This window comes from Mycoplana sp. MJR14 (assembly GCF_029210525.1).
In the GTDB taxonomy this organism is placed as follows: Bacteria; Pseudomonadota; Alphaproteobacteria; order Rhizobiales; family Rhizobiaceae; genus Mycoplana.
Genome location: NZ_JARGEO010000001.1, coordinates 565,670 through 678,424, shown reverse-complemented (window position 1 = coordinate 678,424; position 112,755 = coordinate 565,670). Strand labels below are relative to the sequence as shown.

The window sequence follows — 112,755 nt, the reverse complement described above, 5'->3', positions numbered from 1 at the left end:
ACGACGGCCATATCGAGGCGACGTGCGAGTTCTGCTCGACGACCTATCGTTTCGAGGTGTCCGAGGTCGCCCCCGCCTGACGGTCCGCCAGGGGTAGGCCACCATGCATGGCCCCTGGCGCGCTCCGGCCCCAGCAGGTGCCAGACTCAGTTCAGGGTGCGGGATTGCCCGGGCGTGTCGAGCGAGAAGGCGGGAATGGCGACGTCGAACGCCTCGCCGGCGGGCGTCTGCATCTGGTAGTAGCCGAACATCATGCCGGATGGCGTATCGAGCGGACAGCCGGAGGAATACTCGTAGGTGTCGCCCGGCTCCAGCGTCGGCTGCTCGCCGACGACGCCGGGGCCGGTGACCTCGTCCACCAGGCCGTTCTGGTCGGTGATGTGCCAGTAGCGGGCGATCAGCGTGACGGTGACATCGGAATGATTGGCGATCACGATCCGGTAGCCCCAGACATAGCGGCTGTCATCCGGATCGGATTGCTCCTCCAGGTAATAGGGCTCGACCGTCACCTCGATATCGCGGGTTAGCGCTCTGTACATTCTGATGCCCTGGCTCGAACCTGTTGCTGCCGTTTCGCCCTGTGTTTTTGAATATTCGTGTGTGCTTATTTCGTTGCCACGTCTGCCGCGGCGGGATCAAGTTAATTGTGCCGGTCGATCAGATTGTCAGAGACGTGGCGGCCGCGCCTCGCGATCGCGAAGCGCGGCGCAGGCCGGGCTGCTCAGTTCTTCACCTTGTCCAGCGCCTGGGCGAAGTCGGCCAGCAGGTCTTCACCGTCCTCGATGCCGGCCGACAGGCGGACGGTGCCGGGGTTGATGCCGAGTTCGGCGCGGGCCTCGTCGGTGAGGTTCTTGTGCGTCGTGGTGCCCGGATGGGTGATCAGGCTCTTGGCGTCGCCGAGGTTGTTGGAGATCTCGACGATCTCGAGCGCGTTCTGCAACGCGAAGGCAGCCTCCTTGCCGCCCTTCAGATGGATGCACACCAGCGTCGAGCCGCCCGACATCTGCTTGGCGACGATATCGGCCTGCGGATGGTCCTTGCGGCCGGGATAGATCACCCGCTCGACCTTCGGATGGCTGGCGAGGAAGTCGGCGATCTTCGCGGCGTTCTCGGTCTGCTGCCGGACGCGCAGCGGCAGCGTCTCGATGCCCTTCAGAAGGGTCCAGGCGTTGAAGGGCGACATGGCGGGCCCGGTGTGGCGGAAGTAGTCCTGCAGGCTTTCCTCGATCCACTGCCGGTCGGACAGCACGATGCCGCCGAGGCAGCGGCCCTGGCCGTCGATGTGCTTGGTCGCCGAATAGACGACGATATGGGCGCCGAGTTCCAGCGGCTTCTGGTAGAGCGGGGTGGCGAACACGTTGTCGACCACGACCTTGGCGCCGATCTGGTTTGCGAGCTTCGCCACGCCGGCGATATCGACCACCTCCAGCGTCGGGTTGGTCGGGCTTTCGAGGAAGAAGACCTTCGTGTTCTTGCGGATCGCCTTTTCCCAGTTGCCGAGGTCGCGCCCGTCGACGAGCGTGCATTCGACGCCGTAGCGCGGCGCCAGCGTCTCGACCACCCAGCGGCAGGAGCCGAACAGGGCGCGCGCGGCGACGATGTGGTCTCCGGCCTTGACCTGGCAGAGGATCGCGGCGGCGACCGCGGCCATCCCCGAGGCCATGGCGCGGCCTTCCTCGGCCCCTTCGAGCAGGCACATGCGGCGCTCGAACATGTCGTTGGTCGGGCTGCCGTAGCGGGCATAGATGAAGCCGTCGGTCTCGCCCTTGAAGCGGGCTTCGGCGGCCTCCGAGCTTTCATAGACGAACCCCTGCGTCAGGAAGATCGCCTCGGAGGTCTCGGCATGCTGCGAACGGGTGGTGCCGCCGTGGACGAGTTGGGTAGCCGGGCGCCAGGATTTGCTCATCGGATCATTGCCTTCCAAACAAAAAAACCGGCCGCAATGCAGGCCGGTTTACACCCGGCCTTTTTAGCTACTTGTTTAACGTGGCTGCAAGCCGACCGGCCAAATCACCACGGGATATCCGGTCCATACTGCGTGGCGGCGCTTGCGTCAATTGCCCGCATTTGGTTTTGTCGGCCAGTTTGAAGGATAGGCTCATGACAACTGCTACAGGGATACTGGCCGACCGCGCCATCGGCGCGCTGTTCGAGGCCGGCAGGTTGAAGAGCGAGGCGGCGCTGGATGCCGACCAGGTGCAGCCGGCGAGCCTGGACCTGCGTCTCGGCTCGAAGGCCTTCCGCGTCCGCGCGAGCTTCCTTCCCGGGCCCGCCCACCTCGTCGCCGACAAGCTCGACCGGCTGAAGCTGCATGTCGTCGATCTTTCCGACGGCGCCGTGCTCGAGACGGGCTGCGTCTACATCGTCCCCCTGATGGAGAGCCTCGACCTGCCGAAGGAGCTGTCCGCCTCCACCAATCCGAAGAGCTCGACCGGCCGGCTCGACATCTTCACCCGCGTGATCACCGATCGCGCCCAGGAGTTCGACAAGGTTCCCGCCGGATATAGCGGCCCGCTCTACCTGGAGATCTCGCCGCGGACGTTTCCCATCGTCGTCCGCCGCGGCTCGCGCCTGTCGCAGATCCGCTTCCGCAAGGGCAACGCGCTCCTTTCGGACGCCGAGCTGCTCGCCCTGCATGCCTCCGACACGCTGGTGGCGAGCGACAGGCCGAACGTCTCTGGCGGCGGCATCGCCCTTTCGATCGACCTTAAGGGCACGGGGCCGGAAGGGCTCGTCGGCTATCGCGGCAAGCACCACACCGCCGTCGTCGATGTCGACAAGAAGAACCAGCACGATATCTTCGACTTCTGGGAGCCGCTGTTCAGCCGCGGCCGCAACGAACTGATCCTCGACCCGGACGAGTTCTACATCCTCGTCTCGCGCGAGGCCGTGCACGTGCCGCCGCTCTATGCTGCCGAGATGACGCCGTTTGATCCCCTGGTCGGCGAATTCCGCGTCCACTACGCAGGCTTCTTCGATCCCGGCTTCGGCCACGCCGCCGCCGGCGGCTCGGGCAGTCGCGCGGTCCTCGAAGTGCGCAGCCACGAGGTCCCCTTCATCCTCGAGCACGCCCAGATCGTCGGCCGCCTCGTCTACGAGCGCATGCTCGAACTCCCCGAAAGCCTCTACGGCTCCGGCCTCGGCTCGAACTACCAGGCCCAGGGCCTCAAGCTGTCGAAGCATTTCCGGGCGGGGTGAGAGAAGGGCACGCAACGGTGGCCTGGGCGGGCTACCACCGCTGGCGCGCACGACTGAGGATGTGGAGCTAAGTTTGGAGCTTGGCAGCGACGCCCCTCGTGTGTTTTCGACAGTCTCTTGCCCACTGCATCGAAGCCGGTGCTGCTCTTTGAGACGTCCTCGTCGCCTGATGTTTCGCAGTTGCCAAAGCATTCTCGCCTGTCGTAAACACCCCAGAACCAGCGCGGGCTTTAAGCAAAGCGATTTCCCCGCTTTTGAAGGACGGCAACTATATGGAACGAATATTGGTGGTGGGTGCCGGCTTTGCCGGCGCGTGTTACGCGCGCAGCCTGGCCGAAGCTGGATACCGTGTGACCGTAATTGATCAGCGCGACCACATCGCCGGAAATGCTTACGACTATGTCGATGAGAACGGAAAGCGTGTACACAGATACGGTCCGCACCTTTTCCATACCAGCAACGAGACTGTCGTGGCTTGGATATCCCGGTTCGGGAAATTCGCGGACTATGCGCACGAAGTGCGGGCCAGGCTTGCGGACGGTCGTCATGTCCCGCTTCCGGTGAACATCGACACGATCAACGATGTTTTCTCGGAAACGCTGGAGACGGCGGAGCAGGTTGAGGCATTCTTGGCGAGGATATCGAAACCGTATGCCAATCCGAAGAACGCGGCGGAGTACCTCTATTCGAAAATTGGAATCGAACTCACCGACCTGTTCTTCCGGCCGTATACCCGCAAGATGTGGGAGCTGGACCTCGAAGACATGGATAAGTCCGTCGTCCAGCGCATTCCCATCCGCTTCGATGGCGACAGGCGGTATTTTCCCAACGACAGGTTCCAGCTTCTGCCGATCGACGGCTATACCGCGGTCTTCGCCAACATCCTAGATCATGAGCTGATCGACGTGCGGCTGACTCAGGCCTTCTCGAAGGAGATGCTTGTGGATTACCGCCACTGCTTCAACAGCATGCCGATCGATGAATTCTTCAATTTCGAGTTTGGCGAACTGCCATACCGGTCGATCAGGTTACATCACCGGACCGCCTCGGAAGCACCCGAAGTGCCCAGCTCCGTGGTGAACTTCACCGATCACGGGCCGATCACCCGCGAAACCTACTGGCATCTGTTGCCGCACCATGACGTCGCCGATACAGGCCGCTGGACTGTCACGGCTGAGGAGCCGTGCGACTACAAGGCCAACAACCTGGAGCGCTATTACCCGGTCAAGACGGCCGACGGCCGGTATCTCGACCTCTATGAGCGCTACAAGAAGCGTGCCAAGGAGCTGCCCAACATCGACTTTATCGGCCGTTGCGGCACGTACCAGTATCTCGACATGCACCAGGTGATCAACCAGTCACTGATGGGCGCGGCGAACTGGCTGCAGCGGCGGTAGCGGGAGTTGGTGAGCGTACTGAATACAAGTGAGGTTCGCGTGAGCAATATCACCAAAATCACAAGAGAAATTATACAGGCGGTTGAAAGAAAACAGGTGGTGAAGCTTCCGGAGCTTCCCGTCTTTGGGACGGACGAAGAACTGCGTGGACATGTGCTGGACCTAATTAATACCTCAGGGTTAGCGAGGTTCTCTCCGCGCGGAGCATTTGAGAGGATGGTCCACCAATGCCTTAAGCGGATGCCGCGTTCAGATGTGGAGGACTTCATTGCGAAATTGGATGACGATGCCTTCAGGGCCTACACATCTACGACAACCGGTCATCTGAAGACTGACACAATTCCAATCGTTGTTGTACTTCTAATCCAGGACAGCGAGCAAGTCCCAGGTAGCGTTGATCACATCGTGGTTGCGATTCAGAATGAACTACTGCGGCGAGGCTTGGCCCCTTCGCTTCATCTGCCTGTTGCTTCTTATTTCATGTTGTCCTTTGCTCAGCGAGACGCGCATGAGAAGATCGGTCTCCATGAGGTTTGGCGTAGTAGCCTCCCTAAGCTGAGCGCGTGGCAACTCTTCCAGTTATTCAACCCGATCAACAAACCTTTGATTCAATGGACAATCGAAAGCGGGAAGTCCGGAGCTTTCGATGACGATGTACGTTCTTTGTTGAACTATTATTGGGTTTCGGTTGCCTACGATCGAGATGTGCTTGATGTAATTCGCCACAAAATGGGCGCGCTGGAAAAGAAGCTTCCAAGCCCTGACGTCAGCGATCCTTATCGAAATTCGCTTGAGTGGATAGCTCATGGCCGGATGAACACCATCGGCGCCGTCGCCCCGAAGGGAATCCCCCAGCGGTCGGGGCGACTGCGGGTGGCGATATGTGTGAGTGGACAAATGCGCGGCTTTGAGAAGGCATTTCCGTCTTGGCGGAAAGCGCTTTCCCTCGAGGACGTGGACTACGATATTTATGTCCACACCTGGCGTAAGTTGGGACGCAAGGCCTTGACGTCGTATCATGCCGGTCGAAATTTTCTGCCGCCTTTCTCTGAGGTATTCACTGAATCTTGGAATAAGCTCCAACGAGATTTCCCTGCTCGATATCCTGCCCTCTTTTCACTGTTTACCGCACTAGAAATAGTTGATATCGAACGAATTAAAGCAGTCATGAATCCTCAGGAAATAGTTGTTGAGGAGGATGATGTATTTCCTGAAACGACGCCAAATACATTTCGAATGCATTATAAGATCGAAAAATGTTACGAACTAGCGGTGCGCTCAGGGAAGGAATACGATCTAATCGTGCGCATCCGGCCGGACAAGAATCTTACGGATACAGGCGGAATAGACTGGGAAAAGGTCTACAAGGCCGCCGTCGGTGACCGGACGATCTTCACAGACACGCCGGTCAAAGTTGGATTCCCGCATGGGCTCGTCATGGGGGATCAGTTTATTGTAGCCGATCCGCAGGCTGCTGAGGCTGTCTTCAGGATCTGGTCATTGCCTGCAGCGCTTGGGCAGAACGTACTTGGCGGGTATGGCGTCAAATTTGCCGAGATGGGTCTGGAACTTCGTCAGCACTATAGTTTTGCTCTCCTGTGTCACTTTACTGGCCGCCGAGTCGAGGGCTTTCCTTATCCGATATGTTCCGGTGGAGACACGGCTTCTCTGCTCGACCCCTATCCCATTCCGAGCAGTATGGTTCGCAAGGCGCTTGAGAAGGATACGGCTGGTCGTATGGATGAAGTTGATTCCGAACTCTTGCGTGCAGCTAAGATTTCGAGCGATGATAAATATCAGCGGTGAAGAGATAGAAATGATGGACGTTTCGGATGTCGACAAGCACTTCTATTCAAGCGCACATCATCAAGCAATCTGGAAAAACTGCGGTACTGACCTGATTGTAGTGGCCTTTTCAGAGAGGAAGGAGCCTGCTCCAGCGGAGTTTTTCGCGCGTGAGTTCTTTGAGAAGGAAAGATTGTCTTACGTAGTCGTGAGAACCTTGAAAAATACCTGGTATTTGCAGGATGACATGGGGGAGCTTCTCTCCGCAATTCGTCTAAAAATCAGCGAGTCCGGTGCCAAAAGGGTTGTTCTTTTCGGCGCATCGATGGGCAGCTTCGGCTGTATCCGTTCCGTAAATGCCCTCAGACCGGAACGAATCATTATATGTGGCCCCATCGCATCTCTAGATGCAAAGTTTGAGCGTCGTTGGCTTTCCGACTATCGGGAGTTGTTGCCGAGTTATGAGGGGATTTGTCAGGAAATTCTTCCTTTTCGTCAGGCGACTGACGTTATCGCCATCTATGATCCTAGAGACATGGATGCGCGGCACGTCGAGCTTGTTGAAAAGCATGCAGCGGTACAGCAGATTAAGATTGCCGGCGCTGGTCACATGGTCTTGCAATATTTGCGTGATTCGGGCGTCCTTGGTAAAGTAATTAGGCTTATGTTGGAGGAAAATGTCAAGATTGAGGATGTCAAGGCTGTAATTGCGCGCAGCCGAAAAGAGAACAAGTCTTATCTTCTGAATCTGTCCGAGAAATTGGACCGTCGGCCGCGCTTGCAGAGAGCTGTCCTCGACTTTGCTGGCCTCCGGTTCCCAGAGGATATTGCCGTCAAACTTGCAAAGTCAGCGTATCACGCGCGCCAAAAAAACCTTGAGGAGGCTGCTCAGATCATCCTCGACGTCGTTTCGTCGCAAGGGCGCCGAAGCCTCGGTGTTGAGCTTGGGAAGGCGATCAGCTCCTTTGCCGCGAATGGCGGAGAGGGTACACGGATAAATTCCGCCATTAAACTCTTTGCCGCGGCGACGCCCCGCTCAAGGGGCACGCAACTGTGGTATGCCCGTTTTCTACGTTTCAGTGGGGCCTATGACCAAGCTTTTGCGGCACACGAACAATTTATGGGAGGCGACACGTTTGAGGCTCACGCTCATATCGAGCGTGGTTTGATCTTTGAAAAGATGGGGCTTAACTATGCCGCGCGCGAAGCTTTCAGGCAGGCTCTGCACTACGCTCCTGAATTTCCTCCGGCCAACCAACATTTCACGCGTGTGAAACATATGCTTGAAAAGAGGGGCGTCGTGGATCGTAGTTAGCGAGATTCACGTGCGAGTTCGGGCAGGTAGACTAGAAGGTGCAAACGAGTACCATGAGCAAGCCAAAGATAGTAGTCGATCTCGATGGTACCCTCACCCTCCCCGGCGGGGGCAAGGACTATGCCGAGCACCTACCGAATGAAGCGGTGGTTGAGCGGTTGCGTGAATACCGGGTGAAGGGGTTTGAGATCGTGATCCATACCGCCCGCAACATGCGGACGCACTCCGGTAACGTCGGACTGATCAATGTCCACACGTTGCCGACGATTTTGGCGTGGTTGGAGAAGCACGATGTCCCTCATGATGAAGTTCATGTAGGGAAGCCGTGGTGCGGTAACGGTGGTTTCTATGTCGATGACAGGGCCATTCGGCCCGATGAATTCGCGAAACTGTCCTATGACGAGGTTCGCGCCCTGATGGGCGACAAGGCTTTGCAATGATTACACTCGTGACCTCGGCGGCCTATGTTAATGCAGAGATGACGGCGGAATTTGGCAAGCTCCCGCCGGCCTTTCTTCCGCTAGGCACCAGACGATTGATCGAACAACAAAACGAGCAGATCTGTGCTCTCGATAGCGACAAGGTGTATCTGTCGCTGCCCGAGAATTTTCGCATATCAGCGAAGGATGCAGAACTGCTGGTGGAGCTGGGCGTGGATGTCATCCCAGTTCCGGAAGGGTTGAGCCTCGGGAACTCTGTCCTCCACTGCCTGCGCCATCTCGGCGAGACAGGTCCGCTGCGCATCTTGCATGGTGATACGCTCCTCGATGGGGAAGGAAGCACGCAACCCGACCTCTGGGCCACGTCGCACGTGGCCAACGGATACTCCTGGGGATATGCGTTCGTGGACGACGGACGTATCGTCGGCGTCGCGCAGGATGGTCAGTCACCTGCGGAGGAGCGGCTCACCGACGTCCTAACCGGGTATTTCACCTTCTCCGACAGCGTCTCTCTTTCGCGAGCATTGCAATATTCCAACGGGGACTTTCTGACGGCTCTTTCGCGTTATGCGATGCAACACGACGTGCGTGCGCTGCCTTTAGAATCTTGGTCCGATTGTGGACATCTTCAGACCTATTACCAGGCCCGAAGGGCGCACGCGTCAGCGAGAGCGTTCAACGAGCTGCAGATCGACCGAGGGCTCGTGAAGAAGACGAGCAACCAGGCGGATAAGTTAAAGGCAGAGGCTGCTTGGCTGCGGTCACTGCCGCCTACGTTGCTCCCGTTCGCGGCAAGGTTGACTCATGCCGGGGAGGAGGCGGGTCGCTTTTCCTACACGACGGAGTATGAGTATCTCCCAACACTGCAGGAGCTCTTTGTATTCGGTCGGCTCGATCCTAAGGCTTGGGATGGGATCCTTGCCGCATGTTGCGCCTGCTTGGAGGAATTTGCTGCAGTGCCGGTTTCTGATGCGCCGGAAGATTCTCTCGTGCGACTGGCGTCGATCAAGACGTTCGACCGATTGTCCACTTTCGAGAGGGACCGCGGAATCGATTTGTCCAGCGATTGTGTGCTCAATGCAGTGACGTTGCCTTCCTGCTGGCGGATCGCCGAAGAGATGGCCTCAATCATAGCCAAGGCGCCTCAGCGAACCGCCAGTGTCATGCACGGGGATTTCTGTTTCTCCAATATTCTCTACAATTCCCGGACAAGTCGCATTCGATTGATCGACCCTCGCGGAACTATTGACGGCGATATGGTCACAATCGGTGGCGACCTGCGCTATGACATGGCGAAACTCGCCCATTCTGTTCTGGGGCGGTACGACCTGCTAATCGCAGGTCGCTATAGCCTCGCGTCCTCGGTCGGGAAAAGCATCTCCTTCGACCTTGACCTGCCGGGCAACGAGACCTCCGCGCCCCTCGAACGTTCGCTGTACAGCACGTCGGTTAATGGCATAACTTTTGATGACCCCGCAGTAAGCGCAGCGTTGGTTTCGCTGTTCCTCTCGATGCTTCCGCTTCACGCGGACCGACCGGATCGGCAAATGGCATTCCTTGCCAATGCTTTGCGCTTGTATCAGCTCTGCTTCGAGGACAAGAAATGATAGTGATTCCGATGGCCGGTCTTTCCAGCCGCTTTTCCAAAGTGGGCTATGATCTGCCAAAATACATGTTGCCGCTCAAGGGCCATACGGTGTTTGACTACTCGGTGGCGAGCTTTCGTTCTGTGTTTGACGTTGAACCGTTCCTGTTCATTGGTCTTGCACGCGATGGGATGCGCGAGTTTATCAGCGATCATGCGTCGGCGCTTGGGATCGGCGAATTTTCCATTGTGATTTTGGACAAGCCCACGGCCGGTCAGGCCGAGACTGTGGTTCGAGGTGTTTCTGCAGTTAGTTGCTCCGGCAGTGAACCGATTACGATCTTCAACATCGACACCTTCAATGTCGGCGGGCATAGCCCGATCTTCCAAAGCTTCCCGAAAGCCGCTGGTGTTCTTGAAGTGTTTCGTGGGGATGGAGACAATTGGTCGTTTGTTGCGCCAGATCCCGTCGACACTTCGGCGGTTGCGAGAACGACCGAAAAAATACCGATATCTGATCTGTGCAGCACAGGTCTTTACTATTTCAAGAGCTTTGATCACCTGAAAATCGCGTACGATAGCGAAATAAATTCTCCCCAGGCGGCCGAGCTCTACGTAGCGCCATTGTACAACCATCTCATTCGGCGCGGGATGGATGTGCGATACTATGAAGTTGAGCGGAAGGATATCATATTTTGTGGGGTGCCTTCCGAGTATGAGGAGCTTCGGCAGGACGAGCAATCTCTGCCAAAACTGTCACTACAGCCTCGCTGATTGTCCCTGCTTGGCGAGTGCCCTTGGTCAAAACGCTGGAGGCGGAGTGACTTTCGGCGGCGTCACGCCACTGCGCGCAACCACATAGTTCCGTGGCTCACCACAAAATCATCGTCTCGACGTCGAGAACCACATTCTTGGCGGGCAGCGCAAGTTCGAGGAAGTGGTCGGCCGATCCGTTGACGGTCTGCGGAAAATGCGCGGCCTCGGAGAAGCTCCAGCTCTTTACGTCGACGACCATGCCCCGCATCCTTACCTTTGCTTGCACGGCCCCGTTCTCCAGGGCGTACAGCCCGGGGATGACGACGACGCGTTCATTGCTGGTTGCGCGAAAATGCAGCCCGACCGACTTGTTGCTTGCAAAGGCGCGGCTTGGCAGCCGGAAGGCGATCGCGCCCCCGTCTGAATCGGCGAACAAGAGGTGCAGCCGAGCGCCTGTCGCAAGTTTCTCGATCTCTATGAATGCGCCTTCCTTCTGGGTCGGTCCGGCATAGATCCCTTCCGAAATCTGCGCATTCGGTCGGAGCTCTGTCCGTGCGACAGACGCGACAGAGTCAATTGTGTAAAAGCAGCGGTTGTCCATTTTGGTATCTCGTCGGGCTTTACTATTTTTGTTTCGACTAGCGTGCGCTGGAGCGCTTTTCGACCATCTCCATCAGGGCGGCCGCCGAGGTCATCTTTTCGTTGACATCCAGTCTTCGAGTAATGTCGGCTACCCGCCTCCTGAGTATGTCGAGCTCGTCGAGCACCTGCTTCAGTCGCCTTGACACATCTTCGTCGCGGAAGCGTATCGCATGCGCAAAGGCCATCTTGTCGTCGGCAAGTACACTAGAGACGAGGCTCCAGCCATATCGGCCCGTGCCGCGCATCATGAGGGCACGAACGGCATCCTCTCTGGTGTAGTGCGCAATGATACCCTGCAGCCGATCAAAGAGGTCAAACCAGTATTCGGGCCGGATCTTGCCGGAGATCCACTCGGTCTGCCCGACTACCCAGCCAACGAGCTGCAACCCGTAGTCGTCCTGCAAGCGCTCGGTGTTCAGCCACTTCTCTATCGTCGAGAAATGGTCATAGAACCATAGGAGTTCGCGCCCGGTCGATGCCATCGTTTGTCCGGGTCGGTTAAACCGGTGGTGGCAGATGACCTTGTCGACGAAGCCGATGCGCTTGGCCTTGATCACACTGGCCCAATGATAGGGGTTGTCTTCAAAGAAGAAATTCCCCTCTGGAAAAGCAATGGAATTCTGCGTCAGGTAATCGGTGCGATAGAGCTTTCGCCAAGGCACCGCGTTTAGCCGAAGGACCTGTGACTTGAACTCGATCTCGCTCATCTTGTCGCGAGGCATGGCGGCCAGTTCAGACAGGCGCTTGTCGTCGGTTGGGATCTCGATCGTCTTGTTCAACTGATCATAGTTTCGGAAATTGGCGATGACGATATCCGCCTCGATGCTTTCCGCCTCCGCGACGAGGTCTTCGAGCATAGTCGGCTCGTACCAGTCGTCGCCGTCGGCATAGGCAATGTATTTGCCCCTTGCCGCCGACACGCCGATGTTTGCCGGTATGCCCACGCCGCCCGGCGTGTTTTCCGGCAGGGCTATGATCGTGTAGTTGTTCTTGCCGTAGCGGCAGTGGCGCTCCAGCCGCGCCAAGGTGCTGTCAGTCGACCCGTCGTCGACGACGATGAGCTCGAAATCCTGGAAGCTCTGCTTCTGGAGCGAGGAAATGCACCTATAGATATAGTCTTCGATGTTGTAGGTCGTCAAAATGACGGAAACGGTCGGAGTTTGCATTGGTGTCCCCCGCGAAGGCCGAACTTCTATCAATGAAATACATTCGCTGGCGAATGCTTGATCCAGAAGCTCTGGTCGGCAAGCCTTGGCGATTTCAACGCAAGATAAACATGTTCGCTCTTGCCATAGCTTTTGTAGCTCTCCATCGCCTGCGTAAGAAAGAGCTCTTGGTGAGCTGAAGGCAGGCGCTTATAGATCCATTTCAGCAGGTTCAGCTTGAAATCCATGAAATGGTGATAGAAGGCGCTGATCGTCGCGGTCGAACGGAAGACGTGCGCTTCGGCGTCGCTCAGTGCCGCAAAGACGGCCAGGCGCCGTTGGTCGAAGAGGTTTGTGATCTGATCGTTGCCCTTGACGACGTAATGGTAGATCAGCGCGCGGTCGTAAAGCGCGACCTTCTTGGCACTGGAATAAAGGCACCAGTGGGCGGCAATGTCATTGTTCACTGGCGTTTCGGAGTATGTCAGATTGATTGCCCTGGCAAAGTCCATCCGAATGAACTTGTTCCAAGGATAGTTCGTCATCTTCGATATCTTTGAATGGATGTGCGGATTGATCACGCCGTTCTTGCTTTCGGGGAGCACAGAATCCCAGATCTCCCTGTCGTTGGCTAGCATATCGGCCTCGTCGCGAGTGCCTGCGTCTGTCACGTAGTGATAGCGGAAGGTGACGAAATCGGCATCGGTCGCATTTGCAACCCTAGTAAGTTCGTCGATGGCGCTCTCTTCTAAAATGTCATCGGCATCGACAAACATCACGTACTGGCCTGTGGCGAGTTTCAGGCCCTTGTTGCGGCAGGCGCCAGCCCCGCGGTTACGCCAGGATTTCACGACGGTGAGACGGCGTTTTTCGTTTCGAAGCTTGTTAAATTTGGCCGTAACGACGTCGACAGTATTGTCGGTAGAGCAGTCGTCAACAACAATGATTTCGATACGATTTTTCTTCCTGGATTTAAGGACTGACTCGATCGTTCTCAATATTGTTGACGCGCAGTTGAACGCGGGAATTATAACAGAGATCAAGTTCACGATTCGTCCTGTAGCCATTGGAGCAGTTGACGGTCCATACCGCAGGACGGCTAGGTTTGGCAATCTGGAAAACCAAGCCACCAGAGGCGAGCCTACCCTTTGGAGGGGGGGATCCCGCATTCCCAACCTGCCCCACTCGACACGCCCTCCCCCAAATCTCGCCGATTACTCGCACCGGCCATTTGAACCGCACCGGGTTTGCCGGAGGCGCCAACTTCTGAGAGAGTGGAGCCGATATGAGCAAGACAGCAAACAAATTTTCACCGGAGGTCGGCGCCCGAGCAGTGCGGGGTTTTGGATCACCAGGACGAATATTCCTGGCGATGGGCAGCGGTTTCCTCGATCGCCGCCAAGATCGGCTGCACGGCGCAGACACTCAATGAATGGGTGAAGAAGGCGGAAGTGAACGATGGTTCCCGGCCCGGGCTCCCAAGCGAAGTGGTCGAGAGGGTGAAGGCTCTGGAGCGGGAGAACCGCGAGCTTCGGCAGGCCAATGAGATACTGCGCAAAGCGTCCGCTTATTTCGCGATGGCGGAGCTCGACCGCCCATTGAAGCCATGATCTCCTTCATCGACGAACACCGGTCGGTATTCGGGGTCGAGCCGGTCTGCAGACTGCTGCCGATTGCCCCATCAACCTACTACGAGAATGTTGCCAAGCGCCTGGACGTGGACCGGTTGTCGGTCCGCGCCCGCAGCGATATTGCATTGAAGATCCAGATACGCCGTGTGTTCGAGGCGAACTTCCGCGTCTACGGCGTGCGCAAGGTCTGGCGGCAGTCGAAGCGGGAGGGCTTTGATGTTGCCCGCTGCACCGTCGCTCGGCTCATGCGATCGATGGGCCTTCAGGGTATCTCCGGGGCAAGCCGATCCGCACGACGTTTCCCGACAAGACGGCTCCGAGCCCGATCGATCGCGTGAACCGCCAGTTCAAGGCTCCTGCGCCGAACAGGCTCTGGGTTTCGGATTTCACCTATGTCGCCACCTGGCAAGGCTTCGTCTACGTGGCGTTCGTCATCGACGCCTTCGCTCGCCGGATTGTCGGCTGGCGGGTGAGCCGAACGGCGCATGCCGGGTTCGTCCTCGACGCCTTGGAACAGGCCCTTCATGAGCGGCGTCCTGTTCATGGCGGCGGCCTGATTCACCACTCGGACAGGGGCGTTCAATACGTGTCGATCAAGTATTCGGAGCGACTGGCCGAGGCGGGAATCGAGCCTTCCGTCGGAAGTGTCGGTGACTCTTACGACAATGCCCTCGCCGAAACGATCAACGGCCTCTACAAGGCCGAGGTCATTCATCGGCGCGGACCATGGCGGAGTTTCGAAGCGGTTGAATTCGCCACCCTCGAATGGGTCGATTGGTTCAACCATCGACGGCTTCTGGAGCCCATCGGCAACATCCCGCCAGCCGAAGCCGAGGAGCAGTATTACGCCATGCTGGACGAACCAGCCATGGCTGCATAACTTAAACCAAATGGCCTCCGGCAAACCCGGTGCGGTTCACACCTTCGCCGGTAGCCCGGAGATCGTCCGTTTGCTTGGACGGCGGTTGGCTGGTCAATCGCTGAGTGGCGGAGAGGCAACGTTCGCGGATCGCGTCGGGGTGGCGGCCGCCAATTTCGCCGGTTCGACAGCACGCGTGGCCGTTGCGGCCCCCGTCGCCGTCATCAGCGGCGAGGCACGCGAGGTGCTGAAACGCGAGTTGTCGCCGTCGACCGGGCAGATCGTGGGCGGCCAGATCGCGTACTAGCAGGCCAGGAGTGTCGACAGGCGTTCGATCGTCGCCCTCGCCGTCGCGGGAGCCGCTTTCTTTCGCGAGGCAACGCCGTGACCCAAACGGTTCACGGACTGTACGGTCCTGCATCCAACGCGCCTGATACTCCCGCCACCACTTGGCGAGGTCGTCCATTCGCGAGAAGTGGCGCGTGGGCCGGGCCGGCACGAGCACCGCCGAGCTTTCCGAGATGGCCACGCAGATGTCTATTCCTGCTGCAACCGATTTTTTGGCACAATCAGCCGAAGGATGAGCCCCTGCGGATCCCAAATCCGCACGATCTTTCCGCGGAACTGTTTTTCAAGAGTGAGCTGACCAAGCGTCGTCCCGAAACCTTCGGTTCCGGCCTCAACGACGGCGGGACCGTCTCGCTCCGTCCAGACCAATTCCAGCGTTTCGCCGCGGTCGAAACATTCAATGTCGATCCGGCCACTGTTAGTTGACAGCGCTCCATATTTAGCAGCGTTCGTTGCAAATTCATGCACTACAAGAGCAAGTCCGGTCAGCGCAGAATTCGATACCGAAACGTCGCACCCGCGGATCACCACTCGATTTCCCCTATCCGTTTCGCCAGCATAGGGTAACAACAACGTGCCCAGCAGCTCCTGCAGCATTACGCCGCCTTCCCCCGTTTCTGCGCTAGCAGCTCTCGGGAGCGTGAGCGCGTGAGCTCGCGCCAAAGATTCCAGCCGAGCCCCGACGGCCGTAGCGAGGTCATCCGCAGAACGCGCGGATTTCGCGCTCAGATTTACAACGCTGCTCGCTAGAGCAAACAGATTTTTGACCCGGTGAGCCATTTCACGGATCAGCAGATCCTTCTGTTGTTCGGCTTGCTTGCGTTCGCTGATGTCACGGGCAATCTTGGAGGCGCCGACCGTGACCCCAGCATTGTCGCGGATTGGCGAAATCGTAAGCGAGACCGGGATTACGGCGCGGTTCTTGCGTCGCCTCACAGTTTCGAAATGAGCGACCCGATCGCCCGCGCGGATCCGCGCCAGCATGTCGAATTCCTCGCCCAGATGATCGTCAGGGACGAGGAGCGTAACTGGACGGCCAACAGCCTCCTCTGCGGTGTAACCATAGAGCCGTTCAGCTCCGGCATTCCAGCTTGTTATAACGCCATTGAGGTCTATTGATAGGATCGCATCCTCCGAAGATTCGACGATCGCGGCGAGCTGTTGGGCGGCCCGTTCTGCTTCACGCCGTTCACAGACTTCGCGCTCCGCTGCTTTGAGCAACTGGGAGTTGTCGATGGCGATTGCCGCATGTGCTGCGATCGAAATCACCGTCTCCTCGGCTTCGGCGGTGAAGACATTCGCTTCATCGTGGCCGAGAAACAGGCCGCCATGCACCTCGCCGGAACGCGACATGACCGGAACAGCCAGATAGCTGACTACTGGCAGATGGCCTTTGGGCATGCCAAAATGAGGACCCGACTTTCCATAACGCGGATCGGCGCGAATATCAGCCGAACGCACCGCGCCGAGACCGCGAAACGTTGGGTCAAAGACGGCCGTGTTGCGCGGCAGCTGGAAGTGCCCGAAAGCCGCTAGCGGCGCGCCCGACAAGGTGTATAGGGTGTAGCGCTCACCTTGAGGATCGGTAAGATTGTAGAAGAAGGCACCGAATTTGGCTCCGGTAAGCTCAGTTGCCGCGTCGGTCACGGTTTGAACGATGTAATCCAGATCAAGATTGCTGGCGATGGCCTTGGCGATCTTGTCGACTGCTTCAAGTCGACGCTCGCTCGCCTTGCGCTTTGAGATGTCAAGAATGGTGACATAAGCACGTTCGCAGCGCTGCCCGTCGAACGTAATGGTGAATATGGCGTCGATCCGCCGCCCGGAGAGCGTGCGCAGGGCGGTGTCGCTGCCGAACTGCCGACCGCCTTCCCAGATCGTCACCAACTCTTCCAGAAAGATCTGGGAGGTTTCCGGTAGGAACACACTTGCGAGCGATCGGAGCAGTTCGTTCTTCTCGGTCGCCTCGAACAGTTGGACTGCGAAGGGATTAACGTCAATGATTTTGACGCGCGCCACTGCCTCCTCGAGCAGCTCCGGATGTGCTTGCAGATGGCTCCTTAAGTCCGTAACATTCTCAGCCCGCAAGCGGTCCAGCAGGTCGGCAACCTGCGAAAAATCCTGCTCCCAAACAGCCGCACCGACGTTTTCGAAAAGACAGCGGAACCTTGGTTCGTCTTCACGACGGCGCTGCTCGGATGCTTCTAGCTCAGTCACGTCCATCAAAACGTTCACGGAGCCGACAATCGTACCGGTGTTGCCAACAAGTGGAGTAGAGGAAGGAATGAACGCCACCCGACTTCCATCGGGCCGCTTGGCCACCGTCTTATCTCCTCGCACAGGCAGTTTTTGCTTCAGAGCAAAGGCCGCCAGACTTTCCTCAGGCGGAACTGGCGTGCCGTCCGGCCGATAGAGCTTCCAGGTGCGGCAGAATTCGCTTTTGCCGAGCTCCGGACGAGCGCCCCAAAGCGACACGGCCGCTTCATTGAAGAATGTGATCCGGCCGTCTGCATCGGTTACATAGACTGCCTCCGGAAGTACTTTGAGAATGTCCTCGTCCCTTGGTCGCTGCTTATCACCCTCGGCTTCTTTGTTCAACAAGGCCGCTTTAGCAGACGGTGATAGCAGATCGCGCTCGACACCGTTGCTCGTGTGCCTGTTGCCCGTCTTCATATCTATCTCCATCGCAATCGTGCCAATCACTTCATTGCGGGACCGTCCAAAGCGAGTGACCTCCACGATAGCAACCTTCCTCGGCATGCACAAACGTTGCGGAAGATGCGTCGCAACCGGCGTTACTAAGCGCTGGTGCGCGCAATCATCATGCCTCAGCCGTCCGAAGGCTGATTGGTGCTCGTTTCGTTCAGCAATTGGGAGATCGCCGTCACCAACTGAACCATGGCGAAGGGCTTTTGGAGCATGATACTGTTCGGGACACCTTTTGAAGCCCAGTCAAGCGCGCTGTCTCCACTAACGTAGACCACGGGAATTTGCGGATCGATTTCTCGCGCGGTGCGCGCGATCTCCCATCCATCCTGTGGGGATCCTAGCCGAATGTCCGTAACGACGCCATGAATGGGTGTGGATGTGGCGTTCAACGTCCGCAAGGCGTCCCGTGCCGAGGATGCTGTCACCGTATTGAACCCAGCGTTCACCAATGCTTGCTCGAACTCAAGCAGCAGCAGCCCCTCGTCCTCGACGACAAGCACAGTAACGGTTTCCATTTGTTCCCTCCAAGTTGCATTGCCCCGCTTGTAAACATCTGAGGACCAAGAAAGTTCCCTACCGGCGGCCAAGCTACTCCGATGCGCGATGTGCCAGGTCAAAGCGCCGCAACACCCGCTTGGGCAGTTCCTCAGGCGGGTCGTCGCGGCCTTACCGGACTGCGTATCTATCCCTTTGGACCGATAAGATTTGAGAGTGGCGCATTGACGAGCGGTCTACTCTCGCCAGAGACTTTTTGCGACTGATCATTAAGGCGTGCCAAGTCCGCGCAGAGCGGCACGGGCTCCAGCGACCCATGCAGCGCTCGAAAACGGTGAAAGACAGTCATCTACATCCGTTAGTCTGGATACATGGACGATGATCAGACGATCACCGCACAGGCTGCACTCGCGCAGCCCACGCGCCTTAGAGCCTTCAAGTTTCTGGTCGAGCGCGAGCCGGATGGCGTCGCCGCTGGGTGGGTCGCGCCGCAGTATGCGTCGATGCTCGGTAAGCGCGCCAATTGCCAGACGCTAGTGTCGTTGACGCTGGCCCGCGACGAGGTTCCCGTCCCAGTCGGCTTACGGCTGTTCCTGCCCGAGAGTTGGACCAGCGATCAGGATCGAATGGCTAAGGCTGGTGTTCCCGAGGAGATGCGCCTATCCCGCACCAAACCGGAGATCGCGCCCGACGAGATCGATCGGCTGATTGCCGCGGGCGTGCGGTTTGGCACCGTGCTTGCCGATGCCGGTTATGGTCTGTCGGCTGCGTTTCGCCAGGGGCTCAGTGCACGCAATCTTACCTGGGCTGTCGGCATTCCCAAGCATCAGAAGGTTTATCCTCATGATGTTGCATTGATCTTTCCTGTCGCCGGCCATGGACGACCCCGCAAACATTCGATCCCCGATACCTTATCGACGGCAGCCGAAACGATCCTGGAAGGATCCACCTGGAAGAAGGTCAGTTGGCGTCGCGGCACGAAAGGTCGACTGACCGCACGCTTCGCCGCCCTACGCATTCGGATTGCCGATGGCAACCCCCAACGCATCCTCGACAAGGGACAGCAGCACATGCCGGGCGAAGAGGCGTGGCTCGTTGGTGAGTGGCGCTCAAACGATGAACGCAAATATTATCTCTCCAACCTGCCGGCCGAGGCGACGTTAAAGCAGCTAGCGGCTGCCATGAAAGCCCGATGGGTCTGCGAGCAAGCGCATCAACAAATGAAAGAAGAGCTCGGCCTCGATCACTTTGAAGGCCGATCATGGCAAGGCCTGCATCGACACGCGCTGATGACAATGATCGCTTACGCCTTCTTGCAACATCAGCGCCTACACAAGGCAAAGCGGGAAAAAAAGGAAGAGGCACGGCCCGCCTAAACCCACACTGCCAGCCATCCGACGCGCGGCCGGCAAATTACGGCGCCAGACATTCCTCGCAGATCCCATAACTGTCTTCCTCGGTCGATGCGGGCCGTCCGCAACAGGCGCATGTGGGCGTCCCGGATCGGCCGAAACGGTCTCCGATGGCAGGATCTCAACCTTGGGCACGGACGGCGATCTCAGGACGGGCTCCGGAGTGATTTAGGTCTTCGACTTGAGCGTGAATCGTAGAGCCACCTGCGAACCTTTGTCGCTGAGATTTTGCCAGCGTCTGAGTGCAGCGGATTGACGAGCACATTCGACTCGTCGGGTACGATGACCGAAGGAACGAACAGACAGGCCGACCGACGCTCAGCCAGCCAAGTCGCGCCAAAGGCCAAACTGGCCCGCTCCGCCGGTAGCGCATCCCATCCTACCGGCGCTGTTTTGGCATCCAGCCGCTCGCTTGCGTCCCAGAGGTCTTGAGGGATGTCGATTCTGACGAGGTAGCGGTTTAGAGGTAAGCTAGACGCAGCAAAATGCACGAGCGTTTCCATGGCCGCGAGCGAGATGTTTTCCGCGCAGTAGAGCACGGCGAAGCCTGGCGCATTCCACCTCCCCCCGTAACTTTTGCGCCCATTCCTGTGAGGTCGTCCGCTTCATAATCTGGAGTGTCCGTCGCGACCCGCCAAACTGCGGGCATCAGGAATAGGCCCCGCTCTGCATCCGAGGCGAGTAATTGCGACACCATTGCCTGCCCTCAAGTGTATCAATGAAATCGAGTGGACGGGCACCCCCAAGAGCCGGCACGGATTGCTGTACCCAGGCGGCCAGCCAGCTTGCTGCGTCAAAGCCTTGCGCATCGCCAGCCGCTGAGGTTGCAATGTGGCCAATCGAACAAGGAGAACGTTGCGATCGGAACCCATGTCGGAACCTTCGCGCCAAAGGATCCGGAAGGCAAGGCGCTGAGCTACAAGCTTCTCGATACGGCGGATGCCGCCTTCAAGCGTTCGGGCTCCAAGCTGGTGACGGCAAAGGCGATCGATTACGAGAAGGTGCAGAAAGACACCATGTCTCCGACGGCGGCACAAGGTGGCGAAGGTGTTCACCATCACCGTCGCCGATATCCTCGAAACGATCACCGGTACGGCGAAGGGAGAGGTGCTCAAAGGCAGTATCGACATGGATCGGATCGTGGGGTCTGCCGGCAACGACACGCTCTATGGCTATGCCGGCAACGACATCCTGGAGGGTGGTGATGGCAATGACGTGCTGATCGGCGGGGCCGGTGCGGATCGTCTCCCTGGCGGCAACGGCATCGACACGCTTTTTATGCCGGTGCAAAGGCGGGGGTGGGGGCGAGCCTTGCCGTGTGCTCGATCAACGCGGCGACGCGAGGGGCGATACCTACTCGTCCATCTATGGCGACAGGCTCACGGGCGATGCCAAGGCCCCAATGTCATCGATGGCGGCGGAGGCGATGATGTGCTTTCAGGCGGTGCGGGAAATGACCGGCTCATCGGCGGGCTCGGTTTCGACGTCCTGTATGGCGATGCAGGCAGCGATCGATTTGTCTTCCGATCGGTCAGACAGACAAGGACGCGATTGATGTAACCGCGATCGATGCGAACCTGAGGAGGGCGGTGATCGGGGCAGCCAATTTCTCAAATGCCGCCGGCGAGATTCGCTACGAAAAGCCGAAAGCTGACACCTACGTCTGTGGGGACATCGATGGTAACGGCAAAGTTGATTTCATCCTGCACATCGATGCTGCGCCCGATCTCAAGGCAGGCGATTTCCTGCTGTAACGAACTGGTTCACCGGAAGGTCGCGATGGCGCTGCCAAGCGGGCGCTGCGAACGGCAAGCGGTTCGTTTAGACACCCCTCAGGTTTCCGTGGAAGGGCGGCGGCGGTGCCGCCGCCCTCGGAATCTTCCGTGCCCGGCTGGCCTGCTGCTTGGGCTTGCGGGGTCGCTAACGGAAGCGTCCACGGTCGGCTTGAAGTGAGCCGGGTAGAGTTTCTCGATCATTTCGAGGCTCGTGCGGCAATTTATTGGCAATGGCCTAGACGTCTGCCGTTCCATGAGCCGAAGGCAGCCGCTTGACTCCTAGCCGCTCCATGGCAATTTGCACTTCACTGTGAGTCGAACAGCTATCGACAAGGACAACTGCTTGACCCCTGCCCGCTTCACCGAATGCCTTCTTCACATCCGATGGACGCCGATCAACCTCGCGTCTGCGCTGCAATGCCAGCTGTCCTGGGTTGAAGCACTGGAGGCTGGGAACGAAGAAATTCCAGCGGGTCTCGCCGCGTGGCTTGAGGCGCTCGCCCAGGCACACGAGGCTTTACCGCCGCCCACCACTTACCGCGGAAAGAGATCCGAGTGACAGATCGCCTCATTCTTGAAGAAGACGTTGACGAAGCACTGGAGCATGCCCGTAAGGATTTCGGATGGACGCGCCAAGACGCTGTGCGAGCGATCCTTCGTGATTGGCTGATAGGCCACCAGTACCTTCGCGTGCATATCTTGGATGAGGACAGTAAGACGGAGGGAACGGCTTGATGGTAGGTCCAAACTGCCAATAGACAGAGCAGCGTCAGAGCGACGCCCGGGGCCTATGGCATTCGCCACTGATGTCACCAGTGTAAGATCTCAGCCGCGGCTTAAACGGCCCGGCCCCCTGCTCGAAGCTGGAGGCAAAGGGCTCTACCGTCCCTCAGTTAACGCCCTTAAAGCGGAAGTGTATTTATGTTTTCCTTTCAAGCGGGTAGTTGGTTTCATAGAAAAAACCTCGGCATAGTTTCTCGGATTGCCCCGCGACTGGCGGGGCAATGATCGCGATTCTTCCAAGCACCGGTCATTGGCGGCATGCTGCTCACGGTTGTCAATTTTCTGGAGAGGTGTGGGAGGTCACGGCTCGATAGGAACTCGGCCTCGAAACTCTCTTGACTTCACATCGTGCGCTGGCACCCTCTGCCCCGGCGGGAGGTAGCGCATGAGTCCTGATTGGATGCAGATACTGCAGAAGCATGGAGAGACGGTTCAGCACCTCCATGCTAAAGTCCAAATCATCCTAGCGAGCGAATCCCTCACCGTGGATCAGGTTCTTCTTCTCGGTCGCATTGTGGACAAGGGCGCCCGATACGCCGATGGGCTAGCCAGCCAAATGCTTGAGGCGGGAGTTGGCCCGTCGTATATTGAGGCCGCGGAAGCGCTTCAGGAAATCTACAAAGTTCTGTTGGCTGCGATAGATGCCAAATTGCAGGCACTGCGACGCAGGAAAATCGTTCTCGTGTCTGATACATAGCATAGCGCTGCAAGTCGTCGCGACCGAGGCAAAGGGTCGGTTCTAGCTACGTACGCTACCGCTCACTCGAAACCTACTCTACTGGTAAGGTCTGGACTTCCTACTGTTCCAGTCACAGTTGCCATTACCGCCCGCTTCATCGACGACGTCAGACCGTATGTCCGTCTTCGTGCCCTAAGCAGGCAGAACCAGCTTGCCCTGCCGCGCCATCGTTCGCCAGGTTGAGTGGCCATGGATGCATCGCCTTTCGCGATTGTCGGCTGCCCTATCCTCCTTCTGCACGATTGGAGGAGGCCGTGGAGGGTATACGCGCACCTCGAAAGCCGATCAGCATGGACCGGGATGCGAGGCGGCCATAGAGACGCGACTGCAGGACCTCGTCTAGGACGCAGTGAAGGCGGGATGGGATGAGGTGGAGGTCTGTACAGCGATTGCTACCTGGCGGATCCCATATCCTTGCCGTAGTGGGCGATCCGAAAGCCGATCGAGCAGCCAAGCGCGCCCGACCGATGGCCTGGCATGGATGCGCACCTGGGCCAAATGGAACGGGTCCGGGGTTCTACCGGAGGCGTACCCATAGCCGTACCGAATATTGGATGGGAGCCTAGCAGCAGGTGCCGCCCGGATGGTTGTGCAGTATCTGGATAAACTGAAAGCGCCTAATATAGCCGAATGAGGCAGGCAGCGCGTCACAGCCGGGGAAGCCGCTTATGTGTAATCTCTACAACATCACGACCAACCAGATCGCGATCCTCCAGGCCACACGTGCCATGATCGACAGCCTGGGCAACCTTGAGCCTTCGCTCGACATCTACCCCGACTACAAGGCACCGATCGTTCGCAACACGCCTGCCGGCCGTGAGGCTGCCATGGTGCGGTGGGGGCTGCCGACCTCGCGGCAGGCGCTATTCCAAGCCACCACCAGGCGCGCCGAGAAACTGCGCGCCAAGGGAAACGACGCCGACTTCGTCGAACTCATTCGCATGGAACCCGACAGTGGCGTTACCAACGTGCGCAACACCTCGAGCAAGCACTGGACGCGCTGGCTCGGCATCGAGAACAGGTGCGTTGTCCCGTTCACGCGTTTCGCGGAGCCGGATCCCGCCAGCAGAGCCGAAGGGGGGAGGACACCGAACGCCTGGTTCGCGGCCAACGACGACCAGCCGCTCCTGTTTTTCGCAGGGATCTGGGTGCCGCAATGGGAAAGCGTCCGGAAGGTCAAAGAGGGATTGGTCACGACCGATCTGTTCGGCTTCCTGACAACGGATCCGAACGGGATCGTCGGCCCCATCCATCAGAAGGCGATGCCGGTCGTATTGCGGCCCGGGGACGAGGTCGAAATCTGGCTGTCAGCACCGTGGGAAGAAGCCAAGCATTTGCAGCGCCCGCTGCCTGATACCGAACTTACCGTGCTGACGATGATGCCGGCAGGGTAGCCCTCCACGAGCACACTGTCATGAAATCGGTAAAGATTAGGGCTCGTCAAAGAGAAGGCCCCGCCTGGGGGACAGTGCGGGGCCGCCAACCACATCAGCACATGGCTGGTGTCCCTAGCGGTCAGCATTTAACAAGAATACACTGGCTGATGCCGCACAGCTACTTCCCACCAGTTGCCGAATAGCCCACCCATGAGCTGAGGCGCAAGACTACGTTGTGATGCGATGCTCGCCATCCGCGCCACTCTGCAAGTTATCCTGCCAGTTCGTCCCGGCAGTTTCCGCCTTGTCGGGACGGGACCACCGCCAGCGGGAGCGGTTAGCCCTCACCCGCTGGCACGCGGGCTATGCGCCCGCCCCGGCACCAGGGGAGATGCCGGTATCTTTCGGCTCCGTCGCCGGGCCCACACGGTGTGTCAGCCGACGCCGCTTTAACTCTCTTCCTCCCGAAAGGTTCCCGGTCGAACAGAGCGTTTTCTCATTTCTCGGGCGGTCCGAGCCCGGAGCCTCGAATTTCAGGGCTGATAGGAAGAACATGTCGACCCGGTCCTTCAGCGTGCCAGACTCGTCGATAACCGGAATCTCGGCTTCGAAGGTGATGCCTCGGCGGTGGGCTCGTCGAACTTGACGGTGCCGATTGGCTGTCGGTGTCGTGCTGCCAGAGGAAGGCGAGCGGGGTCTGAAACTTCACATCCAGGGATCGACCGAGACTTTGCGCGTATTGTCGGAGGAGGAGGGCAGAGCTGGCCGCAAGAATGAGAAAGCCCGCTCTGGGTGGACAGGGCAGGGTGTGGATAACTTGGCCTCAGTTGCCCAACGTCGAACAGGCGGCGAACGTTTGCTAAACTGTTCACGAACGTGTGGGCTAGGCTACCTCGCATGCATGAGCCCACTTTTGAGGTACACTCGCCGTCAGGCTCACGGCTAGACTGATCCCAACTTTCCTGCGCTGCTAGTCGGGAGCCACAGACCACCGCACGCTCAGCCGAACACATCGCCCTTCCCTGCTTCGCGTACTACGTCAAATTTTATAGACGGGTCGGCGGCAGGAGCGCACACTGTCTCATCGTTTCCACATCCATGGCAGGAACGACAGGGAGATGGCAGCTTCCGCCTCAACTGAGGGAGGGGGTTATGGCCAAGTCCTTCGAGTACGACGCCGCGGGTTATCCGTTGTTTCCATGCGGGTCGAACACGCGGATGTTCAGTCCCGACGATCTGAACCGCCTCCAGCAGATTTTCGACGACTGCCTCGCCGAGTGCGGCATGAAAGCCGACAGTGTACTGGCGAAGTCCCTTGGAGGCGCGATCGTTCGACTCTACTCACAGGGCCAGCGCGACCCCACCTTGATCAAGGCGACATTGTTACCGCCATACAAGCGCCGGTCGCAGTAGCGATTCGGACAACCCGGCCCTGAGGTTCCAAAGAGGGAACCCTGGCGACTGTCCGCCGTTTGGCTTTCACACCCGACGAAACCGCCAGAAACAGCTCATTGCGGAGATGCTTCATGAGAACCGAGCGCGGGCACTGTTTCTGCGGCGCTATCGGGGCCAGCTTTGTCGGCGATCCCTTCTGGATCTGCTTCGACCACGATGACGACTGTCGGCGCGCAATCGGGCCTTTGACAATGTGGGTAGGCTATGTGGCCGGGCAAGTAGCCTTTGATCGGGGAAAGCCTGCGACCTTCTCAAAAACGCCGGGGATCGTCAGAACTTTCTCCAGCACGTGCGGGAGCTCCATCAGCTACCAGGACGAAGGGCTTCCAGATGAGGTCTACGTCTGTATCGGCTTTATGGACGCTCCAGAACGCTTTCCGCCTCAAGCTCATGGATAAAAACTGCCCTTCATCGAAATGAACGACCTTCTTCCAAGGATTGAAACCTGCACGCGGGTGCGAACTCGGTCAGTTGGAACACCCCGCCAACGACACTAATCCCTGAAGTCGAGACTACTGGGTGCCGGGCTATCCTTCCGGTTTGGCCGCTGGCGATCGTGGTGGGAGGCTGGACTTTACACCCCGTCACTGGGCTCCCAGCTTCCCCTCCTATGCCACGCGCTGCTTCCGAACTGTGAGGCAAACTGGAGGAACCCTTGGCATCCCTGAGTGTTGGGTCAGCCAGGGAGGAATTTCGATGGATACGCTAATTCTCAAAGTCGCTACCCGCATGATCATAGGCTTCGTCATAGGTTGCGCGGCCCTGGCAGTCCTCATCTATGTGCATCCGCAGCATCTCGGACACACGCACGGCATAAACTACTTGGGCCTTGCTCTGCAGGTGTACGGTTTTGGACTGCCCTTCGCCGTCGGATTCCTCTGCACGAGCTTTGTGTTCGAACCTGACGATCGTTTGGATCATTGATCATGAAGAGAATGCACGGAAATCGAACATTCAAGGAACGTGTGACATCTGGCCGACAGCGCGTTGAACTATGAGCGCATTCTTGGCTATCTGGACCGATCGGGCTCCGTCTCGTCGAAGTTCACGTCCCAGTCTTCCTCGGGTCCCTTTCGTCCGGGCGGGGTACGATGGGCTGTCGCATCCTCCGAACCCGTAATCACCGTCGGCTTCGCGCTCGCGACACCCGTGCTGTGGCGGTCGGCCTGGGATTTGGCGAATTGTCCTTTTGCGTCTTCTCGGACCTTGAGAGCATCTGAAGGCGTGCTGCGTTCAGGGGTTCGGTTGGTTTCACCGGCCGCATCACCATCAGTGTCCGGGCTATCCTTCGCCGGCAGATACCCCCGGGGCCGGCTCGCCTCCGGGCCCTCCCACCGCGGCGACTGGTCGGTTGTGCCCGGTGCGCCGTCCTTTGATTTAACAATACCCATGATCATTCTCCTTTCAGGAGAGTGAACTGGAAAGCCAGCTAGATGTTCCGCGGGGGTCCTTACCTCGGTCGGGACGTTCGTCCCGGTATGTGGAACTGATGCAAGTGCAGTCGCGTTGTGCCACGATGAAGCGTCTGACCGTTCGAACAGGTAGGCAGGCCATGTTGGCCGTACTCGCCGTGTCCGCTGCCTTGGTGACATTGGTCTATCTTGCCAGCCTCCCGGTTACAGAGCCTGATGGGACACTCGATTCATCCGAAAGCGTCGTCGACCCGGATTAAGTGCCACGCGTGTCCCCTCGGTGAGGCCGCTCAAGCGGGCCCTTGCGCGAACGTCAGCTGCAAGCAAGGTTGGCCGCAGCATATTCTCTTACCGCCAATGCGTCGCCTTCCTTGCGCAAATTTCACCAGGACCAGCAAATGACACAGCATTTCGATTCAGACCTCGGGCGGTCGGCTACCACACCCGACAGGGGCGGCGACTGGGCCCGTCAGACCGCCGCCAATGAAATCGCCGAAAACGCACTGCGAATATTGATCGAGATCTTCGGCGACCGTGCTCAGGGTGTGCTGGACGAGATTGAAAAGGCTGCGAAGGCGCGGTTTCACCCATCAACCGCTATTCTGTCCGAGATCACGTTCATCGTTGACAGGGCACGCCTCTCCATTCCCCTTCAACGATGTTGATCGCGTAAATGGCCGCACCCGGGCACGCCGGGGTTGGATTACTCGCAGCGATGCAAGAGCAGGATCGACTGGCGGTCTTGGGGCCGGTGCGCGCCAAACTATCACGCAATTACCGTTGTTGACGCGATATCTGGCTGAATTTCGGATACGAGGCAATCCGGGGTCAGAAGCCGAATTTGGCATTCTTGGTTAAGCCTGTCCGCGACGCCGGTCTCCGGCTTCGTGGCGTTCGGACCTTTTCGCTCCATTGCGCTTCCACTTGTGGCGCCAGTCGTTGCAGCCGTTGACCAAACATGCTGTCGCACCAGATCGTGACCGGTTCGTACTGAGGCAGTGCCAGCGAATCCACTCGATCGCCTTGAGTATATGCCGGTGAGTTCCACGGCGTTGTTCGTGGTTTCGACAAGAACCGCCTGGGCGATTTCAGTGCCGTCTCGATTAGATCGCAACCCCCAGCCGCCGGCCCGGGCTAGGCTCGCATCGCCATCGGAGAAGATGTGCAGCCCACGCGAAAAGTTGCACTGTTCGGGAACTTTTCGCCTGCTAGCTTACTTTCTCGTGCGCTCCGGTACCCCTCTGGATGCAGCACGTATTGCAGGCGCCTTCCCGGTGCCTGCTTTTTTTTGATCCGTTACTGCCTACTGGAGCGACAACAGCGTCGGCGTCATGTCCTGGCCCTGAGGCTGGAACTTCCCGTAGCTGCCGATGAGCTGCTGTACCATGAACGCGGCCTGACGGGCGTTGACGATGCCTTTTCACGTCGACGCTGCCCGCGGAGATATTCGCGTAGTGGCGTGAGGAACTCTGGGAAGACGTAGGTCATTGGGATGCTTCCTTTTCGGAGAAGAACCCGCGCGACAAGGCGCGGGCGGAGCTTGATAATCTCGAGAAGGATCATGTGTCCGCCCCCTTCGCCACATCGGTCGGAACCTTGTTGCCAGCCTTCCCATTTGAGGAATGCGGCACCATGACCGCGGAGGAGATCACAATGGGCATCAAGCAAGCACCCACGGAAAATGGGAAGAAAGCGGCACGCGGACTCCGCAAGGCTGCGGCCGCAGAGGAGCGTAAAGTTGAAGCCGAAAAAGGCTCAGGTCTTGCCAAAGGCGCGGATAGGGTCGAAGAACGTTCGCGCAGCTCAGATGGAAAGAGCTCCGGCGACAAACAACGTCGTTGAGCCGCCCCGAGCAGTGGCGACAGGAGAACTGAATGAACCCCGAACTCGGCCCGTACGTACAGATGGGCAGGCTGGCTGAGCAGATGGCCACACGATACCAGATAGACCCCAATCTCGACCTTGAGCCGCTGGTGCAGCATTTTATGGACGAGGTTGAGGTCAACGTGGCGGCGGATAAGTTCGATCACTCAGGTTTTATGAAGAACATTCGCCGACCGCTGAAGATCGCAGCGGATGCGACATCTGATCCCCGGCGCAAGGAGTTTCTGCAGTCTGTTGTGGATGCACTCTCTACCCGTCTGGAAGGTATTTAGCCCGGCACGCCTTGGCAGTCATCACCGTCTAACTTGAGGCCGCTTCGTCGTAAATCTGCTCGACGCGCTGGGGCGAATGGAAGTCGACGATGTTGCTCATGCGCCCTTCCCTTCCTGGCATTCCTCAAGCTCGAGGAATTGACTTCCGTCACGCCTGCGGATTTTGGTCCGCGCACTCACTTCCGATAGCACCATGTGCCGATAGCGATAGTTTTGGCGGCGGAAGAGCGGTAATGTGGGCCATAGGAACGGCTATATCCGGCTGGTAGCCGCGTGACAGAAGTGTATCGCTGCATCATTGCTTATGTTGATGGCTGAACCGCCGGAGACGTACCATGGCCAGCATGACGATTTGAGCGTTCCGTGGTCGATTGGCTCGCAGAACATCCGAAAACGCCACAGCATTCTTCCGCCATTCTATGATGGGTGCGATCGAACGCGGGAGATCGGGCAGCGCTTCTAGCGGTTGCGAACACCTCCTTCTTCAGACTGGCCATGGTCTTGCCGCCCGCCGAGACGAGGTGCCCGATCCCGTCAAGATCACGAGATTCTCCATACGCAGCCATTCCGAGATCAGGTCCTGAAGGCGAATGGCTCGTGCCTCTGACCCACGCCAACCAGCAGATCGCCAACGCCGCCGCCCTCCGTAAGACCGATGAGCTGGTATTCTATCGGCACAGGCGTCGCTGCTGTCATTTCGCTTCCCCCTCTGCTCCACGGCGCATTGGGTTTACAATTTGAAGCCCCTTGAAATCCTTTTCGTTATCCGTAACGACCACACAGTCGTTTGCTCCGGCGACGGCCGCAATGATCATGTCGAGCGCACTACGTGGGCGTCCCGCTGCCTTTCCTTCCGCCATCAAGCGCGCCCAGATCAGGCCCGCCCTGTCGTCGAACGAGAGAATGCGGCCGGCGAACAGTTCCTGCGGCCCTTCTGGCCCGGCGAACCAGGTATCGAGCGCATTTCGCTTTTTTCCGCGCGGCTTCTCCAAAATGCCGCGCCGTATTTCTGCGATGGTGAGCGCCGAAATAAACAGGTCTTCGTCGCGCTCATCTGCCCACCACGCCAGCAGCGCTTCCGATGGCTGCGGCCTGACGATATTGCTGATGATGTTGGTATCGAGAAGATAGCGCGTCATAAATCGACCCGGCGCCCTTTCTCGCGCGGGCGCGTCAGATCGAGGTCGGCGCCGACAAGGGGAGAGCGGCGAAGGGCGGACAGGATGCCGCCGGATTTTGGCGGCTCCCCTGCAACAAGGACCGCCTTGACTGCAGCTCGCGCTTGCTCCGCTTCCGGCCCCTCCTCCGCCAGTTGGCGCGCAAGCGACCGGATCAGCTCACGGTCGGATTCCAGCGCCAGAACCTCGAAGCGCTTGAAACCACGCTGCGTCAGGCGCGCCCGGTAATTCTCGATCGCTCTCTTCTGTGCAACATTGCTCATGGCTCACCTCCGTAGTATATCCTGATATATATCCAATTTCTGCCTTGCAGACAAGGGATGTAGGAGTGTGCCGGACTTCGCCGTCGACGCCGGCTCATGCCCGCCGTCGAGCATCGCTCTGATAAAGGCCTGAACAACACTTGCATGATCGTTCTGACACCAACGTCATCTCGGAGCTGCTGCTGCCGGTCCCGGAGCGTTCCGTGGTCGATTGGCTCGCAGAACAGCCGCCCGCCGCCAATTTCACGACCGCGGTTACCGAAGCCGAGATCCTCTACCGACTGCGTTTACTTCCCGATGGCCGGCCCCGACGCGACCTCGAAGCGGCCATCCTTCCGATCTTTGCGCAGGACCTCTCCGTCGTGTTCTGCCGTTCGACCGCAATGCGGCCGACGTCTACGGCTCGATTGCCACCGACAGGCGCAGAATTGGCCGCCCCATCAGCCAGTTCGATGCGCAGATCGCCGCCATCGCGCTTTCTCGCGGTGCAGTGCTGGCAACGCGGAATGTTGTCAACTTCGAAGAAGTCGGTCTGAGCTCATAAACCCTTCGGAGATCCGCTGAGGTGGCTGTGCACCGCACACCACCGAGCGTCCCGGCTGAGGAAATCCTGAACCGAGCCGAGCGATTGGATGCGCTTTATGCCATCCTGCCGTTTGACCGTCGTGACCAGCTGGCTGTGCTGCTGACCGATGACGACGTCGCCACGCGCCTTGACTCCCTCAAGCTCAAATGAGAACATAAATAGAACGAAACGCGGAGTTCTCTTATGCACAAGACTGACACCGTCATTGCCAATGCCCTCGCCGAAGTCGCCGCATGCAAAGCTCTACGCGAACGTACGCTTGCGCGCCGGGCCGAGGCGCAGAGGCAGATCGAAACCCCTCGCCCAGTGTACGTCCTGGCTCACAAGAAGGCACAGATGGAGCTGCCGCTACAATGACCGCCGAAGCCAACAGAGAGGTGCCGCAGAGAGATGAAGCCGCAGAAGTTCTCGCGATCCATAAGGGCGACCCCATCGAAGCCATCCGCAGCCTGCTCGCCGACCGAGCCCGCCTGGAAGAACGGCTGGCGACTGCCGTCGTCATCATGGGAAGCGGATACACACGTGGTTGGCGGCCCTGACTGTGCCGGAGAGCCATCAACGGGGCTTAGTGCATCCCCGAGTTCGGATGGGGGCTCACACCCTCAACAAAGCAGACGAGATCGGCCAGCTTCTTAAGGTGAGATGTGGCGTTTGCCGTGTTACCCACTTCTATAGGCCTGGCGATGTCGCGCAGCTGTTTGGCGATGTCACAATCCTCGACATAGACGGTCGATTCCACTGTAGCCGCTGCAATTCCAAGGAATGGATCGACCTCAAGTACGTGATGCCGAGCGCAGCCGATCGTGTGAAGATGACGGTACGGCATCTGGTGAAGATAAAGAGTGTGCGGGTGCCGGTCTGGAGGGATGTTAAGGGTTAAGGAAGGGAGGCCCAATTGCCTCCCCGTTCATGTTCGTCAGCTGGACTACCGATCCTTGGAGGATTTATCATCCTGATCGTCGCGACGCTCACGGCCCTGCCGGTCGTCCTGCTCGCGACGCTGACGCTGCTGCTGTTGGTCCTGCTGCTGCGGATTCCGCTGCTGCTGGTCCTTCTTCTGATCGGGACGCTGCGGCTGCTGATTTCCCATTTTAATACTCCTCAATTATGTGACGACCTCGCTGCTGCGAGGATTGGAGAAACGTTGGAACGACGCGTGGGTTCCACATTGACAGCCACACCGTGGGAGGCCCACCATAGCGTCAGAAGGGGACGCGATGTGCAACCTGCACAACATAACGACCAACCGAAGTTCTTCCCTTCGCGTGTCCCAATGAACGCCGAAGATGCGACTTCCGAGCCGTCAATCGCATCTCCTTCGTATTGGCTGGTTCCGACTCTTCGTACGAACGCGCCATTAAAAGTGGCCTTACTTCCCTAATGACCTGCCGAAGCGCGAATTTGCAGTCACTGATTGAGCCACCCTCGCGGGCACGCTGGACAAGACGGCCAGCAAGTTCTCCTATCAAGCCGATTTGGGCAGACCGTCACGCGGTGCTCTTGAAGAACGTCAGGAGGTCTGCGTTGATCACATCGGGATGGGTGGTGCACATGCCGTGCGGCAGGCCCGCATAGGTCTTAAGCGTGCCGTTCTTCAGCAGGTTGGCTGAGAGCGGCGCGGAGTCGGCATAGGGCACGATCTGGTCGTCGTCTCCGTGCATCACAAGCACGGGCAGCTCGATCCTTTTCAGGTCTTCGGTGAAGTCGGTTTCCGAGAACGCCTTGATGCAGTCGTAGTGCGCCTTGGCACCGCCCATCATGCCCTGCCGCCACCAATTCTGAATGACGCCTTCGGAGACCTGCGCACCTGGGCGGTTGAAGCCGTAGAGCCGGCCGGCACATCGCGGAAGAACTGGGCGCGGTTGGCAATCAGGGCGGCGCGGAAGCCGTCGAAGATTTCGATCGGAAGGCCGCCGAGGTTCTTCTCCGACTTCACCATGATCGGCGGGACAGCACCGATGATGACGGCCTTGGACACGCGGCCGGGCTTGGAGCGAGCGACATAATGGACGACCTCGCCGCCGCCGGTCGAGTGACCGACATGGATGGCATTCTTGAGGTCCAGCTTCTCCGCCAATTCCGCGACATCTGCCGCGTAAGTGTCCATTTCGTTTCCGGTATCAGTCTGCGTCGAGCGGCCGTGACCGCGGCGGTCGTGGGCGATCACGCGGAAGCCCTTCTCGAGAAAGAACATCATCTGATTGTCCCAGTCGTCGGCCGAGAGCGGCCAGCCGTGATGGAAGACGATGGGCGCGGCATCCTTGGAGCCCCAGTCCTTGTAGAAGATTTCGGTGCCGTCGACGGTGGTGATGTAGCCCATGGTCATGGTCCCTTGTTCGGTTGCAGTGGATTGTCTGGCGGCGGAGGCCCACTTCGGAAGCGACGCTGCGGCGGCCGCCGCACCTGCGGCGAGGAGGAAGTCGCGCCGTGTGGCGCTCGGTTGTGTTGCGAGGGCAGTGCTGTTCATGTGCGTCTCCGTTGGAGCTGTGCCTCTGTTGATGAAGACAACCGTGCCCGACGGATGGACGTAAAACGAGTTAAGCGTCGTAAATTGATGAAAATCCGAGTTCTCGCCATCGTGCGGGCAGGCAAAAAGGGGCCGGAAAACCTCCAGCCCCTTCATGAGAAACCCTCGATATTTCAGGCGGCGACGAATTTGTAAGCATCGCCTCGGCGTTCCGCATGTCCGACACCGGGATAAGTCCAGTGAAATCCGAGGAGCTTCAGCTTCTCCGTGGCCGCACGGTCCAGCAACTTCCGACGGTTCGCGAGCGCAACTTCGGGATCTGTGTCGAAACCGAAGTGCCAGTCCGGCCTTGCGAAGAAGATCGTGTCGTTGGTGCATGCGTCGCCCGTGATCAGCAGATTGTCACGGCCTTCAAGCTCGACAGAGACGTGGCCAGGTGTGTGGCCGGGCGTACTGACGATCGACATGCCCGGCACTATCTCGTCGCCTTCCCTTACGAACGTTATCCGGTCGTCGACAGCGAGGAGATCGCGCCGCGCGCCCCTGGCAAAGTCGTGCAGAGCCGCCGGCCTCCGGGCCTCGAACTGCTTGTCCGTCCAGAAGTCCCATTCGCTCTGGCTCACATAGTATCGCGCGTTGGGATATAGAACGCTGCCGTCGACGGTGGTGGCCCCCGAGTGGTCTGGGTGAGCGTGGGTGAACACCACCTTGGTGATCTGTTCCGGAGCAACGCCCAAAGTCAGTAGATTCTGCGCCAGCCTGCCGGCCGTCGGCTGAAAGTTCGTGCCAGACCCGTTGTCGATAAGGATCAGATCGTCGCCATGGCGTATCAGGGGGATGTTCGCCTGCATGGCAGCGCTTTCCGCGCTTCCGCCAAGCCGCATGAGAAAGTCGGCGCGCTCCTCCGGTTCGGCGTCCGGAAGCAGGACTTCGGATGGCAGGGTTATGAAGCCGTCGCTCACGACTGTGATATCAAATGATCCATGCGCGAATTTGTGGAACGAAGCAGCGAAGATATCGCGGGGCAAGGCCATTGCGGCAAGAGTGGCCGTGCCGACGAGCAATTGCCTTCTGGTTGCGTGAGCATTCAAGATTCCGAAGTTGGACATGGCCTGTTCCTCCTCGCCTTCGTCGACAGTGCTGATCATCGGTGGCGACGTCCAGAGGTTAGGTGCGATTGGTGACACGAGCGAGTTAAGCTTCGTAAATCGGTGAAAAACCCCGCGGATCAGATGACGCCGTCGTGGCGAGGTCAGCGACGACGTTGATCAGCGCACGGGCGGCGCAGAGCGGAGAGCAATCGTTGTCTCCGAGGATCAGGAGCCCGTTGCCCGCGCCCTCCGGCGCGACGAACAAATGCTTCCCCGGGACCAGTGCCACTGGCTTGCCGACGTCGAGAAATTTCCTGATGAGCGCTGCCACGCCCTGGTCGTCATCCGACCAGGTGCTTCCCGATAGGCCGACGCAGAAGGCTGCAGCAAAGTCCTCGATGACGATCTGGGCCAGGCCGAGGGTATCGGCAAGTTCGTCCCGGGCGTTTCGGTCGCCTCTGAACCGCCTTACCGCGTCGCCGGCGGCGTCTGCGGAGGCGTGGGCGCACCGCATAGCTTCCGCGAGCATCGGAGGACCGCCCTGATCTGTGGCTATGACGACTTCCGAACCGAAGTCCTTGAACGCGTAATAGGGGGTCGCTATTCGCGCCAAGTCAACTTCAGGATTTCCGGCCCCTTCGTTCTCGCCTTCGACAATCACTATCAGAAAGCGAATGGCGGCTTCTTCGTTCATGGCATTCTCCTGTTCTGCGTGATCATCACGCGCGCGGAGGCCTGGAACGAGTTTAGAGTTGTAAATCCGTGTAAATGTCCCTGGCCATTCAGGGGATCGACGAACCGCTCTTTGCGACCTGCATCACTTCGGTGTCGTTCGACGACAGCGCAGCCAAGTCCCGATCGATCCGCCTTTTCCAGGCATGAGCGCCGTCATGGCGTGCATGCTCGGCTCCGAGCGCAAGATGTTCCATCGCGCGGGGAATGGCGTCATCAAAGCCCTCGGACAGAATGACGGCCGCCTTGACCCGGTGAAGCTCCGGCAAGCACCACCGTTCGCCGGAGCCACGGCAATGCTCTATTGCGTCATCCATGAGCCTATGCGCCTCGGAATAGCGCGAGAGCTTGGACATGGCGCACGCGGCGACCGATCGGAAGTGGGTCATGAACAAAGTGAAGCCTGCTGACGAGAGCGTTTCCATGCCGATCCTCAGGGTCCGGATGCATTCCTCCGCCCTGCCCTCCCGCAGCATCAATTCAGCCTCGAAACAGTCGGCGTAGCAGTGCCAGACGTCGAGCGAGAGCGCCTTGGTTTGCTCCCTCAATTGCGAGATGTATCCAGAGGCGAGGTCGTCGCGCCCGGAAAGAAGCGCGATCGGGCAAGCGGCCTCCGCCAGAACATTGGAGAGGGAGAGCGTGTGTCCAATGTCGAGAGCATAGTCCACGGTCTCGCGCACTTCCTGCAACGCATCCTCCTCCTCGCCGAGGACCCACATGGCGCGGGCAAGGACGATGCGAGCCGTGACACGCTGCTCGAACTGAAAGCGTATGGAATGCTGGCCGCCGCGCAGGGTCGAATATTCCTTCAGCATTCGCCGCTGCTCGGCACAGGATTCAGCATGGCGGCCGAGCCAGTGCAGTGTGGCACCGCGCATGCGCCTGCCTATGATCGCGTCAGTAGGATCGGTCGAGGAGACCGCTAGCCCACCGAACCTCTCGACCAACTCCATGCCCGTGGCGGGTTGGGCACGGTTGATGGCGTCGACCCACAAAGCCCAGATGGCGCGAAGCTGATGGTCGACATCTCCGATTTCCTCGGCGATCTTGAGCGCGGTGGACCATGCCTGGATTCCGTATTCCGGCGCGTCGGTCGCTCGCATCTGCGGCCAGCCGAGTGCGGCGTACAGTTTCATGCGGCTGCGCTCGTCGAGCCCCGGCCGCTCTTCCAGGAGGTTGATTGCCCTGGTGACGGCCACAAAGCACTCATCCAGCAAAGACATCCGGAACAGAAGCGGAAGCCCCGCCACGGTGAGCTTCACTCCGAGCAATTGATCGCCCTGCGGGCCAAACGACCAATCGAACGCCGCCCGCAGGTTCGCCACTAGCGAGGCGTAGTCCTCCGACCAGTCGTCGACGGCGGCGACGTAGAGTTCCTGCTCGGCGTGCGCGAGTCTGTCTTCGAGATAGGCTGCGAGGCGGGACATTGTTCTGTTCGTGCCGTCGGATTCCTCCAGCTTCTCGGCGGCGTAGATTCGTGTCGTATCAAGGAGGCGATAGCGGGTCCCTGCCGACTGTGTGTCTGCGCTCACAAGAGACTTCGACACCAGCGAAGCCAGATCGTCTTCGGGAAGGTCCCCGGACAGCAGCCTGTGCGCGGCTTCGCCGCTGAACCATCCCCGAAAGACGGAAAGCTCCTGCAGCGCCGTCCGCTCCTGCAAAGACAGCGTGTTGTAGCTCCAGTCGAGTGTGGCCCGGAGAGTCTGGTGTCTGGGCAAGGCGGTGCGGCGGCCACGGGTCAGGAGTCGGAAGCAGTCAGCCAGCGACGCCGCCAAGCCTCGTACGCTGATTGCCTCCAAGCGGCCCGCGGCAAGCTCGATGGCGAGCGCGATTCCATCCAGCTGCGAGCAGATTTCAACAACGAAGGGCGCGTCCTCGTCGGTGAGTTCGTAGTTTCCGAGACAGGCGTCCGCGCGCTCCACGAACAGCTGGATAGCGGGCCATGCCAAAGCCTCACTTGCCCCGCCAACCGTTGTCGGCAGCTCCAATGGCGACAACCGATGAACTCGTTCGCGCTCGGCCCTGAGAGGCTCGCGGCTGGTGGCAAGGATGCGGGCGCTCGGGCACATGGCTATGATGGCCTCGACCGTCGGTGCCACCCCGTCGACGGCTTGCTCGCAGCTGTCGAGAACAAGGATCAACTCGCGGCCGGCCAGATGGGCGGCGATATCGCCGACGATGTCCTCGCTCCTGGTGAGAATGCCTAGCGACGAGGCGATCGTGGTCGGGATCAAGCCTGTCTGGTTGACGTCCGACAGATCGATCCAGACGGCCGCGGGCATGGCTTCGCCCGCGACAACGGCGCGGGCGACGGTGGACTTGCCAATGCCGCCGGGCCCGACGATCGTCAGCAGCCGAGAACGACGCAACTGCATGGCGATCTGAACGATAGACTGCTCGCGCCCGAAGATGCGAGGTGCGGACGGCCCGCTCGCCGGGCGGAAGAGCGGCACCATACCAGAAGGTGCTTCGGCCTTCTCAACGGGCAGTTTCGCAACGAACGTGTAGCCTCGTCCCGGAACGTTCGCGATGATCTTGGATTCGCGTTGGTTATCATCCAAAGCCTTCCTCAGCGCGGAAATATGGACGCGGAGGTTTGCCTCCTCGACGAAGGTATCCGGCCAAACGTGCTTAATGATCTGCGCGTTTGTCTTGAGCTCTCCGGGATGCTGGGCGAGAAAGATGAGGATGTCGGCCGCCCGACTGCCAAGCGGCACCCTCTGGCCATCACGCAGCAGCATACGCTGGCCTGGGACGATCGTGAACGGTCCGAAATGTAGCTCACTCACCGCTTGTCTCGCAAAAGGACAAATGAAAAAGTTGTAGTCGGAACAACGCAGTGTCGATCCCTACATGTTTGCAAGCAGTCGCAGCGACTTGCAATCATTGCAATGACGATTGGACGAAAGTTTTGTAAGTTTTTGGGTCGAGCTTTGCCCAGCACGAGTCACAGTCTAACCGCCAGAAGCCGTCATCTTGCATTGTCGACCCGACAGCGCCCGCATCGCGCGACTCTACCGTCCGGCAAACACCACTTCGTCCCACGGTGGGCGCGCCGGGAAAACCTCGAACTTCACAGCTCCTTCCTTTGTGCTTGGAGTGCTTGTTGAGGCCAAGACCATGGATGCGATCCTTCCGACCCTCAGGGCCGTGCGCCCCGCACCGGTGGGACGGGTCGCCAGTGCCTGATCGGTGCCCTTGCCGCTGGGCGACGTGGAGGACTGGACCGGCTACCGTTTCTCCAGGGGCGCAGCATCCTGCGCGTGAGGACCATTAAATCCATGGCGATGGAGCCGCATACCGCTATCAAGTCTGTCCTGTCGTATCGCTGCTGTTGTCGGCGCGCTCGGCGGGCACCTCGTCCTCACCGATTTTCCGCAGGAGATAAAGCAATGCCACCTGTTCGGCTACGTTCAGCCTGCACATGGTCCTTTCAGAAATCAGCTTTGCCCTCGGATACATTTCTTCGAGCACGGCCTCGCCCGCCGGCAGCAGCGACATGATGACTTTCCGGCCGTCATTGGCATCGCGCGAAATGTCGATCAGTCCGCGCGCCTTGAGCCGGTCGACGATGCCGCGGATGGTCGCCTGATCGACGGCCGTCGCCTTGACCAGCTCGGCCTGGGAAACCGGCCCCAGGTCATGCAGGGCGCAAAGCGTCACGAACTGCACCGATGTCAGGCTGGGATCGGTGGCATTGTCCTGGAAGATGGCGAGGTGCCGCTGGTAAGCCTTCCGCAACAGGTGCCCCACCTGTTCGGTCACGCGATAGCGGTCCTGCCCATCATGTTCGTCCATGTCTTTACCTACAGCCTTCGTCTGCCGATCCAGCAATGTCGCAATCGTTCCTTCTAGACGCCGAAACGCCGCAATAAAATCGGCCCGAGGCACATGACCTCCAAAAAAGGCGTAACGGCTCCACAAGCGTTGGCAGAGCGGCTCCTGAGCTAGCTTAACCGCGATGGTGCACGGCACCACCGCGGCTGAATCACCGGGTCATTCGAGTGCCTGGCTTTTCGTCTCGACATCGATCAGCCAAACGCTGAGCGCCCCCAGCAGCAGAAGTCCGGAAATGATACCCAGCGCCAGTCCGAAGCTGCTGCTCATGATTGGTGCGACGATTGAGGGTGCAAGCAGGCCGCCGAAGCGTGCCACAGAGCCTGCGGTTCCCATGCCGCTGGCGCGCAGCCCCGTCGGATAGACCTCTGGTGTGAAGGCATAGATTGCACCCCAGGTCCCAAGCAGCGCAAAGCTCATGAGGAGCGACGCGCTCACCACCACTTCCAGTGTCTGCCCCAGCCCGTATGCCAATGTGCCGACGGCGCTCAGCAGAAGGAAGCCGATCAGGGTCGGCTTGCGGCCCCACCGTTCGACGCCATAGGCAGCCAGCGCGTAGCCGGGCAACTGGGCGATTGCCAGGAGCACCAGAAAGAGCTGACCACGGAGGAAGCCGAACCCGTCATTCGCCAGCTTGACCGGCAGATAGACGAACACGCCGTAGTAGGAAACCGAGATCAGCAACCAGGCCAGCATCAAGAAAACGCTGCGGCGACGGAGTTCAGGCGATAGCAGGGCGGCGAGTGATTTGCTTTCGGGCTTCTGCGGCATCAGCGGTGGAATTTCCGTGGTATTGCCGTTGGCCTTCGCAACCCGCTGAAGGACCTGACGGGCCTCCGCCGACTTTCCTTTTCGGCTGAGGTAAAGCGGAGATTCGGGCACATAAAACCGCAGTACCACCCCGATGAGGGCCGGAAGCCCGGTGACGAAGAAGATCGTTCTCCATGCTTCACCGCCTTGGCTTCCTGCAGCGAGGGCCAACATGGCAAGTGCGACCGTGCCGACGGCCCAGAAGCCCTCAAGCAGAACGAGCCAGCGCCCGCGACGATCGGAGGGCAGGAATTCGGCCATCATGGCATAGTCGACGGGCAGTGTGCCGCCAACACCAACACCTGTCAGAAAGCGTGCAACATAGAGCCACTGCAGGTCGGGTGCGAAGGCCGAGGCGACGCCAAACACGGCATCCAGGATAATGGCGGCAAAGAGAACCGGACGGCGACCGATACGATCGGCGAGACGGCCGAATACGAAGGCGCCGATGAGCATTCCAAGAAAGAACATCGTGCCGGTCTGCAAGGCTTGCGGAACGGTAATGCCGAAACTTGCAGCAATCGATGGCGCAGTGAAGCCGATTGCCAGGACCTGCATGGCGTCCGCGGCCCAGACGAGACCGAAGATGACAAACAGGCGACGCTGGAACGTGCCGACGCCGGCGGTTTGGATTGCTTGTTCTACTGAAACTGGTGATTGCATGGAGACCCCTCATGTCGATTGATGCCATTTCTTGTCGCGCCTCGCTGTGCGCGTGCCGTGATCTAACGTCACGTTGCTGGCCGCCATCGTCGGGCGGCCAGGGAATTGTTCGGCTGAACTCGGGTCAGCCGAAGTTGTGCTGCATTTCCTTCACGGCGATGTCGCCGTCGAGCACCATCGGCTCGTCATCGAGGAAGAGGCTGCAACCGCGCATCGGAATGTCCAGATGGCATGCGGTGTCGTTCGGGCCGCCCAGCTCGTTGTTCGGGCCGGTGGAGAACATGACGTTTCCGTAGAAGGAGCGCAGTTCCATGCCCATGCCGCCGCCGAAGTCGCAAAGGCCGTGCCAGTTGGCGCGGTGGTCCAGCCCCCAGCCGACATGCGACATGCCCATGCCGCGCGGATCGTTGAAGGTCTTCATGTAGGATTTGATGAGGTCGGCCTCGAGGCCTCCGCGGATGTCCTGAATGAAGCCCTTCTCGATCGTGTAGATGACCGGTTCACGGACATAGATGTTGAGCGGCAGAAGAACATCCCCCGGTGCCAGGACGATCTGGCCGTCGACGCCGTCGTCTGCAGCACCCGAGAAGACGAAGGCCGCCGGCCAATGGTCCCAGCGACCCGCCTCGTCGGTGCAACCGTATTCGCCGACCGTCGGATAGACGCCCATCTTGTAGAGAACGTCAGTACCCGCCTTGCTGGTGATGCGAAGGGTCTTGGCCTTCTTCATGTATTCCACGCCGACTTCGACACGCTCGCGAAGCTGCTTTGTCGGCATGAGCCGGCCGAGCAGCGGCGCCGGTTCGACCGCCGTCAGGACACGCGCACCGGCGGCCTGGATCGCCATCTGTTCCGGGCTGAACAGCAGGAAGATCAGGTCGACCACCATGTCCGCCTTCTTGAGCGCCTCGACGGCTTCGGGGTTTCCGGCAAGCCCGGTCTGGCCGACGGCCCAGCTTCCATCGCCGGGAAGCGGTGCAGGCAGGCGCAGATGGTACATCCGCGCGCCCAGGCGCTGGCCGGCTGCCAAAAACGCATCGGCGTAGTCGAGCCGCTCGTCTCCCTGCGAGAGCACGACGACCTTTTCACCTTCATGAACGCCGCTCTGCTTCAATTGCTCAAGGCACAGTTCCGTGAATACACTTCTGTCCATCTTTGTCGGTCCTCTGGTTGGCTGTTCTTGTTTTCGTTCGTAACGCTGCGTCTAGGGCTACGGACAGCTCGCGCCGCCGAAGGCTGTGATCGCTTCCTCGCGGGAGACGACATCGCCGTATTTGCTGTCGATGTCGAAGAGATTGGCGTTGTGCGGATCGGGATGACGGTCGCCGACGCAGTCGCCGACGACGATCGTGCGGAAACCGTGCTGGACGGCATCCACGGCGCTGGCCCGGATACAGCCGCTCGTGGAGCAACCGGCGAGCACGACCGTATCGATGCCCTGGGCGTGAAGATGCGGAGCGAGGCTGGTGCCGAAGAATGCGCTGGCGTACTGCTTGACGATCACCAGTTCGCCGGCGGCCGGCGCCACCTCGTCGCAGAACTCGGCGAGTTCATTGCCCGCGACCATGGCCTTCATCACGGGCGCCTTCTGGACCCAGATGCCGCCGTCGGCGCAATTTTCCGCCAGATAGAGAATCCGCGTGTGGATCACCGGTATGCCGGTGCGGCGGGCCGCCTCGATCAGGTGAGGCGTGCGGGCGACTGCATCGACCACGCCCGGCGCATAAAGCGGGGAACCCTCGATCGTATAGCCCTTGAGGAAATCGATGACGAGAAGAGCCGGGCGCTGGCCGAAGCCGATGCGGTTTCCCCAGACACCCTTGTAGTTGGCTTCGGCGCTCTGCATGGCGGGCTCCCTCAGTATGCGCCGGAGAGCAACGCGCCGGCACCCGGCACGACCGCCTCGAGCCCAAGTGCCTTCAGCATGCAGTATGTCGTCGCGACTGCTGCGGTCACGACCGGCTTGCCCGTCATCGCCTCGACCTTGGCGATCACCGGCAGCGAAGGCATCTGCACGCACGCCGACAGCACGATGACGTCCACCTCGGAGAGGTCGAGCGTCTGGACGATTGCCGGAAGGTTCTCCGGATCGTGGCGGGCAACGTCGAGATTGTCCGGGATTTCCAGGGCCCGCCAGTCCATGACCTCGAAGCCCTCCTCGCGAATGTAGTTCACGACGAGTTCGGTCAGTGGCTTCATATAGGGCGCGACGACCGCGATCTTCTTGGCGTTCATCACCTTCAGGCCTTCGACCAGCGCGCCGGCACTGGTGACGACCGGAATGTTCGTGTCGTTCTCCTGCGTGCGTCCCCTCAGCCGTACCTCGGACTGGCGATGATAGCCGAGGCCCATTGCCATGATGGCGACCAGGCAGGCATAGCCCAGCACGTCGACGCGGGCATCGGAGAGTTCGACGGCGCAGCGGTCGGACTCGGCGTCCATCGCCGCCAGCTCTTCCTTCACGACCTTCTTCATGCGCATGCGGCTTGAATGAAAGGTGAAGCGCTCCGGGCGGATGGACTGACGCGCCGTCAGCATCGCCGGGATTTCGGTTTCCATCGTGGTGTTGGAACTGGGAACGATCTGGCCGATTCTATAGATGTTCTGCACGGAATTTGTCCTCTGGTATCAGGCTTGCATTCGAACGAGCGGCGTCCAAAGAACGCCGCAGCCGTCATCATCAGCGGGAGAGAAAGTCACCGAGTGCGGCGAAGAAGCCGTCGAAATCATCCCAGGGGATCATATGGCCGGCGTTCTCGACGCGGGCGATCTCGATTGCGGAATTGAGCCCAAGCGCTTCGTCAACATCCGCCTGCTCGATCACGCCGCCGCGTCCCGCCACCATCAGCATCGCAGGAACCGAAAGCTTCGGGAGGTCGGGGAAGATGTCGTCCCTGTGGAAGTCCTCGAACGCGGTGACGATCGCCGGCTCGTAGCAGGTATGCAGCCACTCGGCGCGCAGCTTCAGCTGCTCGTCCGTCCAGGTCGGGCAGAAGGCCTTCATGCCTTCGGCGTCGATGCCCCTCAGGGAAAGCCGGATGGAATCGACGTACCACGGCAGCTTGCTCGGATAGGGTCGCCGTCCGGGACCGGATACGGGGGGGTCGACGAGCACGACACGAGAAAACGCCGCAGGCTTCATGTTCGACGCGCGGATCGCGATGCGGGCACCCATCGAGTGTCCAAGCAGCGCAGGAGCGTTAAGCTTCAGCGCCTCCGCAAAGTGGACAACGTCGGAGGCCATCGAATCGAGGCCGTAGTCGAGATCGGGCCCGGTCGAGGAAAGTCCCCGGCCGCGTACATCCAGGACATAGACATCGTGGTTTGCCGAAAGCCGTTCCGCGACGAATCCCCAGGTGATGGCCGGACTCGTGATGCCCGGAACAAGCACGACCGGGCTCCCCTTGCCGCCATAGCGAAGATAGTGCTGGCGGATACCGTTGGCGAAGATATTCGCGCCGTACAGGAACTGCCCGCTCATGCTGCGCTCTCGCTCTTCAGTGGCTGCGCATAGACGTCATACCCATAAACCCAGGACGGGTCCTCCTGGTGCAGCAGGAACGTATTGGCGTTGGACACCGTCTGAACGCGGGTGGCGCGGTCGCGGCGGTTGACCTCATAGAGCTTGAAGGCGGTGGCGTAGCCGCTGATCCCCGTCTCCTCCAGGCAGCGCGTCAGCATGGCGGCATCTTCGATCGCCATGGCAGCGCCTTGCGCCATGTGCGGCTTCATCGGATGGCAGGCGTCGCCCAGCATCACCAGGCGGCCGCGGCTCCAGAGCGGCAGCGGATTGCGATTGAAGAGCGGCCACTTCGTCACCTCGTCGGTGGATTCGATGAGCGCCTGAATGACGGGGTGGTAGCCCTCGAACTCGGACGCCATCTCCTCGCGGCTACTTTCGACGAACGCCGAGTCGAACTCCCAGGCGGGATGTGGGACACCGGTTACATAGTAGTATTCGTCACGCCGGCCGGTGGTGTAGTAGACCATCATGTGACGGTCCGGACCCCACCATTTCACACAGTCCTCGAACTCCAGTTCGAACTTTTTCAGCTTGTCGGCGGAGATCAGGGCGCGATGGCCAACCCAGCCGCTGTAGTTCGGCCTCTCGAAGCCGAGCAAAGTTTCGCGCACCTTGGAATTGATCCCGTCGGCACCGATGACGATGTCCGCGCGCACCGACGTTCCGTCCTCGAATTCCAGCATGACGTCGGTGCCGTTGTCGTCGATGCGGACCAGCTTCTTGCCAAAATGCAGCGTGCCCGGCTTCAACTGATCGCATTGCAGCGCCTGCAGGTCGCCTCGGTGGACCGTGCAATAGGTCGCGCCGTAGCCTTCGAGGGGAATGCGGGACAGGTAGTCACCCGTAAGGCCATCGCGGCTGAACCAGTGGCTCGGCGTGCTGCTGATTGCGACAACCTGCTTGTCTACGCCGAACCGCTCGAAAATCTTGAGCACGTTCGGACCCATGTGGATACCCGCTCCGAGCCGCGAAAAGCTGGGCGCCTGCTCGTAAACATCGACATCGAACCCGGAATGCTGGAGCAGCGCGCCGGCGACAGCTCCGCCGAGACCGGCGCCGATAATTGCGATTTTCTCTTTTCTTTCCGCCATGATGACCCCTCGCGGCGACGAACCGAATGCCGCCTTTTTGGCTTTTGCTGTTGGCGCGATAATAAGCGTGTACACTTTAAATGACAATAGCAAAATGGCGGAGCGGGCGACGGATCGCGCATATGTTTCAACTTGATGCGCTCGATTCTGTTGTTTTGTCATCCTTATTCGTCATTGCCATTCGTCAATTTATAGCGTATACGCTGGTTACAAATATAAGGGGCGCACCCGGAGAACGCGTGACGGAAGATCGCGCGTCGCATCGGAGTGCAAATCGAAATCTGACGTCGACGGCCGTTCCGTCGCGGGAATGGGAGTGACTATGGCCGCTATTGCCATTTTGCGCCGGCTAACGCTTGCGCAGCCGGACGACCGGGCACCCCGCTGTTGCGGCCGGGGATGATCCGGTGGTCGCAATACCGATGCAAATCAACGTCAACGGCGAGGCCCGCAGCATCGAGGCCGATCCAAAGACGCCTCTTCTTTACATCCTGCGGAACGATCTGGCCCTGAACGGGCCGAAATACGGATGCGGGCTCGGCGAATGCGGGGCCTGTGCTGTTCTGGTCGATGGGCGTGCAGTGCGCTCCTGCACCATACCGCTCTCCGCGATCGGCGATCGCCGGGTCGTCACACTGGAAGGGTTGGCCACGGGCCAGGAACTCCATCCCGTGCAGCGTGCCTTCATCGAGGAGGCCGCCGCGCAATGCGGCTATTGTCTGAACGGAATGATCATCGCGACTGCGGCCCTTGTCGCGGCGAAGGTGAACGCCGACGAGGCCGATATTCGCGAAGCTCTGCGGCATCACCTCTGCCGCTGCGGAACACATATGGAAATCTTGGCGGCGGCGCGGCGGGCAGTGCGCTATGCGCAGTCCGAGCGTCAAGCCGTACCGGCGTCGGAAGCGGAGAAGCAGGCATGATCGGGGACGAAGAACAGCACGGATCCGCTACGGCAGAGGCATCCGGGCAGCTCTGCGTGTACGCTGCCGGCGCCGACGGCCGCATATATCTTTCGATCGATCAGGCCGGTGTCGTCCGTGCCTTCAACGGTCACGTCGACCTCGGCACCGGAATACGCACATCGCTGGCCCAGATCGTGGCCGAAGAGCTGGACGTTCCGTTCAGCCATGTCGAGATGATCCTCGGCGATACCCGGACTGGCCCAGACCAGGGTGCCACGATCGCGAGCGAAACCATTCAGGTCACTGCGATCCCGCTGCGGCAGGCGTGCGCCACGGCCAGAGCCTATCTCCTCGACAAGGCGGCTGCGCACCTCGACGCGCCAAGGGACAGGATCATCCTCGACGAAGGGGTGATCCGGGGGAGCGAGGGCGAGAACTGGAACATTCCGATCGGCGACCTGATCGCCGGCGAGGACATAAGGCTGGAGATCGACCCGGATGCTCCGGTCAAGCCGGTCTCGTCCTATCGGCTGGTCGGCGCGTCGCGGCCGCGTGTCGATATCCCCGCCAAGGCGACCGGAAAATGGACCTATGTGCACGACGTGCGCGTGCCGGGCATGCTGCATGGCCGTGTTGTTCGCCCGCCTTACGCCGGCTTCGATCACGGCGACCACGTCGGAACCAGCCTGATTGCGGTGGACGAGGCATCTGTCGCTCATATCGACGGCGTCGTCGCAGTCGTGGCGATCGGGGACTTCGTCGGCGTGGTGGCCACGCGCGAGGAGAATGCGGCCGAAGCAGCGCGGAGCCTAAAGGTCGACTGGCGCCCTGCTCCCCATCAGCCGGACCTGAATTCCCCCGAGAACGCCCTTCGCGCCAATCCGGCGACGCCACGCAAGCTTGCCGACAGGGGCAATGTCGATCTCGCACTGGCGGCCAGCCCGCAGCCGATGGACCGAACCTATGTCTGGCCGTACCAGATGCATGCCTCGATCGGTCCCTCCTGCGCGGTCGCGGACTATCGCGACGGTCGGCTCACGGTGTGGTCCGGTACGCAGAATCCGTTTCCGATGCGCCGCGATCTGGCCCTCCTGCTCGACATCCCCGAAGATTTCATCGTGGTGGAAAGGCTCGAGGCGGCCGGTTGCTACGGGCGCAACTGCGCTGACGACGTGACCGCCGATGCCGCCCTTCTGTCGCGCGCGGTTAGCGCGCCGGTGCGCGTCCAGCTGACCCGCGAGCAGGAGCATGCCTGGGAGCCGAAAGGTGCGGCCCAGGTGATGGACGTTCGCGGAGGTCTGGATCTGGAAGGCGGGCCGGCGGCCTACGATTTCCAGACGCGCTACCCCTCCAACCTCGCACCCACGCTGCCGCTCCTTCTTACGGGCAAGGTGCCCCCCATAGCTGACGTCGTGCAGATGGGGGACCGGACAGCAATCCCGCCCTACGCCTATGGCAATCTGCGGGTGACTGTCCACGACATGCCGCCGATCGCGCGCGCCTCGTGGTTTCGCGGCGTCTCTGCGATGCCGAATACGTTCGCGCACGAATGCTACGTCGATGAGCTTGCAGCCGCAGCCGGCATCGATCCCATCGAGTACCGGTTGCGCTATCTGCACGACCCGCGCGCGGTCGACCTCGTGCGTGCGGTCGCCGAGCGTTCGAAGTGGGTTCCGCATACGACGCACGGCACGCTGGGCGGCGAAAGCGACCTGCTTTATGGGCGGGGCTTCGCCTATGCCGTCTACGTGCACGGCAAGTTTCCCGGAACCGCCGCCGCCTGGGCGGCCTGGGTGGCCGACGTCGCGGTCAACAAGAAGACCGGCGAGGTCGCGGTGACCAAGGTCATCTGCGGCCAGGATTCCGGCCTGATGATCAACCCCGACGGGGTCCGACACCAGATCCACGGCAACATCATCCAGTCGACAAGCCGCGTACTGAAGGAGAAGGTCGATTTCTCCTCGACCGCCGTGACCTCGAAGGAATGGGGTGGCTATCCGCTGATCACGTTCCCGGAAGTGCCGGATATCGACGTGCTGATGATCCCAAGGCAGGACGAGCCGCCGCTCGGCGTGGGCGAATCCGCCTCAGTCCCGAGTGCGGCCGCCATTGCGAATGCCGTCTACGACGCGACCGGCATCCGCTTCCGTGAGTTGCCCTTCACGCCGGAGAAAATTCTCGCAGGGCTGAACGCCGACGCGCCGCGCCGTCCGCAAGTTGCTTCCCGGAAACGGTGGTGGCGCAACATCGGCCTTTCGGTGGCTGGCGGGGTCGCGGCGTTGTCCGGGCTGGCGACGATGGCATCGCCCTGGCGGCCTGCCATCCCGAGCATCGAGCGTCCCGGCAGCGACGTCTACAGTGCGGCCACGATAGAGCGTGGCCGCCTTGCGGCCGCGGCCGGCGCCTGCAACGTCTGTCATGTCGGGAACGACGGGACCCCATTTTCCGGAGGTCGTCGTTTCGACACGCCCTTCGGCGCCGTATATGCCACCAATATCACCCCCGATGTGGAGAACGGCATTGGCGGCTGGTCATACACTGCCTTCGAGCGTGCCATGCGCGAAGGCGTCAGCCGCGACGGGCGCCACCTCTACCCCGCCCACCCCTATACGTCCTTCGCCGGCGCAGACGACGCCGACCTGCAAGCACTCTATGCGTATCTGACCTCCCAGCAGCCGGTGGCCCAGCGCGCGCCGGAAACCAGGCTGAAGTTCCCCTACAGCTTCAGGCCGATGATGGCCGGATGGAACGCCATGTTCCACAAGGCCGAGCCGTTCAAGTACGATGCGAGCCGCGACAGCCAATGGAACCGCGGCGCCTATCTGGTGGAAACGCTGGGCCATTGCTCGGCCTGCCACACCGAGCGGAATGTCCTCGGTGCGGAAAAAGGCGGTGCGGCGCATCTTTCCGGCGGCTTCGCCGACGGGTGGGAAGCACCGGCTCTGAATGCCCTCGCCAAGGGGCCCGTCGGCTGGACCGAGGACGCCTTCTTCGACTACCTGCGCAAGGGGCACTCGAGCCAGCACGGCAGTGCCGCAGGGCCGATGGCCGACGTCGTCAAGGCGATGCAGCCGCTTCCCGACAGCGACATACGCGCAATGGCCAATTACCTTGCGAGCCTGAACGCCGACGCCACCCCGGACAAGGCCGAAACGCAGCGCGAGGCGGCTATTGCCGCCACCAACGCCGCCAGGATTGAGGCGGCGCGGATCTCGCCGCGGGGCGAGCGCCTCTTCAATGGCGCCTGCGCTTCCTGCCACGGCGACGACAAGATTCTGTCGTCGCTGGCGCTGAATTCCAATCTCCATGCCAACACGCCGGACAACCTTCTGCAGGCCCTGCTGAACGGTGTCGAGGCGCCAGCCATCCTGGCGCAGACGACGGGTCGCGAGGCTCCGGAGGTCATGTCGATGCCGTCCTTCAGGCAGACACTTGACCATCGGCAACTGGAAGACCTCGCTGCCTATGTCCGCGCGCGCTTTGCGCCGGACAAGCCTGCGTGGGACGACTTTGCAGCGGCCATGCAGCGTGTCAACGCGGCATCCCATTGAAGAGGTTTGTCGTGCACCAGCAGTGGCACTTGGAGCGGCCGGGGGAGGACATTTTCCGCAAGCCTCCTCACGCCTTCATGCCGTCGGCCTATTGGTTCTGGCATTCGGTGCCGGACGAGGCGGCCTGCCGCGCGCAGCTTGCAGACTTCAAGGCGCAGGGGTTTGGTACCGTGCTGATACAGGCACGGCTGGCGATGCCGGTTACGGATTACCTGTCTCCTCCCTTCATCGCCGCCTACCGGTGCGCGATTGCGATCGCTGCTGAGCTCGGCCTCAAGACCGGCATCTACGACGACTACAACTGGATCAGCGGCCATGCGGGCGGAAGAACCGTCGCAGGGCACGACCATCTGCGGGAACGCCACCTGTTCTGGTCCGCCGGCAGCGATCGCGACGGCGAGATCAGCGGCATACGCCCGCCGTTCGTTGACGGCATGGGCGCCGACATTCTTGCCTGGCAGTATGAGGAAGGCCGGGTCGAGTGGTGCGAGTGGAGGATCGAGGCGGCGATCCTGAGCGCTGCGGCCGTCCCTCATGACCCTGATGAGATCGTCGAGGTGACGCGTGAGGCGCACATCGTCAGCAGCGATGCCACCGGCTGCCGCTTTGCCTTTGACGGCGCGGTTCCGGAGGGACATGTGCTCACCGTCTTCGTCAGCGCCCGCTCGGCGACCTCGCGGCTGATCAACTATCTCCTTCCCGAGGCCGCCAGCCGGTTTATCGAAGTCGGCCTTGAACCCTTGATCGAGCCGCTGCGGGCATTCGTGCCGGATACGCTGGGTTTCGTCTTCTACGACCAGCCCGCCGCCGGCTTCTATCGGTGGGACCAGATCTCGGGACACCTCGGAAACAGCCTGCTCTTTTCGCAGGCACTGCCGTCAGCGGTGGAAGCGGAGACCGGGCTTTCCTTTGCGAAGGCCCTGGCGGCGCTGGTACATGAGGTCGGGGCGGAAACGGCGAGATTGCGTGCGCAATTCTTCGCTGCCTATTCCAGCAGAATGAACGAGGCATTCTTCGGTACGCTGCGCAAGTGGTGTGAGCGGACCGGGATCGCCCTCACGGGACATGAGATCCTGCCGCATGTCAGCTCCTGGTCGCTCAACGGCGGCTTCACCAGCATCGATCCGCGCGTAGCACCCGCTGTCGATTTCTTCGGTATCGATGCGTTCCGGGACGGGACCGCTGTCGACGCCAACAATTTCATCCCGCAGCTTGCTCCGAAGCTCGGCGATTCCGTTGCCCGGGCCAACGGCCGGAGCCGCTGCGCCGTCGAAACCTATGCCAGCGCGTTGCGCACCCCGGTGCGGGCGGCCGGACAATGGGAGCTGACGCTCGAGACCTTGCGCGCCCACGTCATCCGCCTTCATTGCCTCGGTATGCGCCAGCATGTCTGGCACGGGGTCTACCAGACAGACGGCCGCGACGACGATCCCACACCGTTCACCAATCCGCGCTTCGACTTTGCGCCAGGCATCAACTTCGAGCCCTGGTGGCCCTATCATGGACTGTTCGCAGAAGAGTCGGCGCGGCTCTCGGCCTTCATGGAGCCGGCGAAGCCGCTTGCGCCCGTCGCCATTCTCTATCCGCTGCACACGGCCTGGGCGGAGGGGCCGCGCCACAGCCATGCCCGCCACGTCGGCGCCTGGTGCGAAGGTCTTCTGGAGCTCGGTTGCGACTTCACGATCGTCAGCGAAAGCGATCTTGCAGCAGGCAAGGTGAGCAACGGGCAAATCGAGGCTGCGGGCCTCACATTCGATGCGGTCGTCCTGCCTTCGGTGACGGTCCTCAAATCGGACGCCGTGCTGCAAAGTCTCGACCGCTTCGGCAAGGATGGCGGGCGCGTTTGGTCCTCGGGCGATCTGCCGCGCACATGTTGCGAAGCGACCACCGCTTCCGCCACCGTGTTGCCGTCGACGCATTCTGCAGACGCGCCGACACTTCAGGAGCTCGCAAAACTTGTGTCCGACCTGCCGGATCGCGGAGTGACGATCAGCGCGACCATGCCGCGCAGACCCTGGACATGGATCGGCGCCGAACCCGATGGCGGTTGGCGGGTGGTGCTGTTCAACGACGGCGAGGACCCCGGCGGTTGCGAGATCGCGCTCGGTTCGGCGATGCGGTGCGAGATGTGGTCTCCGGCGGACGGGAACATTGCCGCGCTTGCGGATTGCGACAGGCTCTCCGTGGCGCTGGAGGCGCAGGAGCTGCGATGCTTTCGCTTTTTTCCAGGCGCGGCCGCTGGCCAATGCGCCTCGGCCCTGTCGTCCCTGCCATCGGCTGATGGCATCTCGACGGTTCTGGACGGGGTCTGGAACTTCGCCGTCGATGGAGGCCCTCCATCCGTTTCGCTTTCCGTCGACGCCGGATGGGAGGAGCAGGGCTTTGCTTCCTTCTCGGGCACCGGCATTTACTTCCGCGAGATCGCGATCGAGACGGAAGGCGAATGGTTGGTCGAGGTGCCGGAGGCGCATACGGCGGTCTCGATACGGGTCGACGGACGCTTATGCGGGCGCCGTGGCTGGCGCCCCTACCGTTTCGCACTGGGCCGGCTCGCCAGGGGTCGCCATCGCCTGGAAATTGCCGTGTCCAATACGGCGGCCAACCGCTATTACCGCAACACACCCTATCAGGGCGACATGCAGGACCCGAGCGGACTGACCGCTCCTCCCCGCCTCGTCCTTCTTCAGGAAAGCTGAGCGACCATGCTGAAACATGCGACAGTCCCGATCGAACGCGCCTGGAATACCTGGTCCGATCGGCCCGCCGAAATGGTGTTCTTGCCGCTTGGCGTGCGCGTGACGCCCATCCTTTACTCGACGCGGACGCGAACGACCTCGGCGATCGAGCCGCGGCGTGACGCCGTAAGGTTGGGCCGGCACGCCATCGACGGTTCGCTCATAGAGCTGGAAACCGATCACGCCGGAACAACGGTTGCGTTTTCCTGGGACAAGGCCGATCCCTTCGCCATAAGAGGCGAGTGGCACGGCAAGGCCAGCGGCGAATGGGGGCTCCGGTTCTGGATCGCTCTGGCGATTTCGTCCGAGGGCGGCGAAAGCGTGCAGTATCGTGTCGATGATGGCGTGGCCCTGGTCAAGGTTGGAACGCGCTACGTCGCGGTGGCGAGCGCCGATGCTCCGGTCCAGGTGACGGGGCATGACGATCTCGATGCCCTGCGGGCCGACCTCGAAACGAATGGCTATTTCTATCTCGGCAGCCGAAGCAACGACGCTCCTGTGCTTGCGCTTCGTTTCAATCTGGAAATGATGCGCCATGGTGCATATGCGGCGGCCGTCGCGGATAGTGCCGAACTTGCCATCGAAAAAGCACGGGGCGAACTGACGCGAAAGACCGCGGCCGGTCGTGCGGATGATCATGCCGGCCGTTTTGCCGGATCGCTTGACGCCATTCGCGACGTCGTTGCCTGGAACACCATCTGGGATGCGACCAACGCCCGCCCCTACACGGCAGTCACGCGGATCTGGAATCTCGGCAAGTTCGCCGTCTGGTACAACGACCAGATTTTCGCCGCGCAGTTGGCAGGAACGTTCGACGCCGATCTGGCGCGCGAGAACCTGGCTGCAGCGCTGGCGGGAGCGACACCGCAAGGCAACATCGCCTGCATCGTGACGTCGAACGATGCCTGGGTGGATCGCAGCCAGCCGCCGCACGGCGCCCTTGCCGTCTGGCAGCTCTATCAGCGTACCGGCGAGCGGTCCCTTCTGGAGGCCAACTATGTGGCCCTCGCCCGCAATCAACGCTGGTGGAGGAAGAGCCGCGACCCCGAAAAGCGCGGGCTTCTCTCCTGCGGCACATCCGACGTCGGCGAGGCGCTCTACAAGGGCACCGCCTTCGGTGCCCGCAACGAAACGGGCATGGACAATTCGCCGACCCATGACGAGGCGATCTACGATCCGGCGACGCGGACGCTTTCAACCTTCGATCTCGGCCTGAACTGCGCCGCCGCGCTCGATGCGGAAATACTGGCGCGCGTGGCCGAAATTCTCGGCCATCCTGACGATGCCAGCGAGTTCGCGGCGATCGCGGAAAGCAGCCGCAGGCTGATCCGCGAGGAGTTGTGGGACGACAGCCGCAAGATCTTTGCCAACCGGCAGCGCAACGGCGGCTTCGTCCGCTCGCTGTCGCCGACAAGCTTCTATCCGCTGTTCTGCGGTGCGGCCAGCGACGAGCAGGCCGCCTTCCTGCTTCAGCACCTTGCGGACGAGCGTACCTTTGCGGGGACATTCGGCCTGCCGAACGTCACGCGCGACGATCCGGCCTTCGCCGACAACGTTTACTGGCGTGGGCGCATCTGGCCGAACGTCAACTACATGGTTTGGCTTGGCCTGCGGCGATACGGCTTCTACGCTGAAGCGACGAGCCTCGCGGAGATGAGCCACGCGCTTTTCATGAAGTCCTGGCGTCAGCACCGGATCGCCGCCGAGAACTACAACGCCACGACCGGCGAGGCGATGGACCAGGGCGATACGGATCCCTTCTACATATGGGCGGCCTTGCTGCCGTTGATGGCAGTCGGCGAGGTGGTCGATTTCGATCCCTGGAACGGATGGGAAATCCGTAATCCCGGTCGCGATACAAACATCGGACCGATGCTGTCGCCCATGGGAAAACTCGGTATCCGTGTCGAGAACAAACTTCTCACATTGGAACTTGACGGAAAGCCGAGGCTCGCGACCGACCTCCAGACGCGCCTGTCAAACATCGCATTATGGCCCCGCGGTTTCAGTTGCGTCATCGGTGCGGATGATGCGGCCGGCAGCATCCGCATCGTCGATGTCGAAGCCATGTCAGTCGTGGCCGTCCGCCTGAACGGAGCGGAAGCGCGCTGGAGCCTCGTTGGCGGCGACCTGCAGATCGAGGTTGGGCCTGCGGGTGCTGCTCGGACGCTTGACGTTCATTTTTCGACCGCGCTTACCGCGCCTTCATGAGGAAGAACTTGACAGAAGGAAATTCTGTCTTACTAATTTGTACACAAATAAAAATAACAAACGTACAGCCGACGTTCAGAGGGTTTGAGCAGGAGTTTCGACCGAGCGCAAAATGTGCCGCGTCGCAACTGACTGGGATAATGCGCATAAGTGGTAGGCAGGCTCTCTGTTTCGGTAGCAGAGGCGGGTTGCCTGCGCGCGTTTTATCTTTTTTACTCTTCCAGCACCCTGAACATTTAATTCGTGTACGAATTAAATTCGGCAACTCTTTTCCCACTGTCCGCCAATTCCGGATGGTGTGGTGAACAACCGCAATCGATGGCTGCCGCCGCGATTGTTAACAACAGCAGGTCCACCAGAGGGGTGCAACAATGGCTGAATTTTCAAGACGCAATACGCTGAAGCTCATGACGGCTACACTGGCCGCGGGGGCAAGCTTCTCACTCTTGCCGCGCAGGGCTTTTGCTTCAGGTCAGATCACCGTGCTCAACTGGCAGGGCTACGGCACCGACGAGGCCTGGTCGCTGAAGCAGTTCACCGAAAAGACCGGCATCACCGTGGTGCACGACTACTACAGCTCAGAATCCGAGATGCTGACCAAGATGCGCACCAATCCCGGCGCGTACGATCTTGTCGTCCTCAACGCCGCACGCTGCGCCCAGGCCGTCGCCGAAGACCTGCTGCAGCCGATCGATTTCTCGAAGGTGCCCAACGCCGCGACCGTCGATGAGGCACTGCGCAGCAACCCCAATTTCTCCAAGGACGGCGTAGGCTTTGCCGTTCCGTGGGTCTGGGGCATGACCGCGCTCGCGATCCGCGAGGGCAAGCCGAAGCCGGAGAGCTACAACGCGCTTGCTGATGCGACCTACAAGGGTCGCGTGGCAATGGACGACGACGCCATCATCAATGTCGGCATCGGTGCGCTGATGACCGGCCAGGACATGAACAATCCGCAGGATCTGGCTGCAGTGACAGAGGCCCTCAAGTCGATCAAGCCGAACGTCAAGCTCCTCTGGTCGACCGAGGACCAGTGGAACAAGTCGTTCGCCGCCGACGAGTTTGATCTGTCGATCTTCTGGTCGGGCGGCTCGGTCCGCTCGAAGCGCAATTCGAAACTGCCTGTCGAATTCGTCGTTCCGAAAGAGGGCGCAGTGGGTTGGGTCGACGGTCTTGGCATCCCCGCTACCGCACCGAACCCGGAGGGCGCGCTTGCCTTCGCCAACTGGATGATCGACCCGGCCTTCTATGTCGAATGGGCAACCAAGGTCGGCGCCCCCGCATCCTCGAACTCCTCTGCACTGAACAGCTTGCCGGCCGACGATCTGAGCCGCCAGGTCCACAACCCGGATTACCTGAAGACGATGAGCATCATGTCGGCACTGCCCGACGATCGCCGCGAGGCCTTCAACAATGTCTGGCAGGAAGTGAAAGCCTTCTATGCAGAATGACCAGCTCGCCCTGGCGCAGACGCGCGGATCCGTCGATTCGCGCGTCAAGCGCCCCCTTCCCGCCTGGGTCTCGACGACGGCGCTGTTGCTGCCGACGTACGGCTGGCTCACGCTCGCCGTCTTCCTGCCGCTGCTTACCATGCTGGCCTTCAGTTTCATGTCGGCCACCCCGATGGGCAAGACGCCGGTCGAGTTCACGCTGAAGCAGTACCGGGCCTTCATCGATCAGCCTTATCTTCTGCGGATCGGCTTCAACTCGCTCATGATGGGTTTCTGGACGACGCTGTTCTGCGCCATTCTGGGCTTTCTCGCAGCCGTTGCCCTGGTGCGCGCGACGGTCGGCAAGACGCGCGAGGCGCTCCTTGTGCTGATCCTGCTGCCGTTCTGGACCAATGGCCTGGTCCGCGTCTTCTCCTGGACGATGGTGCTTCGGGAAAACGGCTTTCTCGACAATCTGCTGCACATGGTTGCCCCGGATGCAGGATCGATCAGCATCCTTTACACGCGCTACGCCGTCGTGCTCGGGCTGGTGCATGGCTATCTGCCCTATATGATCCTCACCTGTTACATCGCGCTCGTGACGATTGACGACGCCATCATCGAAGCTGCCGCCAGCCTCGGCGCGCGCTGGTGGACGATCCTCTACAAGATCCTCATTCCGATGGCCGCGCCCGGCCTGATCTCCGGCGCCGTGCTGATCTTCATTCCGGTCATTGGCTCCTTCATGGAACCGCGCATTCTCGGCGGGCGCGTCGGCGTCACGATGGGAACAGTCATCGAGGACCAGTTCACGCAAGCCTTCAACTGGCCGCTCGGCGCGTCACTCTCGTTCACGCTCCTCGCAGTCGTACTGGCAATCTTCGCAACGTTCTCCGGCATCCTGCGCCGCGGCACTGCGGGTTGAGGATCACGCCATGAAACAGATCGGACGCTTTTACCTGATCGCGATTTTGGTGTTCCTGTACACGCCCATCATTGTGATGATGGCGATGGGGTTCAACGAGTCGCCACTTTACGAACTGCCCTTTACCTTCTCGACGCGTTGGTACGAGGCTCTGCTTGCAAACCAGCCCCTGCTGAAGGCCGGCGCGAACAGCATCATCATCGCGCTGACTACGGCAGTGATTGCCACCACGCTTGGTACGATGGCTTCCGTCGCGCTTTCGCGCCGGACCTTCCGCGGAAGAAGCCTTCTGCAGATCCTGCTTCTGCCGCCGATTGCGATTCCGTGGCTGATCACCGGCACGGCGATGCTGATCTTCTTTTACTGGAGCGGCATCGGGCGCGGCATGCACGCCCTGTTGATCGGCCACGTCGCGCTTGCCATTCCCTATGTCGTTCTCGTGGTCGGGACGGGTTTCAAGACGGTGCGCGCGGATCTCGAGGAGGCGGCCATGAGCCTTGGCTCCACGCCAGTTCATGCCTTCTTCTCGGTAACGCTGCCGCTTCTTTATCCGAGCATCCTCGGTGCGGCGCTGTTCGCCTTTGCGGTCTCGCTGGACCAGTTCGTCATTTCCTACTTCCTCGCAACGCCCGGGTACACAACCCTGCCGGTGCAAATCTACTCGGCAATCCGCAAGGGCTTCACGCCCGAGATCAATGCGATCTCGACCTTGCTGCTGCTCGGTTCGATGGCCACCATCCTGATCTTTGCGCGCTTTGCCAAACCCGGAGACACCCGTGACAAACGTTAAAGTCAAGTCCGTCGCCAAGACCTATGGCCCCATCCCGGTTCTCACCGATATCAGCACCGAGTTTGAGGAAGGATCATTCACCAGCCTGCTCGGCCCTTCCGGTTCAGGGAAGACGACGCTTCTTCGCATCATCGCGGGCTTCATCAAGCCCGACGAGGGCGTCATCATGATCGGCAACAACGACGTGACGAACGTGCCGGTCTGGGGCCGCAACATCGGCATGATGTTCCAGTCCTACGCCTTGTTCCCGCACATGACGATCGCGCAGAACGTCGCCTTCGGCCTGGAACGCCGTGGCATCAAGGGAGAGGCGGCCCGCAAGGAGGTGGATCGCGCCCTGGAGATGGTGCGCCTGTCCGGCTTCGGCGATCGCACGCCCAAGCAGCTCTCCGGCGGCCAACAGCAGCGTGTTGCCCTTGCGCGGGCCATCGTCATCAAGCCGAGCGTGCTGCTTCTCGACGAGCCGCTTTCCGCACTTGACCGTCGCCTGCGGCAGGAGATGCAGGTGGAATTGCTGCGGATCCAGCGCGAAAGCGGCCTGACCACCATCTTCGTCACGCACGACCAGGAAGAAGCCCTGACGCTCTCCGACAAGGTCGCAATCCTCGATCGTGGCCGCATCGTGCAGATCGGCGAGCCGGAAACGGTCTACGAAAGGCCGTTGACGCGTTTTGCAGCCGAGTTCCTCGGCGATTCCAACTTTCTTTCCGGGAAGGTCGAAAACGGCGCAGTCCGGCTCTCCAACGGCACGGTCGTGCGCAGCGACAGCGCGCTGCCTGGCAACGGTGCGGACGTCACGCTGGCGATCCGCCCGGAGAAGATGTCGCTGGCGACAGCGGACAGCCCGCCGAACCGGCTCTCGGCGCGCATTACGACGGTCATCTATGCCGGCCCTGTTCTCTCCTACATCCTGGAGACCCCGGATGGGCTGCCGTTGAAGCTATTTGCGCAAAATCGCGATGGCCGTGTCCTGCGCGAAGGCGAAACCGTCAGCCTGAGCTGGTCGCCGGAGCACACGATCGCAGTGGCGAACTGACCAGATGCCCGGGCGTGGACATTGGAACAATGCGTTGCATGTCACGATCGACATGCAACGGCTCTTTGCGGAGGACACGCCTTGGCACACGCCCTCGCTCGGCTTCATTTTGCCAAACGTCGTTCGCCTTTGCGAGGCTTGGCCCGAAAGGACCGTCTATGCCCGATTCGTCGTGCCTGCCAATGCGCAGCAAGCTTCCGGCAGCTGGCAGTCCTACTTCGACCGCTGGAACATGATGACGGGAGATGTGCTCGATCCGGCAATGCTCGATCTGGTCGAACCGCTTTCATCGATCGCCGCCAGGGGTTGGGTCGTCGACAAGTCCACCTACTCGATCTTCGCAGTCCCTGGTTTCGCAGAGAGGCTTGCTGGCGAACAGGTGGACACGGTTATCATGTCAGGCGTCGAGACGGATGTGTGCGTCTACGCAAGCCTGCTGGCAGCAGTCGATCTCGGATATCGGGTGGTGCTGGCAACCGATGCACTCGGAAGTGCCGACCCCCTGGCTCATGACGCCGTGTTGCAGCATCTTGTGCCACGACTGCCTGAGCAAATCCAACTCATGACCACCACCGCCATTCTTGAGCGGTGGAAACGGTAGCGACGCGTTGGCCCGGCATAGAAGACCGCCCAACCATTGAGGAGCCTTTGGATGGACATAAGCTCGAACGAGCAGCACCTGTCCGGCAAGCCAACCCAAAACGGCACCGGGCCTGCGGGATCGGACCAGTATGCGCTCGGCGAACAGATAGGCTTTTTCCTTCGCCAGGCCAACCAGCGTCACGTCTCGATCTTCGCCGGACTCATGGCGGAAAAGCTGACGACCACGCAATGGGCGGCTCTGGTCAAGCTCAAGGAAATGCAGCCCTGTTCCCAGGGCAGCCTCGGACGGGAAACGGCCATGGACATGGCGACGATCAAGGGCGTGGTGGATAGGCTGGTAAAGCGCAATCTCATCAACACCGCCCCCGATCCGAGCGACGCGCGACGGCTGGTGCTCACGCTGACGGAGGAGGGCATCGCCATCGTCCAGCGCAACCTTTCGGTTGCCCTGGAAATATCGCGGGAAACGCTCAGGCCTCTGAGCACGGCAGAGCAGATGATGTTGATGGAATTGCTGCGGAAGATCAGCTGAGCGCCAAGCCGACCGACAGAAATTGCAGGAAATCGTGATGTTCCAGGATGCCAACGTCACTGTCGCGGATGTCATTGCGACCATGACTGACGAGGAGAAGGTCGATATTCTCAGTGGACGGGGGCTTTGGAAGACTGCCTCGATCGCGCGCCTGAACATTCCGTCGGTCATCATGACGGATGGAACCTACGGCGTGCGCTATTCCACGACGCAGATCGACGCGGGTAACGACGACGAAGACAGCTTGCAGCAGTTTCTCGCGGTCGTGAACCAGGATGCCGACGACGACACGGGAATGTTCGGCACGACCCTTCCGGCGACCTGCTTTCCAAACGGCAACCTGATCGGCTGCTCGTGGGACTACGATCTGACCTACCGGATGGGACAAGCTCTCGCCGCGGAGTGCCATCAGATGGGTGTCCAGCTTCTCCTCGGACCGGGGATCAACACCCGGCGGACGCCGCTGGCCGGTCGCGCCTACGAATACTACTCCGAGGATCCGGTCATCAACGGCGATCTTGCCGCAGCCCTGATAAGCGGCCTGCAGGACCACGGTATCGGCGCCTCGCTGAAGCATTTCGCCTGCAACAACTCCGAAATCGACCGCACCAACACCAGTTCGGACGTCAGCGAGCGGGCGCTCCGCGAGATCTACCTCGCCGGGTTCGAGCGGGCGATCGCCCGGAGCGCGCCATGGACCGTGATGAGCGCCTACAATCCCGTCAACGGCGTGCAGGCGGCGGAAAACCACTGGCTTCTTACGCAGGTGTTGCGTCAGGAATGGGGATATGAAGGGCTGGTCGTTTCCGACTGGCATGCGATCAAGGATCGCCCGGCGTCGCTGGCAGCGGGAACCGAGCTGGACATGCCGGAAAGCAAACCGCGCAAGGGGCAATTGCTGGCCGCCCTGAAAACCGGTGAGGTCGACCGGCAGGCTGTCGATGCCGCCTGCGGGCGGATGCTCGATTTCGTGCGCAAATGTCTCGCTGCAAAGCCAACCGTGCCCGGTGCGGACCTCGACCGACATCATGCGCTCGCACGCGACATTGCGGCGGAATCGATCGTTCTCTTGAAGAACGAGAAAGCGGTGCTGCCGCTTGACCCGGCTACGATGCGGCGCCTTCTCATCATTGGTGACGGCGCCGTGAACCCGCAGATCCAGGGATCCGGATCGGCAACCACCAATCCCTATCTCGTCGATATCCCGTTGTCGCAGATCGAGGCACGGGCGGCCGGGCGGTTTGTCGTTGAACACCTGCCCTCGCCCGACGGGACGGCAATGGAAATCGAGGCGCACGTCGCCCGGATTTGCGAGCGCGCCCGGGACGCTGACGCAGTCATCGTCTTTGCCGAAAACGAAAAGGGGCGCAATGGTGAGGGTAACGACCGCGACACGCTGGATATCGTGGCCGCGCAGAACGCGGTGACCGCAACGCTGGCGGGTGTCGCAGACAAGCTCGTCGTCGTGCTCACCATGCCCGATGCCGTTGAGATGCCGTGGCTGGGAACGGTGCATGCCGCACTTGCCTGCTTCTACCCCGGCCAGGGGGGCGGCGAAGCCATTGCGCGCATTCTCTTTGGAGAACAGAACCCCTGCGGCAAGCTGTCGGCGACGATGCCAGTCAGGATGGAGGATATCCCAGGCTGGCACAGCTATCCGGGCGAGCACGGCCATCACCTCTATAGCGAGGGCATCTTCGTCGGCTATCGCTACTACGATCTCAAGAAAGTTGCGCCGGCCTTTCCCTTCGGGCATGGCCTGAGCTACACGGCTTTCGCCTACGAGGATCTGGCGATAGACACCACCGAGATCTTGCCCGGCAGCAGTTGCAGCGTTACGCTGACGATCCGCAATACAGGCCCGATGCCTGGAAAGGAGATCGTGCAGATCTATGTGCAGCCCGTCGTACCCGGCCTGAAGCGGCCCATACGAGAACTCAAGGCGTTTGCTAAGATCGCTCTTCAGCCGGGGGAACGCAAATCGGTGTCGCTTCGCCTCGCGCCCCGTGATTTCCAGTATTTCGACCCGTCGCGCGGTAGCTGGGTTTTGCAGGCGGAGGCATTTGTCATCGAGGCGGCGGCCTCATCGCGGGACATTCGGCTGTCTCAGCTTGTCCCTTGCCGAAGTGAGCCACTCCGCCCGCCCGTCTTCACCGCGCATACTCCAACCTCGACAATCCTGTCCGATGCGGGCGCGACCGAGACCGTGCGAGCATTCATTGCCGAGAAGCTCTCCCTTTCCGCCGATGAAGCGAGGAACATCACGGAAAAAGTTCGCGGCTCTTTCCTCGGTTTTCATGAAAGCCTCAGCTGGTTTATCGGCGACAGCATCTCGAACGAGGACGTTGCACAGCTGCTGTACGATCTCAACAACGAAAGCCGTGGCCCAGCCGCCGGCAGTGAGTTGGGCTCACAGGTGCGGTAGTCCTCTCGCCTGATCCCGTCGGTCTTGCTGCCGACGCCGGCCGACACTTCGCTCGCGTGGGCTAGGCTAGGGCAGATGTGCCATGAGCTTGGGAAGGGCCGAGCCGGTCGTCACGAAGAACGCGAAGCGGTCCTTCAGGATCGCGCTGCCGAGGGAAGCTTTGCTTCCGGAATGAGCCCGCGCCACGCGACGTAACCGCCATAGTCGTACTGCGTCAGCGTGGTGACGGCAGCGCGCGTGACCGAGCCAAGCCCGTCTGCACCTATGACGAGATCCACGGTCTCGGTCGCACCATCCGCAAACATCATCGACGCCTCGCGTTCGTCATCCACGACGCGCCTCACCTTGCGCCCGAGTACATAGCTGCCCGGCGCCAGCATCGAGAAGACGCCCTCACAGAGAACGTCCCACGAGATCTGCCTCTGCGGTGCGCGGTTTCGTCCCGAGACCCGCCCGTCGACATCGAGATACATGCGCTCGAAGGCACCACCTGGGCGAGTTCGCGCGATCCGATGCGCCCGAGCACGTCATACAGGTCGTGCTGCCGATCAAGCCCGCGCCCCGGCCGCCGAGCTCGGCGGTGGAGCGCTCGTAGACAATGACGTCGTGGCCGTCGCGCGGGAGCAGGATGGCGGCAAAGAGCCCGCCGAGGAAGTCGCCGACGACCCGCACGCGTAGTCTTCTCATCGCTCGCTCTCAACGGGTCTTTCCGACGGTGGCGGACCGATTGTGCGCCACCAATTTGATGCCGATCGCAACCAGCGCGAACACCACGCCGAGCACGCTGACGGCCACCCATGCGCCATAGGCCCAGGCAGCCGCGGCCGAGGCGGAACCAAATGCGCCGCCCAGGAACATCCCCGTCATGAAGATCGTATTGAGGCGGCTGCGGGCCTCGGGATCGATCGCGTAGATGATGTGCTGGTTTGCGACCAGAGCGCTCTGGATGCCGAAGTCGAGAATGATCACGCCGATGACGAGGGCTGCCAGCGATGACCAGAGGCCGAAGACGATCCAGGCGATGGCGGCCAGCACCGCGCCCATCCAGACGACGAAGCCGGGGCCACGGATATCGGCGACCTTGCCGGCCAGAGGTGCCGCAAAGATGCCGACGGCGCCGACGATCCCGAAAAGACCCGCCAGGCCCGCGCCGAGACCGAATCTCGGCCCCTGCAGATAGAGCGCAAGGATCGTCCAGAACGCGGTGAAGGAGGCGAACAGCGCCGCCTGGACCAGCGTCGCCGTTCTCAAGGAACGCTGGTGCTTCCACAACTGGACGAGCGATCGCATCGCCATGTGATAGCGCATCCGCGATGCCGGGCGATGATGGGGTAGCGTCAGGAACATCATTGCCCCTGCGACAAGTGCCATCGGCACGCCGATCCAGAACATCTCGCGCCATCCGGCATGCTGTCCGACGAAACCGGACAGCGTCCGGCTGAGAAGGATGCCCGACAGAACGCCCGCCATCACGGTGCCAATTGTGGCGCCGCGCTTTTTGGGAACGGCAAGCGAAGCGGCAAAGGGGACGATCTGCTGTGCGACGGTAGAGGCCGCACCGACGAGAAGCGATGCGGCGACGAGGAGCCAGGCAGTCGGCGCCAGCGCCGCAAGCAGAAGTGTCGCCGCCAGCAGCACGAACTGGCCGATGATCAGCGGGCGGCGTGGAACGTGATCTCCCAGCGGCAGCAGCAGGAAGAGACCCAGCGCGTAGCCGAGCTGCGTCGCTGTGGGAACAAGCCCCGCAATGGGCTGATGCTGGAACTCCGCCTCGATTAGGCCAAGCATGGGCTGGTTGTAGTAGATGTTTGCCACCGCGATACCGCCAGCCGTTGCCATGGCAAGAAGGGCAAACCGCCCGATGCCACCATGCGACACGTCCGCATCCGCGGTCGAGATTTTCATATCCATTTTCATGCCTTTCTGGTTGAAGAAAGCGATGTGACAGATCTATAACTTTATCGAAACAGGACGTACTGCTCTGGTCCGTTCGGCCTGTATAACGGAATATGATAGTGAACCTCGACGATGTGCGCGTCTTCTGCGTTGCTGTTTCGGCTGGCAGCCTCGCGGCAGCCGCACGTCGGCTTGGGATCACAGCCATGATGGCGAGCCGGCGTCTTGCCGCGCTTGAGGCTTCACTTGGCGTTAGGCTACTGCATCGGACCACGCGCGCCCTCTCCTTGACGCCGGAGGGAGAAACCTTCCTGCCTTTCGCTCATGCGATCGTCGAAAACGGCGACGAAGCGCTCGCCAGGATGCGCTCCGACAGCCGCGGCGCCGCCGGCCTGCTGCGCGTCTCCGTGCCGGTCGCCTTCGGACTGCGCTTCGTCGCACCTGTCGTGCCCGGCCTGCTTGCCCGCCATCCTGAATTGCGCATCGCACTTCACCTTAGCGATGCGCTGCCCGATCTCGTCGCCACCGGCACGGATCTCGCGATCCGCATTGCCAGGCTTCGCGACAGCAGCCTTGTTGCGCAGAAGCTTGCCGACAACCCGCGTCTCCTTGTCGCAAGCCCCGGCTATCTGGCGGCACGGGGAACGCCTGCTTCGCTCGACGCGCTTTCGGCACACGACTGCCTGCCGCTGGACGGCGTCACGCACTGGACGTTCTCAAGCGCAAAGAGCGACAGGCATGTCCGCGTCAATGCGCGCTTCTCATCAAGCAGCATCGCCGCCTGCCTATCCGTGTGCCTTGCCGGTGGCGGCATCGCACTACTGTCCCGCTGGAACGTCAGTGACGACCTCGCGTCCGGCAGGCTGGTCCAAATCGAGCTGGCCGACGCGCAACCCGAAACGTTGAACATCTGGGCCGTTTATCCGACCGCCCGCCTTGTCCTACCCAAGGTGCGTGTTTTCATCGCAGCCCTGCGCCAGGCGCTGGTCCAGGCGGGCGTCTCGCCCCTCAAAGGGTGACGATCGGACAACTATCGCTGCTTGATTGATGGCATGAATGCACCGACCAGGACGAGCCTTTGCGCGTTGATGAAGGAGCTGTTTCGACCCCATCCCGGTCGTAAAGCTGCAAGCAAGCGGGGCCTGCAAGCAACCGATTCATAGGCACAGCACGCGCCGTCGCGGCTAAACAACGGCGCCGCGCATCTTCAAGGCTCAGCCTTCACCGGCAGCCGAAATGGCGCGCCTAGCCGGTTGAAGGCGTTCATAGCTGCGATCGCAATTGTAAGATCTACCAAGTCTTTAGGTTCGAAAACTGCCGAAACAGCAGCATAGGCTTGGTCAGAAGCATGTGTCTCGCTGACAAGCGTCACCTCCTCGGCCCAGGCCAGCGCCGCGCGGTACTGTTCGGAAAAAAGGTGCGGCACCTCTTCCCACACTGGGACCAGAGTGACCTTGTCGGCCGCCATGGTCTTCAGTAGATCGCGCGTGTGTAAGTCGATACAATGTGCGCATCCGTTGATCTGCGATACCCGCAGGAACACGAGATGGATAAGTTCTTCAGGCAAATTCGTGTTGTGTGTGACGTAGTGATGGACGCCGAACAGGGCCTTGGCACCAGCGGGTGCTACCTCGTACCAGTTGAGGCGCGTGGTCTCATTCATGATGGTCTCCTTGAATTGGCGCCACCGGGCGGCGCTTATCGGTTGACGAGGCGACAAATGGAGGCGTGACATCGTCCCCTGATTTTATTTTTCGCATGTGCCATGTCACACTTGCACGAACTCGCTCGTCCAGAGTCAGGCGAGCGAGTGCGAGGAAAGTGGCATGTGGCACAACGGCAGGAACGCAACGGACCGGTCTCATGACATCCGCGAGGGGGGGATGGCCAATGAAGCGAGCGCCGATGTGCCGCTTAGCGACCAAAGAACCGTAGAATTCGAACTGGATCGCAAACGCTTGCTGCGTCTGAGCTACCGGATGCTAGGGTCGATCACGGAGGCGGAAGATGTCGTGCAGGATGCGTGGCTGCGTTGGGTACGCGTTGAAGACGAAGTCCGTACTCCGACCGCCTATCTCACTCGCATCGTCACCCGACTATGCCTTGATCGAATGAAGTCGGCGCGAGCGCGCCGCGAGATCTATGTCGGACCATGGCTACCAGAGCCTTTGGTCGAGCCTCTTGATGCGCAAGAAGCCATTGCTGACGATGTCACTGTGACGCTGATGTTAGCGTTGGAGCGACTTTCGCCGCTAGAACGAGCGGCCTTCCTGCTCCACGAAGTGTTCGACGTGGCGCTGACCGAGGTCGCGGTCGTGCTTCATCGTGAACCTGCCGCCGTCCGGCAGCTTGCTTCTCGCGCGCGCAAGAATGTTCAGAAGGCACGACCACGATACAGCGTCGGGGCGGCAGAGGCTGATGTAATTGCGCGCGCTTTTTTTGCTGCTTCGCGTGACGGCGATGTCACCGCGCTTTCGGCGTTGCTCGCGCGCGATGTCGAGATACATAGCGACGGCGGCGGCAAGGTGCTGGCGTTCCGAGAAGTCATCCGCGGCTTGGAACGTGCGCTGCGACTCTTCGTTTCAGCTCAGCGAAAGGCCGCGACACGGCCCACCTTGCTGCGAACCGCAACTATTGACGGCCTGCCCGGGTATGTAAGCCTTGATCCAAATGGTGTGGTGCAAACAACAGCTCTCGCCATTCGTGACGGGAAGATTTTCGCGATCTATATAGTCAAAAACCCGTCTAAGCTGACGCATATTCACGTCTAAGAGGCTGACTCAAAAAGACCTCAGCAATATCTGTATTTTGCAAGCCGCCGCGTAAGCATGCGGATGTGGGCGATCGTGATCCAGGCCTCGGCGGAGGCGATCGTTTTCTCCCAATCCTTGGCCAGTCTACGGCAACGACCGAGCCAGGCGAAGGTCCGTTCCACCACCCAGCGGCGCGGCAGGACGGTGAAGCCCTCGGCCTTGTCGGAACGCTTGACGATTTCCATCGTCCACTGGCCGATCTTCGCCAGTTTCCCTTTCAGCTTGTCGCCCGCATAGCCGCCATCGGCAAAGACATGCCGGAGCCAGGGCCAGCGGTGGCGGATCGATTTCAGAAGGTCGGATGCCCCGTCGCGGTCCTGAATGTCCGCGCCATGCACGATCAGGCCGACCATCAGCCCCAGCGTGTCGACAATGATGTGGCGCTTGCGCCCCTTGATCCTCTTGCCGGCGTCATAGCCCGAAATCCCGCCGCTTTCCGTGGTTTTCACGCTCTGGCTGTCGATCACGCCAGCAGACGGCGAGGCTTGCCGGCCTTCCAGCTCGCGCGTTTCCATCACAAGACGATGGTTGATCCGGCCCCATAAACCCGTTGCCCGCCATTCGTAGAAATAGGCCTGAACTGTCGTAAACGGTGGAAAGTCCTTTGGCAGCATTCGCCACTGACAACCAGTCGAAGCAATGTAAAGCAGCGCATTCACGACCTCGCGAAGATCGGTACTACGTGGCCTGCCCAAACGCCTTGGCCCAGGTAGGCAAGGCGAGATCAATCCCCATTCCCGGTCCGTCAGATCACTTGCATAGCGGCTCGCGCGTCGTGCATATTGCCGACGGGTGAAATCAGTCCAACCCATTGTGGTCTCCGTTCGTCCTAAGCAAACAAACAGAATCACAAAGGGCTGATTTCACTCAACTCTTTTTAGGTCAGCCTCTAAGATCGCCGCTGCGACCTTCGAGCGCCCGGCCGCACAGCATTCATCTAACGGGTGTTCTCGCGCCACGCGCTTGGTTTCTGGCTGGTCGGCGTAGGCTCAAGGCAACAGGTCGTCGAGCTGACTATGGCCATTGACGATTTTGGTGAGTTTCGATGAGCGAGGCGATGGTTACCCAGTGTTCGGCCCCGGCGTCAGTGCCTGCGAACAAGGCGTTCTTCCTATTGAGGGCGATCGGCCTGGTGGACCGCTCAACAGTATTGGAGTCGATCTCGATGCGGCCTCATCGATGAAGCGGGTGAGCCCGTCCCAGCGTGAGAGCGTGTAGCGGATGGCTTCGGCGAGTTTGGTCTTATGGCTGACACGAGCGAGTTGCTCGGTCAGCCATGGCGCGAGGTTGTCAGCGATCGGGCGGCTCTTGGCCTGCCGGACGGCGCGGCGTTCCTCGTGCGTCCTGCCGCGGATATCGTCCTCGATCCTGGAGAGCTCGGCGACAATTGCAACAGCATCGGCCGCGGCCGCGGAAGCGGCACGGGGATTGGCGCCTTCGGACGAAGGCGGCACCGGATCGGTCGCCTCGCTGACGAGCCCATAGCCGGGCAGCACGCCTATCGCAGACGTGACGACAAGCGGTCTTTGCGAGCCGGCGAGGCGCCCGCCGACCGGACCAGTCCAATGACCTTGTGTCCGGCAGCGATCAAATCCGTCACCACCCCGAACCAACAAAGCCTGAAGCTCCTGTCACCAAAATCCGCAGTGTCTTGATCTCCCCTTGTTGCCCATGGAGCTTCCTTCAAGGCTAGATGCTTGCTTGCGCACGATTCACGCTCTAACGTCTGCACTATCGTCGCAATCGTCCGGATTTCGTCTTGGATCCCCTTTCTGAAGTTCTATCGCTGCTCAAAACCCGCAGCTATGTCTCGTCCGGGTTCAGCGCCGCAGGCGACTGGTCTCTTCACTTTGCGCTGCGCGATGACATCATCAAATGCTACGCCGTCGAGGCAGGCGCATGTTGGCTTGTTGTGGAGGGCATCGAGGAGCCGATCAGGCTCGAGGCGGGAGATTGTTTCGTGCTGGCGAGCGGCCGGCCCTTCCGGCTGGCAAGCGATCTGGCGTTGCAGCCGCTTGATTCCAAGACAGTTTTCCCTCCCGCGGAGCCCGGCGGTACGGTGACCCTCAACGGCGGCGGCGACCTGTTTCTTGTCGGCAGTCGGTTCACGGTTGCCGGACGCCATGCCGGGGCACTTCTCAAGATGATGCCGCCCATCGTTCACATTCGAAAAGAGGTGGACCAGGTGGCGCTGCGCTGGTCGGTGGCAAGGATGCGCGAAGAACTTCGCGAGGGTAGGCCAGGCGGAGCGCTGATCGCCCAGCATCTGGCCCATATGATGCTGGTACAGGCGCTGCGCTTGCATCTGGATGAGGGAGGCCATGAAGCCGGCTGGTTCGCTGCTCTGAAGGACGCCCGCCTGAGCAAGGCGCTTTCGGCCATCCATTCCGATCCGGCGCGACGCTGGACCTTGCAGGATCTTGCCGGGCAGGCCGGAATGTCCAGGTCGGTCTTCGCGCAGCGGTTCCGGGAAACGGCCGGCGAGACGCCGATGGACTATCTCACCCGCTGGAGAATGCTGCTTGCAGGCGAGCGGCTGGAAAGCACCGGTGAGCCCGTTTCTGCGATCGCACCCAGCCTTGGTTACGAATCCGAAAGCGCCTTCACCAGCGCCTTCAAGCGCGTCATGGGATGCCCCCCGAGAGAGTATCTCCACCGCCGGCACAAACCGCTCTCACCTCGGAAGCTCAAGACCGATCCGGACGATCGCGACGATATTCGAGACGCAGCCGAATAGATCGTATCGGGAAGACTGTTTTATCGTGCCTTCAGCAATGGAGGCAATGAATGATGTCTACCCCATTCCATGGAATGCCAGGCCTACAGGATGCCCAGGATGAAGGAAGGCGACGGGCACTGCCGGCGATCCTTCTCGCAAGCCTGCTCTGTCACCTTCCAGCTGCTGCTCAGGATATCGACGGAGCTCGCCTGTTTCAGCAGCGCTGTGCGACCTGCCACAGTGTGGAGGCCGGTCAGAACAAGGGGGGCCCGCACCTATCGGGCTTGATCGGCCGGGCCGCCGGAACCGTCGAAGGCGCTACCTACTCCAATGCGTTGCGTTCCTCCGGCATCACCTGGGACAGGCAATCCCTCGAGACCTTTCTCACGGCGCCCGGCCGCATGGTCCGCGGCACACGGATGACGGTTGCCATCCCCAATGCAGGCCAGCGAGCGGCAATCATCCAGTACCTCGAAGGCCAGCCAGCCAATGAAGACCAGGAGAAGCACCCATGACAGCGTTCACCATAAACGGGCGCGCAATCGATGTCGTCGCCGAACCCGATACACCGCTTCTTTGGGTGATCCGGGAACATCTGAAGCTCACCGGCACCAAATTCGGCTGCGGGATCGCACAATGCGGCGCCTGCACCGTCCATGTCGACGGCGAACCTACCCGCTCCTGCCAGACCTTCCTGCAGGATGTCGCCGGCAGGGACGTGATCACGATCGAGGGCCTGTCATCGGATTCCAGCCATCCCCTGCAGAAGGCCTGGATCGCCGAGCAAGTGCCGCAATGCGGTTACTGCCAGTCCGGACAGATCATGCAGGCCGCCGCCCTTCTCGCGGCCACGCCCAATCCGACCCGCGAACAGATCATCGACCACATGGATGGGAATATCTGCCGCTGCGGGACCTATGTTCGCATCATCAGCGCGATCCAGCGCGCAGCCAGGGAGGGCTGAACCATGACTCCGATCCAACGGCCTCAAAGCCGCGCGCTGTCGCGGCGCAGCTTCCTCGTCACGACCGGCAGCTTGGGCATTGTCGTCGCGTTTGGAAGTCTGCCCGACCTCACTTACGGCGCCACCCCGGCTACCGCCGCCGCGGGTGATTTCCGCCCCAATGCCTGGATCACGATTGCAGCGGACGGCACAGTCAGCATCATCGCGCCTGCCGTCGAAATGGGCCAGGGGATCATGACCACGCTGCCGCTGCTTGTCGCCGAGGAGTTGGATGCCGATTGGAACCGTGTGCGGGTCGTGCAGGCGCCCTCCGATGCAGAAACCTACGGCAATCCGGGCTTCTACGGTATCCAGCTCACCGGCGGCAGCGAATCGACGCGTGGTTACAACGCGCTGCTTCGCCTGACCGGCGCCCAGACCCGCCTGATCCTCATGGCTGGCGCCGCCAGCCTGCTGAACGTACCGGTCAGCGAGCTCGATACCGCGCCCGGCCGCGTCGTGCATCCATCCTCGGGTCGGGGGCTCGACTATGGCGAGATCGCCGCCAGGGCCGTGCTTCCGGACCCGCTGCCGCAGGCGACAGAGGCTGACCTGAAGCCGCGCGACAGGTGGCGTTATGTCGGAAGCCGGTCGATACAGCGCATCGACGTGCCTTCCAAGGTCAATGGCACGGCCGTCTACGGGATCGACGTCCAGCTTCCGGGCATGCTCTACGGGGCGGTCCTGCGGGCACCGGTCCAGGACGAGCGGCCGGACGCCATCGACGACACCGAGGCAAGGCGCGTACCCGGGCTCACCCATATCGTCCCTCTCCCCTATGGAGTGGGCATCATCGGCGAGACGGTTGAAGCGACGAAACGCGCCAAGGATCTGCTGAACGTGACCTGGAGCACCACGTCGCGGGTCCGCAATTATACGAGCCGGCGGCTGCTGGATGAATACCGCGCCATCGGCCGCGACACCGGGAAAAAAGGCGTCTCCGCTCACGCCGACGGCGATGCCGAGGCCGCGATCGCAGATGCCGCGACAGTGATCGAGGTCGACTACATGAGCGACCATGTCGCCCATGCGACCATGGAGCCGATGAACGCCACCGCGCTCGTAACGGGGGACAGGGTGGAGATCTGGGCGCCGACCCAGGGGCCGACGGGCACGCAGGGTTTTGCGGCGGATGTTGCCGGCACCACGCCGGACAAGGTAAAGGTCAACACGACCCTGCTCGGCGGCGGCTTCGGACGCAAGGCCGAAGCCGACTTCATCGTCGATGCGGTTTCGCTGGCCAAGGCGGTGGAGGGACGGCCGGTCAAGGTCATCTGGAGCCGCGAGGACGACGTCCGGCATGACAAGTTCCGCCCGCTCGAGGCGCAGCACGTCAAGGTGGGGCTGGATGCTCAAGGGAACATCGTCGGCTGGCGGCACCGCATCGTGGCGGACTCCATCTTCGCCCGCACGTTGCCCCCTGTCTTCGAGGAGGCCGGCGGTCACGACGACGTGGTGACCGAAGGGGCCAAGTTCAACTACGCCATCCCGGCCCATCAGATCGAATATCTGCGCCAGGACCACGGTCTCGCCATCGGTTTCTGGTTCGCGGTCGGCGTCGGCTATACGAGGTTCGCGATCGAATGTGTTGTCGACGAGATTGCCGCCGCCAGGGGTATCGATCCCGTCGCGCTGCGGCTGGAGCTTCTAAAGGATCAGCCGCGGGCGCGAAAGGTTGTCGAAACCGTTGCCCGGATGACGGAATGGGATCGGACGCGCGACGGCCGCGGACTTGGCATCGCCTACTCCGATGCCTTCGGCTCCCATTGCGCCCAGGTCGCCGAGGTCTCGCTCAACCGCGAGACCGGCGAAATCCGGGTGCACAAGGTCTGGTGCGCCATCGATCCCGGCGTGGCGATCCAGCCGCTCCATATCGAGGCCATGATGATCGCCGGCATCACCGGCGGGACCGGCCACGCGCTGTTCGAGCAGATCAACGTGGTCGACGGCGAGGTGCAGGAGTCGAATTTCGACACCTACCGGGTCATCCGCATGTCCGAAGCCCCCGAGATCGAGGTCTCCGTGGTGCCAACGCCCGGAAGCCCCTTCGGCGGCATCGGCCAGGCGGGACTGCCGCCTACCGGCCCGGCGATCGCCAATGCCGTCGCCCGGCTCACCGGCGGCGTTCGGCTTCGTCACTATCCGTTCCTGCCCGATCGGGTGAAGGCGGCGCTCGAAAGCTAAACTAGATGTCTCCAACAGACGCAGTCCATCGGCGCTTTGCATGACCAGAAACAGGGCAACAGCAGATGACAGCGATGGCTCGGGTTTGACAGTCTCAATGCTTGCTCGTGATGAGATCAGAACCACCGACCTGGCAATAAATTGTAGCGTCTAGCTTTGCCTGCTTCTACGCCGGTAGCGATCACAAGAGCGATTTTAGATGGCCCAATCTTCGACGCGTAAGCCTGCCACGCGATCAAATGCGCGCCGGTTGTTTGTCACCACAATTAACCCGCGGGAGCGCGCGTGCCCTGCGATCAGTTGGTCATACGGCCCTATAGGGGTTCCGTTCCGAGCGAGTTCAGCACGCACCTGGCCGGTGTGGATGGCAGCTATGTTATCATAAGGCAACACCTCAAGTCGAGCCGCAAAACCCTCGACAACGGACAGATTGTGCTCTTGCCTCGCCGACTTCTCTGCCCCGTAAATCAACTCCATCAAGCTTACTGAGCTTATGCATAGTTGACCGTGGTGGCGATTGAACGCATCGCGCACCCGTTGGGGTCTATTTTTGATGGTGAAAATGCAGATGTTGGTGTCCAACATGTACTTCAGCATTAGAATGCCTCGCGCTCCTGCAAGGCAGGCTGATCACGTTCACTCATAAAGTCGGGGGTCGCCGCTGCACCCTCGAACCAGCTATCCCAAGCCTCGCCGGCGGGAGCTATAATTCGAGTGCGCCCGACCGCAACGATATCGACACGCTTGACATCACCAGGCAGAGCAACGGCCTTTGGCAGCCGAATGGCTTGGCTACGATTACTCTGGAATACCGCACCCTGTTCCATGACGCACTCCTTTGGCATCTACACATGGCATATCCCAAAAGCTAGTGCGCGAGACAGGATATGTCAATGGGATATACCCCAGGCATAAGGACGGCTAGGCCGCAGCCAGCCGAATTTAGAGACCCTAATGTGCGAGGTCTCCAATGGAAATTTTCAGCTCCTTCATACCAAACTCGGTTGCTGCGACAGAGACGATCAATGTCAAATCCTCATCCCAATCATCGAAATTCAAGCCAAAGGGGTCATCGAGTTTTGCTCTCAGATCGAAGATTTCGACGAAAGCGTATCTCACAGCGCCGCGACAGTCATCCTTCATGTCACACAACACGCTGACGAGGTAGCAGCCCAGCTCGTTGTCATGATAATCGCGGAAATATTCTTTGGCGAGATGAATGGCGGCCATGCGTCGGAAACTGTCGCTCTTTTCTTGCACCCACGCGCGTAATAAGGGGCGATATTTGTCAGTGAGCGCGAGATAACGACATAGTGCCTTGAGAGCATATTCGGCATAGAGGTTGTTCTTCTCCCCGTGCAGATACGTTTCCAAAAGCGAGGCATCCGTAACGGTACCGCAGAGGCCGAGAACGTGGATCGCATCGATAATTCCATTCTCACGTTGCCGGAGAATCTCTCGAGCAAATTCCACTTCTTCGGGTGTAACAGGCCCCGGATCAAGTCCCTTCGCACGGAGGGCGACGTTTGCGAGATCAATACTGGTCAATTAAGTCTTCCGAGTGAGCACGCATGATGCTTAGCAAGCACAGTCATGTTGGGCAACTGAGCAGTTGCCAACGGACGCCTTTAGGCTGTCTCGCTGTTGATTTGCGCTGAGAGCTGATGGAGTGGATGCCCCCGCCCGACGGCATTGCAATGTGCCAGAGTGATGTTCGCCAGAACGTCACTTAGAGGAGAGAGCATCCATGAAGGAAGTTAGCATCATCGGCCTGGACCTTGCAAAGCGGGTGTTTCAGGTTCATGCCGCAGGAAGCGATGGAAGTTTGGTCTTGCGCAGAAGGCTGTCTCGCGGCCAGGTGGTCACCTTCTTTACGGAACTGCCCAAATGCACGGTCGCGATGGAGGCCTGTGCCACAGAGCATTACTGGGCGGGTGAGATCGGCAAGCTTGGCCACGAGGTTCGATTGATCCCGCCGGATTACGTGAAGCCTTTCGTCAAACGACAGAAGAATGATGCTGCCGACGCGGAAGCGATCGTGGAAGCAGCGACACGGCCGTCGCCGAGAAGCGTTCCTGGGCACCCATGTACTCGGCCGTGTGTGTCGATGGCGGCACAATGACGAACTGGGTAACTGCTTTTCGCGGCATCGCCTTCTCCCCGTTGAGAATCGAAGAGCATACTTTCGAGTGAAAGTCCAATCCCGCCAGGGCTCAAGATCATGGCGAGGCACATTTTTTCTTTCCGACGGCGTTTGCGCGTTCTAGGTTCTGGGATATGTCTGATATATGTCTGACGCCACACTGATCGACGGATTCATCGCTTGGGGAGCCGAACTTGCAGCGGCGACCCGGTCCTCAAGCTTGAGCATCAATGTCGAAATTTGCGCTCCGACCGCAAATCCAGCCGCCAAGATTGACATCGAAAGCAGCGAACTCTTGGCTCGCATTACAATATGGTCCGACGGGAATTTCCACGCGGAGGCAATTGACGCATCAACATCGGCGACGGTCCTTTCTCGCCACGGCCTCGCAACTGCTCGTACGACGTTTGACGAGGATTTTAACGATATCTTGAACCTGTTCGCAATCATACGCCCGAGCCGTGCCGATGACCGTTTATGAATTCACGCCCTAGTCCGAGCGCTGGGGCGGATCGCTGGCTAAAAATCCTCAATTCAGCACCGCTCGTCACGCGGCGCATGCAATAACTATTCTTGCTCATCCTCGTTTGTCACCGTAGCACCCAAGGCGGCATTGTTTTCGCTGAGGTTGCTCAAGCCGGGAACAGGCCCGTGCCGATGCCCGGTTCCAGCACGCGGCCGCCGCGCCAACCAAGCTTCTGGATGCCCGCCCAGATCGCCCGGATGATGAACTCGGGCGTGAAATGCGCATACTGGGTGCAGCGGGCGAGCGAGGCATAGTCAGCTTCAGAGACCGCGCTCTCAAGCGAAGAGCCGAGTTCATCCCAGCTATCCCGGAAGTCGACCTCGCCTGGCCGGCGGAACATCCCATTGGCGAGCTCGCCGGCACCGAAGCCGGTGAAACGGATCAGTTGCGCCTGCTCCTTCGGCGTCGCCGGGCGGTCCTGCTTGGAGATGTTATTGGCGATGAGGATGGCCGCAACATTGGTGCGGGCACGATCCTTCCAGGACGGCGACAAGCCGCGGTCACCCTCGAGATAGAAGTTTGCGCGGAGCCTCCTCGGGTGTGACGGGGGCCGAGAGGGTACTGCCGCCGCCCTGGGAGGTGCGGACGCCGGCCCTGACGCCGGCGGCGTGGGATCCGGATCGTCATCATTGGCGGCTTCAGGCGAGAAGCTTCCGAAGGCGGTGACGCCGAGCCCGAGGCCAGACGACAGTGCGGTGTTGCCAAACATGTCGAGAGTGAAGGGATCGTTGCTCATGATAAATTCTCCTTGTGAAGGCGCGCGTCATCGTCCAACTGGGACGCGCTGACGAAGAGATGCTGATTGACGTTGGGGACCCGCTGCGGCGGAGATGCTACGACCACTCGATGATGAAGAGTTCCATCGAGTCCGGCTGGAAGCTGATGCCAAGATGCCTGGCATTGGGGGTTGCGGCGATCATGGCCTCCAGCTGCGCGGCATCGATGAATTCGACACCGTCGTCTCCACCGAAGGTTCTGCGCTTGACTTCGAACCAGTCGTCGTTCGTGCGGGGGTCGCATTCGAGCGCATAGGCGACGAACGGCTTTTCGCCGTCCGGCAGTTTGCCGTTCGAGCACAAGTAGACACCGTGATCACCCACGAGCCAGACACCCGGCTGCTCGTCGCGCCCGGGATGAAGGCCATAGTGGGGATTGCGAAAGCCGCCATTGGCTTCTGCGTCAGCGCGACCGCGGGCGATCACCGCCCGCACGGATTCAATCGGAAACGAAAGCATAGAAAGCGCCTCCTCAGGCTGCGACTGCCGTATCGGGCAGATGGCGCAGTTGAACGGGCAGTTTGGCTGCGATCTCGTCGTCGGTCAGGTCGTCGAGAAGCTTCAGCCTGGCAGATCCGGCATTGCTGAAGAGAGTGATGACACGCTGACACGGCAGATACTGCGGAGTGGTTTCATCGGCGTAGCCACGATAGGTATCCGCCGTGGCACTCCAGATGTGCTCAAGGCGCTCGTCTCGGGTCATTGCCCTCACGGGACGCGTTTCCCGCTCGATGATCGCCAGCCGCATGTCCTCCACCGACGCACCGTCGGAGAGATCGCAATATCCATGGAAGAAACGGATGACCCCGTCGATCCGCAGCGCGAAGAACACCGATGTAACGGACCCGGTCAAGAATTCGCGCATCGCGAACATCGAGCCCCGTATCCACAGCGGCGGCAGGATCTCGAACATGTAATCATGCTCACGCTCAGTTATTTCGAACCACTCGCCGGCATAGAGCGCGCTTGCGTCACCCTCGAAACGGTTTGGACGCTGTGCGTGCCGATCGAACATGCGGAACATCTGATGGCGGTCGGCGGCGCCCTGGTAGACTTTACGGATTGCGGAAGGGGTGCTCATTGGCGGCTCCTTTGGCCCTGTCCGAACCGAAGCGCGGCGCTGCCCTGCCTCACCATCCTCTTCAGTCCTTCTTGACCCCTCCCCTCAAGCTGCAGCGTGTTCCGCTCGGGTCAAGGGCCGGCAAAGCCGGGCGCAGCTTCACCCTTGATGCGGGCGGCGCGACTGCGGCAGTCCTCTTCCTCCTGCCCTTGTTTTCCTTTCCCGATTTTCATCTTCCCGCGCCTTCAGCGCGTCATTCCAGTCCTCGACCGGCGGCTTCAGGCGCAACCAGTCACAGCCCACGTCATCCGCGATGTCACGGAGGCGGCTGGCAAAGGTCTCGCCCTGGCTATTGGCGTCGGTGGCCGCCACCAGAACGACACCGGGACACGCGGCCAGCTTGCGGACCGCGGCGTCCGTCATCGGTGACCAACCTCCGCCGGTGCTGAGATAGACGCTGCCCTCGCGAAGGCCCTCAAATGCCGCAAGGCTCATGGCGTCTATCGCCGCCTCGGTGACGCAAAGACGCGTCGCGTCATGAGAGCCAAGGCGAAACAGGGTTTTAGAACCACCTGTCGAAAAGCCGCGCCAATCTGGACCGCGCTCCTCCCAGCCAGTGACAACACCATCGTCATTGACATGCGCGGCCCACATGCTGCCATAAGGGCCTTCCCGAAGGACATCACTTTGGATGGCCTCCCGGATGATCGTTGCCGGTAGGCAACGCTCGGTGCGCAGATAGCGCCAGGTCATTGATCCCTGCCACGGCCTACGTCGTGTCGCCCAGCGTTCAGAGACGGAACTGCTGTGTGCGGGCTTTCCGGCCGGTCGTGACCAGGCAGGATCCCTGGCGACGATGCCGACAAGAGCGGCCACCCGGTCGAGCGCTTCGACGAAGGTGACGCCGTCCAAATGCTCCGCTAGACCGAAGACATCGCCTTTCGCGTCGGACAGTGGATCGAACCATCCCCGCCCGCCATGGATGACGATGACGATTTCCGCACCGCGTCTGTACTTCAACGCTTTGCGGGTGCTTTCCTTGACGTCGATGGCAAAACCGGCCTGTTCCAGCACTACTGCGCACGGGACGAGGTCCCGAAGTTCCTCCAGTTTCTGTTTTTCCATTATTTTACTCGGCGCTAGGCGCCGCCCTTCTCTCCAGATTCATGTCTCCCGCAATTTGCGGGACCTTTTTCCGGCGGCCGCGAAGAGCAAAGGGGGCAAGGGCGCGGCTGGCAATCTGCAGATTTGCATTCCGCTCCGGATGACCTGCCAGCAGCGGCGCAGCTTCCCTTGCCGCCTGCCGCTCGCAAGCGACACCCAGGGTGAAGGGTCTCAATGAGACCCGCCCGGAACATATTCATGCACGATCTCCAGATCGTCTTCGTCATCGAGTTCGTCGCTCGGCAGAACGCCGAACTCGTCGCCGGATCTGAACAGCGTGACTGGAACCATCAGGGTGCGGGAAAGCTGGAAGGCGTGGTTCTGTGCAAGCGAAAGATCGGTGTTCATCTGAGGCTCCATCTTTGGAGCGGGCCATTCCCGCTCGATGGCTCCCGTCAGTGTCCGGGACCGGTCGCGATCACCGCGAAGGCTTAAGCCGAAGCGGCCGCAGCTTGCTAGCGGACCCCGTCAGCGGGTTGATCGACGGAGATCCGGGGCTGGACCAGGAAGCCATCCATCAAGAGCGGGATTGGCAAGCCTCCATGGGTCGCCTCCGAGGAACAATGATAATGCTGTTTCGGATCGTGTAGCCGTCCCGATCCTTTAGCTGCTTGTTCAGCCTGCCCTCAGGTCTAAGGCCTCACGTCCGCTGGGACGGTGTCCGACGTGATTTGACGATAGCTCGACCGTCCGTGTGACTATGATCGAGAACCCATGGACCCATCCTGGTGCGCAGGCGACCAATGGAAAGGTCGCGCGCGCGTTGGTGATTGGCGTCGCATGCTAACCATTCCGATATCGACAGAAAAAAGCTGCGGTCAGAGCAGCAGCGGCGCCTCGGGTGCGGCCTTCTTCTTCGCCCATAGCTCGCTCGTCCGCTCCATCGTCACCAACTCGGGCGGAAATGTCCGCTTCTGAAATGCGAGTGCGTCGTCGAAGCTACCGTGAAGCCACTGTTCGTACTCGTCGGGATGTAGCAGGACAGGCATGCGATTGTGCACCGGTTGGATCGCTTCGTTCGCGTCCGTCATGATGCCGGAGTAGACGGGACCCCATTCATCGCTGATCCGCCAAAGCCCCGCCCAGGCGAAGATCGGCCGGTCTTTCAAAGAGAACCAGGTCCGGGTCATCCTGCCCTTTTCACCCTCGGCTTCGGCAAAACCCGTTACGGGGATCAGACACCGCCATTGCGGCTTTCGCGCCAGGCCGATCCACATGCCTTTTGTAAGATCCGCGATGTTGTTGACCGGCTTTGGCTTTGCTTCCGGCTTCATGCCTTTCAGGCGCAGCGGAAAGCCCCAGACCATCGAGCGAAGTTCGCGAACGCCTTCAGCCTCGGTGACGACCATGCCAGGCGTGCCCGGATACACTTCCTCAGGGGCGTTGGACTGCATCGGATTCGGTACGCGAAAGTGCGCTGCGACTTCCGCAGCGGACAGACGGACGGTGTATAAGTTACACATTCTGCAGACCTTTCGACTGGAAACCGAGCACGAGACCTCGGTTACATAAGCATGTTGTCCCGGCGCGGTGAAGCCTTGGCAGGGGAGACCCCGCTTTGCCAACGATCACGCGTAAGCAGTATTTCGAAGTCATCGGATGGTGGCGGCTCGCGAAACTGGAAAGCGATAACGTCCTCGATCGAACCATGAAGCCAGCGCTCGTATTCGTCTGGCTTGAGCAGAACAGGCATGCGGTCGTTGAACGGCCTGATCTTCTCGTTGGCGGTCATGGTCATGCCGGCGAAGACGGGGCCGAAGTCCGGGGTGTTCTTGCAGAACCCCGCCCAGGCCATCAGGGGCTGCCGGTTCCTCGAAAACCAGGATCGGGTTTTTGACCCTTTAACGCCGTCGGGATTTGCAAAATGAGTGAGCGGGATCAGGCAGCGATATCTGGGCTCTACGACGATACGGTCCCAGAGCGGATTGGTAAGATCGGCAACAAGGCCTATTCGGCTCGGGGGCTCGCCTTCCCGTCGCATGTCGCGTGTCTGCCGTGGGAAGCCCCAAGGAATTGACTTCAGCAGCCGCAGTCCGTCCTTCTCCAACACGATCAGTCCGGGAGTGCCTTCGACCGTTTCGCTCGGCACCTCAATCGCCGGCGCCATGTCGACCCCAAAATGGGCGACAATCTCCTCCAGGCTTTTGGTGACTGCAAACAGGCGCGACACAGCGGTGTCCTCAGTGGAAGTTTCTGGATTTGATCTTCAGATTATCGATATGGAGATCGGGAATATAAATGTCCCGAGTTTGCACAGCGGGCTTGGGTTTATCCCGTGGATCCGGTCCTCCTCCGTGCTTGACCTGATCGCCGCGGCCATGGGGCAGTGGGAAGTCACCAAGGCCGCCGTCGCGGTTCCCAACGCTTGCGAGGTCGGTCGAGAAATCGAACAGGCGCTGGGCAACGAGGTGAACGACCTCGCCTTCCCGCTGGATGCGTCCGTTGATGGCCATCATGCTCGCCGTCATCAGGACCCGCCGCTGGCGTTCAAACAGCGATGGCCAGACGACCGCGTTGACGATACCGGTCTCGTCTTCCAGCGTCAGGAACATGACGCCTTTCGCCGATCCCGGTCGTTGTCGCACCAGGACAAGGCCGGCCGTCCATAGCCATCGTCCGTCGCGTTGTCCCATCGCCTCGGCGCAGGTGACGACGCCTTTGCGCTCGAGGTCTCTTCGGAGAAACGAAACCGGATGCGCTCGTAGGGTCAGGCCCGTGTGCGAATAGTCTTCAACCACTTCCCTACCCTCGGTCATCGATTTCAGCGAAACTTCGGGCTCCTGCATTTCGGCAATCACCTTAGCTTCGCGCTCGGCGGCGGCCGCCCAGAGTTCCAGCGGTTCGTCCCGGAGCGCCTTGATATCCCAGAGTGCCTGCCGCCGCTCCAATTGCAGGGACGGAAGGAAAGCATCCGCTTCGGCAAGCTTGACCAGCGACGACGGAGATACGCCGGAGCGTCGCCACATGTCGTCGGCCGAGGCAAACGGCTGGTCGGCGCGCGCCAGAATAATCCGGGCGGCGTCATTGGTCGACAGGCCCTTCACGACGCGCATGCCAAGCCTGACAGCAAACCGGTCGGAATTGCCGATCCGCTCCATCGTGCAGTCCCAGCGGGAGCGGTTCACACAAACGGGCCGAACTTCGACACCGTGGTTTCTTGCATCCTGGACGATCTGCGCGACGCTGTAGAACCCCCATAGGCTGGCTGTTTAGAAGCGCAGCACAAAATACATCGGGGTGATGGCATTTCACCCACGAGCTCGCATAGGCGATCAGCGCAAAGCTTGCGGCGTGGCTTTCCGGAAAGCCATAGGAGCCGAAGCCTTCGAGTTGGGTGAATGTCTTCTCGGCGAATTCACGCGTGTAGCCGTTTTCGACCATGCCCTTGACGAGCTTGTCCTTGAACTTCGAGACGCCGCCCGTGAACTTGAACGTCGCCATCGCGCGCCGCAACTGGTCGGCTTCGCCTGCCGTAAATCCAGCGCAGGTCATCGCGACCTTCATCGCGCTCTCCTGAAACAGCGGGACACCGAGCGTCTTGCCAAGAACCGCTTCGAGCTCGGGCGTCGGATACTCGACCTTCTCCTTGCCTTCGCGCCGCCTCAGATACGGATGCACCATATCCCCCTGGATGGGTCCGGGCCTGACGATCGCCACCTGGACGACGAGGTCGTAAAATGTCCGAGGCTTCAGGCGTGGCAACATCGCCATCTGGGCGCGGCTTTCGATCTGGAACGTGCCGAGCGTATCTGCCTTCCGGATCATAGCGTATGTGGCCGGGTCCTCCTGCTCGATATCCGCCAAGCCCATGGGGATATCCTTATGATCCCGCAGCAGCTCGAACGACTTCGCCATGCAGGTCAGCATGCCGAGCGCGAGCACGTCGACCTTCATGAACTTCAGCGCCTCGATGTCGTCCTTGTCCCATTCCACGACCTGGCGATCCTTCATGGTCGCCGGTTCGATCGGCACCAGATCATCGAGCCGATCCTGGGTCAGGACGAAACCGCCCGGATGCTGGCCGAGATGGCGGGGCGCTCCCATCAGTTGGGCAGACAGATCCAGCGCCAGCTTCAGGCGGTAATCGGCGGTATTCATGTTGTTGTCGATGAGCTGCTTTTCGCCGACCCCTTCCGACCAGCCCCAGACCCCAGAGGAGAGCTGCGTGATCAGGTCTTCCGGTAGCCCTAATGCTTTACCGACATCCCGCAACGCGCCTTTGGCGCGGTAGCGGGTGACGGTGGAACAGAGCGCAGAGCGCGAGCGTCCATAGGTCTCGTAGATCCACTGGATGACCTCCTCGCGGCGGGCATGCTCGAAATCGACGTCAATATCCGGCGGCTCGTCCCGTTCCGTCGAGACGAAACGCTCGAACAGCAGGTCACCGGTTTCCGGGTTGATGCTGGTGATGCCGAGGCAGTAGCAGACAGCCGAATTCGCCGCCGATCCTCGGCCCTGGCAGAGAATTCCTTGCGATCGGGCAAACCGGACGATGCTGTAGACGGTGAGGAAGTATGGTGCGTATTTCATCACCCGGATGAGTTCGAGTTCATGCAGGATCGCCTTGCGGACCTTGTCGGGGATCCCCTCCGGGTACCGGTTTGCGGCGCCCTCCCAGGCGAACTTGGTCAGCGACTGCTGGGCGTCCAGGCCCGGAACCAAGGCTTCCTCCGGGTACTGATATTGCAGCTCGCTCATGTCGAAACGACAGCGATCGACGATTTCACGGGTTCGTGCCAGCGCTTCCGGATAGTCCGCAAAAAGTCGGTGCATTTCTTCCGGCGCTTTCAGGAAGCGATCGGCATGCCGCTCGCGATCGAAGCCGACACTATCGATGGTCGTGCGGTTGCGGATGCAGGTGACGATGTCCTGCAACTGCCGGCGGCTTGGATCATGAAACAAGACATCGTTGGTGATGACCGTCTTCACCTTGTGGCGAGCGGCCAGGTTCGAGAGATTGTGAAGCCGGAGACGGTCGTTCGGACGACGGCGCAGGCACAGCGAAACGTAGGCCCTGTCGTTGAAGATTGCGGCGATCTTCCTGAGCTGGCCTGCCGTGGTCTCGTCTGCCTCATCCGGGACAAGGACGGCAATCAGGCCAGCGCTATAGGCTTCGACATCCGACAGATCGAGGATGCACTTGCCCTTGCCGCCCCGGCTCTTGCCGAGTGAAAGTAGGCGGGTCAGCCTCGAATAGGCTGGCCGATCGGTGGGGTAGACCAGGATAGACATGCCGTCGGAAAGATCGAGCCGACAGCCGACGACCAGTCGCACGCCCGTAGTCTTTGCCGCCTCCCATGCCCGCACGATCCCGGCAAGCGAGTTGCGATCGACCACGCCCAGGGAGTCGATGCCGAGAGCCGCCGCAGTCGCGAACAGTTCCTCGGCTGAACTCGCTCCCCGGAGGAAGGAGAAATGCGTGGTGACTTGAAGCTCCGCATATCTCATCCGAACACCCCATGCAGAAACCAGAGGTGTGAGCCCGTGTCAGCATCTACGCCGTCACCGGCGCGATAGACCCAGTAGCGTTCACCCGTCTCGTCCTCGACGACGAAATAGTCGCGAACGGCGGCATGTTCTCTCGGACGAAGCCACCACTCGCCGAATATCCGCTCCGGGCCATCGGCCCTTTTGACGCGCCGGCGCTTGCCGCGCCAGGTGAACACGGCAGGCGGCTGGTCAGGTAGCAGAGCGGTGACGTCGATCCTTTCCGGGTTTGCCAGCAGCCGCGACGGCCTCGGCCATTTGGCGGCCCAGGTCGCGCCGGTTTCGTCGTCTGTTGGACCGATACGCCGCATGGACCGTTCCGGGACATCGGAGGCGACAGGTGTGACACGGTAAAGCCGCTGGCCGCGATTGCCGAGAATGTCGACAAGCGGTGTCACGTCGACCACGGGTTCTTCGATCAGAGAGGATGCAGTCTGTCGCTCCTCGAGCGGTTCTGCCATGATGGCGACAAGCACCAGGCGTTCGATGCCGAAGCCCGGGTCGATCTTCTCGATGCGGTCGCAGAGAAGCTTTGACAGCCGGGCGGGGTCGCGCACCGGTTTTGCCAAGCCGGCTCGGATGCATTGGCGGGTGTTGTCGACACGATGGATGACGAGATCGGAACGCCTGACGCCGAGGCCACGTGTCTCGAGCTTGGTGGTCAGTTTGCCGACCAGTCGACGCACATATTTGGCGATCGTCTCCGCCGCGCCGATCGGCTCCTGAAAGTTCTTCGCTGCCTCGACAAGCTCCGGAGTGCGCAGGGGTTCGATGGGTTCTGCCATTCGACCAAGCAGTTGGTCCAGCCGCCGGCCGACTTCCGGACCGTATCGCAGCGTCACGGGAGCGCGAGGCATTGCGGAGAGTTCACCGACCGTCTCGACGCCCATCACCCGCCGCCCATGGATCGTGTCTGGCGGAAGACGCAGACAGTGGAACGGCAGGCCAGTTACCGCTTTCAACACACCGCCCACCGGAACGACGGTCGTTTCAGCCGACGTCACGCGGGTGATGGCATGCGCGGCTCCCCATGTATCCGCGACGGCGGCACGTGCGGTAAGTCCCCGCCCTCTCAAGGCGTTGACCAACCCGGAGATCAGCAGATGTTCGCCACCCTGAAGGTGATCGGCGCCTTCCGTGTCCATGACGATCCCGTCCGAGCCGTCGACGGCGACGACAGGGCTGTATTGCCGGAGCGCCCATAGTGCCAGGCGCTCAAGGGCTGCTGCATCAGCGCTGGGATCAGCATCGATCATCGTGAGGTTCGCGACCACGGCCTGAGCTTTGCTCGCCGGCATGCCCACCTTGAGGCCGAGCTTGCGCGCGGCGGTATCGGCAGCCGAGATCCAGCGTTTCGACCCCGATTTGGAAATGACGACGAGCGGCTGATCAGCTGGCACGGCTCCCTTTCCATGCCGCCGTATCCGGTCTGTTGGCAGAGTGGGGAAGTAGACACACACGACCCTTGGCATCACAGGCTCCTATTTCAAACTCAGCACACTCGCCTGCTTTCACGCGCGTCAATTCCAGCAGCCATCGGGCCCGGCCGACACCCGCGACCGGCAGCTCCTCCGACGGAAGCACGCTCACCCTCCATCGTGTCGTCGAGGCCGTCGGATTGCCGAAGTCCGACGCTTCCGTCTGCCGCCGCCATCTGCGGACCACGAGCCCCATGGTTCCTGTCTTTTCGGCAGCCAGCTGCAGCCGCCGGGATGCCACCATCGGCAATCGAACCAGCTCCCCGACCAGGGCTGCCAAACCACCGAAAGAGAGCCCTTCTTCCATGGATGCCAGCACGTCCTCCTCCTTGTCGCCTTCGCAGAAGATCACTCGGTCGGGATGCAGGCCGGCCTGGGCGATGGCGGGAAAAAACAGGTCAGGTCTCGTCAGGCACCAGAGGACCTTGCCCTTCGAGCGCGCGGCAATTCCGGCGGCGAACAGGGCCGCCGCCGCGCCGTCCACAGTGCCCGAACCGCCACCGGCGACCTCGTGAAGAGCGCCGTAAGACAGCCCACCGCCCGGTAGCCGTTCATCAATTTGGCGAACGCCGAAGGGAAGCGCGGCAGCCTTCTTCGCCGCGCTGCCTTCCAGGTGCGCAATACGATCCCTGAGTTCCTCAATGACCCGAGGGCTATAGACGCGCGACATCGTTCACGGACCTCCCTCGGCTCGTGTTGCATGGACTTCATGTCCCCGAAAATTGTTGGTGTTCTTCTTTTGTTCCGTGCCCATGACGGAGTCAAGCCGGTCTTATCGAGCTTATTTAGGCTCCGCTAAAGCGCTGCGGGCGAAATGATGAAACGAATCAGGAGCCTAGGCTGCGGGAGCCAAGTGACTCCACTGCCTCATTTTTTTCCGCGTTTTGCACAAGGACCTGAAAGATGCGGCGGCGTGACAGCTGCCGAAACGAAAAAGCCTGCCGCGGGAGGAGGTGCGGCAGGCTTTTCGAAAATAACCGAACAGCAACTGGGAGGAGGAGTGTTGCTGTTTCCGCAAACGCCCTTGGGAGGAGGAGTAGGACGTCTGCATATCGAACCGACGCGGGAGGAGGTGCATCGCTTCGATAAGCACATCATACGGATTCCCGTCGCCTATTAAATAGACTTTGCTGCACCGCAGTCATGCTGAAATCGCATATCAATTCTGACGGTGCCAGGTTGGTCATTCAGAGCTGATGGCGCTCCTTCCCAACTCCCTGCCCAACTCCATGGAACAAAACGATAATCTGTTGCTTTTTGCCTCCTGAGGTCGCGTGCCGTGTCAACCGGACGTGACAGGGATGACGAACGCGATGATTTTTCCGGTTTCTCATCGCGGCCAACGAAACGGCAGCCGAGCGTCTCACCTGTCCGGCCCGCGCCTCATACCGTCTTCGTCCGAGACGGGAGGCGGATTTGTACCGGAGACTGCCATGGCCAGCGACAAGCTCTCGACCTATAAGCAGAAGCGCGATTTTCAGAAGACGCAAGAACCGAGCGGCGCAGCGAAGCTGAAGGCATCGAACCGCAGGCGCTTCGTCATTCAGAAGCACGACGCCACGCGGCTGCATTATGACTTGCGGCTCGAACTCGACGGGGTGTTCAAGTCTTGGGCAGTGACCAAGGGACCGTCGCTCGATCCCCACGACAAACGGTTGGCTGTCGAAGTCGAGGATCACCCGCTCGATTATGGCGACTTCGAAGGTACCATACCGAAAGGCCAGTATGGCGGAGGCACGGTCATGTTGTGGGACCGTGGCTATTGGGAGCCGGAAGGCAACAAAACGCCGGAGCAGGCGCTGGCCAAGGGCGACTTCAAGTTCACTCTGGAAGGCGAGCGGCTGCATGGCAGCTTTGTCCTCGTGCGGATGCGCAACGACCGCGACGGGGGCAAGCGGACCAACTGGCTGCTGATCAAACATCATGACGACTTCTCGGTCGATGAGAACGGTGCTGCGGTCCTTGAGGACAACGAAACCTCGGTGGCCTCGGGCCGAACCATGGAAGCGATTGCAGCTGGCAAAGGCAGGAAGCCGAAGCCGTTCATGGTCCAGAGCGGCGACCTTCAAGCGGATGCGGTGTGGGACAGCAACCACGGCCTTGCTGCGGAAGAACGAAAAGCCGAAACCAAAACTAAAAGGAAATCAGCCCCAGCCAAAGCTGCCAAGCCAGCGAAGTCCGCAATGCCCGACTTCATCGCGCCGCAACTCTGCGAAACGCTGGAACGCCCGCCCTCGGCCGAGGGCTGGATCCACGAGATCAAGTTCGATGGCTACCGCATACAGGCGCGGATCGAAAACGGCGAGGTGACGCTGACGACCAGAAAGGGCCTGGACTGGACGGCAAAATATCCGGCGATTGCAACATCGGCCGCAAACCTGCCTGATGCCATCATTGACGGCGAGATTTGCGCCCTCGACGAAAATGGTGCGCCGGACTTCGCAGCACTTCAAGCGGCGCTGTCGGAAGGAAAGACCGACGCGCTGGTCTACTTTGCCTTCGACCTGTTGTTCGACGACGATGAGGATCTGCGGCAACTGCCGCTCACCGAACGGAAGGAACGGCTGCAGAAACTGTTGGATGATGCCGGCGAGGATCCACGCCTGCGGTTCGTGGAGCATTTCGAGACTGGCGGAGATGCCGTCCTGAAGTCGGCCTGCAAGCTCTCACTGGAAGGCATCGTCTCGAAACAGGCGGATGCTCCCTATCAGTCGGGCCGCACCGAGACCTGGGCGAAGTCCAAGTGCCGTGCCGGCCATGAAGTCGTGATCGGCGCCTATGCCAAGACCGACGGCAAGTTCCGTTCGCTGCTGGTCGGCGTCTTCAGGGGTGATCACTTCGTCTATGTCGGTCGGGTCGGGACCGGCTATGGTGCCAAAACGGTCGAGACGATCCTGCCGAGGCTGCAGGAACTGGAAGCCTCAAAGTCGGCTTTTACGGGGATCGGCGCCCCGAAAAAGGATCCCAATGTCGTCTGGGTGAAGCCGGAGCTGGTCGCGGAGATCCAGTTCGCCGGCTGGACAGCGGATGGACTGGTCCGCCAGGCGGCATTCAAGGGATTGCGCGAAGACAAGCCTGCAGCCGAGGTCGAGGCAGAAAAGCCGGCCTCGCCTACGAAAGTAACCGAAACTCCGACGCCAACCGGCACCAAGACAGCAAGGCAGGCCCGCGGCAAGAACGCCAAGGCCGAGGTGATGGGCGTGATGATCTCCAGCCCGGACAAGCCCCTGTGGCCGGATGCCAATGACGGAGAACCGGTCACCAAGGAAGATCTTGCCCGGTATCACGAAACTATCGGTCCATGGCTGATCGACCATATCAAGGGGCGGCCATGCTCGATCATCCGGACGCCTGACGGCATCGGCGGCGAGCAGTTCTTCCAGCGACACGCGATGCCTGGAACCTCGAACCTGCTCGAACTGGTGGAGGTGTTCGGCGACAGGAAACCCTATCTGCAGGTCGATCGGGTCGAGGGCCTTGCGGCCATCGCCCAGATCGGCGGCGTCGAACTACATCCCTGGAATTGCGAACCGGGCCAACCGGAGGTACCCGGTCGTCTCGTCTTCGACCTCGATCCGGGTCCGGATGTCCCCTTCTCCACCGTCGTCGAAGCCGCCCGAGAAATGCGGGACCGGTTGGAGGAACTCGGTCTTGTGAGCTTCTGCAAGACCACCGGTGGCAAGGGTCTGCATGTCGTCACTCCGCTGGCCGTGGCAAAGGGCAAGAAGCTGACCTGGCCGGAGGCGAAAGGGTTTGCCCACGATGTTTGCATGCAGATGGCACGCGAGAACCCCGAGCTTTATCTGATCAAAATGGCAAAGAACCAGCGCAACGGCCGGATCTTCCTGGATTACCTGCGCAATGATCGGATGGCGACGGCCGTCGCACCGCTGTCGCCACGCGCCCGGCCGGGCGCGACTGTATCGATGCCGCTGACCTGGAGCCAAGTGAAGACGGATCTGAACCCGAAGCGGTTTACTGTCCGCACAGTGCCTGCACTTCTGGCGAAAACCAGCGCTTGGCAGGACTATTGCGACGGACAGCGCTCGCTGGAGCAGGCGATTAAGCGGCTGGGCAAGATGGCGAAAGCGGCGGCATGACAGACGAGCGGGCACATCGTCAGTACACGGGTTTCCGTAACGTCGGCCGTTTGGCCCGCCTGCGCCGCATAACCGGGTTTCCCGGCACACGCTTTTCGCTTGGAGCAGATTCAATCATGGGGTTGGTGCCGGGTGTCGGGGATTTCGCCGGCGCTGCGATCAGTCTATACATCGTCAACGAGGCGCGGCGGCTCGGCGTGCCCAATGACAAGCTTATTAAGATGCTGGTCAATATTGGCTTCGATGCGGCGGCCGGAAGTGTCCCATTGGTAGGGGACCTGTTCGACGTCTACTTCAAATCCAACCGCCGTAACCTCGATCTCGTTCTGGATCATTTCGGTCTCGACCATTCCGACCTCGATCGCAGATGGCCGACACAGGAATGAACCCGCCCGTTCGACAGCCGCCAACATCAGCTCAGTCGAGCTCGTAAACTGCAGCATTGTCCTGGATCTCACGCAGCCCTTTATAGGATGCGTGTCGCAGATTGCCGTCGTCGGTCCAGCCACGGAATTCGATCTCGGCGATCAGCGTCGGTTGCGCGAAGACGTAATTCTTGCCCTTGAGCGGCACGACCGGCGTCCTCGTCTTCAGCTTGTCGAGCGTCTTCTTCAGGTAGGCTGCGTCCTTTTCCTTGAAGCCCGTGCCGACTTCGCCGACATAGATCCAGTCGTGGCCACGCCGGGCGGCGAGTAGCAGGCTGCCGATCCCGCCTCGGGCGGTGGCCGACTGTTCGTAGCCGACGATCATGAAGCTTTCACTCTGAATGCATTTGATCTTCAGCCAGTCGCCGGTCCTGCCCGAGCGGTACGGACGGTCGCGGTGCTTGGCGATAATGCCTTCCAGTCCAAGCGACCGGGCGTTCTCGAGGAGTTCTGCGCCGTCACCTTGCACCTCCTCGGAAAGCTGTATTGCGCCAACGGCTCCGTCGAGGAGGTCGGTCAGGAGATGCCGGCGGACAGACAGCTCGGTCTTCGTCAGATCGTGCCCATCGAAGTATAAGAGGTCGAAGGCGAAGAGGACGGATTCTTCAGAAGCACGCTTGCCACCGCGTCCGCCGAGCGAGCGCTGCAGCGCTCCGAAATCGGATCGGCCCTCGCTATTCAGGACGACAGCTTCCCCATCCAGGATCGCAGTTCCGACGCCGAGCTCTCTGGCAGCTGCTGCGATCACCGGAAACCGATGCGTCCAGTCATGGCCGCCGCGCGTGATGATGCGGACGCCCTTTTGCTCGATGTGGATCGCCAGGCGGTAGCCATCCCACTTGATCTCGTAGACCCAATCCGGTCCAACCGGTGGAGCCGGCTTCAGCAAGGCCAAGCATGGCTCGACCCGGTCTGGCATCGGATCGAAGGGAAGATTCGGCTGTGCCGGGTCGCGCTTTCGGCGCGGCTGCGATTTGGCGGAAAGACTATCGTCCTGCAGGAGCGGCTTCGCGGGTCTTTTCATTTGCCGGACCGGGTCTCGGCCGCGACTGACTTTTTCAAAGCATCCATGATGTTGATGACGTTGTTCGGTGCGGGCGCCGAGGCCGACGCTTTCGCCTTGGCCCTCGACGGCTTCTTCAGCGCCTTCTTCTTGTCCGCAATGATGTCGAGCAGCCGATCCTGCACCGGATCGATGACCATCTTCGGGTTCCAGTGCTGGGTCTGCTTCTTGATCAATTGCTGTACCAGGGGCATCATCTCGCTGTCCGCTGTCTCGTCGTCGTCGATCGCAGCAAAATAGGTATCCTCGTCACGCACTTCATCCCCATATCGTAGCGTCCAGAGGACGATACCCTTGCCACGAGGCTCCAACATGACGGCGCGTTCCCGGCGCGAGATTACCAGCCGAGAAATACCGACCATGTCCTGCGCTTCCATCGCGTCGCGAATGACGGAGAAGGCCTCCTGCCCGACGGGATCGTTTGGCGACAGGTAATAGGGGGTGTCGAGCCAGATCCATTCAACGCTGTCACGCGGCGTGAACGTCGAGATGTCGATCGTCTTCGTGCTATCAAGCGCGACGTTCTCCAGCTCTTCGTCTTCCAGCATGATGTATTCGTTCTCGCCACGCTGGTAACCCTTGACCTCGTCCTCGTCTCTGACCTCCTTGCCGGTGACGCTGTCGACATAGTGGCTGACCACACGGTTCTGGGTCTCGCGATTGAGCGTGTGGAAACGAACCTTCTCGCTCTCCGAGGTCGCCGGCATCATCTGCACCGGGCAGGTGACCAGCGAGAGCTTCAGATAACCTTTCCAGTAGGGACGAACGGCCATGGTCTCCTCCGATCAACCGGCGCGGCGGGTTTGCGACGCCGCGGACTTGGTTTTGGCAGCGGCGGGCTTGGCGGCCTTCTGACGCGACGCGCCTTTATTAGCATTGGCAGCCGTCCGCTTCGGCTCGGCCTTCTTCCCACCGATGCCGGCGCTCTCTCTGAGCGCCCGGAGAAGATCGCTCGGCTTGGACGCAGGTGGCGCCTTCTTCTTCGGTAGCGCCCTGCCCTCAATTTTGGCCTTCACCAGTTCGGCGACGGCAGCTTCATAGCGATCGTCGAAGGTGCTCGCATCGAAGCTGCCCTTCTTGGTGCCGATGATGTGCTCTGCGAGCTCGAGCATCTCGCCTTCGATCTTCAGGTCCGGCAGCTCCTCGAACGCTTCTTCGGACGAGCGCACCTCGTAATCGAAGTTCAGCGTGGTGGCGATCAGCCCTTTGCCGTGTGGCCGGATGAGAACCGTACGCACACGGCGGAAGAGAACTGTGCGGGCGATCGCGGCGACCTTCGCTTTCTTCATGCCGTCGCGCAAAAGCACAAAGGCATCCGTCCCCATCTTGTCCGGCGCCAGATAGTACGGCTTGTCGAAATAGACGTCATCGATCTCGTGGCAAGGAATGAAGGCATCGATCTTCAGCGTCTTGTCGCTGTCGGGAACCGCGGCCGCCACTTCCTCGGGCTCAAGGATGATGTACTGGCCGTTTTCGATCTCGTAGCCCTTGATCTGTTCGTCCCGTTCGACCGGATCCCCGGTCTCGCTGTCGACGAACTCACGCTTCACCCGGTTGCCCGTCTTGCGGTTCAGCGTGTTGAAGGCGATCCGCTCCGAGGATGATGCCGCGGTGAAGAGCGCCACGGGGCAAGCGACCTCTCCGAATTTGATGAAGCCTTTCCAATTCGCTCTTGGGGCAACCATGACGCATAACTCCTGACGCAACCTAAGCGATTCAAGCGAATCAAAATGTAATTGTTCCGAGTCGAAACGAATCATTTTTCAAGGACTTAGTCGGAGCGCGCCGCCCGTTATGCGAGTCCGCGCTAGGCGCTTGATTCCGGTGCATCTTTTCGTGGCCACGCGCGTTTCTTCCTGGAACAACCCTGAAGGAGTCCTGACATGAGCAAGCGCGAACTGATCGATACTGGAACCGACAAGCGTTATGTCCGCCGAGACAATGACGGCAAGTTCAAGGAGAGCGTCGACGTCTCGCGATCGCTGTCCGCCGATGCTCGCCATGACGCGAAGCATGCTGCGAAGCCCGGTCAGGGCGACAAGGGTGATCGCAAGCACTGACGGAAACGCCGGTGAAGCTCGCCACCTATAATGTCAACGGCATCAATGGCCGGCTAGAGGTCGTGCTGCGGTGGCTGGCGGAAGCTCAACCCGATGTCGTCTGTCTGCAGGAGTTGAAGGCGCCGGACGACAAGTTTCCGCGTCGCGAGATCGAGCGCGCCGGCTATGGCGCCATCTGGCACGGCCAGAAGAGCTGGAACGGCGTGGCAATCCTTGCCCGGGATCAGGAGCCGCGTGAGACACGTCGTGGACTTCCGGGCGATCCCGACGACAGCCATAGCCGTTATATCGAGGCGGCCATCGATGGCATGATCGTCGGCTGCCTTTATCTTCCAAACGGCAATCCGGCACCAGGGCCGAAGTTCGACTACAAACTCCGCTGGTTCGAGCGGCTGCATTCCTATGCGGCGGAACTGTTCGAGCTCGATGTGCCGGTCGCCCTTGTCGGCGATTTCAACGTCATGCCGACTGATCTCGATGTCTACAAGCCGGAGCGCTGGCGAGACGATGCCCTGTTTCGGCCGGAAGTACGGGCAGCCTATGCCGAGCTGATTGCCATGGGGTGGACGGACGCCGTCAGGCTGCTGCATCCGGAAGAGCGGGTCTATACGTTCTGGAAGTATTTCCGCAACGCCTTCGCCAGAGACGCCGGCCTTCGCATCGACCATTTCCTGCTCAGTCCATCGCTACGGGAACGACTGCAGGCCTGCGGCGTCGATAAATTCGCGCGTGGATGGGAGCACACCAGCGACCATGCCCCGGTTTGGATTGAGCTGGATGATGACCGATTCACCTTAGATGAAGAGGGGTCAGTTTTGCCGGGCGATGCCTTGAGAGGTCTCTTGTCTGCCTTGATCACGCCGAGACAGGTGCAGACGCTCTTTGCAGGAGAACGGAAAAGGTGACGACGTCCAGGCGATCGCTGCGGCGGTGTGCGGATCGCCGACCAAATCAGGGCGAGAGACATTCTTCGCAAATGCCGTAACAGTCTTCCTCGGTCGATGCGGGCCGCCCGCAACAGGCGCATGGGGGCGTCGCCGGATCAGCCGAAAGCGTCTCCGACGGCGGCAGGATCTCAATTTCGGCGTCTGCGAAGAGGCGTAGGGTTTCTTCTTCCATCTCGATGCTCCAGGTCGAGGATTTGACTCGAGATAGTTACGCCAACGGCGATCTCAAGATGACACCTCGATGTGGCTTCTTCGAAGTTCCCTGGTGTTAATGCTGCGAACTTGAAACGAACACAATCAGTGGCTATCTATCGTTCATAGGTGTCGCTGGTGAGTGTCCCAAGGGATGTTCGCGATAGCCGAAGTCGCTTTCTGCTTTTGACCACGGATGTACTGGCATTGGTATGAGGAGCGACGTGAGAAGGTCGGTGCGAATTCGCCCCGGCCTTTTTTGTTGCGCCAGCATTGAACGCCTGTCGGAACTACCGCGTTTTCCTTGTTGATCCCGAGCAACGCCCAACCCATCTACGCTTGATGCCGAAACAGAAGATCATCATCGCTCCCGCGCTAGTGGAGACCTGGACACTGGCGCCCGCCGCCACTTTCGGCTCCTTCGTCCGCGCCAAAGGTATACTTCTGGAAGTCCGGGCCAGTCTGCCCGTGGCCGTTCGGAAATCTCTCGACGTGAACGGCATGGCTCTCGTTTTGGGGATGGCGAAAGAAGGCGAGCGGGAGTTCGCCTCGACCAAAGCGGCCGTCACCCGGGCGCTCGAAGGGATCGAAAGCCTGCCGGTCATTCCGCGCGAAATCCAGGACATACTCGGTATCTCCGCGGGCGAACGGCATCGCTGGCTGAAGGACGGTCGTCTTCCGAGCGCCGGAACACGCACGGTGCGACTGAGCGGTCGCGCAAGGCAGATCACCTTCCATGTGTTCGATCCCCGTGTGGTGGAGGATCTCCTTGACCGGGGCGCCGTCGATGAATGGCGTGAAGAGGATATCGCCGCGAGAGCGGAGAACAGAAGGCAGGCCGCCTACCGGGCGAAACTCACCCGTTCGCTCAAGAATGCGGCGAAGAAGCCAAAGACGGTCGAGAGAGAGATTGATGCCGCGGCCAGCAAGCTCCTTGGTTGGGACGAGTTCGACGTCGATGGGCTGCTGCGATAGCCCCTCCCAAAAGCTCAGAAACGGAAGCCCCCGTCCTCGATCATCACCAGCTACCCCCTCGGCCATTCACTTGGTGTGAGTCACACCGAGCTCTTTGCCACAGACCATTAATCCTAGGCGCGGGGTCCACAGATTGACAGGACGTACTGCTTCGGGCTAACTGTCCTCAGTCCTAGGACAGAGGACAGTGTTTATGAAGAGCCAAGATATCGTCGTCCTGCTAAAGCTGGTAAGCCTGCAAGATCAGGAGCTCACCAAGGGCATTGATCGGTTGCGATCGGAATCCGTGGGGGGAGACCCTTATTCTGTTCGTAACCTAGAGGCGCTACTCGGGATCAGCAAGACCGAAATAGCGCAGTCGATCAAGCGCAGTGTCGCATCAGGCATCGCGCGAAAAGACAACAGTAAGAACGAGCCTCGGCCAAGCCGAAGGAACCTGTTCGGCTTCATTACCACCGGACTAAAGTTCGTCTTCCCCGCCAAAGTTGGGCCGATGCAGCGCGGCATACCGACCGCCTTCGCCGCACCTATGCTCACGGAACTCCTGATCAGTGGCGGGACGTACAACTACGTTTGGCCTTATGCCAACGGAAGGGAGATGGGGCAGGCGGTGGAGCCGCTCTTCAAGACCGTGCCGGACGCAGTCCTGAAGGACGACGCACTCTATGAATACCTCGCGTTGGTCGATGCGATCCGGCTTGGGAACCAGCGGGAAGTCGGTCTCGCGACCGACCACCTCAAGTCAAGGATCATGAGCAAATGACAGCGATCCGCGCTCAACTGCTGGAAATGATGAAAGCCGTTGCCTCGGCGCTTGGCGAAGACCTCCGCTCCCGCCTGGTCTTCGTTGGCGGATGCACGACCGCGCTATTCATCACTGATCCGGTCACGCTCGAGGATGTGCGTGCCACAGATGACATCGACCTGATCGTGGATCTGGCGGGCCTTCCTGCCTGGGCACAGCTCCAGGAAGAGCTTCGACACCGGGGTTTTATGGAGGCCGCTGACGAGGCGGTGATCTGCCGCATGCGTCTCGGCAAGCTCACGGTCGACTTCATGCCGGATGATCCGACTATCCTCGGATTCGGAAATCGATGGTATGCGAGTGGAATCGAGACAGCACAGCACTACCAGCTCTCGGAAGACCTGACGATCCGGATCCTGACGCCGCCAATGTTTCTTGCGACGAAGCTCGAAGCCTATGCCGGAAGGGGAAACGGTGACTTGATCATGAGCCGTGACGCTGAAGACATCCTCCTTATTGTCGACGGCAGGGAGGAACTCCTTGCCGAGGTCACGGCTTCAGACAACAACGTTCGAAATTTCATCGCCGGACAGTTTCGTGCACTCCTCGATCAAGCTGACTTCGACGATTTCCTCGATGGCAATATCCGCGGGCCCGCCGGTCGTGTAGAAATCGTTCGGGACAGGTTTGTCTCGATAAGCCACTGTGCGGATGGCCCCGCACAATGAAAATTGAGGCCCGATGGTTAAGCCAAAAAGGAACGCGCACCGACGACAATCGCGACCATGCGGGGATCGCGGGGAGACATGGCGAATATCTTGCTATTGTGGCTGATGGCGCCACGACCGGCTCGAACAACGGGGGATATGCACGGGCAATCGTCGAAGCTGTCGTCGACTGGTTTGCCGGAACCGACGATGCATGGGGCCACGAGCTCATACAAGCCAAGCTCCGGGAGATTCATCAAGCCCTTCGCAAATCGTTTCCGAGAGGTTCCGCCAGCATTATCCTCTTTCACGTAACGGACAAAGGCTCCTTGACGGTCCTCCATTCCGGAGATTGCCTTCTTGGCAGGCACGACGGGCAGGTACACTGGCAAGTCAAGCCGCATACCCTTGCAAACGCCCTGGCGGATATGCCTCTCGATGCCATCGCAAGGTCCACCACGAGGCACCTTCTCACCCAGAGTTTTCGTTCCAGGGAGTTCATGGCCCCAGACGTTCTCGCCGAAAAGAAGGCCAGTGGCACGTTTCTTCTTGCCACCGATGGCTTCTGGGCGGAATTGACAGAAAGCGAGCAGGAAACCTTCCTTGGCGGCGGCCAGTCAACTGCTCCAGAGAGAGATGATCGCAGCGTGCTACAATTAAGGCTTTCCGCCGAGGCGCCGTCCGAAATCTTGCTGGAAGATGGTGGGTCGACCAATTTTTACGTGCAGCCTCAGGCCTCCCAGAAATAACCCCGGAGCAATAACTCATGTTCGGCTAATTCACCCTTCCAGGAACTGCTCGACGTCGCGCGAGAAGCTTTCAATTTCCTGGAACAGGAATGCATGACCCGAATCCGGATAGAGGATGAGCTTGGCATCGGGTGCTTGCTGCGAGAGCACATAGGAGCGATAGGCCGGGATCATCAGGTCATGCGCGCCATTGGCGACCAGTATCGGCAGCCTGAGTTCGCTCGCCCGGTGCAATATGCCGGGCCAGGAAGAGATCGCCTTCACCTGCATCATCAGCGCTAGCGGTGACGTTGCCGGTCCACAATCAGACTGCGACCGGATACGGGCAAAAGAGGCGCGACCTGCGGCGGTGGCGCATTCGCTTGACGGATAGAACAGGAAAAGAAAGTCGTCCTCGTCATTCTTGCTCTTCGTCATGACGTGCGGCACGCGTGGATGTTGCTGCGGACCGTCTGCAACGGGTCCGGGACTTGAGCCCGCGACGATCAGCCGGCGGACCAGATGCGGGAAGTTCAGTGCAAACTCCAGGCCAACCGCTCCACCCAACGACCAGCCGAGGACATCAACCTGAGACAACCCGAGCACTGCCACGACGTCGGCAGCGATGGCCGCCATCCCGCCGATGGTCGCCGGCACGGTGCCGTTCGATCGTCCAACGCCGGCGCTGTCGAAGCGAATGATGCGGCGATCCCTGGCAATCGCTGCAATGAAAGCCGGATCCCAATCATCCATGGTGCCCCGAAAGCGCTGCAGGAGAAGGAGCGGGATGCCTCCTTGCGGTCCGTCGAGGCGGATGGCGAGCCGGCCATGGCTGGTCTCGATTCCGCCATTGTATTTGGAAGAGAACATGAGGTTTTCCTTTCATCACCCGCCGTGAGGTCTTCTGATGAAAGAAGATAGATCCGGTCGATCGCGTCTTAAATGACATAGAAACGTCATTTCAGGACGCGCACATCAATGCACCAGATCAGGGTCTTCGACGCCCTCTATCAGCTTCAGGCTGCGGCGCAGGCCCTGCGGCGGCTGGCCGAAAAAGCGTAAGAATGCTCGACGCATCCGATCGCGGTCCGCAAAGCCTGTATCGCGGGCGACGATGTCGAGGGGATGACGGCCGTCTTCAAGCATCACTTTTGCCGCCTCCAGCCGCAGGCGCTCTACGGCCTTTGCCGGCGATTGCCCCGTCTCCTCCCGAAAAAGGCGACTGAACTGGCGTGGGCTGAGGCTTGCGGCTTCCGCGAGTTCCTCCACCGTCAACGGATTTCGCAGATGCTCCTTGGCATAGACAAGCGCACGTCGCACCCGGTCCGAGCGCGGCTCCAACTCCAGTAGCGCCGAAAACTGCGACTGCCCTCCTGGCCGTCGATGATACACCACCAGTTTGCGCGCAATGGATCGCGAGAGCTCGGCCCCATGATCATCTTCGATCAGTGCCAGCGTCAGATCGATGGCGGAACTCATGCCTGCCGACGTCCAGATCGAACCATCCTGGATGAAGATGCGGTCGTCATCGACATGGATGTTGGGGAACCGTTCCTGCAGGCTGCGCGCGTGAGCCCAGTGGGTGGTGGCGCTTTTTCCATCCAGAAGGCCGGCCTCGGCCAGCAGAAATGCGCCGGTGCAGACGCCAGCCACCCGTCGGCTTTCTCGCCCCGCACGAGCGATGTAATCCCTCAATACCGCAGAGACAGGCTTCGGAAGCAATTCGCCGACGACCATCAGCGTGTCGGGAAAGTCTGCGAGCGGCTGTGTCTCAATACCGATGCCAAGCGAGGATCGAATTGAACCACCGTTTTCGGACATGACGGTCAGCCGGTACGCCTCCGCGCCGAGGGTCTCGTTGGCGAATTCAAAAGCGCTTAACGCCGCCATGCCCATCACCTGAAACCCATTCTCCATGATGAAGCCAATGTGCCGCATGCTCGTATCCTTGTCCTGTTTTGCCGTTTGTATGTCATTTCAGACATCATTGTCTACGGCTAATGTCCCTCCGTCGAAACACGGATTGGACGTTCCAATCCATCATCAAAGGAGCGAACAATGAGCAACACACACGGCACCGTTCTGATAACAGGTGCATCATCCGGGATCGGCGCCGTCTATGCCGACCGCTTTGCCCGGCGCGGCCATCATCTCATTCTGGTGGCGCGCAATCTCGCCCGCTTGAAGGATGTCGCCGCCGCATTGGCGGAGCGTTATAGCGTATCGGTCAGGACACTTGCCGCGGATCTCGGCACGGAAGACGGCCTGGCTGCGGTGGAAACGGTTATTGCACAGGACGAAACCATCACGCATCTGGTCAACAATGCAGGTTTTGGCAGTGCCGCGCCTTTGGCGACTGCCGACATTTCCGATATGCAGGCCATGGTGGCCATCAATGTCACGGCGCCGATGCGTCTGACCTATGCCATCGTCCCGCTCTTCAGGCAGCGCGGCAAGGGTACCATTATCAACATCTCTTCCATTGTGGCGATCGGACCAGAAATCTTGAACGGCGTCTATGGCGGCACCAAGTCCTTCCTGCTGGCCTTCAGTCATTCGCTTCGCAAGGAACTGCACGAGACAGGGGTCACTGTTCAGGTCGTGCTTCCCGGCGCAACGGGAACCGAGTTCTGGGACATTGCCGGACTGCCGGCAAGCAACCTGCCGAGCGAATGGGTGATGTCGCCTGCGGATCTCGTCGACGCTGCGCTCGTCGGCCTTGATCGCGGCGAATTCGCCACCATTCCTTCCCTCATGGATGCAGCTGAATGGGACAAATGGGAAGCTGCCCGGGCAGCCATGCTTCCACATTTGTCCAGTGCCCGACCGGCAGGCAGATACTCGGCGCACTGCCAGACGGCTTGATGGGCGCCATGGAGGGGAATGGTCGTCACCGGCATTCCCCTCCCCTCCCTCCGTTAAACGATATCCGCGGCGGCGGCGCTATCCTCTGCAGCTCCACCTCGGCCAGCCGTTCGTTGAGCGCCCATGTGATCGCGCCATAGGCATCACTGCGAGCACCAGCCGACGGGGCGCCGGCGATTGATCAACCGACGCAATCATGGCCTGAACTACTTTGATCGGATCCCCGAGCGGCTGGCGGCTCGGCCATCTCGCGACCAAAGCCGCTGCTGACGCCGGTGATAAACCAGGTTCGGACGACGGGTCACATTCCCTTAAATTAGACTGCGAACGGAAAGCGCCGCTCAACCGCGCTTTGAGGCAATAAAGGTTTCGGGCGATCCGTTCGCACTGTTCACGAAGACAATGTCTTTCGGATCGCGGCGGGGCGTATCGACGGAAAGGAACACGACCGGCTCCTCAAGGATAGTTGGCAGCGCATGAACCGTGCCCTTTTCGAAGAAGAGGAGTTGTCCGGGCTGGAACTCGGCCTCCGTTGCAGGGTCTTCCATCCAGAAGGTGCCCCGCCCGGACAGGACGTAAAGATACTCATCGCTGCCCCGATGGTAATGCGGCGGCGTCCCCTTGTAGACGCGAAACACCCGCGAGCTTGCTGCAGGCGTATCGCGCAAATACGTATCCACCAGCAACGTGTCCGCTGTTTGCGGAAACTCATTCATGATCGCCAGGATGTCGAAACGGGCGGACGTTGCAGTGCTTTGATCAGACATGGTGATCTTCCCTATCTTTGCTTCGCCTCTACAATATCCGACCACGCTCAGGCGATCGCACCGCCGCCATCAACCCGCACGTTCGACCCGGTGGCGAATGGCGTGGTCATGAGAAACAGCACCGCGTTGGCGATGTGCTCAGGCTTGCCGATGGTCTTTGCCGGCAGGTTTTCCGACACGCGAGAGAACATCGCCGCCTTGGCATCGTCGGCCATCTTCGACCACAGCGGCGTATCGATCAGTCCGGGTGACACGGTGTTGACACGCACCGGCGAAAATTCGAGCGCAAGACCACGCGCCAGACCTTCAAGCGCTGCATTGATCGCTCCTTGCAGAACCGAGGACGCGGATGGCCGTTCGCTCAGATAGCCGGAGATCAATGTCAGCGAGCCCCGCTCCGCGATGCGGGCCGCACGCGCAACCCGATAGGCGCCCCAGAACTTGCTCTCCATTGCCGCCTGGGCATCGGTAAGAGCTAGCTTGCGCAGTGGACCAGTCGGCGTCTGTGCCGCTGAGACCACGACGTGGTCGAAAGCCTTCCGTGACACGAAGAAGCTCTGAAGCGACGGCTCATCCGTGGTATCCAATACCGCGCTATCGGTCCCAGGTCCCAGCTTCTCAATGGCGGCGAGCAGTTTATCTTGTGAGCGAGAGGCAATGGTGACATGCGCGCCTGCGGCGACTGCGGCTTCGGCGACCGCAAGTCCGATACCGGAGCTGCCGCCGATCACCAGGACGCGTTGATCTTTGAGCAAAGTCATAAACCTTTTCCTTCCCCTTTAGGTGTGAATTTGCGCTGTCAGGCTAGATGCTGGAGGCGTTGCAAGCGCAGAGGTTCGGCAAGCAGCTCATCCAGACGCAAGGCCAGCGATTGAAACGGCGCGCCGGCGGCGTGGGCAGCGAGAGCGGCCTCATCCCGCCAGCTCTCGATCATGACCGCCATTTCCGGATTGTCGCGATCGACGTGAAGATCGTATCGTAGGCATCCATCTTCCTTGCGGACGTCAGGCACGATGGCAGCCAGTGCACTGAACAAGGCTACGCTTTTGTCCGGCTTCGCGCGCAAAAGCGCAATAAGTTCAATTTGGTCAGAGGGCTGAGCACTCATGACGGTCATCCTTTTTCGTTGAAAGTCACTGCAAGTAGCTCAGGCGGTGAACGACTGTGAGCGATCACCGCCTCAAGATCCGGCTGCCTCAGTCGGAAAACCCTTCGAGCACCACCTTGCCCTTTGTTCGCCCACTTTCGATGGCGGCATGCGCCTTGCGCAGATTTGCGGCATTGATGGGCGACAAGACTTCGGTCACGGTCGTGCGGATACTGCCAGCATCGATCAGACGAGACACCTCGTTCAGCAGCTTGCCCTGTTCGGCCATATCGGCGGTCTCGAAGATCGAGCGTGTGAACATCAGCTCCCAATGAGTGGAAACAGCCTTGCGCTTGAAGCCAAGCACGTCGAGGCTTTCCGGATCATCGATCAGCCCGAACCGGCCCTGCGGCGCGATGAGCTCGATGATTTCTTTGAGATGGCGATGGGTTTCGGTTGTCGAGAATACAAAGGCGGGGGCGCCAATGCCCAGAGCTGCCACCTGCTCGGCGATCGGCTTGGAATGATCGATCACATGATGGGCGCCAAGCGTCTTCACCCAGTCCTGCGTTTCAGGCCGCGAGGCTGTCGCAATGACGGTCAGGTCTGTCAGCGCGCGCGCGAGTTGGATGGCAATCGAGCCAACCCCACCAGCACCGCCGATGATTAGGATGGCGTTCGCCGCACCCGGCACGCTTTTGCGGACATCCAGCCGGTCGAACAGCATTTCCCAGGCCGTGATGGCCGTCAACGGTAGGGCCGCGGCCTGAGCATCGGAAACCGATTTCGGCTTTAAGCCGACAATTCGTTCATCGACCAGGTGCAATTGGCTGTTGGCTCCGGGGCGGATCAAAGAGCCGGCATAGAATACCTCGTCGCCGATCTTGAAATCCTTCGCTGCGGGTCCGGTCTCCACGACAGTGCCGGCAGCATCCCAGCCAAGCACCTTCCACTGTCCAGCTTCCGGACTTGCGCCCTTGCGGACCTTCGTGTCGACCGGATTGACCGAAATGGCCTTCACCTCAACGAGAAGGTCCCGGTTTGCCGGAACCGGCCGGGGAAGCTCGATGTCCTGCAATGCGTCTTCGCGCTCGATAGCTCCCGGTGCCTTATAACCGATGGCCTTCATGATGTGCTCCTTTGATGATCGACTGCCGTGTCGATTGATATGGAGCTAAAATGGGCTATTATCGAAAGCACGCAATACGCACAAATCACACACGTAGTATCAAAAAGGATACTGTTATGGCCAAAGTTCGCCATTCGCGCCTCGATTGTTCTCCCGGTTGCTCGGTTGAGGCTGCCGTTGGCCTCATTGACGGAAAATGGAAATCGGTCGTGCTCTTTCACCTGCTTTCAGGGACACTGCGGTTCAACGAACTGCGCAAACACATCGTCAACGTGACCCCCCGCATGTTAACCAACCAGTTGCGCGAGCTTGAGGACGACGGCCTGATCGAACGCAAAGTCTATGCTCAGGTGCCGCCAAAGGTAGAGTACAAGCTGTCAGAGCTCGGCCGCAGCATGGAACCGATCCTGCTCGCCCTTAAATATTGGGGTGACGCCAATATCAGTCTCTATGGCAAACCACGCGGGATGGATCCGCGCGAGACGATTGCCATGGAGACGCCGAGCAGTCGATCAGCGTAATGTCCTGAATTGACGTTTATGCGTCATTTCAGACATAGATGACTTGATGCAAGATCTCTCCATCGAAGCGCGGCCTTCAGCCGCTCGGTTCAAAGGAGAGACCCATGCAACTCGAAAACAACACGATCTTTATCACTGGCGGCACATCCGGCATCGGCCGCGCATTGGCGGAATCCTTCCATCGCCTTGGCAACAAGGTCATCATCGCCGGCCGCCGCAAGGCGTTGCTCGATCAGGTAACCGCCGCCAATCCGGGCATGGAAGGCATCGAGCTCGACATTGCCGATCCGGCCGATATCGATCGCGTCGCTACTCTACTGATCCGCGACTACCCGACGCTCAATGTCCTCGTCAACAATGCGGGCATCATGCCCTTTGATGATGCTGGCGCAAAGATCGATGACGCTCAGTCACGTCGGATTGTCGACACGAACCTGCTTGGTCCGATCCGCCTGACTTCGGCTCTTATCGACCACCTCAAGGCTCAGCCGAAAGCCACGATCATCCACAATACGTCGGTTCTGGCCTATCTGCCACTCGCCTCCACCGCAGTCTATTCCGCCACAAAGGCAGCGCTGCATTCCTATGCCCTGTCGCAGCGCTTCCAGTTACGCGGCACCAATGTCAGCGTCCAGGAAATCGCACCGCCGTGGGTTGATACGGACCTCGTCAAGAAGAGCGGTGATCCGCGCGCCATGCCGCTCGACATCTTCATCGAAAAAACCATGAAGGGCCTCGGAACGGAATCCGAAGAAATCTATGTCGAGGAGATCAAGGCCATCCGCGACAACCCGGGCAGCGGAGAACACGCGCTCTTCAACGCCTTCAACGAGTCACTCGCCGCTAACCCGATCCCCGTCTGACAGGACGGGCCGAGACCCGGTTGCCGAACGGGCAGCCGGGCATTCGGCAGGAGGTTACCATGCTGCAGAAACATGATCTGAAAACCGCCATTCCCTTGAAGGGCGAGCATTTGGGGCAGCCCGAGCCATCCATGCTGCCGGCATGGGTCCTGGCACTCGGTACTTTCGCAATCGGTACCGAGGGTTTTATGATAGCTCCCTTGTTGCCGACCATCGCTGCCGATCTGGGCATGAGCCTTTCCGCGACGGCCATGCTTGTCGTTGTCTTTACCCTCGTGCTGGCGCTCAGCTCTCCTATCGCAACGGTCATTACCGGCGGGCTGCGCCGGCGGGACACGTTGCTGCTTGCCATGACGATATTCACAGTCGGCAATCTGATTGCGGCCTTCGCGCCCGGGTTCGGCACGCTGATGTGTGCCCGTATCCTGATGGCTGTCGCCGCCGGTCTCTATGCGCCGAACGCCAATGCTCTTGCCGGCATGATTGTACCGACAGAAAAACGGGGGCGTGCGCTTGCCATCGTCAGCGGCGGCATGACCATTGCGATTGCGCTCGGCCTGCCACTCGGTTCGATCATTGGCCATGCATTCGGCTGGCGCTCGACATTTCTTATGGTTGCCGCCATGGGAGCCATTGCGATTATCGGCATCCTGACAGGCGTTGGACGCAATGCCGGTGCGCATATGGCCATCGTAAGCATTGCTGACCGTATCGGCGTCATCCGCCAGGCTCCCGTTCTGAAACTCCTCTCGGTGACACTGTTCTGGTCGATGGGCGCCTACACGGCCTATCCCTATATCGCCCCTTATCTCTCCCAGACGCTGGGCTTCGCCGACAGGGGCATTGCGGCAACCGTCACGCTCTGGGGCATATTCGCGGCACTCGGCGTTTTCACCGGCGGCGCATTGAACGATCGCTTCGGATCGCTCAAGGTCGCAAGCATCTCGCTTGTCGTGCTCGCCCTCTCTTTCGCAGCTTTGGCGGTAGCCACAGCATTGCCGGGGGCTGCCGTCTCTCTGGCACTTCTCGCCGTCGCCGGATGGGGCTTCAGCGTCTGGTCCTTCTTTCCCGCCCAGATGGCCCGTCTGATCGTTGCGGGCGGCCAGGGCCAGGCCTCGGTCGCGCTCTCCCTCAACACGTCCACCATGTATCTCGGCTTTTCCATCGGCAGCGCAATCGGCGCGGGGATCATCGCGGTGGGTGATGTCTGGATGGTCGGTGCGGCTGCCGCAGTGATGGAACTGGTAGCCTTGGCTCTCGACAAGATCTGGAAGCGGAATGGAAGTTAATCCGCAGGCCACGGCCACTATTGTCAGACAACGGCGCTACCGCAGGTGTCCTGTCGGCAGCGCCGTTGTGTTTCTGACCTGGTTGAGGGCGAAACTCGAGCGAATGTTGGCGACACTCAGTATCCGCGTCAGGCAGTCCAACACGAAGACGACGTCACACCTGCTTTCGCCACTGGACTAGTCTACGTCATGACCGTGTGGTTCTGGTGGCTAGGGCAAGCGTCGCGCCGAATTGACCTAGATCGCTCAGCAACTGAACTTACCTGCAAACATACACGGATCCTTAGCGCTCGCAGCCTCACGTGAACGGTCGGGAGGCTAGAGATTAAGTCGATATGCTTGGGCAGATGCATGTAACCAAGCTGATGTCCCCAAAGCGTAGAAGAGGGTAGAAAATCGTGATGGAGCCTAGCAAATTGCCGCTAATCCCTGCATCTTTCTTTGGCATGGTTCTCGGATTAGCGGGCCTTGCCAATACATGGCGGCTTGCGCACAACCTGTGGGGTCTGCCGGAGTTGATCGGTGAGCTCTTAACATTCGCAGCAGCCGCCACCTGGCTATTGGTCTCCATCCTCTATTTGGCAAAATGGGTTCTTCGACCGGCCATGGCCAAAGCTGAGGCGGCGCATCCAGTCCAATGCTGTTTCATAGGTCTTGGCGGGGTTGCCACCATGCTCGTCGCGCAAGGGATGCTACCTTATTCAAAAGCATTCGCCACCAGCCTATTTGCTTTAGGTGCGACCTATACCTTAGCGTTCGCTGTCTGGCGCACCGGGCTCTTGTTGAGAGGCGAAAGGGATATCGGAGCAACAACGCCAGTGCTCTACTTGCCGGCGGTCGCGGGAGGTTTCGTGACGGGAACCACGGCAGCCATGTTTGGTGCACCAGATTGGGGTCAGCTAGCCTTCGGCGCCGCCCTGTTCTCGTGGCTCGCAATCGAATCGGTCCTACTCCATCGCCTTTATTCTGGACCAATGATGCCAGCCAGTGTTCGTGCCACACTGGGGATCCAACTAGCACCTCCAGCCGTTGGCGCTGTTGCCTACCTTTCCGTCGGCGGCGGTCTTCCAGACATCTTCGCGCACGCGTTGCTCGGCTATGCGATGCTGCAGGCGATCTTACTCGTGCGGATGCTACCGTGGATTATGGAAGAAGGTTTCTCACCATCGTTCTGGGCCTTCACCTTTGGGTCGACGGCGCTGGCCGCCGCCAGCATGCTGCTGGCTGTCAAAGGCGATCACGGCGCTACCATCGTTATCGCACCTGTGCTCTTTATCTCTGCCAATCTAGTCGTGCTGATCATTGCGATGGCAACAATTCGTTTGGCAATGAAGGGACAGCTGCTGACTGCAGGTCCGCCGGCCACACGAGCTTGAGTGACTTGTACCGCACTGGCTCTCTTGGCCCTGGCTCAACTGCGAGTGCGAAAGGCATGAGCTGGTTTGGGAGCATAAGGGAAAGCGCGTTAAACATCGGGTTACCCGTTGTCGGGCGCAAGCCGCCGGTGCTGCGGACGCCATGGCCGATCAGCGTCTTCGCCTTGATGAGAGCCGAACCCTCGACCGTTACATTCGATCGCGCTTGTCTTAAGACTGGCGGCCTCAGAAGACACTTAACTCTCGTTTCTTATTCGTCGCTCAACGATTTCGGCTTCTACGCGCCGCGCTCCGTCGTGGTCCATTCGCGCCGGTGCCCGCGCACGGCGCGAGCTGCCATTAAGAAACTGGCGGCCCGTCGATCACCTGGAAAGGCATCAATTTGCCGATGATTAGAATCGCGCATCGCCGCGGTAGACGTTTGGCTTGGCGCCCGTCAGCCGGCCAAATATCTTCCGAAATGCGGCTGGATCTGTATAACCGACTGTATATGCGATGCTCTCGACCGACGCGTTTGTCGTCTCAAGCAATTGCCGCGCCTTCATGATGCGCACGTTCTGCAGATATTCGGTTAGCTTAAGCCGCGTCGCACGGTAGAATCGTCGCTGGAGCGTCCTCTCTGAAAGATGCACGCTCTCCGCCAACTCGCCAATCGATTTCTGTAGCTCTGGTCTCGCGTGGAACTGTTGCTGAATCTGCACGACCTCTTTATCGCCGTGGTCGAACTGCGGGAGAAAGGCCTTGTATGGGCTCTGACTGCGACGCGGCGGATCGACGACAAGAAAGCGAGCCGTTTCCAGCATCACAGCCTGTCCGAGCAGCTTCTCGACAAGCAGCAGGCCGAGATCCGCCCAGGCGAGAATGCCGCCCGCGGTGATCACGTCACCATCGTCGATAATCATATTGTCCGGTGAGACGTCGATATTGGGAAACTGTTCGGAAAGTCTTTTGGCGAAAGCCCAGTGGGTGGTAGCGCGCCGGCCGTCGATGAGTCCGGTCTCGGCAAGGACAAATGCTCCGGCACAGATCGAACAGACGGTGACACCGAGCGCGTGCTGGTGTGCGAGCCATTGCGACGCAGGGCTCATGCTCTGCATTTTCTCCGGCATAATGATGCTCGGTGGCGCGATAACGTAGCTCAGAGCGTGAGGGATTCCAGGGTGTGTATCCCATGTGCACGACACATCACCGTCCTCCATCTTCCAATAGCTGACGCGGATATTGCGAAGGCCTGTCGGCACCTGCAGATCCGTCGACCAGTCGCTGGCGACGCGGAACAGATCGGTCAATCCGTAGACAGCAGCTAATTGGCAGTCTGGGTAGAGCAGCAGCCCCACCTCTGTGAACTCAGCTTCTTTGCGTTTTGCCACTTTTGCCTCGGATAAAGTCATTTCCGCCACGTGCTTATGCCAGAAGATGGCGATACTTTCTCTTTGTCAAATACGAATTCTTAAACACACCGCGACAGGAGAAATGCAATGGCATCCGATACAGATCGGTTTTTCGTGTCGAGACGCAGCGTACTGATCGGAGGCATCGCACTTGCCAGCGTGAGCATTCCAGCGCTTGCCTTCTCACACAACTCTTCCACAAACAGTTCATCACAAGGAGATATCGACATGGGCTTTGTAACAACCAAGGACGGCACTGAAATCTTTTACAAGGACTGGGGTCCGAAGGACGCACAGCCGATCGTCTTCCACCACGGCTGGCCGCTGTCGTCGGACGACTGGGACGCACAGATGCTGTTCTTCCTCTCCAAGGGATATCGCGTCGTCGCTCACGACCGGCGTGGCCATGGCCGCTCTGCCCAGGTCGCCGACGGTCACGACATGGATCACTACGCAGCCGACGCATTCGCCGTCGTCGAGGCACTCGACCTGAAGAATGCCATCCATATCGGCCATTCCACCGGCGGCGGTGAAGTTGCCCGCTATGTCGCAAAGTTCGGCCAGAAGGCCGGCCGTGTTGCCAAGGCTGTCCTCGTCTCCGCGGTCCCACCGCTGATGGTCAAGACCGCCGCCAATCCTGAAGGCCTGCCGATCGAAGTCTTCGATGGCTTCCGTTCAGCGCTTGCCGCCAACCGCGCACAGTTCTTCCGCGAAGTTCCGGCCGGCCCGTTCTACGGCTTCAACCGTGACGGCGCCAAGGTGCAGGAAGGCGTGATCCAGAACTGGTGGCGCCAGGGCATGATGGGCGGCGCAAAAGCCCATTACGATGGCATCAAAGCCTTCTCCGAGACCGACCAGACGGAAGACCTGAAGGCGATCGCTGTGCCGACGCTTGTCCTGCATGGCGAAGACGACCAGATCGTGCCGATTGCCGATGCTGCCAGGAAGTCGATCAAGCTTCTGGCGAACGGACAGATCAAGACCTATCCGGGCTTCTCGCACGGCATGCTTACCGTCAACGCCGACGTGCTGAATGAGGATCTACTGGCTTTTATCGAGGGCTGATCCGAATCCGGCGTGGATGACCCATGCCACGGCCGTTTGCGGCCGATCGAAAAACAAAAGGGGGCGTCTGCGCCCCTTTTTTCTGATCTTCGCCCCGCAGGCCGCGCTCGGCCTCGCAGTGTTCTCCGTACCGATTGCTACGGCATAATCGGCGCATTCGTGGAGGGGCTTAAATCGTTCAACGGGCCTTAGGGGCTGGTCCAAACGCTACCCGAGGTGGCGGCAATGCTCGAACAGAACTTCGATGCCAAACCCGTATGATCGCACCCGAGAAAGCTTCTTCGCTGCCGTCTGAAATATTTGCAACAGAGGCATCGCGCCTGCCTCATCCTTCTTGGCGCAGTATGAATATCCCGTCAGCAGATGGGAAATACGAGCATCCTGACTATGGCGAGGCACCCGCACCCAAAACCCGTTTTGTGATCTCATTTTATGAATTGTGAGCACACGACGTGATCGGGGATTGACATCAGCCTAATCATAGATATTTTATATCCACGATTAGGAGATGCAACATGAAACTAAGCGAAGGCGTGGAGCAAGCCATTCACTGCACGGCTTTCCTGGCGGGCCTTTCGGACGACGGCGTACTGTCTGCAGCAGCACTGGCCGAACTCCACGGCGTTTCGACGAGCTACCTCCTTAAGCACCTGCAGGCGCTTTCCGGCGCCGGGATCGTCGTGACGACGCCTGGACCGAAAGGTGGCTACCGTCTGGCCAAGACGCCGAAGGACATCAGTCTCCTGGACATCGTCCTCGCGGTTGAAGGTCCGGCGCCCGCCTTCCGGTGCGCCGAGATCCGCCAGCGGGGGCCGAACCCTCTGCCGCAGCGCTACTTTACAAAGCCCTGCCAGATTAACGCCGCGATGCTGAAGGCCGAGAAGGCCTATCGCGCAGAACTCGCCAAGGTGTCCGTCGCAGACCTTCTGGCGAACCTTGGTGCAGACGACGACGGCGGTATCGCCGCCCGCGGATGCGCCTTCCTCGAACTCCACGAACGCAGGACGGGCAATCGCGCCTCGTCATAGGAGAAAGCACCATGACCAAGATGAAGAAGGTCGTCGTTATCGGCGGCACGGGCCTGATCGGCTCGAAGGCAGTGAAACTGCTGCAGGACGCCGGTCACGAAGCCGTCGTCGCAAGCTCCCGCAACGGCATCAACGCCTACACGGGCGAAGGACTAGCCGAAGCCCTCGTGGGCGCTGACGCCGTCATCGACGTGTCGAACATGCTGTCCTTCGACAAGGCCGTCATCAACGACTTCTTCGGCACGTCGAGCCGGAACCTGACGAGCGCCGAACGGGCCGCGGGCGTGCGTCATCACGTCGTCCTCTCGATCGTCAACGCGGAACGCCTCGCCGCTAACCCATACATGGCCGGCAAACTCGCCCAAGAAGAGGCCGTCGCAGCATCGGGCCAGGCCTACACCATCGTGCGTGCGACACAGTTCCACGAGTTCATGGAGACGCTGGTGGACGCCTACTCGGCCGACGGCGCGGTGAAAGTGCCGGATATCGACTTCCAGTCGATCGCGGCCGACGACGTCGCCGCTGCTTTGGTGGAAGCCGCGCTCAGCGAGCCGAAGAACGGATCCGTTGATCTTGCCGGGCCTGAACGGGGACCGTTCGAATCCTTCATCCGGACCTATCTCGATGCCAAGAGCGACGCTCGTCCGGTCAACGCCGACGCGGCTGTCGACTACTTCGGCGCCCCCGTTGTCACCGGCTCACTGGTTCCCGGCGGAGACTACATCAAGGGCGCGATCACGCTAGCCGAATGGCTTCGGGCGTGAGCTCCCACAGCACAAGGAGAACGATTATGAAGACAATCCTCTATGCCGCCGCGGCACTCTCTGCCTCGCTGATTACGGCTTCCGCTCACGACGTCGCAAAGCCGGGACTCGCATACGACACGAAAGACGCCAAGGTGACTCTGGTCTACGAGCATCCTCTTCCGGACGTTCCCGGCAAGAGCGTCAAGGGCGTGCTCGTGGAGTACGGACCCGGCGGTTATAGTTCAGCCCATACGCATGCGAAGTCCGCGCTGATCTACGCGACGGTTCTCGAAGGCGCCATCCAAAGCGCCGTGAACGGTGGCGAGACGAAGACCTTCATCGCCGGTCAAAACTTCACCGAGCTGCCGGGCGACCGCCACGACGTCAGCGCTAACGCCAGCAAGACCGAGCCGGCGAAACTGCTCGCCGTCTTCGTCGTCGATACCGATGACACCGCCCTGACGACACCGCGCAAGCCGTAGCGCTACCTACCAGACCTACACCCTCCCCTACTGCACAAGCAACGACGGTTTCTCCGGCGAACGGAGGACCGTGTCCACGAGAAAGGAAAACGATATGTCCCGCATGAACTGGTCCGAAGTCGCCCCCGAGGGTGCCAAGGCGCTCTTCGGCGTCCATCACT

Annotated in this window: 103 protein-coding genes, 13 pseudogenes, 1 riboswitch and 1 other annotated feature (2 of these 118 only partly in view); of the genes and pseudogenes, 64 read left to right on the top strand and 52 right to left on the bottom strand. The window is 60.3% G+C overall.

The features are described from left to right. Nucleotides 1-80: the final stretch of an Hsp33 family molecular chaperone gene (locus tag P0086_RS03350; RefSeq protein WP_112609535.1), read on the top strand. It extends 910 nt beyond the left edge of the window; the window shows 80 of its 990 coding nt (coding positions 911-990); the start codon falls outside the window, past its left edge; its stop codon occupies nt 78-80. Nucleotides 81-146: 66 nt separating this feature from the next. Here the strand turns inward: P0086_RS03350 and apaG are convergent, their stop codons facing one another. Next, entirely contained in the window at nt 147-539 is a 393-nt protein-coding gene (gene apaG / locus P0086_RS03345; RefSeq protein WP_112596059.1) for a Co2+/Mg2+ efflux protein ApaG, read from the bottom strand. 182 nt (nt 540-721) lie between these two features. Beyond that, nucleotides 722-1,906, bottom strand: coding sequence for an O-succinylhomoserine sulfhydrylase (locus P0086_RS03340; RefSeq protein ID WP_275782462.1), 1,185 nt, complete (start codon nt 1,904-1,906; stop codon nt 722-724). A 42-nt stretch (nt 1,907-1,948) separates the two neighbouring features. Beyond that, a riboswitch (SAM riboswitch) is annotated at nt 1,949-2,027 on the bottom strand. A 73-nt stretch (nt 2,028-2,100) separates the two neighbouring features. Here P0086_RS03340 and P0086_RS03335 point away from each other — a divergent pair. From P0086_RS03335 to P0086_RS03305, 7 genes are all read left to right on the top strand, one after another. Further along, nucleotides 2,101-3,198, top strand: coding sequence for a 2'-deoxycytidine 5'-triphosphate deaminase (locus tag P0086_RS03335; RefSeq protein ID WP_112609186.1), 1,098 nt, complete (start codon nt 2,101-2,103; stop codon nt 3,196-3,198). Between the two features lie 272 nt (nt 3,199-3,470). Then, entirely contained in the window at nt 3,471-4,595 is a 1,125-nt protein-coding gene (locus P0086_RS03330) for an FAD-dependent oxidoreductase (RefSeq protein WP_275782459.1), read from the top strand. Between the two features lie 39 nt (nt 4,596-4,634). Continuing rightward, nucleotides 4,635-6,401, top strand: a complete 1,767-nt coding sequence (locus P0086_RS03325) for a hypothetical protein (protein WP_275782457.1) — start codon at nt 4,635-4,637, stop codon at nt 6,399-6,401. Then, nucleotides 6,382-7,695: a hypothetical protein gene (locus P0086_RS03320; RefSeq protein WP_275782455.1), complete on the top strand. Its 1,314-nt coding sequence runs from the start codon at nt 6,382-6,384 to the stop codon at nt 7,693-7,695. Before P0086_RS03325 ends, P0086_RS03320 begins: the two co-directional genes overlap by 20 nt. Nucleotides 7,696-7,748: 53 nt before the next feature. Continuing rightward, a complete protein-coding gene (locus P0086_RS03315; RefSeq protein WP_275782453.1) occupies nt 7,749-8,135 on the top strand; it encodes a hypothetical protein in 387 nt (128 codons plus the stop codon). Then, nucleotides 8,132-9,742 carry a phosphotransferase gene (locus P0086_RS03310; RefSeq protein ID WP_275782452.1) on the top strand — a complete coding sequence of 537 codons (1,611 nt, stop codon included), beginning with the start codon at nt 8,132-8,134 and terminating at the stop codon, nt 9,740-9,742. The genes P0086_RS03315 and P0086_RS03310 overlap by 4 nt, the downstream gene beginning before the upstream one ends. Then, nucleotides 9,739-10,494, top strand: a complete 756-nt coding sequence (locus P0086_RS03305) for a capsular biosynthesis protein (protein WP_275782450.1) — start codon at nt 9,739-9,741, stop codon at nt 10,492-10,494. Before P0086_RS03310 ends, P0086_RS03305 begins: the two co-directional genes overlap by 4 nt. Nucleotides 10,495-10,591: 97 nt before the next feature. Here the strand turns inward: P0086_RS03305 and P0086_RS03300 are convergent, their stop codons facing one another. From P0086_RS03300 to P0086_RS03290, 3 genes are read right to left on the bottom strand one after another with little or no spacing between them, the layout of a single operon-like run. Next, nucleotides 10,592-11,077, bottom strand: a complete 486-nt coding sequence (locus P0086_RS03300; RefSeq protein ID WP_275782448.1) for a hypothetical protein — start codon at nt 11,075-11,077, stop codon at nt 10,592-10,594. 37 nt (nt 11,078-11,114) lie between these two features. After that, nucleotides 11,115-12,284 (bottom strand): glycosyltransferase family 2 protein, encoded by a 1,170-nt coding sequence (locus P0086_RS03295; protein ID WP_275782446.1) that lies wholly within the window; start codon nt 12,282-12,284, stop codon nt 11,115-11,117. Between the two features lie 29 nt (nt 12,285-12,313). Continuing rightward, nucleotides 12,314-13,312 carry a glycosyltransferase family 2 protein gene (locus P0086_RS03290; protein ID WP_275782444.1) on the bottom strand — a complete coding sequence of 333 codons (999 nt, stop codon included), beginning with the start codon at nt 13,310-13,312 and terminating at the stop codon, nt 12,314-12,316. A 236-nt stretch (nt 13,313-13,548) separates the two neighbouring features. On the opposite strand from P0086_RS03290, the pseudogene P0086_RS03285 reads away from it, so the two are divergent. Continuing rightward, nucleotides 13,549-14,774: pseudogene (locus P0086_RS03285) on the top strand (IS3 family transposase). Continuing rightward, nucleotides 13,828-13,944 (top strand) — a sequence feature (AL1L pseudoknot). It overlaps the preceding pseudogene by 117 nt. A 43-nt stretch (nt 14,775-14,817) precedes the next feature. Next, nucleotides 14,818-15,060 (top strand): annotated as a pseudogene (locus P0086_RS03280) (esterase); the annotation flags it as partial. Nucleotides 15,061-15,290: 230 nt separating this feature from the next. Here P0086_RS03280 and P0086_RS03275 read toward each other — a convergent pair. Continuing rightward, nucleotides 15,291-17,774: a PAS domain S-box protein gene (locus P0086_RS03275; protein WP_275782442.1), complete on the bottom strand. Its 2,484-nt coding sequence runs from the start codon at nt 17,772-17,774 to the stop codon at nt 15,291-15,293. 155 nt (nt 17,775-17,929) lie between these two features. Beyond that, on the bottom strand, nt 17,930-18,325 hold the full coding sequence (locus P0086_RS03270; RefSeq protein ID WP_275782440.1) for a response regulator: 396 nt from the start codon (nt 18,323-18,325) through the stop codon (nt 17,930-17,932). 351 nt (nt 18,326-18,676) lie between these two features. On the opposite strand from P0086_RS03270, the pseudogene P0086_RS03265 reads away from it, so the two are divergent. Beyond that, a pseudogene (locus P0086_RS03265) lies at nt 18,677-18,793 on the top strand (transcriptional regulator); the annotation flags it as partial. Beyond that, nucleotides 18,788-19,681, top strand: a pseudogene (locus P0086_RS03260) (IS701 family transposase); the annotation flags it as partial. The pseudogenes P0086_RS03265 and P0086_RS03260, both read left to right, overlap by 6 nt. Nucleotides 19,682-19,863: 182 nt before the next feature. Here P0086_RS03260 and P0086_RS03255 read toward each other — a convergent pair. Beyond that, nucleotides 19,864-20,256, bottom strand: coding sequence for an RES family NAD+ phosphorylase (locus P0086_RS03255; RefSeq protein WP_275782438.1), 393 nt, complete (start codon nt 20,254-20,256; stop codon nt 19,864-19,866). Between the two features lie 508 nt (nt 20,257-20,764). On the opposite strand from P0086_RS03255, the gene P0086_RS03250 reads away from it, so the two are divergent. From P0086_RS03250 to P0086_RS03215, 8 genes are all read left to right on the top strand, one after another. After that, nucleotides 20,765-21,277 carry a calcium-binding protein gene (locus P0086_RS03250; RefSeq protein WP_275782436.1) on the top strand — a complete coding sequence of 171 codons (513 nt, stop codon included), beginning with the start codon at nt 20,765-20,767 and terminating at the stop codon, nt 21,275-21,277. A 29-nt stretch (nt 21,278-21,306) separates the two neighbouring features. Then, nucleotides 21,307-21,471 carry a hypothetical protein gene (locus P0086_RS03245; protein ID WP_275782434.1) on the top strand — a complete coding sequence of 55 codons (165 nt, stop codon included), beginning with the start codon at nt 21,307-21,309 and terminating at the stop codon, nt 21,469-21,471. Nucleotides 21,472-21,835: 364 nt separating this feature from the next. Then, complete coding sequence (locus tag P0086_RS03240; RefSeq protein WP_112596442.1) at nt 21,836-22,051, top strand: hypothetical protein; 216 nt, start codon at nt 21,836-21,838, stop codon at nt 22,049-22,051. Nucleotides 22,052-22,660: 609 nt separating this feature from the next. Then, nucleotides 22,661-22,972, top strand: coding sequence for a hypothetical protein (locus P0086_RS03235; protein WP_275782431.1), 312 nt, complete (start codon nt 22,661-22,663; stop codon nt 22,970-22,972). 710 nt (nt 22,973-23,682) lie between these two features. Continuing rightward, nucleotides 23,683-24,408, top strand: a complete 726-nt coding sequence (locus P0086_RS03230) for an SOS response-associated peptidase (RefSeq protein ID WP_275782429.1) — start codon at nt 23,683-23,685, stop codon at nt 24,406-24,408. 1,134 nt (nt 24,409-25,542) lie between these two features. Then, nucleotides 25,543-25,803, top strand: a complete 261-nt coding sequence (locus P0086_RS03225; protein ID WP_275782428.1) for a hypothetical protein — start codon at nt 25,543-25,545, stop codon at nt 25,801-25,803. 113 nt (nt 25,804-25,916) lie between these two features. After that, nucleotides 25,917-26,243: a GFA family protein gene (locus tag P0086_RS03220; protein ID WP_275782426.1), complete on the top strand. Its 327-nt coding sequence runs from the start codon at nt 25,917-25,919 to the stop codon at nt 26,241-26,243. A 298-nt stretch (nt 26,244-26,541) separates the two neighbouring features. Continuing rightward, complete coding sequence (locus tag P0086_RS03215) at nt 26,542-26,769, top strand: hypothetical protein (RefSeq protein ID WP_112596458.1); 228 nt, start codon at nt 26,542-26,544, stop codon at nt 26,767-26,769. Between the two features lie 86 nt (nt 26,770-26,855). Here P0086_RS03215 and P0086_RS03210 read toward each other — a convergent pair. Next, nucleotides 26,856-27,044: pseudogene (locus tag P0086_RS03210) on the bottom strand (hypothetical protein); the annotation flags it as partial. 611 nt (nt 27,045-27,655) lie between these two features. Between P0086_RS03210 and P0086_RS03205 the strand changes: the two are divergent. From P0086_RS03205 to P0086_RS03195, 3 genes are all read left to right on the top strand, one after another. Further along, on the top strand, nt 27,656-27,922 hold the full coding sequence (locus P0086_RS03205; RefSeq protein ID WP_275782424.1) for a hypothetical protein: 267 nt from the start codon (nt 27,656-27,658) through the stop codon (nt 27,920-27,922). Between the two features lie 988 nt (nt 27,923-28,910). Next, nucleotides 28,911-29,099: a hypothetical protein gene (locus P0086_RS03200; RefSeq protein ID WP_275782422.1), complete on the top strand. Its 189-nt coding sequence runs from the start codon at nt 28,911-28,913 to the stop codon at nt 29,097-29,099. 32 nt (nt 29,100-29,131) lie between these two features. Continuing rightward, nucleotides 29,132-29,413, top strand: a complete 282-nt coding sequence (locus P0086_RS03195) for a hypothetical protein (RefSeq protein WP_275782420.1) — start codon at nt 29,132-29,134, stop codon at nt 29,411-29,413. A 692-nt stretch (nt 29,414-30,105) separates the two neighbouring features. Here P0086_RS03195 and P0086_RS03190 read toward each other — a convergent pair. Together P0086_RS03190 and P0086_RS03185 are read right to left on the bottom strand one after the other, a co-directional pair. After that, a complete protein-coding gene (locus P0086_RS03190) occupies nt 30,106-30,552 on the bottom strand; it encodes a type II toxin-antitoxin system VapC family toxin (protein WP_275782418.1) in 447 nt (148 codons plus the stop codon). Beyond that, nucleotides 30,549-30,854, bottom strand: coding sequence for a hypothetical protein (locus tag P0086_RS03185; RefSeq protein WP_275782416.1), 306 nt, complete (start codon nt 30,852-30,854; stop codon nt 30,549-30,551). Before P0086_RS03185 ends, P0086_RS03190 begins: the two co-directional genes overlap by 4 nt. Nucleotides 30,855-30,994: 140 nt before the next feature. Between P0086_RS03185 and P0086_RS03180 the strand changes: the two are divergent. The 4 genes and pseudogenes from P0086_RS03180 to P0086_RS03165 all read left to right on the top strand — a co-directional run bounded on the left by P0086_RS03180 (nt 30,995) and on the right by P0086_RS03165 (nt 31,979). After that, a pseudogene (locus P0086_RS03180) lies at nt 30,995-31,398 on the top strand (type II toxin-antitoxin system VapC family toxin). Nucleotides 31,399-31,425: 27 nt separating this feature from the next. Continuing rightward, a pseudogene (locus P0086_RS03175) lies at nt 31,426-31,563 on the top strand (integrase); the annotation flags it as partial. A gap of 60 nt (nt 31,564-31,623) precedes the next feature. Next, nucleotides 31,624-31,797, top strand: a complete 174-nt coding sequence (locus P0086_RS03170; protein WP_162702302.1) for a hypothetical protein — start codon at nt 31,624-31,626, stop codon at nt 31,795-31,797. Further along, nucleotides 31,794-31,979 (top strand): hypothetical protein, encoded by a 186-nt coding sequence (locus tag P0086_RS03165; RefSeq protein WP_275782414.1) that lies wholly within the window; start codon nt 31,794-31,796, stop codon nt 31,977-31,979. Before P0086_RS03170 ends, P0086_RS03165 begins: the two co-directional genes overlap by 4 nt. A 386-nt stretch (nt 31,980-32,365) precedes the next feature. On the opposite strand, the gene P0086_RS03160 is transcribed toward P0086_RS03165, so the two are convergent. The 12 genes and pseudogenes from P0086_RS03160 to P0086_RS03105 form a co-directional block, all read right to left on the bottom strand. Further along, nucleotides 32,366-32,530: a hypothetical protein gene (locus P0086_RS03160; protein ID WP_275782412.1), complete on the bottom strand. Its 165-nt coding sequence runs from the start codon at nt 32,528-32,530 to the stop codon at nt 32,366-32,368. A gap of 397 nt (nt 32,531-32,927) precedes the next feature. Continuing rightward, nucleotides 32,928-33,760, bottom strand: a pseudogene (locus P0086_RS03155) (alpha/beta hydrolase). A gap of 320 nt (nt 33,761-34,080) precedes the next feature. Beyond that, complete coding sequence (locus P0086_RS03150; RefSeq protein ID WP_275782815.1) at nt 34,081-35,016, bottom strand: MBL fold metallo-hydrolase; 936 nt, start codon at nt 35,014-35,016, stop codon at nt 34,081-34,083. A gap of 85 nt (nt 35,017-35,101) precedes the next feature. Beyond that, entirely contained in the window at nt 35,102-35,692 is a 591-nt protein-coding gene (locus P0086_RS03145; RefSeq protein ID WP_275782410.1) for a transporter, read from the bottom strand. An 88-nt stretch (nt 35,693-35,780) separates the two neighbouring features. Next, nucleotides 35,781-38,471 (bottom strand): winged helix-turn-helix domain-containing protein, encoded by a 2,691-nt coding sequence (locus P0086_RS03140; protein ID WP_275782408.1) that lies wholly within the window; start codon nt 38,469-38,471, stop codon nt 35,781-35,783. Between the two features lie 565 nt (nt 38,472-39,036). After that, a complete protein-coding gene (locus P0086_RS03135) occupies nt 39,037-39,528 on the bottom strand; it encodes a MarR family transcriptional regulator (protein ID WP_112609554.1) in 492 nt (163 codons plus the stop codon). Between the two features lie 198 nt (nt 39,529-39,726). Further along, nucleotides 39,727-41,040, bottom strand: a complete 1,314-nt coding sequence (locus P0086_RS03130; protein ID WP_275782405.1) for an MFS transporter — start codon at nt 41,038-41,040, stop codon at nt 39,727-39,729. Between the two features lie 124 nt (nt 41,041-41,164). After that, nucleotides 41,165-42,193 carry a hypothetical protein gene (locus P0086_RS03125; protein ID WP_003526874.1) on the bottom strand — a complete coding sequence of 343 codons (1,029 nt, stop codon included), beginning with the start codon at nt 42,191-42,193 and terminating at the stop codon, nt 41,165-41,167. 57 nt (nt 42,194-42,250) lie between these two features. After that, on the bottom strand, nt 42,251-42,886 hold the full coding sequence (locus P0086_RS03120) for an N-carbamoylsarcosine amidohydrolase (protein WP_275782400.1): 636 nt from the start codon (nt 42,884-42,886) through the stop codon (nt 42,251-42,253). Between the two features lie 11 nt (nt 42,887-42,897). Then, complete coding sequence (locus tag P0086_RS03115; protein WP_275782398.1) at nt 42,898-43,650, bottom strand: Asp/Glu racemase; 753 nt, start codon at nt 43,648-43,650, stop codon at nt 42,898-42,900. 70 nt (nt 43,651-43,720) lie between these two features. Beyond that, nucleotides 43,721-44,521 carry an alpha/beta hydrolase gene (locus tag P0086_RS03110; protein ID WP_275782396.1) on the bottom strand — a complete coding sequence of 267 codons (801 nt, stop codon included), beginning with the start codon at nt 44,519-44,521 and terminating at the stop codon, nt 43,721-43,723. Next, nucleotides 44,518-45,654 carry an FAD-dependent monooxygenase gene (locus P0086_RS03105; protein ID WP_148189591.1) on the bottom strand — a complete coding sequence of 379 codons (1,137 nt, stop codon included), beginning with the start codon at nt 45,652-45,654 and terminating at the stop codon, nt 44,518-44,520. The genes P0086_RS03110 and P0086_RS03105 overlap by 4 nt, the downstream gene beginning before the upstream one ends. A 422-nt stretch (nt 45,655-46,076) precedes the next feature. Here P0086_RS03105 and P0086_RS03100 point away from each other — a divergent pair, with 422 nt between their 5' ends. The 11 genes from P0086_RS03100 (at nt 46,077) to P0086_RS03050 (ending at nt 62,794) form a co-directional block, all read left to right on the top strand. Further along, nucleotides 46,077-46,577 carry a (2Fe-2S)-binding protein gene (locus P0086_RS03100; protein ID WP_275782394.1) on the top strand — a complete coding sequence of 167 codons (501 nt, stop codon included), beginning with the start codon at nt 46,077-46,079 and terminating at the stop codon, nt 46,575-46,577. Next, nucleotides 46,574-50,110, top strand: a complete 3,537-nt coding sequence (locus P0086_RS03095) for a molybdopterin cofactor-binding domain-containing protein (RefSeq protein ID WP_275782810.1) — start codon at nt 46,574-46,576, stop codon at nt 50,108-50,110. Before P0086_RS03100 ends, P0086_RS03095 begins: the two co-directional genes overlap by 4 nt. A gap of 11 nt (nt 50,111-50,121) precedes the next feature. Next, a complete protein-coding gene (locus P0086_RS03090) occupies nt 50,122-52,806 on the top strand; it encodes a carbohydrate-binding protein (protein WP_275782392.1) in 2,685 nt (894 codons plus the stop codon). A 6-nt stretch (nt 52,807-52,812) separates the two neighbouring features. Beyond that, on the top strand, nt 52,813-55,056 hold the full coding sequence (locus P0086_RS03085; RefSeq protein ID WP_275782390.1) for a trehalase family glycosidase: 2,244 nt from the start codon (nt 52,813-52,815) through the stop codon (nt 55,054-55,056). 371 nt (nt 55,057-55,427) lie between these two features. After that, nucleotides 55,428-56,504, top strand: a complete 1,077-nt coding sequence (locus tag P0086_RS03080) for an extracellular solute-binding protein (protein WP_275782388.1) — start codon at nt 55,428-55,430, stop codon at nt 56,502-56,504. Next, nucleotides 56,494-57,408 carry an ABC transporter permease gene (locus P0086_RS03075; RefSeq protein ID WP_275782386.1) on the top strand — a complete coding sequence of 305 codons (915 nt, stop codon included), beginning with the start codon at nt 56,494-56,496 and terminating at the stop codon, nt 57,406-57,408. Before P0086_RS03080 ends, P0086_RS03075 begins: the two co-directional genes overlap by 11 nt. 10 nt (nt 57,409-57,418) lie before the next feature. Further along, the gene (locus tag P0086_RS03070; RefSeq protein ID WP_275782384.1) at nt 57,419-58,198 is read left to right on the top strand and encodes an ABC transporter permease; all 780 of its coding nucleotides are present in this window, start codon (nt 57,419-57,421) and stop codon (nt 58,196-58,198) included. Further along, the gene (locus P0086_RS03065; protein ID WP_275782382.1) at nt 58,185-59,234 is read left to right on the top strand and encodes an ABC transporter ATP-binding protein; all 1,050 of its coding nucleotides are present in this window, start codon (nt 58,185-58,187) and stop codon (nt 59,232-59,234) included. The genes P0086_RS03070 and P0086_RS03065 overlap by 14 nt, the downstream gene beginning before the upstream one ends. Nucleotides 59,235-59,238: 4 nt before the next feature. Beyond that, a complete protein-coding gene (locus P0086_RS03060) occupies nt 59,239-59,835 on the top strand; it encodes an isochorismatase family cysteine hydrolase (protein ID WP_275782380.1) in 597 nt (198 codons plus the stop codon). A gap of 51 nt (nt 59,836-59,886) precedes the next feature. After that, nucleotides 59,887-60,369, top strand: coding sequence for a MarR family transcriptional regulator (locus tag P0086_RS03055; protein WP_112609586.1), 483 nt, complete (start codon nt 59,887-59,889; stop codon nt 60,367-60,369). Nucleotides 60,370-60,406: 37 nt separating this feature from the next. Next, on the top strand, nt 60,407-62,794 hold the full coding sequence (locus tag P0086_RS03050; protein ID WP_275782377.1) for a glycoside hydrolase family 3 C-terminal domain-containing protein: 2,388 nt from the start codon (nt 60,407-60,409) through the stop codon (nt 62,792-62,794). Nucleotides 62,795-62,928: 134 nt separating this feature from the next. On the opposite strand, the gene P0086_RS03045 is transcribed toward P0086_RS03050, so the two are convergent. Next, nucleotides 62,929-63,267 (bottom strand): hypothetical protein, encoded by a 339-nt coding sequence (locus P0086_RS03045; RefSeq protein WP_275782375.1) that lies wholly within the window; start codon nt 63,265-63,267, stop codon nt 62,929-62,931. 223 nt (nt 63,268-63,490) lie between these two features. Continuing rightward, nucleotides 63,491-64,699, bottom strand: coding sequence for an MFS transporter (locus P0086_RS03040; protein WP_275782807.1), 1,209 nt, complete (start codon nt 64,697-64,699; stop codon nt 63,491-63,493). Between the two features lie 110 nt (nt 64,700-64,809). Here P0086_RS03040 and P0086_RS03035 point away from each other — a divergent pair, with 110 nt between their 5' ends. Further along, nucleotides 64,810-65,709 (top strand): LysR family transcriptional regulator, encoded by a 900-nt coding sequence (locus tag P0086_RS03035; protein ID WP_275782373.1) that lies wholly within the window; start codon nt 64,810-64,812, stop codon nt 65,707-65,709. A gap of 188 nt (nt 65,710-65,897) precedes the next feature. Here the strand turns inward: P0086_RS03035 and P0086_RS03030 are convergent, their stop codons facing one another. Further along, nucleotides 65,898-66,353, bottom strand: coding sequence for a carboxymuconolactone decarboxylase family protein (locus P0086_RS03030; RefSeq protein WP_112605507.1), 456 nt, complete (start codon nt 66,351-66,353; stop codon nt 65,898-65,900). 220 nt (nt 66,354-66,573) lie between these two features. Here P0086_RS03030 and P0086_RS03025 point away from each other — a divergent pair, with 220 nt between their 5' ends. Next, the gene (locus tag P0086_RS03025; RefSeq protein ID WP_148189323.1) at nt 66,574-67,461 is read left to right on the top strand and encodes a sigma-70 family RNA polymerase sigma factor; all 888 of its coding nucleotides are present in this window, start codon (nt 66,574-66,576) and stop codon (nt 67,459-67,461) included. 20 nt (nt 67,462-67,481) lie between these two features. Here the strand turns inward: P0086_RS03025 and P0086_RS03020 are convergent, their stop codons facing one another. Further along, nucleotides 67,482-68,315 carry an IS5 family transposase gene (locus P0086_RS03020; RefSeq protein ID WP_275782370.1) on the bottom strand — a complete coding sequence of 278 codons (834 nt, stop codon included), beginning with the start codon at nt 68,313-68,315 and terminating at the stop codon, nt 67,482-67,484. Nucleotides 68,316-68,492: 177 nt separating this feature from the next. Next, nucleotides 68,493-68,909 (bottom strand): annotated as a pseudogene (locus tag P0086_RS03015) (transposase); the annotation flags it as partial. A gap of 353 nt (nt 68,910-69,262) precedes the next feature. Here P0086_RS03015 and P0086_RS03010 point away from each other — a divergent pair. Genes P0086_RS03010 through P0086_RS02995 form a run of 4 tightly spaced genes read left to right on the top strand, consistent with a single transcriptional unit; the run spans nt 69,263 to nt 73,409 of the window. After that, entirely contained in the window at nt 69,263-70,240 is a 978-nt protein-coding gene (locus P0086_RS03010) for an AraC family transcriptional regulator (protein ID WP_275782368.1), read from the top strand. A gap of 50 nt (nt 70,241-70,290) precedes the next feature. Then, the gene (locus P0086_RS03005) at nt 70,291-70,737 is read left to right on the top strand and encodes a c-type cytochrome (protein WP_275782366.1); all 447 of its coding nucleotides are present in this window, start codon (nt 70,291-70,293) and stop codon (nt 70,735-70,737) included. Further along, nucleotides 70,734-71,186 carry a (2Fe-2S)-binding protein gene (locus P0086_RS03000; RefSeq protein ID WP_112596483.1) on the top strand — a complete coding sequence of 151 codons (453 nt, stop codon included), beginning with the start codon at nt 70,734-70,736 and terminating at the stop codon, nt 71,184-71,186. The genes P0086_RS03005 and P0086_RS03000 overlap by 4 nt, the downstream gene beginning before the upstream one ends. A gap of 3 nt (nt 71,187-71,189) precedes the next feature. Beyond that, nucleotides 71,190-73,409, top strand: coding sequence for a molybdopterin cofactor-binding domain-containing protein (locus P0086_RS02995; RefSeq protein ID WP_275782363.1), 2,220 nt, complete (start codon nt 71,190-71,192; stop codon nt 73,407-73,409). A 195-nt stretch (nt 73,410-73,604) separates the two neighbouring features. Here P0086_RS02995 and vapC read toward each other — a convergent pair whose 3' ends face one another. The 3 genes from vapC to P0086_RS02980 all read right to left on the bottom strand — a co-directional run bounded on the left by vapC (nt 73,605) and on the right by P0086_RS02980 (nt 74,957). After that, a complete protein-coding gene (vapC, locus tag P0086_RS02990) occupies nt 73,605-74,006 on the bottom strand; it encodes a tRNA(fMet)-specific endonuclease VapC (RefSeq protein ID WP_275782361.1) in 402 nt (133 codons plus the stop codon). Beyond that, nucleotides 74,006-74,236: a type II toxin-antitoxin system VapB family antitoxin gene (gene vapB, locus P0086_RS02985; protein WP_275782360.1), complete on the bottom strand. Its 231-nt coding sequence runs from the start codon at nt 74,234-74,236 to the stop codon at nt 74,006-74,008. Before vapB ends, vapC begins: the two co-directional genes overlap by 1 nt. A 124-nt stretch (nt 74,237-74,360) precedes the next feature. After that, on the bottom strand, nt 74,361-74,957 hold the full coding sequence (locus P0086_RS02980) for a hypothetical protein (protein WP_275782358.1): 597 nt from the start codon (nt 74,955-74,957) through the stop codon (nt 74,361-74,363). A gap of 199 nt (nt 74,958-75,156) precedes the next feature. Between P0086_RS02980 and P0086_RS02975 the strand changes: the two are divergent. Next, nucleotides 75,157-75,486, top strand: a pseudogene (locus P0086_RS02975) (transposase); the annotation flags it as partial. A gap of 211 nt (nt 75,487-75,697) precedes the next feature. Then, complete coding sequence (locus P0086_RS02970) at nt 75,698-76,033, top strand: hypothetical protein (RefSeq protein ID WP_275782356.1); 336 nt, start codon at nt 75,698-75,700, stop codon at nt 76,031-76,033. Between the two features lie 154 nt (nt 76,034-76,187). Here P0086_RS02970 and P0086_RS02965 read toward each other — a convergent pair. From P0086_RS02965 to P0086_RS02920, 10 genes and pseudogenes are all read right to left on the bottom strand, one after another. Beyond that, nucleotides 76,188-76,814, bottom strand: a pseudogene (locus P0086_RS02965) (lactate dehydrogenase); the annotation flags it as partial. 97 nt (nt 76,815-76,911) lie between these two features. Continuing rightward, nucleotides 76,912-77,313 (bottom strand): DUF3085 domain-containing protein, encoded by a 402-nt coding sequence (locus P0086_RS02960; protein ID WP_275782354.1) that lies wholly within the window; start codon nt 77,311-77,313, stop codon nt 76,912-76,914. A 13-nt stretch (nt 77,314-77,326) separates the two neighbouring features. Next, nucleotides 77,327-77,935 (bottom strand): DUF1419 domain-containing protein, encoded by a 609-nt coding sequence (locus P0086_RS02955; protein WP_275782352.1) that lies wholly within the window; start codon nt 77,933-77,935, stop codon nt 77,327-77,329. Nucleotides 77,936-78,073: 138 nt separating this feature from the next. After that, nucleotides 78,074-79,039 carry a DUF3991 and toprim domain-containing protein gene (locus P0086_RS02950; protein ID WP_275782350.1) on the bottom strand — a complete coding sequence of 322 codons (966 nt, stop codon included), beginning with the start codon at nt 79,037-79,039 and terminating at the stop codon, nt 78,074-78,076. A gap of 210 nt (nt 79,040-79,249) precedes the next feature. After that, nucleotides 79,250-79,426: a hypothetical protein gene (locus tag P0086_RS02945; RefSeq protein ID WP_165422072.1), complete on the bottom strand. Its 177-nt coding sequence runs from the start codon at nt 79,424-79,426 to the stop codon at nt 79,250-79,252. 470 nt (nt 79,427-79,896) lie between these two features. After that, a complete protein-coding gene (locus P0086_RS02940) occupies nt 79,897-80,541 on the bottom strand; it encodes an SOS response-associated peptidase family protein (protein ID WP_275782346.1) in 645 nt (214 codons plus the stop codon). A gap of 41 nt (nt 80,542-80,582) precedes the next feature. Then, complete coding sequence (locus P0086_RS02935) at nt 80,583-81,248, bottom strand: SOS response-associated peptidase family protein (RefSeq protein WP_275782344.1); 666 nt, start codon at nt 81,246-81,248, stop codon at nt 80,583-80,585. A 10-nt stretch (nt 81,249-81,258) separates the two neighbouring features. Beyond that, nucleotides 81,259-84,526: pseudogene (locus P0086_RS02930) on the bottom strand (error-prone DNA polymerase). After that, entirely contained in the window at nt 84,523-86,037 is a 1,515-nt protein-coding gene (locus P0086_RS02925) for a DNA polymerase Y family protein (protein ID WP_275782342.1), read from the bottom strand. The pseudogene P0086_RS02930 and the gene P0086_RS02925 overlap by 4 nt, the downstream one beginning before the upstream one ends. Beyond that, nucleotides 85,955-86,713 (bottom strand): ImuA family protein, encoded by a 759-nt coding sequence (locus P0086_RS02920; protein WP_275782340.1) that lies wholly within the window; start codon nt 86,711-86,713, stop codon nt 85,955-85,957. Before P0086_RS02920 ends, P0086_RS02925 begins: the two co-directional genes overlap by 83 nt. Before the next feature lie 763 nt (nt 86,714-87,476). Between P0086_RS02920 and ligD (P0086_RS02915) the strand changes: the two genes are divergently transcribed. Together ligD (P0086_RS02915) and P0086_RS02910 are read left to right on the top strand one after the other, a co-directional pair. Next, the gene (gene ligD, locus P0086_RS02915; protein WP_275782338.1) at nt 87,477-90,143 is read left to right on the top strand and encodes a DNA ligase D; all 2,667 of its coding nucleotides are present in this window, start codon (nt 87,477-87,479) and stop codon (nt 90,141-90,143) included. After that, nucleotides 90,140-90,529 (top strand): DUF4112 domain-containing protein, encoded by a 390-nt coding sequence (locus P0086_RS02910; RefSeq protein WP_275782336.1) that lies wholly within the window; start codon nt 90,140-90,142, stop codon nt 90,527-90,529. Before ligD (P0086_RS02915) ends, P0086_RS02910 begins: the two co-directional genes overlap by 4 nt. Before the next feature lie 31 nt (nt 90,530-90,560). Here P0086_RS02910 and ligD (P0086_RS02905) read toward each other — a convergent pair whose 3' ends face one another. From ligD (P0086_RS02905) to P0086_RS02895, 3 genes are read right to left on the bottom strand one after another with little or no spacing between them, the layout of a single operon-like run. Beyond that, nucleotides 90,561-91,592 (bottom strand): non-homologous end-joining DNA ligase, encoded by a 1,032-nt coding sequence (ligD, locus tag P0086_RS02905; protein ID WP_207609389.1) that lies wholly within the window; start codon nt 91,590-91,592, stop codon nt 90,561-90,563. Next, nucleotides 91,589-92,404: a Ku protein gene (locus tag P0086_RS02900; protein ID WP_207609388.1), complete on the bottom strand. Its 816-nt coding sequence runs from the start codon at nt 92,402-92,404 to the stop codon at nt 91,589-91,591. Before P0086_RS02900 ends, ligD (P0086_RS02905) begins: the two co-directional genes overlap by 4 nt. A gap of 12 nt (nt 92,405-92,416) precedes the next feature. Next, entirely contained in the window at nt 92,417-93,316 is a 900-nt protein-coding gene (locus tag P0086_RS02895; protein WP_275782803.1) for a Ku protein, read from the bottom strand. Between the two features lie 198 nt (nt 93,317-93,514). Here P0086_RS02895 and P0086_RS02890 point away from each other — a divergent pair, with 198 nt between their 5' ends. From P0086_RS02890 to P0086_RS02865, 6 genes are all read left to right on the top strand, one after another. Next, nucleotides 93,515-93,691 (top strand): hypothetical protein, encoded by a 177-nt coding sequence (locus tag P0086_RS02890; RefSeq protein ID WP_117195523.1) that lies wholly within the window; start codon nt 93,515-93,517, stop codon nt 93,689-93,691. Nucleotides 93,692-93,702: 11 nt separating this feature from the next. Then, the gene (gene xth, locus P0086_RS02885) at nt 93,703-94,596 is read left to right on the top strand and encodes an exodeoxyribonuclease III (protein WP_246763738.1); all 894 of its coding nucleotides are present in this window, start codon (nt 93,703-93,705) and stop codon (nt 94,594-94,596) included. A gap of 576 nt (nt 94,597-95,172) precedes the next feature. Then, the gene (locus tag P0086_RS02880) at nt 95,173-95,805 is read left to right on the top strand and encodes a hypothetical protein (RefSeq protein WP_117195524.1); all 633 of its coding nucleotides are present in this window, start codon (nt 95,173-95,175) and stop codon (nt 95,803-95,805) included. Between the two features lie 193 nt (nt 95,806-95,998). Further along, complete coding sequence (locus P0086_RS02875; RefSeq protein ID WP_117195525.1) at nt 95,999-96,568, top strand: hypothetical protein; 570 nt, start codon at nt 95,999-96,001, stop codon at nt 96,566-96,568. Next, nucleotides 96,565-97,278 carry a nucleotidyl transferase AbiEii/AbiGii toxin family protein gene (locus tag P0086_RS02870; protein WP_117195526.1) on the top strand — a complete coding sequence of 238 codons (714 nt, stop codon included), beginning with the start codon at nt 96,565-96,567 and terminating at the stop codon, nt 97,276-97,278. The genes P0086_RS02875 and P0086_RS02870 overlap by 4 nt, the downstream gene beginning before the upstream one ends. After that, nucleotides 97,275-98,006 (top strand): protein phosphatase 2C domain-containing protein, encoded by a 732-nt coding sequence (locus tag P0086_RS02865; protein WP_117195527.1) that lies wholly within the window; start codon nt 97,275-97,277, stop codon nt 98,004-98,006. The genes P0086_RS02870 and P0086_RS02865 overlap by 4 nt, the downstream gene beginning before the upstream one ends. Before the next feature lie 30 nt (nt 98,007-98,036). On the opposite strand, the gene P0086_RS02860 is transcribed toward P0086_RS02865, so the two are convergent. Beyond that, the gene (locus P0086_RS02860; protein WP_117195528.1) at nt 98,037-98,855 is read right to left on the bottom strand and encodes an alpha/beta hydrolase; all 819 of its coding nucleotides are present in this window, start codon (nt 98,853-98,855) and stop codon (nt 98,037-98,039) included. A 105-nt stretch (nt 98,856-98,960) separates the two neighbouring features. Further along, entirely contained in the window at nt 98,961-99,923 is a 963-nt protein-coding gene (locus P0086_RS02855) for a GlxA family transcriptional regulator (RefSeq protein WP_080823616.1), read from the bottom strand. A gap of 120 nt (nt 99,924-100,043) precedes the next feature. On the opposite strand from P0086_RS02855, the gene P0086_RS02850 reads away from it, so the two are divergent. Continuing rightward, nucleotides 100,044-100,850, top strand: a complete 807-nt coding sequence (locus P0086_RS02850) for an SDR family oxidoreductase (RefSeq protein WP_207609385.1) — start codon at nt 100,044-100,046, stop codon at nt 100,848-100,850. A gap of 341 nt (nt 100,851-101,191) precedes the next feature. Here the strand turns inward: P0086_RS02850 and P0086_RS02845 are convergent, their stop codons facing one another. The 4 genes from P0086_RS02845 to P0086_RS02830 form a co-directional block, all read right to left on the bottom strand. Continuing rightward, nucleotides 101,192-101,617, bottom strand: a complete 426-nt coding sequence (locus P0086_RS02845) for a cupin domain-containing protein (RefSeq protein WP_275782326.1) — start codon at nt 101,615-101,617, stop codon at nt 101,192-101,194. Nucleotides 101,618-101,664: 47 nt separating this feature from the next. Continuing rightward, nucleotides 101,665-102,378, bottom strand: a complete 714-nt coding sequence (locus P0086_RS02840; RefSeq protein ID WP_080823622.1) for an SDR family oxidoreductase — start codon at nt 102,376-102,378, stop codon at nt 101,665-101,667. A gap of 38 nt (nt 102,379-102,416) precedes the next feature. Further along, a complete protein-coding gene (locus P0086_RS02835; protein WP_117195594.1) occupies nt 102,417-102,725 on the bottom strand; it encodes an antibiotic biosynthesis monooxygenase in 309 nt (102 codons plus the stop codon). A gap of 88 nt (nt 102,726-102,813) precedes the next feature. Beyond that, on the bottom strand, nt 102,814-103,833 hold the full coding sequence (locus P0086_RS02830) for a zinc-binding alcohol dehydrogenase family protein (RefSeq protein ID WP_117195532.1): 1,020 nt from the start codon (nt 103,831-103,833) through the stop codon (nt 102,814-102,816). Nucleotides 103,834-103,949: 116 nt separating this feature from the next. Here P0086_RS02830 and P0086_RS02825 point away from each other — a divergent pair, with 116 nt between their 5' ends. The 3 genes from P0086_RS02825 to P0086_RS02815 all read left to right on the top strand — a co-directional run bounded on the left by P0086_RS02825 (nt 103,950) and on the right by P0086_RS02815 (nt 106,506). After that, the gene (locus P0086_RS02825; RefSeq protein WP_117195533.1) at nt 103,950-104,354 is read left to right on the top strand and encodes a helix-turn-helix domain-containing protein; all 405 of its coding nucleotides are present in this window, start codon (nt 103,950-103,952) and stop codon (nt 104,352-104,354) included. A 104-nt stretch (nt 104,355-104,458) separates the two neighbouring features. Continuing rightward, nucleotides 104,459-105,217, top strand: coding sequence for an SDR family NAD(P)-dependent oxidoreductase (locus tag P0086_RS02820; protein ID WP_117195534.1), 759 nt, complete (start codon nt 104,459-104,461; stop codon nt 105,215-105,217). Nucleotides 105,218-105,276: 59 nt separating this feature from the next. Continuing rightward, entirely contained in the window at nt 105,277-106,506 is a 1,230-nt protein-coding gene (locus P0086_RS02815) for an MFS transporter (RefSeq protein WP_117195535.1), read from the top strand. 36 nt (nt 106,507-106,542) lie between these two features. On the opposite strand, the pseudogene P0086_RS02810 reads toward P0086_RS02815, so the two are convergent. Then, a pseudogene (locus P0086_RS02810) lies at nt 106,543-106,647 on the bottom strand (Lrp/AsnC family transcriptional regulator); the annotation flags it as partial. Between the two features lie 260 nt (nt 106,648-106,907). On the opposite strand from P0086_RS02810, the gene tehA reads away from it, so the two are divergent. Beyond that, a complete protein-coding gene (gene tehA / locus P0086_RS02805; protein WP_117195536.1) occupies nt 106,908-107,882 on the top strand; it encodes a dicarboxylate transporter/tellurite-resistance protein TehA in 975 nt (324 codons plus the stop codon). A gap of 392 nt (nt 107,883-108,274) precedes the next feature. On the opposite strand, the gene P0086_RS02800 is transcribed toward tehA, so the two are convergent. Beyond that, the gene (locus tag P0086_RS02800; RefSeq protein ID WP_117195537.1) at nt 108,275-109,273 is read right to left on the bottom strand and encodes a GlxA family transcriptional regulator; all 999 of its coding nucleotides are present in this window, start codon (nt 109,271-109,273) and stop codon (nt 108,275-108,277) included. Nucleotides 109,274-109,501: 228 nt separating this feature from the next. Here P0086_RS02800 and P0086_RS02795 point away from each other — a divergent pair, with 228 nt between their 5' ends. From P0086_RS02795 to P0086_RS02775, 5 genes are all read left to right on the top strand, one after another. After that, the gene (locus tag P0086_RS02795) at nt 109,502-110,338 is read left to right on the top strand and encodes an alpha/beta hydrolase (protein ID WP_275782798.1); all 837 of its coding nucleotides are present in this window, start codon (nt 109,502-109,504) and stop codon (nt 110,336-110,338) included. A 515-nt stretch (nt 110,339-110,853) separates the two neighbouring features. Continuing rightward, entirely contained in the window at nt 110,854-111,366 is a 513-nt protein-coding gene (locus P0086_RS02790; protein WP_112435186.1) for an Rrf2 family transcriptional regulator, read from the top strand. A gap of 11 nt (nt 111,367-111,377) precedes the next feature. Then, a complete protein-coding gene (locus P0086_RS02785) occupies nt 111,378-112,130 on the top strand; it encodes an NAD(P)H-binding protein (RefSeq protein ID WP_117195539.1) in 753 nt (250 codons plus the stop codon). A 26-nt stretch (nt 112,131-112,156) separates the two neighbouring features. Beyond that, a complete protein-coding gene (locus tag P0086_RS02780; protein ID WP_117195540.1) occupies nt 112,157-112,594 on the top strand; it encodes a cupin domain-containing protein in 438 nt (145 codons plus the stop codon). A gap of 94 nt (nt 112,595-112,688) precedes the next feature. After that, nucleotides 112,689-112,755, top strand: the start of a protein-coding gene (locus P0086_RS02775) for a carboxymuconolactone decarboxylase family protein (protein WP_117195541.1). Its footprint extends 380 nt past the window's final position; only the first 67 of its 447 coding nucleotides appear in the window; the start codon lies at nt 112,689-112,691; the stop codon falls past the right edge of the window.

What these genes read in the sequence shown, in the direction of transcription:
- apaG (WP_112596059.1), bottom strand. Translation starts at nt 539, where the DNA reads ATGTACAGAGCGCTAACCCGCGATATCGAGGTGACGGTCGAGCCCTAT.
- P0086_RS03340 (WP_275782462.1), bottom strand. Translation starts at nt 1,906, where the DNA reads ATGAGCAAATCCTGGCGCCCGGCTACCCAACTCGTCCACGGCGGCACC.
- P0086_RS03335 (WP_112609186.1), top strand. Translation starts at nt 2,101, where the DNA reads ATGACAACTGCTACAGGGATACTGGCCGACCGCGCCATCGGCGCGCTG.
- P0086_RS03330 (WP_275782459.1), top strand. Translation starts at nt 3,471, where the DNA reads ATGGAACGAATATTGGTGGTGGGTGCCGGCTTTGCCGGCGCGTGTTAC.
- P0086_RS03320 (WP_275782455.1), top strand. Translation starts at nt 6,382, where the DNA reads ATGATAAATATCAGCGGTGAAGAGATAGAAATGATGGACGTTTCGGAT.
- P0086_RS03315 (WP_275782453.1), top strand. Translation starts at nt 7,749, where the DNA reads ATGAGCAAGCCAAAGATAGTAGTCGATCTCGATGGTACCCTCACCCTC.
- P0086_RS03310 (WP_275782452.1), top strand. Translation starts at nt 8,132, where the DNA reads ATGATTACACTCGTGACCTCGGCGGCCTATGTTAATGCAGAGATGACG.
- P0086_RS03305 (WP_275782450.1), top strand. Translation starts at nt 9,739, where the DNA reads ATGATAGTGATTCCGATGGCCGGTCTTTCCAGCCGCTTTTCCAAAGTG.
- P0086_RS03300 (WP_275782448.1), bottom strand. Translation starts at nt 11,077, where the DNA reads ATGGACAACCGCTGCTTTTACACAATTGACTCTGTCGCGTCTGTCGCA.
- P0086_RS03295 (WP_275782446.1), bottom strand. Translation starts at nt 12,284, where the DNA reads ATGCAAACTCCGACCGTTTCCGTCATTTTGACGACCTACAACATCGAA.
- P0086_RS03275 (WP_275782442.1), bottom strand. Translation starts at nt 17,774, where the DNA reads ATGAAGACGGGCAACAGGCACACGAGCAACGGTGTCGAGCGCGATCTG.
- P0086_RS03270 (WP_275782440.1), bottom strand. Translation starts at nt 18,325, where the DNA reads ATGGAAACCGTTACTGTGCTTGTCGTCGAGGACGAGGGGCTGCTGCTG.
- P0086_RS03235 (WP_275782431.1), top strand. Translation starts at nt 22,661, where the DNA reads ATGAGTCCTGATTGGATGCAGATACTGCAGAAGCATGGAGAGACGGTT.
- P0086_RS03230 (WP_275782429.1), top strand. Translation starts at nt 23,683, where the DNA reads ATGTGTAATCTCTACAACATCACGACCAACCAGATCGCGATCCTCCAG.
- P0086_RS03225 (WP_275782428.1), top strand. Translation starts at nt 25,543, where the DNA reads ATGGCCAAGTCCTTCGAGTACGACGCCGCGGGTTATCCGTTGTTTCCA.
- P0086_RS03220 (WP_275782426.1), top strand. Translation starts at nt 25,917, where the DNA reads ATGAGAACCGAGCGCGGGCACTGTTTCTGCGGCGCTATCGGGGCCAGC.
- P0086_RS03215 (WP_112596458.1), top strand. Translation starts at nt 26,542, where the DNA reads ATGGATACGCTAATTCTCAAAGTCGCTACCCGCATGATCATAGGCTTC.
- P0086_RS03205 (WP_275782424.1), top strand. Translation starts at nt 27,656, where the DNA reads ATGACACAGCATTTCGATTCAGACCTCGGGCGGTCGGCTACCACACCC.
- P0086_RS03200 (WP_275782422.1), top strand. Translation starts at nt 28,911, where the DNA reads ATGGGCATCAAGCAAGCACCCACGGAAAATGGGAAGAAAGCGGCACGC.
- P0086_RS03195 (WP_275782420.1), top strand. Translation starts at nt 29,132, where the DNA reads ATGAACCCCGAACTCGGCCCGTACGTACAGATGGGCAGGCTGGCTGAG.
- P0086_RS03190 (WP_275782418.1), bottom strand. Translation starts at nt 30,552, where the DNA reads ATGACGCGCTATCTTCTCGATACCAACATCATCAGCAATATCGTCAGG.
- P0086_RS03185 (WP_275782416.1), bottom strand. Translation starts at nt 30,854, where the DNA reads ATGAGCAATGTTGCACAGAAGAGAGCGATCGAGAATTACCGGGCGCGC.
- P0086_RS03170 (WP_162702302.1), top strand. Translation starts at nt 31,624, where the DNA reads ATGCACAAGACTGACACCGTCATTGCCAATGCCCTCGCCGAAGTCGCC.
- P0086_RS03165 (WP_275782414.1), top strand. Translation starts at nt 31,794, where the DNA reads ATGACCGCCGAAGCCAACAGAGAGGTGCCGCAGAGAGATGAAGCCGCA.
- P0086_RS03160 (WP_275782412.1), bottom strand. Translation starts at nt 32,530, where the DNA reads ATGGGAAATCAGCAGCCGCAGCGTCCCGATCAGAAGAAGGACCAGCAG.
- P0086_RS03150 (WP_275782815.1), bottom strand. Translation starts at nt 35,016, where the DNA reads ATGTCCAACTTCGGAATCTTGAATGCTCACGCAACCAGAAGGCAATTG.
- P0086_RS03145 (WP_275782410.1), bottom strand. Translation starts at nt 35,692, where the DNA reads ATGAACGAAGAAGCCGCCATTCGCTTTCTGATAGTGATTGTCGAAGGC.
- P0086_RS03140 (WP_275782408.1), bottom strand. Translation starts at nt 38,471, where the DNA reads ATGCTGCTGCGTGATGGCCAGAGGGTGCCGCTTGGCAGTCGGGCGGCC.
- P0086_RS03135 (WP_112609554.1), bottom strand. Translation starts at nt 39,528, where the DNA reads ATGGACGAACATGATGGGCAGGACCGCTATCGCGTGACCGAACAGGTG.
- P0086_RS03130 (WP_275782405.1), bottom strand. Translation starts at nt 41,040, where the DNA reads ATGCAATCACCAGTTTCAGTAGAACAAGCAATCCAAACCGCCGGCGTC.
- P0086_RS03125 (WP_003526874.1), bottom strand. Translation starts at nt 42,193, where the DNA reads ATGGACAGAAGTGTATTCACGGAACTGTGCCTTGAGCAATTGAAGCAG.
- P0086_RS03120 (WP_275782400.1), bottom strand. Translation starts at nt 42,886, where the DNA reads ATGCAGAGCGCCGAAGCCAACTACAAGGGTGTCTGGGGAAACCGCATC.
- P0086_RS03110 (WP_275782396.1), bottom strand. Translation starts at nt 44,521, where the DNA reads ATGAGCGGGCAGTTCCTGTACGGCGCGAATATCTTCGCCAACGGTATC.
- P0086_RS03105 (WP_148189591.1), bottom strand. Translation starts at nt 45,654, where the DNA reads ATGGCGGAAAGAAAAGAGAAAATCGCAATTATCGGCGCCGGTCTCGGC.
- P0086_RS03100 (WP_275782394.1), top strand. Translation starts at nt 46,077, where the DNA reads ATGCAAATCAACGTCAACGGCGAGGCCCGCAGCATCGAGGCCGATCCA.
- P0086_RS03095 (WP_275782810.1), top strand. Translation starts at nt 46,574, where the DNA reads ATGATCGGGGACGAAGAACAGCACGGATCCGCTACGGCAGAGGCATCC.
- P0086_RS03085 (WP_275782390.1), top strand. Translation starts at nt 52,813, where the DNA reads ATGCTGAAACATGCGACAGTCCCGATCGAACGCGCCTGGAATACCTGG.
- P0086_RS03080 (WP_275782388.1), top strand. Translation starts at nt 55,428, where the DNA reads ATGGCTGAATTTTCAAGACGCAATACGCTGAAGCTCATGACGGCTACA.
- P0086_RS03075 (WP_275782386.1), top strand. Translation starts at nt 56,494, where the DNA reads ATGCAGAATGACCAGCTCGCCCTGGCGCAGACGCGCGGATCCGTCGAT.
- P0086_RS03070 (WP_275782384.1), top strand. Translation starts at nt 57,419, where the DNA reads ATGAAACAGATCGGACGCTTTTACCTGATCGCGATTTTGGTGTTCCTG.
- P0086_RS03060 (WP_275782380.1), top strand. Translation starts at nt 59,239, where the DNA reads ATGCCCGGGCGTGGACATTGGAACAATGCGTTGCATGTCACGATCGAC.
- P0086_RS03055 (WP_112609586.1), top strand. Translation starts at nt 59,887, where the DNA reads ATGGACATAAGCTCGAACGAGCAGCACCTGTCCGGCAAGCCAACCCAA.
- P0086_RS03050 (WP_275782377.1), top strand. Translation starts at nt 60,407, where the DNA reads ATGTTCCAGGATGCCAACGTCACTGTCGCGGATGTCATTGCGACCATG.
- P0086_RS03045 (WP_275782375.1), bottom strand. Translation starts at nt 63,267, where the DNA reads ATGTATCTCGATGTCGACGGGCGGGTCTCGGGACGAAACCGCGCACCG.
- P0086_RS03040 (WP_275782807.1), bottom strand. Translation starts at nt 64,699, where the DNA reads ATGAAAATCTCGACCGCGGATGCGGACGTGTCGCATGGTGGCATCGGG.
- P0086_RS03030 (WP_112605507.1), bottom strand. Translation starts at nt 66,353, where the DNA reads ATGAATGAGACCACGCGCCTCAACTGGTACGAGGTAGCACCCGCTGGT.
- P0086_RS03025 (WP_148189323.1), top strand. Translation starts at nt 66,574, where the DNA reads ATGGCCAATGAAGCGAGCGCCGATGTGCCGCTTAGCGACCAAAGAACC.
- P0086_RS03020 (WP_275782370.1), bottom strand. Translation starts at nt 68,315, where the DNA reads ATGGGTTGGACTGATTTCACCCGTCGGCAATATGCACGACGCGCGAGC.
- P0086_RS03005 (WP_275782366.1), top strand. Translation starts at nt 70,291, where the DNA reads ATGATGTCTACCCCATTCCATGGAATGCCAGGCCTACAGGATGCCCAG.
- P0086_RS03000 (WP_112596483.1), top strand. Translation starts at nt 70,734, where the DNA reads ATGACAGCGTTCACCATAAACGGGCGCGCAATCGATGTCGTCGCCGAA.
- P0086_RS02995 (WP_275782363.1), top strand. Translation starts at nt 71,190, where the DNA reads ATGACTCCGATCCAACGGCCTCAAAGCCGCGCGCTGTCGCGGCGCAGC.
- vapC (WP_275782361.1), bottom strand. Translation starts at nt 74,006, where the DNA reads ATGCTGAAGTACATGTTGGACACCAACATCTGCATTTTCACCATCAAA.
- vapB (WP_275782360.1), bottom strand. Translation starts at nt 74,236, where the DNA reads ATGGAACAGGGTGCGGTATTCCAGAGTAATCGTAGCCAAGCCATTCGG.
- P0086_RS02970 (WP_275782356.1), top strand. Translation starts at nt 75,698, where the DNA reads ATGTCTGACGCCACACTGATCGACGGATTCATCGCTTGGGGAGCCGAA.
- P0086_RS02960 (WP_275782354.1), bottom strand. Translation starts at nt 77,313, where the DNA reads ATGCTTTCGTTTCCGATTGAATCCGTGCGGGCGGTGATCGCCCGCGGT.
- P0086_RS02955 (WP_275782352.1), bottom strand. Translation starts at nt 77,935, where the DNA reads ATGAGCACCCCTTCCGCAATCCGTAAAGTCTACCAGGGCGCCGCCGAC.
- P0086_RS02950 (WP_275782350.1), bottom strand. Translation starts at nt 79,039, where the DNA reads ATGGAAAAACAGAAACTGGAGGAACTTCGGGACCTCGTCCCGTGCGCA.
- P0086_RS02945 (WP_165422072.1), bottom strand. Translation starts at nt 79,426, where the DNA reads ATGAACACCGATCTTTCGCTTGCACAGAACCACGCCTTCCAGCTTTCC.
- P0086_RS02940 (WP_275782346.1), bottom strand. Translation starts at nt 80,541, where the DNA reads ATGTGTAACTTATACACCGTCCGTCTGTCCGCTGCGGAAGTCGCAGCG.
- P0086_RS02925 (WP_275782342.1), bottom strand. Translation starts at nt 86,037, where the DNA reads ATGCCAAGGGTCGTGTGTGTCTACTTCCCCACTCTGCCAACAGACCGG.
- P0086_RS02920 (WP_275782340.1), bottom strand. Translation starts at nt 86,713, where the DNA reads ATGTCGCGCGTCTATAGCCCTCGGGTCATTGAGGAACTCAGGGATCGT.
- ligD (WP_275782338.1), top strand. Translation starts at nt 87,477, where the DNA reads ATGGCCAGCGACAAGCTCTCGACCTATAAGCAGAAGCGCGATTTTCAG.
- P0086_RS02910 (WP_275782336.1), top strand. Translation starts at nt 90,140, where the DNA reads ATGACAGACGAGCGGGCACATCGTCAGTACACGGGTTTCCGTAACGTC.
- ligD (WP_207609389.1), bottom strand. Translation starts at nt 91,592, where the DNA reads ATGAAAAGACCCGCGAAGCCGCTCCTGCAGGACGATAGTCTTTCCGCC.
- P0086_RS02900 (WP_207609388.1), bottom strand. Translation starts at nt 92,404, where the DNA reads ATGGCCGTTCGTCCCTACTGGAAAGGTTATCTGAAGCTCTCGCTGGTC.
- P0086_RS02895 (WP_275782803.1), bottom strand. Translation starts at nt 93,316, where the DNA reads ATGGTTGCCCCAAGAGCGAATTGGAAAGGCTTCATCAAATTCGGAGAG.
- P0086_RS02890 (WP_117195523.1), top strand. Translation starts at nt 93,515, where the DNA reads ATGAGCAAGCGCGAACTGATCGATACTGGAACCGACAAGCGTTATGTC.
- P0086_RS02880 (WP_117195524.1), top strand. Translation starts at nt 95,173, where the DNA reads ATGCCGAAACAGAAGATCATCATCGCTCCCGCGCTAGTGGAGACCTGG.
- P0086_RS02875 (WP_117195525.1), top strand. Translation starts at nt 95,999, where the DNA reads ATGAAGAGCCAAGATATCGTCGTCCTGCTAAAGCTGGTAAGCCTGCAA.
- P0086_RS02870 (WP_117195526.1), top strand. Translation starts at nt 96,565, where the DNA reads ATGACAGCGATCCGCGCTCAACTGCTGGAAATGATGAAAGCCGTTGCC.
- P0086_RS02865 (WP_117195527.1), top strand. Translation starts at nt 97,275, where the DNA reads ATGAAAATTGAGGCCCGATGGTTAAGCCAAAAAGGAACGCGCACCGAC.
- P0086_RS02860 (WP_117195528.1), bottom strand. Translation starts at nt 98,855, where the DNA reads ATGTTCTCTTCCAAATACAATGGCGGAATCGAGACCAGCCATGGCCGG.
- P0086_RS02855 (WP_080823616.1), bottom strand. Translation starts at nt 99,923, where the DNA reads ATGCGGCACATTGGCTTCATCATGGAGAATGGGTTTCAGGTGATGGGC.
- P0086_RS02850 (WP_207609385.1), top strand. Translation starts at nt 100,044, where the DNA reads ATGAGCAACACACACGGCACCGTTCTGATAACAGGTGCATCATCCGGG.
- P0086_RS02845 (WP_275782326.1), bottom strand. Translation starts at nt 101,617, where the DNA reads ATGTCTGATCAAAGCACTGCAACGTCCGCCCGTTTCGACATCCTGGCG.
- P0086_RS02840 (WP_080823622.1), bottom strand. Translation starts at nt 102,378, where the DNA reads ATGACTTTGCTCAAAGATCAACGCGTCCTGGTGATCGGCGGCAGCTCC.
- P0086_RS02835 (WP_117195594.1), bottom strand. Translation starts at nt 102,725, where the DNA reads ATGAGTGCTCAGCCCTCTGACCAAATTGAACTTATTGCGCTTTTGCGC.
- P0086_RS02830 (WP_117195532.1), bottom strand. Translation starts at nt 103,833, where the DNA reads ATGAAGGCCATCGGTTATAAGGCACCGGGAGCTATCGAGCGCGAAGAC.
- P0086_RS02825 (WP_117195533.1), top strand. Translation starts at nt 103,950, where the DNA reads ATGGCCAAAGTTCGCCATTCGCGCCTCGATTGTTCTCCCGGTTGCTCG.
- P0086_RS02820 (WP_117195534.1), top strand. Translation starts at nt 104,459, where the DNA reads ATGCAACTCGAAAACAACACGATCTTTATCACTGGCGGCACATCCGGC.
- P0086_RS02815 (WP_117195535.1), top strand. Translation starts at nt 105,277, where the DNA reads ATGCTGCAGAAACATGATCTGAAAACCGCCATTCCCTTGAAGGGCGAG.
- tehA (WP_117195536.1), top strand. Translation starts at nt 106,908, where the DNA reads ATGGAGCCTAGCAAATTGCCGCTAATCCCTGCATCTTTCTTTGGCATG.
- P0086_RS02800 (WP_117195537.1), bottom strand. Translation starts at nt 109,273, where the DNA reads ATGACTTTATCCGAGGCAAAAGTGGCAAAACGCAAAGAAGCTGAGTTC.
- P0086_RS02795 (WP_275782798.1), top strand. Translation starts at nt 109,502, where the DNA reads ATGGGCTTTGTAACAACCAAGGACGGCACTGAAATCTTTTACAAGGAC.
- P0086_RS02790 (WP_112435186.1), top strand. Translation starts at nt 110,854, where the DNA reads ATGAAACTAAGCGAAGGCGTGGAGCAAGCCATTCACTGCACGGCTTTC.
- P0086_RS02785 (WP_117195539.1), top strand. Translation starts at nt 111,378, where the DNA reads ATGACCAAGATGAAGAAGGTCGTCGTTATCGGCGGCACGGGCCTGATC.
- P0086_RS02780 (WP_117195540.1), top strand. Translation starts at nt 112,157, where the DNA reads ATGAAGACAATCCTCTATGCCGCCGCGGCACTCTCTGCCTCGCTGATT.